The organism is Devosia sp. P1_H9, from assembly GCF_056405135.1.
Genome location: NZ_JBFUCQ010000005.1, coordinates 109079 through 222165, shown reverse-complemented (window position 1 = coordinate 222165; position 113087 = coordinate 109079). Strand labels below are relative to the sequence as shown.

Here is a 113087-nt window from a genome sequence, read left to right as displayed (position 1 = left end):
CACGACGAGGAAGGTCAGCGTGTTGACCAGCGCGCGGATGAAGATCGGGTCCTTGGTCAAGCGGACGATGTTGGCGAAGCCGCCAAAACTGAAGTTCATCCCCTTACCGACCTGGAAGCTCATCCAGAGCGACCAGATGATCGGATAGAGCATGAAAACGCCGAGCAGCACGAGGGCGGGCGCGATGAACGTCCAGCCGGTGATGTGCTCGGTGCGGCCAAGTCTTTCGTTTGCCATGCCAACTCCCCGACAGGCGACTAAAACAGCTGTCGGCCGCGCCCCGGCGAAGGGTGCGACCGGCGAAAGGGAGGAGGCGGCGCCTGGGGCCCCGCCTCCGAACCCGTTACTGCATCAGCTGGCTGGCCTGGTCGTTGATGGCCTTCAGCGCATCGTCGACGCTGCCGCCCTTTGCAACGGCCGGCAGCTGCGCGACCACGGCGGAGTCCACTTCGGCGGTGAAGATGCCGTAGTCGACGCCCGGGATTTTGGCCTGCCAGTCCGAGAAGTTCGCCCAGACCGGCTGACCGCCGAAGAAGTCATCCGACGACTTGTAAGCTTCGCCAGCCGAGGCCGGCAGCCAGGTGCTGAACGCGCCCTGGCCGATGAGGATCTTCTGGTAGAAGTCGACATCGGTGGCCCAGACCGACTTCAGGAAGTCGACAGCGGCGTCCTTACCGGGGCCCGACGACAGGACGTACCAGCTCGAGCCGCCTTCGTTGGAGTAGCCGGTGGCACCGTCGACGCCTTCGAGCTTCGGAATGGGAGCGACGCCCCACTTGCCGGCCTGGTCGGGCTGCGACTTGATGGTGCCGGTCATCCACACGCCGTTGAGCGCGACAGCAGTTTCACCCGAGGTGAAGGCGCCAGTGAACTCGGTCCAGCCGGAAACCGGCTTGACGATGTCCGCCTGCCAGATCTTGGCGTAGTTTTCGAGAGCGGCCTTCAGCGGCTTGTTGTCGAGAACGTTGAGGCTGCCGTCGGCGTTGAAGAACCAGGCGCCAGCCGACTGCATCATGACGCGGATGAGGCCGCCGCCGTTAAGGTCGAGCGCGATCAGGTTGTGACCGGTCTTGGCCTTCACGTCCTTGCCGATCTGGATGAACTTGTCCCAGGTCAGGTCCTGCATGTCGGCGGCCTTGTAGCCGGCCTCCTCGAGGTAGTCGGCGCGGTAGAAGAGGCCGGTAACGCCCGAGTCGAAGGGCAGCGAGTACGATTTGCCGTCAAAGGTTGCGGCCTTCACCTTGTAGGGCGCGAACTGGGTCATATCGATCGAGTCCGACAGCGGCACGAAGGCGCCCGGGAACGACTGCAGGTATTTCTGCGCCACGTCATCCTGGACAAGCACGATGTCGGGCAGGCCGCTGGTGTCGCCGGCGAGCAGCTGGGTCTGCAGCTTCTGACGGATGTCGTCCTGCGCCATGCTGTCGTCGATCTTGATGTTCACGTCCGGGTGCGACGTGGCGTAGCGGGCCACGGCTTCCTTCATGGCGGCGCCGTTGAAGTTGGTATCCCAGCACCAGACGGTGACATCGACGGCCATGGCGGCCGTCATCGTGAGCATGGAAACGCCGGCGGCAGCTGCAATGGCGAGCGCGTGGCGCCACCGCGATGCGATGGTAGTCATGTAATCCTCCCGTTTTCATTTGGCTCACCTTGGGCAAGCGTGGTTAGAATATGCGACCAAGGGTGTATGTCCGCGTCAAAGGGAATGTGGAGTTGGCGGAAAGTAAGGTGCATCAGCGGGAGATTTATCAGCCGAACGCCACGACCATCGAGGCCCATCCGACGATCCTGTCGATGTTCCACGACCACCCGCGGGTGATGCTGAAACCGCACTGGCACGCTCAGGTCGAAGTGAACTTTATCGTCGCTGGCACAGTGCATTACCGCATGCACACGCACGAGCTGACGCTCTCGGCTGGGCAGATGGTGCTGTTCTGGGGCGGCCTGCCGCACCAGATGTACGACCTCTCCGACGACGCGATCTACGCCGGCGCGCACCTGCCGCTGATGCATTTCTTCCGCCTGAGGCTGCCCGAGGACGTGCCGCACCGGCTGATGCAGGGAACGACGCTGCTCAGCTGCACTCCCGACGATTCCGATGCACATAATTTTGAACGGTGGAACCGCTATGCCCGGTCCGGCGACCCGGTAAAGGCGCAGCATGCGGTGGACGAGCTGCTGCTGAGGCTCGAGCGGATGCGGTTCGAACCCTACGAACTGGTCGGTACCAGCAAGATCGCGGGCGAGACCGTCGAAACCGCGGAAGTCCAGTCGTCACGCAACGTCGGAAAGATGTGCGACTACATCGCCGAGAATTTCCTGCACGAGATCGACTCGATCGACATCGCCCGGGCCGCGAACCTCCACCCCAAATACGCGATGAGCATCTTCAAGCGCTCCACCGGCATGACGCTCAACGAGTATGTGAGCCTGTTGCGGCTCAGCTACGCCCAGGCGCTGTTGCTGCGCGATGACGCCAATGTGCTGCGGGTGGCCATGGAGTCGGGGTTTGGTTCGCTGAGCGCGTTCAACAAGTCGTTCCGCAAGATCGCGGGCATGTCGCCCTCGGATTTCCGACGCGATGCGTTCGTCCCGGGGGCCCTCGCCTCGTGAGCTTGAACTTCCGCGCACCGGCATTGTAACGATGCCCATCCGTGGAGCGAGCTTGCTCGCCCCTGGCCCCTGATTTTTCGCGCGCGAGGAATGCTCAATGTTCGTAGTGGGTGGCGAGAGCCTGATCGACCTCATCTCGGAGCCGGTCGGGGCCGATGGCGTTATTCGCCTCGTGGCGCACCAGGGCGGCTCGCCCTACAACTGCGCCATCGCGCTCTCGAAGCTGGGCAACGATACCGGCTTCCTCTGCCCGATCAGCTCGGACGGCCTGGGCACCTACCTGCTCGGACCACTGGCCGAGGCTGGCGTGAAGCCGCTGCTCACCGAGCGCGTCGCGGCCTATACGACGCTCGCCGTCGTCACCTTCGATGCCAAAAAGAGCGCGCAATACGGCTTCTACCGCCAGGCCGACCGGGCGTTCACGCGCGAGGGGCTGATCGCGGCGCTGCCGTCAAAGCTCGAGGCGTTCCAGGTCGGCGGCTTCTGCCCGATCGAGCCGGAAGACGCTGTCGTCTGGATGGATGTCGCCAAGGAAGCGGCGCGGCGCGGCGCAACGCTGACCATTGACCCCAATGTGCGGCCCTCGCTGGTTTCGGATTTCGCCGCATTCAAGCAGCGGCTCTCGGGCTTCCTTGACATCGTCAACCTGGTGAAGGTGTCGATCGAGGATTTGGCCTCGCTCGAACAGAATCGTGCGGTCCGCGCGACCGAGCTGACGCCGGCCGATATCGAAGCGTTGGTGGCGAAATACGTGGCCGATTTCCTCGGCCGACCCAATTGCGAGCTGGTGATCGTCACTTTCGGCGATGAGGGGAGCCGTGCGTTCACCAAGGCGGGATCCGCCAGGCAGGGCATCTACCAGGCTGTGCCGTTCGGCGATACGGTCGGCGCGGGCGACACGCTGATGGCCGCAGTGCTGACGCTGCTCAACGAGCAGGGCAACCTGAAGCCGGGCAAGCTCGGTGCGATGGACGATGCGGCGCTGGGCACGATGCTGCGCTTCGGCGCGGTGGCAGCCGGGCTCAACTGCCAGTTCGTCGGCTGCCATCCGCCGACCCGCGGCGAAGTCGACGCGGTGCTCGCGGCCGCCTAGCGGTTCACGCGCTCGTCAGTTGCGTGGCATCGGCACCGCTGCTCAACTCCGCCGCACTTAGGCGGAGAGGTCAATATGCGGGCTTGGATGTGGCTGCTGGCGGCAGCAGTCGTCGTTGCGGGCGGGGCCAGCCTCTACATGCTGCGGCCGGTGCAGGGCGCCGCCCGCGACCTGACGCTGGTCGGTGACGTCACGCGCGGGCAGTACCTGCTGCGCCTAGGCGATTGCATCACCTGTCACACCGACAAGAAGAACGGCGTGGCCGAACTTGGCGGTGGGCCGGGACTGGTGACGCCGTTCGGCACCTTCTACGCACCCAACATCACCCCGGATCCGAAGGCCGGTATCGGCGGCTGGACGCTGGCGCAGTTCTCGAAGGCGATCAGCGATGGTGAAGGGCCGGCGGGGCACCTCTATCCGGCGTTTCCGTACGAGAACTATACGCTGATGAGCGACCAGGACGTGGCTGACCTCTATGCCGCGCTGCAGCAGGTGCCGCCGGTCGCGACGTCGGCGAAGCCGCACGAAATCCCGTTCCCGTTCGATATCCGCCCACTGGTCGCGGGCTGGAAGAACCTGTTCTTCACGCCGCGCCGCTACGAGGCCGATGCCGCGCATTCGGAGCGCTGGAACCGGGGCCGCTATCTCGTTGAGGGGCCCGGCCACTGCGTGATGTGCCACTCGCCGCGGAACCTGCTTGGCGCCGTGGAGAAGGGCAAGGAACTCACCGGCAACCCGGCGGGCGGTACGGGCGGCAAGGCCCCGGCGCTGACCGCCGAGCGGCTGAAAGGCGAAGGCTACGATGTCGCCTCGATCGCGAGCGCGCTGAGTGACGGCTTCACCCCGGAGTTCAACGTGCTGGGCAGTGCGATGGGCGAGGTGATCGCCGACGGCACCTCGTTCTGGACGGAAGCGGACCGCGCGGCGGTGGCGGCGTATCTGCTGGGCGAGGAGTAACTTACGCCTCGGCGCGGATCGCCAGCGCGTCTTCCAGCGTCATCTCGGTGTGGTGTTCCCATTCCGCTCGCGGCTCGGGGAAATCGGTGCGGAAATGGCCGCCGCGGCTCTCTTCGCGCTGCAGCGCGCCTGCAGCGACCAGCGTCGCCGAGGTGGTCATGTTGAGGAACGAGCGGGTGACGCCCTGGGCCGTGGCTTCGATCTCGGCGATGCGACGCAGCGCAGTGCGGAGATCCGCGGCGTTGCGCTCGACGCCGACGAGGTCGGTCATGGTGCGGCGCAGTTCCTTCACCGATATGTGGTTGCGCAGGCGCTCTTCCACCTTCTCGCCCTCGACCGGATCCCAGCCGATGCCGGGGAAGGGGGCGAGCGGGTTGCGGAGCGGCTCGAGGCCGGAGATGTCGGCGGCGATGCGGGCGCCGTAGACCACGGCCTCGAGCAGCGAGTTCGAGGCGAGGCGGTTGGCGCCGTGGAGGCCGGTTGACGAGCATTCGCCGGCGGCCCAGAGGCCGGGCAGCGAGGAGCGGCCGTTGGCCTCCACCTTGACGCCGCCCATATGGTAGTGCGCCGCCGGAGTGACCGGGATCAGCTGGGTCACCGGGTCGATGCCGAAATCGGTGCAGTATTTCGCGACGGTCGGGAAGGCGGTGAGGATGCGCGCGCCGATCGCCTCGCGGGTATCGAGGAACACCTTCCGGCCGGCCTTGATCTGCCGGTAGTTGGCGCGAGCGACGATGTCGCGTGGAGCGAGTTCGGCGTCCGGGTGGATCGCCAGCATGAAGCGCTCGCCGAGATCGTTGACGAGGATGGCGCCTTCGCCGCGCAGCGCCTCGGTGGCGAGCGGGGCGGGGTCGGCTCCCGTGGCGATGGCGGTGGGGTGGAATTGCACGAACTCGGGATCGGCGATCAGCGCGCCGGCGCGAGCCGCCATGCCCATGGCGTGGCCACGAACGCCGGACGGATTGGTGGTGACGGCGTAGAGGCCACCCAGCCCACCGGCCGCCAGCACCGTGGCGCGAGCACGGATCAGCACTGGCTCGGCATAGCGATCACCGAGCTTGCGGGCATAGACACCGATGATGCGGCCATCGGCGCGGGCGAGGTCGACGACGGTGAGGCCCTCGACGATGCGGATCGACGGGGTCTTCCGCACCTCGGCGATGATCGCCTGCATGATGGCATAGCCGGCGCGGTCGCCTTCGACGCGCACCACGCGGTTGCGCGAGTGGGCGGCTTCCTTGCTGAGAACGTAGTGGCCGAGTTCGTCGCGATCGAAGGGAGTGCCCCAGCGGGCGAGGTCCTCAATGCGAGCGGCCGCTTCGGCGGTGACCGACTCGGCTTCGTCCTCATCAACGATGCCGGCGCCGGCGATCTCGGTGTCGACCGCGTGCGCGTGCGAGGTGTCACCGGGGCCGACGGCGGCGGCGACGCCGCCCTGCGCCCAGGCAGACGAAGCGCCGTTGCCGAGCGGTACCGGGGAGATGACGGTAACGGGGCGGGGCGCCAGCTTCAGCGCGCAGAACAAGCCTGCAAGACCAGCGCCGACGATGAGCGCACCGTCGGCGTTTAGGACGTTGTCAGTAAAGGTCATCGGTCTCCCCCGGGCGAAACGCCCGGATCAGGCCTCGTCGACCACAGGGGTTTCTGCAGCGCGCTTCTTAAGTGATTCTATGGCGTTTTTGGCGCTCGACTTCGACTTGTAGGTTTCGGTCCGGACCATGGTCTCGCCGTTCGCCGCGACGAAGCGCACGAAGGTCTGGCCGTCCTTGGAGGCAGCCAGCTCGAAGCGGTAGCCCTTGCCGGCTTCGCCTTTGGCTGTGTCCACCACCGATGCGCCGGGGGCGTTCTTCTTCAGCGAAGCGATGGCGTTCTTGGCGCTGTCCTTGCCCGCGTAGTTCTCGGACCAGAAGATGGTCTCGGCATTGTAGACGTACTTGGCAACGAACTGGCCGCCCTTGGCGGATGTGATCTTGAAGGAATGTGGCACGACGCTTTACCCCTCGGTTCGCGGGCCGGGGAAGTCGTGGCCCGATTGGGCAAATCTAACGTGGCGTCGGAGTCGCGCAACCCTCAAAGTCATGCACCCAGTTGATTTGATTGAGCTTGCGGCAAAGCTGTCGCCATACTGATGGTTGAACTACGTAGACGAAAGTCCATATCCACCGATACAGTGACGGCCATCGCGGGGGCGACGGTTGGTCAAGCTGGCACTAGCGGTGGAGGAGGCGAAGAGGCTCGGGCCCGACCGGGTGAGCTTTCGCGTGACTTCGCGCGCCGGCCAGCTGGCTCACAAGGCCTTCGGCGAGACGATCATCGTCTATCAGCGGGCTCCCGATCTCGTGCTGTTCATGGGGAGCGGGCGCGTACTGGGCCTCGATTTCGAGGCGCCCGGCTTCGACAGCTTGCGGCTCGGCGACTACCGAGCCTTTCCCGCCCCGGTGCCAAGCGACGCCGCGGGCGAGGCGCGAGACCCGGGAGTCCGGCGCAGCCTGTCACTCGACGAGGCGAGGTTCGACGAAATCCTTCGACTGGCGGCGACGGCCGACGTCACGGCGCTTGCCGAGGCGCAGGCCGTTTTCGCGCATGACCGGCAGGCTGGGCTCGATGCCTATCTCAAGCTGCACGACCGGGTGCTGCAGCGCTGGAAGCACCGCTGCGTATTTACCGGAAAACAGTTCAGGCCCGCTGACACGCGGCCACACCCGCACCTGCGGGTGGTGGCGATCCGCCCCCGCGAGCTTGGCGGGCAGTTGCACGTCCGGAACTACTTGCCGATGGTGGCTGAGGTCGAGCACGCGTGGACGAGCGGGCACCTGACGCTCGGCCCGAGTTTCGGCTTCCAGGTTTCGGAGCGACTGATGGATCCGGAACTGCACGAGCGCTTATTGCCGCTTGGTCGGCTCGATCTACCAGGCGAGCCCTCGCTCTGGCCCGACCCCGAGTCTGTCGCCTACCACCGGCTGAACATCTTCGACCGCGACTAGTCGCGCTTCTTCGAGAAATCGATCATCCTCTGCACGGCGGCGCGGGCCGGTTCGAGCAGTTCGGGGGCCACTGTAACCTCTTCGGTCATGGTGTGGAGCGACCACAGGATGTTCTCGAGGTTGATGCGCTTCATGTGCGGGCAGATGTTGCAGCCGCGGAGGAAATCGACGCCCGTCGCTTCTGATGCGACGTTGTCCGACATTGAGCACTCGGTGACCATCACCACGCGCGGCGGCTTGTTCGACTTCACGTAGTCGATCATCGCGGCGGTCGAGCCGGAGAAGTCCACCGCGTCGATCACCTCCGGCGGGCACTCGGGGTGGGCGATGATTTTTGCCGTCGGATAGGCATGGCGCAGTTCGGCGATGTCGTCGGCGGTGAAGGTCTCGTGCACCTCGCACGAGCCGGCCCAGGTGATGATCTTCTTGCCAGTCTTTTTGGCGGTGTTCCGCGCCAGATACTGGTCGGGGATCATGATCACCGTGTCCCCGGGCACACCGTTGACGATGTCGACAGCGTTGGACGAGGTGCAGCAGACGTCGGTGACGGCTTTCACCGCAGCGGAAGTGTTCACGTAGGTGACCACCGGCACACCTGGATATTGCGCGCGCATGGCGATGACATCCTCGGGGGTGATCGAGGAGGCGAGCGAGCAGCCGGCGCGGCTGTCGGGGATCAGCACGGTCTTCTTGGGGTTCAGGATCTTGCTGGTCTCGGCCATGAAGTGCACACCGCACTGCACGATCACCGACTGCTTGACCTTGGTGGCTTCGATGGCGAGTTGCAGGCTGTCGCCGACGATATCGGCGACGCCGTGATAGATCTGCGGCGCCTGGTAGTTATGCGCCAGGATGACCGCGTCCTTTTCCTTCTTTAGCCGGTTGATCTGCAGGATCAGCGGCGCATAGAAGGGCCATTCGATCTCGGGGATACGGTCTTTCACTTTGTCGTAGACGCGGGAGGTCACGCGTTCGACCGCCTTGGTGAACTTGAGGTCGAAACTCTCCGCGAGGATGGCGCGAGCCTCCTCCAGCGGGGTGAGAGCATTGATAAGCTGCACCGGATCGTCCCTCCAGACCGGGGGAGACTTAAGGTCGATCGCGCCTCTTTTCAATGTGGTGATTTGGCTTGATCGACATGCGCCAAGTGCCTAACGCTCTCGCCGAACGTTCCGCACTCGAGGATTGCCATGCCGCAAGATGCCGCCGCCCTTCGCCAGACGCTTTCACTTGCGCCGGTGATCCCGGTCATCGTGCTCGACGACGTCTCGGCGGCACGTCCGCTGGCCGAAGCGCTGGTCGCCGGCGGCCTGCCGGTGCTGGAGGTGACGCTGCGCACTCCGCACGCGCTGCAGATCATCGAAGAGATGGCCAAGGTGCCCGGCGCCGTCGTCGGTTCGGGGACCGTGCGCTCGCCGCTGCAGATGGGCCATTCGGTTGATGCTGGTTGCCAGTTCATGGTGTCGCCGGGCGCTTCGCCGCGCCTGCTCGAGGCGGCCGAGGAGCACGCCATCCCGCTGCTGCCGGGTATCGGCACGCCAACCGAGGCTATGACGGCGTCGGAACATGGTTACTCGTTCCTTAAGTTCTTCCCGGCCGAGGCGCTGGGTGGGGTGAAGGTGCTGAAGGCCTATGCGAGCCCGCTTGCCGACATCACGTTCTGCCCGACCGGCGGCATCGATATGGCGAAGGCGAGGGAATACCTGGCGCTGCCGAATGTCATCTGTGTTGGCGGTTCCTGGATCATGCCGGCGGATGCGATCGCGAACAAGGACTGGAAGCGGATCGAGAAGCTGGCGCGCGAAGCCGCGGCGCTGAAGCAGGGCTGAGATCTCTTGCCTTCTCCCCCTGTGGGAGAAGGTGCCCGAAGGGCGGATGAGGGGTTGTCTCCACGCACCCCCGACCGCTCCTCGTTACACTCGGATCGCGCGACGCGAGCGTCGCGGACCCCTCATCCGGCCTGTCGGCCACCTTCTCCCACAAGGGGAGAAGGCGATCACGGAGATGGCGGTGCCAAAGAACGCGACCATCGGCCTCTCCCATCTCCGCATCACCCTGTCCGAGAGCTTCTACATCGGCCCAGGCCGAGCAGACCTGATGGAGCTGATCGCCGAAACGGGCTCGATCTCCGAGGCGGCGAAGCGCATGGGCATGTCGTACAAGCGGGCCTGGGGGCTGGTGCAGGTGCTGAACGAGGGGTTTGGGGCGCCGCTGGTCGAGGCATCGCGCGGCGGGAGTGCTCAGGGGGCGTCGCTTACCGAGGCGGGGCGCGAGGTGCTGGAGCGCTATCGCGGCATGCAGGAGGCGACGCGCAAGGCGATCGCCCGTGATGTCGAGGCGCTGGTTGCGCTGCAAGGCGATATGTCTGAGCGAAAATAACGCTTGCTGGCTGGCTCTCACGTTGGCACAACCATCGATATCCCCATTTGGATATATCGAGGGCTTCATGCGTCGGATCACATTTCTGCTTGGCGTCAGCCTGCTTGCGCTCACCGGCGCTCCGGCCTTTGCCGCCGACGTCAGCGCAGCGGTGGCTGCGAACTTCACCAAGCCGGCCGAAGAGCTCGGCGCGGCCTTCACCGCAAAGACCGGCGATACGGTGACCTTCAGCTTCGGCGCCACCGGGGCGCTCTACACCCAGATCAGCCAGGGCGCGCCGTTCGAGGTGTTCTTCGCCGCCGACAATAAGCGCCCGAAGCAGGCGGTGGCCGAGAGCTTTGCGGTCGATGGCACGGTGTTCACCTATGCCGTGGGCAAGGTGGTGCTGTATTCGCCGTCGCTCGACCTGACCGATGGCGCCGCGGTGCTGAAGGCCAATGAATTCCAGCACCTGTCGGTCGCCGATCCCAAGACCGCGCCCTATGGCGCCGCGGCGATGGAGACGCTCGACAAGCTCGGGTTGACCGAAGCACTGACGCCGAAGTACGTCACCGGCGAGAACATCAGCCAGGCGCTGCAGTTCATCGACACCGCCAATGCCGAGCTTGGCTTCGTGGCGCTCAGCCAGGTGATCGACAGGCCGGCGCCGCAGGTCTGGCGCGTGCCAGCCGAGGATTACGCGCCGATCCTGCAGGACGCGGTGCTGCTGAAGGCCGGCGAGGCCGATCCGGCGGCGGCCGCCTTCCTCGAGTTCTTGAAGGGCGACGAAGCCCGCGCCATCATCGAGAAATACGGCTACGAGGTTGGCTCGATAGATTGAGGGATGTGGGATGCTGAGCGCCAGTGAGATCGTCCAGCCCGTTGGGCTGACGCTGACGCTGGCGTTCATCGTCACCGCCATCCTGCTGGTCATCGGTACGCCGATCGCCTGGTGGCTCTGCCGCACCCGCTCCCCGTTGCAGGCTCCGGTCGCGGCGGTCGTGTCGCTCCCACTGGTGTTGCCGCCCACGGTGCTCGGGTTCTACCTGCTGCTGGCCTTCGGGCCGAACGGGCCGGGCGGCCTGCTCGCGCCGCTCTGGGGGGCGCGGACGCTTGCCTTCTCGTTCGAGGGGCTGGTCATCGCCTCGGTGATCTACTCGCTGCCCTTCATGGTCCAGCCGCTGCGTACTGCGTTCGAGGCGGTAGGCGACGATCCGCTCGAGGCGGCGGCGACCCTCGGCGCTGGGCCGTGGAAGACGTTCTTCCGCGTCGTCCTCCCCCTGTCGCGGGCGGGCTATCTCACCGGCGCGATCCTCACCTTTGCCCACACGGTTGGGGAGTTCGGCGTGGTGCTGATGATCGGCGGCAATATCCCGGGCAAGACCAAGGTGCTGTCGATCGCCATCTACGACTATGTCGAGCGGCTCGAATGGGGCAACGCCCACATCCTCGCTGCCGGCATGGTGGTGTTCGCGTTCGTAGTGATCACGGCGGTGATGCTGATCGACCGGCGGGTTGGGCGGGTGGTCGGCTAGGCCCGGCCATCCACCAACACGATGTCATTCCCGCGTAGGCGGGACCCTAGTGGGATGCTTCAGCACAAGCGGGCGTGGAGAGATCGCACTGGGTCCCCGCCTACGCGGGGATACGCCGGTGGGGGAGGGCAGTCCGAGGTCGCTCTAAGGCAGGCGCAACAGTTCCACGAACCGCTTCAGCGCCTTGCCCAGGCCCTTGCGCTTCTTCTGATCCAGGTCGGCGAACAGCGCTTCCTCGAGTTGCTCCCAGTTCGCTGCCAGCACTTCGCGGATGCGTGCTCCGCGCTCCGTCAGGGCCAGGCCCGGCACCAGGTCCGGGCCGATGGCCTGGCGGGCCACGATGTCCCGCTCGATCAGCCGGTCGAGCCGCGGCTGCAGGGCTTCCGGCTCCAACCCCAGTTCCTCGGCCAGCGCCGCCTCGCTCGCCCCGAGCTCGGCGTGCAGCACGAAGATCACGGCATCGTCGCCGGCTTCCAGCCCGCGGTCGAGCAGCGGCACCAGCAGCGCCTTGTGGGCGAGCTGGCCAGCTTCGATCAGCCGGTAAAGCGTTGAGCGGGCTTCGGGTTTGGTCATGGGTGGATAGATAGACTTCAGGATGGGTTCGAGCGACATGGGACCCAGTCTATCGTTAATCGGTAAACGACCAAGGGGCGGCATTGTTCACCCTATGCAGATGACTTAAGCGTGGAGAGCGTGTTCGGGTGGAACGCGCTCAGTCTACACATTTCAGGTCAGCAACGCATGAGCCAGGACCTCGCCCGCATCCGGGCTTTCGTGCAGGTGTTCGATGCCGGTGGCTTTTCCTCCGCGGCGCGGCAGCACGGGCGCTCCAAGGCGCTGCTGTCCAAATATGTCACCGACCTCGAGGATTATCTCGGCGTCCGGCTGATGAACCGTACCACCCGCAAGCTAAGCCTCACCGAAGCCGGCGAAGCCTATTATCGCGAGGCGAGCCAGCTCTTGCAGCAGCTCGACGACCTCGACGCCACGATCTCCGATCAGACCGCCGAGCCGCGTGGGCTGGTGCGGGTATCGGCGCCGCGCAATCTCGGCGAAACCACGCTGGCGCCGGCGATCTTCGCGTTCATCGCCAAGAACCCGCTGATGTCCGTCGATCTGCGGCTCGAGGATCGCTACGTCGATCTTGTCGAGGAGAGCGTCGACGTGGCGCTCCGCATCTCGACGCTGGCGGATTCCTCGCTCATCGCCCGCAAGATCTCGGACATGCGGCATGTCATCTGCGGTTCGCCGGAATTGGTGAAGCGCGTGGGGTTGCCGACCTCGGGCGAGGCGCTGCGCAACATGCCCTGCGTGCTCGATACCAACATGCCGTCGCACAGCTCCTGGCGCTTCATCGAGGATGGCAAGCCCCTGTCGGTGCACGTGTCCGGCCCGGCACGCGTAAATTCACCTGTGGCGGCCATGCAGGCGGCGCTTGCCGGCCTTGGCTTCGCCGTATTGCCGACCTACCTCGCTGACCCGCATATCGCCGAAGGGCGGCTGGTGCGCGTGCTCGAGGACCGGATGCCGGAAGGCCCGAGTCTGCAGGCCGTTTACCCGCACCGGCGGCATCTTGCCGGCAAGGTCCGCGCACTGATCGACCATCTGGTCGCCTGGTTCGCCGACAACCCGGTTAAGTAGATCTAGGCAACGGGGCAGGGCGTCGATGGCGGGTTTGTTGCGCAGGCTGGCGCTGGCTTCGGCAGCCGCTCTCGGTTTCGTTGGCGCCGCCCAGGCCCATCCGCATATCTTCATCGATGCCAAGGCGACCATCGTCTTCAACGACGCGGGCGAACTCTCCGAGATCCGCAACGCCTGGACCTTCGACGAGGCCTTCTCGGTCTGGCAGATCCAGGGCCTCGATACCAACAATGACGGCATCACCTCGTCCGAGGAGATGCAGGAGCTGGCTGACGAGAACATCAAGGGGCTCGGCGAGTACAACTTCTACACCTCCGCCGGCGAGACAGCTGCGTCCATACCGTTCACCTCGACCGGCCCCGGCAAGTTCGAGTTCCGGAACAACCGCTCGACGCTGAGTTTTTCCATCGCGCCGCAGCAGCCGTACCGGATCAAGAACAAGCTCGAGATCGCCATTGCCGACCCCGAGTACTATGTGGCGATCGCCTTCAACGCGCCCGCCGATGTGACGCTGGAGAACGCTCCGGCTGGGTGTGCCGTGCACATGGAGCCGCCGCGCGAGCTGTCGCCCGACCTGCAGGCGCGGCTGTTCGACCTGTCGCCCGACGTGACGCAGTTGCCGCCCGACCTGGAAGCGGCGGTACGCGGATCACAGGGCGCCATCGTGCTCGATTGCGCCGGCGCAGCGCCGCCCAAGGAAGCGGCCACCGCTGTCGAGGCCGTAACGCAGGTGGCCGAGGCCAAGCCGGCGCTGCCGTTCGGAGGCCCGCCGCCCGAGCCGGGGTTCAAGCTGCCCAAGACCGGCTTTCTCGGCTGGGTTTCGCAGATGCAGTCCGATTTCTACCAGGCGCTCACGGCTGCGCTGGGCAAACTCAAGACCGACTATACCGCGTTCTGGGTGCTGGGCGGGCTGAGCTTCCTCTACGGGGTGTTTCACGCCGCCGGCCCCGGGCACGGCAAGGTGGTGATCGGGTCGTACATGCTGGCCAACGAGCGGCAGGTGCGGAGGGGCATCGGGCTGAGCTTTGCCGCGGCGATGATGCAGTCGCTGGTGGCGGTGATCTTCGTCGGCGTGGCGGCGGCGATTCTCGGGCTATCGAGCGTTGCCATGAACCACGCCGTCGGCTGGATCGAGAAGGCCTCGTATGGGCTCGTCGCGCTGCTCGGGCTGTGGTTGATCGCGCGAAAGCTGTTTGGCTGGGGCGGCCACTCGCACGACCATGGCCCCGATCTCACCGCCAAGGCGCACCAACATCTCCACGCCGGCGAAGCGCCGAAGCACGCGTTGCTGAGCGAGCGAGGCCAGAGCTTCAATTTCCGCTCCAGCCTGCAGCCGGCGGATGGTCCGCGGCTCGATGCGTATGGCCGGGTGCCGGGCGACGCGCATTACGGCCACGACCACGGCGATCACGGCGACGATCACGACCATGGGCATCATCACGTGGTGACCGCCGAGCAAACCGGCGGCGATTGGCGCGAGCAACTGGGCGTGGTGCTCGGTGTCGGGCTGCGGCCCTGCTCGGGGGCGCTGGTGGTGCTGGTGTTTGCGCTGAGCCAGGGCATCCTCGCGGCCGGTATCGCCGCGGTGTTCCTGATGGGCCTCGGCACGGCGATCACCGTGTCGGCGCTGGCGGTGCTGGCGGTCGGTGCCAAGGGCTTTGCGACGCGCTATCTCGGCTCCGAAGGTAAGATCGGCAGCCGGCTGGTCTGGTGGGCTGAACTCATCGGCGCGCTGGTGGTGTTTGCGTTCGGCGCAGTGCTGCTGCTCGCCAGTTTCTGAGCCTGCCGCGACACCCTTGCACTTGTGTTCGGGGCGGCCCTGACTATGTTGCGCGCCAACAACGTTTCAAGCTACAGGCCAGCCCATGGCAACCGGACTTCCTGCCGGACACCCCCCGATTGCGACGCCGAAGGTCGGGGTGCTGCTGCTCAATCTGGGCACTCCCGACGGTACCGACTACTGGTCGGTGCGTCGCTATCTCAGCGAATTCCTCTCCGACAAGCGCGTCATCGAGGCATCGCCGTGGATTTGGCAGCCGGTGCTGCAGGGCGTGATCCTCACCACCCGGCCGCAGAAGAGCGGCGCCAACTACGAGCGCATCTGGGACAAGGAGCTGGACGAGAGCCCGCTTCGCGTCATCACGCGCAAGCAGGCGACCAAGCTGCAGGAGCGGCTGGGCAAGAACATCGTGGTCGAGTTCGCCATGCGCTATGGCAACCCGTCGACCAAGTCGGGCATCGATGCGCTGCAGGCCGCCGGATGCCAGAAGATTCTCCTCGCGCCGCTCTATCCGCAATACTCGGCGACCACCACGGCGACCGCCAACGACAAGGCGTTCGATGCGCTGAAGACGATGCGCTGGCAGCCAGCGATCCGTACGCTCCCGGCGTATTTCGATGAGCAGGCCTATGTCGAGGCGCTGGCGCAGAGCATCGCCGATGGCGTCGCAGCCCTGGATTTCACTCCCGACCTGATCCTCACCTCGTATCACGGCATGCCGGTCGAGTACCTCGAGAAGGGCGACCCGTACCATTGCCAGTGCCTCAAAACGACGCGGCTGGTGCGCGAGCACCTGGGCTGGTCCGAAGAAAAGCTGAAGGTGACGTTCCAGAGCCGGTTCGGGCCGACCAAGTGGCTCGAGCCCTACACCGACGCGACGCTGATGGCGCTGCCCGGCCAGGGGGTGAAACGGGTTGCGGTGGTCGCGCCGGCCTTCTCGGTCGATTGCATCGAGACACTTGAGGAGATCGCCATCACCGGCCGCGAGCAGTTCGAACATGCCGGCGGCGAGCGCTATGCGTACATCCCGTGTCTCAATGACAGCGAGCTGGGGATGGGCATGCTGGAGAGCGTGATCCGCAAGGAATTGGCGGGGTGGGTTTAGGCACTGGCGGTGCCTAGAGCTTCAGATCCTTCAGCGGCCCCGCCACCGCCTCCACCATGCCCTTGGTGATCGACTGGGTCAGGTCGAAATATCCCACCCACGGATCCGGCTCCTGCGCCTTGGCCGCGGCGGCTTCGATCTCGAACAGGTTGGCCGCCTTGATCGTCTCGAGTTCATCCCAGCCGACCGGCACGGCGCAGGGCGCGTTGGGGCGGGCGCGGGTGGAGAACGGGGCGATCGCGGTCGAGCCGCGCTCGTTGCGCAGGTAGTCGACGAACATCCGGCCCTTGCGCTCGACCTTGCGGATGTTGGCGGTGAAACTGTCGGGCTCGTTGTCCTCGAGCTTTTGCGCGAAGGTGCGGCAGAACAGCTTGACCAAAGGCCACTCGGTCACCGGTTTCAGCGGTGCGATGACGTGGATGCCCTTGCCGCCAGTGACCATCGGGAAGCTCTTCAGCCCCCATTCGCCGAGCACGTCGCGGATATGGATGGCGGCCTGGCGGGTCACCTTGAAGTCGAGGCCCTCGTCCGGATCGATATCGAAGATGATGCGGTCGGGCTTTTCCAGGGTATCGATATGGCTGCCCCAGATGTGGAACTCGAGCGTCGACATCTGCACGCCGGCGACGATGCCGGCGAGGTCGTCGACATAGAAATGGTCTTCCCGTTCGCTTTCCTTGAGCTCGATGGCGACGCGCTTCATCACATCGGGAAAGCCGCCGGTATCGTGCTTCTGGAAGAACGGCTTGCTGCCGCGCGGCACGCGGACGAGGCTCAGGGCGCGCTTTTCGATATGGGGCAGCATGCGCTCGGCCACGGCATCGTAATAGGCGACGAGTTGGCCCTTGGTAACGCCGCCGTCCGGCAGCGCCTCGCGGTCAGGGCTGGTGAGCCGCACGCCGAGCCGCTCGGCCACGGCTATCCCCATGTCGTCGGTGAGCTTCATGGCCTTGAGCTTAGCCGCTGATTTCCGCTTTGTCGCCACGGGCTTGGGCGCCTTGGTTTCCAGTTTCACTTCGCGGGCGGGCTTATCCTTCCTGAGTCCGACGAAGGACGGATGACGCAACACTCCGTCTGGGGTGAACTCCGTGAAGTCGACTTCAGCGACCAGTTCCGGCTCGATCCATTTCGCCCGGCGCGAGATATCGCGCGGCACGGTCTCGAAGGCCGGGGTCTTCCGCGCCCGCTTGTCCATCTCCGCCTGCAATTCCGCGGCGCTCTTCGCATTGAAGCCGGTGCCGACGCGGCCACGATAGACCAGCTTGCCGTGCTCCCACGTCCCCAGCAGCAGCGAGGCGAAACCCTTGTGCTTGTCCGATGGCCGCCAGCCGCCGATGACGAATTCCTGCCGGTTGGTGCATTTGATCTTCAGCCACGTGCGGGTGCGCTCATGCCGGTAGGGCGCGTCGGCAAGCTTGGCGATCACCCCCTCCTGGTGTGCCTCGCACATCGCCTTGAACACTTCGTCGCCGTGTCCGCGCACGTGATCGGAGTACTGCACCTCGGCATGCTGGTTCACCCTGCCAATGAGCTTCCGTAGTCGCTCCTTGCGCTCCAGCAGCGGCAGCTTCTCGAGGTTCTCGCCGTCCTGTTCGAGGATGTCGAAGACGAAGTAGACCAGCGGTCCGCCGCTCGACAGCGCGTCCTTCAGCGTCGAGAAGTCGGTGCGGCCGTCCTTGAACGAGCAGATTTCGCCGTCGAGCAGTACGGAGCCCTTGGTGAGCTTGGACAGCGGCTCGACGAGTCGGCCGAACTGCGTCGTCCAGTCGTTGCCGTTGCGAGTGAACAGCCGCGCTTCCGGCCCGGCGACCGAGGCGATGCAGCGGTAGCCGTCGAACTTCATCTCGAACAGCCAGTCGCTACCGCTGGGGATTTCCTCTACCAGCGTCGCCAATTGCGGCTCGCGGAAATCCGGCAGTGCCACGGCCTTGCCGCCCGTCCATACCTTAGCGTTCGAATCCCCCTCGGCTTCCGCCTTCGCCGCCTTCTTCCGCGGCTTGTTACCCTTGGCGATGCCGGAGAGGTCGCGGCCGGTTTCGACGCTGGTGGTGAACTTCTCGGTGAGGCCGTCGGTGTCGGTGGAGTGGTCGTCGCGGTGCTTGATCAGCAGCCAGTTCTCGCGGGTGCCGTTCTTCGTCTTGTTGTCGCGGCCCTTCATGTGGACGAGCACCCACTCGCCCTTCATGCGCTTGCCGTTGAGCCGGAATTTCAGATCGCCCCCATCGAGGCCCTCGTGCGGATCGCCGACGGGCTCCCAGGTGCCTTCGTCCCACAGCATCACCGTGCCGCCGCCATATTCGCCTTCGGGAATGGTGCCCTCGAAGGCGCCGTAGTCGAGCGGATGGTCCTCGACCCGTACGGCCAGCCGCTTGTCGGCGGGGTTGGTGGATGGTCCCTTGGTGATGGCCCAGCTCTTGAGCACGCCGTCGAGTTCGAGGCGGAAGTCGTAATGCAGCCTCGTGGCATCGTGCTTTTGCACCACGAAGCGCAGCGGCTTGCCCTTGGCGGCGCGCTTCGCCTTCTTGCCGGAGGGTTCCGAGGTTTTGGCGAAGTCGCGCTTCGCCTGGTAATCCCTAAGCAATTCGCTGGGGGTGGCAGACATCTCAGCTCGCCTTCTTGCGTGGGGTGGCCTTGGCCAGCGCCTTGGACTTGCTGGCGCTGCCGCCTTCGAGACTCTTCTTCAGCGCGGCCATCAGGTCGACGACGTTGTCGCCGCGGGGCGAGCGGCTTGGCTCTTCGACATCGGTGGTGATCTTGCGGCCCTTCGATTTCAGCTTCCGGCCAATGAGTTCACGCAAGGCCGCCTGGTAGTGATCCTTGAACGCCTTGGGATCGAATTTCTCGGTCTTCTTCTCGATCAGCGCTGTCGCCACATCGAGCAGGTCCTCGTCGCTGGATTTGGCTGGAATGTCGGAGAAGAAGCTGTCGGACTTCTTCAGCTCATCCTCGTAGTGCAGCGTTTCGAGCAGGATGCCCTTGCCGCAGGGCTTGATCGAAACGAGGTATTCCTTGCCGCGCAACGCCAGTTGGCCCAGCCCAACCTTCTTTGCCTTGCGCAGCGCATCGCGCACGACACGGAACGCGTCCTCGGCCAGTTCGTCAGCGGGGGTCAGGAAGTAGGGCGTGTCAAAGTACATCGGCGGGATCTCGTCCTCATCGACGAATTGCACCAGCTCCAGGGTCTTCCGCGTCTCCAGCTTCACCGCATCGATCTCGTCATCGGTGAGCAGGACATAGTCGCCCTTCTCGTACTCGAACCCCTTGCGGATCTCGTCTTTCTCCACCGGGCCGACGCCATCAACCACCTTCTCGTAGTGGATTGGCTTGCCGGTCGGCTCGTGGATCTGGCGGAAACTCGGCTTGGCGCCAGATTTCGTGGCCGTGAACATTTCCACGGGAATCGAAACGAGAGAAAGGCGTAACTGGCCTTTCCAGATTGGACGGGTGGCGGGCATGGTCTCAACTCGCGAACGATTGGTCGATCATTCAACGGCATTTGCCGCCCGAGTGTTCCCACCGGCTAGCGACGGATAAAGACCAACCAACATTGCGCCGACTCCGCCCCGCACATACATATTTCGCAATGGGCCGGGCACGTGGAAGGGGACGAGGCATGGACTTTCTGGAACTCGATGGGTTGAGCCTGACGCTGATCACGCTGGGCGTGCTCGCCGTGCTGGTGCTGTTCGCCGGCGCCAAGGTGGTTCCGCAGGGCTATAACTACACGGTGGAACGGTTCGGGCGGTATATCCGCACGCTGAAGCCGGGTCTCAGCCTGATCATCCCGTTCATCGACGGCATTGGCCGCAAGATGAACATGATGGAGCAGGTGGTCGATGTCCCGCACCAGGAAGTCATCACCCGCGACAACGCCACGGTCACCGTCAATGGCGTGAATTTCTACCAGATCCTCGATGCCGCGGCCGCTGCCTACGAAGTGGCGCAGCTGGACCTCGCGGTGCAGAACCTGACCATGACCAACATTCGTACGGTCATGGGCTCGATGGACCTCGACCAGTTGCTGAGCAACCGCGACGAGATCAACCAGCGCCTGCTCAAGGTGGTGGACGCGGCGGTGTCGCCCTGGGGCCTCAAGATCACCCGCATCGAAATCAAGGACATCGATCCGCCCAAGGACCTTATCGACTCGATGGGCCGGCAGATGAAGGCGGAGCGCGAAAAGCGCGCGCTGATCCTCGAAGCCGAGGGCAAGCGGCAGGCCGCGATCCTCCAGGCCGAGGGGCAAAAGCAGAGCCAGGTGCTCGAGGCCGAGGGCCGGCGCGAAGCGGCGTTCCGCGATGCCGAGGCGCGCGAGCGTTCGGCGGAAGCCGAAGCCAAGGCGACGCAGGTGGTGTCGGACGCCATTGCCTCGGGCAATGTGCAGGCGATCAATTACTTCGTTGCCAATAACTACATCAAGGCGCTCGAAGCGCTTGCCAAGTCGCCGAACCAGAAGGTGCTGATGCTGCCGGTCGAAGCGGCCAGCGTGATCGGCGCCATTGGTGGCATCGCCGAGATTGCCCGCGAAACCTTCGGCGCCGAAAAGCCGGCGACGCGGCCGTCCAGCGGCCGCCCGCCGTCCACCACGTAACCCACGCCAACCCAGGAGGCAGACATGCAGGTCCTCGACTTCATCGCCACCCACGGCGCGTGGTCATGGATAGTGGCGGGATTGGTTCTCCTGGCGCTCGAGCTGGTGGTGCCCGGCGGTGTGCTGGTGTGGCTCGGCGCTGCGGCGCTTATCACCGGGCTCGGCGCGCTGTTCATCGACATCTTCTGGCCGCTGCAGTTCGTGATCTTCGGCGTCCTGGCGCTGGTCAGCATCTGGCTGTGGCTCAGGTTCCGCGGCCCGGGCGTGGTGTCCGACCGGCCGTTCCTCAACCAGCGCGCCAACCGCTTTATCGGCCACGAGGCCGTGCTCGACGAACCAATCCGCGATGGTTTTGGTCGGTTGTCGCTCGATGACACGGTGTGGCGCGTGCAGGGCCCCGATCTCGCCGCCGGTTCGCGCGTGCGGATCGTCGAGGCGCACGGGGCGCTATTGAAGGTCGAAGCCGCCTAAGGCCTAAGGTCCACCGGCACCGGCGGCTTCTGGAATTTCAGCAGGATCGAGACGCGTTGGTTGGCGCTGAGATAGGGGTCGTTCGGAAAGAACGGATCGGTGGCGCCGCGGCCGGTGACCGATCGCAGCCGATCCGGTGCCAGGCCGAATTCCTCGAGGATCTGCCGCACCACGTTGGCGCGGTCGAAGCTCAGCTCCCATTCGCCATAGCGCGGGTTGTCGTAGGTGCCGCCGGCCGAGGTGTGCCCGGTGATCTCGATCTGGTTTGGCAGCTTGTTGATCAGCGGCGCCAGCGCGGCGATGGCCTTGCGGGTGATCTCGTAGGGATATTTCGAGCCCTCGGGGAACATGGCGCGGCCCTGCTGATCGGCGATGACGATGTTCAGCCCGTCCTCGGTGTTCTCGACGATCAGGTTGTCCGCCAGCGCGGTGATGTCGGGCTGGTCCTGCCAAGCCTGCTTCAGGCTGGCCGCGGCCAGCGCATACTGGGCCGCACGCTCAAGGGAGGTCCGCTCGTCGGCGAAAGTGTTGGCTTCCTGCCCCTGACTCTGATTTTCCTGCTGGTCTTCGGTCGCGAACTCGGTATCGGCCTTGGTCTGGGTGGTTGCGACGCTCTTGAGATAGTCGCGCTCGGGGTTGCCCTGCCGCTCGATCATGCCGGTCATCTGCGAGAACGGCTGGATGCCGAAGGCGTCCTGCACGGAGCCGGCCGCCATGTTCAGCTTTTCCTGGTCTTGCACCGAAAAGCTCAGCAGCATGACGAAGAACGCCATCAGCAGGCTCATCAGGTCGGCGAACGAGATAACCCAGGCGCCGCCATGGCCGCCGCTGCCGATGGCCTTCTTGCGATGGATGGCCATCACGCGGCTTCCAGCAGTTTTTCGCGGGTGTGCAGCGGCAGGAAGCTCGCCAGCTCGTCGCGGATGGTGTTGGGGCTGCGGCCCTCGCGGATCATAACCAGCGCCTCGATGATGAGGCTGCGGTTGGTGCCCTCCTCGGTGGCGCGGTTGGCCAGCTTGTCGGCGATAGGGAGCGCGAAGACGTTGGCGAGCACCGCGCCATAGAGCGTGGTCAGCAGGGCGATGGCCATGCCGGGGCCGATCTTCTTGGGATCGTCCATGTGGCCGAACATCGAGACGAGGCCGATCAGCGTGCCGACCATGCCCATGCCGGGCGCGGCTTCGCCGAATGCCTTGAATATCTTGTGGCTTTCCTCGATGCGCTCGTAATCGAGATCGCGCTCGCGCTCCAGCGAAGCGCGGATGGCCTCGGCCGAGAAGCCGTCGGCGATCATGCGGACGCCGCGCTTGAAGAACGGATCCTCGACCTGCACGTTCTCGAGCGCGATCGGGCCCTGCCGCCGCATCGTCTCGGCGATCTCCGCGATCTGGTCGATGAGGTGGTTGGTCGAGACGTGCTTGTAGAACAGCACCGACTTGAAGCCATTGACCGTGCCATTGGCAAAGCCGGCCATCGTGTAGCGCGCCATCACCGCCATGATGCCACCGCCCACCACGACGACCGTCGCCAGCAGGTTGATGAAGCTCATGGGGCTTGAGCCTTCGAGCAGGATCGCGCCGAACAGCATGGCGAAGCCGCCAACGATCCCGATGAGGGTTGCGATATCCATGGTCGTGAGCCCCGACGCTGCAAATATAGGCTAAAAGCCGAGGCCTATCCTGACCCCCACCGAATAATTCCCATTTAAGAGCAAGGGTTAACGGGTGGTTTTGTGATTGGCGGCCGGGCTGGGGCAAGGCTTCCTTAACCATAAGCTGCAAGGGTTCGTTGAGGATTATCCGGCGGGACGCTGCAGCTGATGGGAACGAGGAGAGCCGGCATTGCCGCAAGCGCCACGGCGCTGGCGCTGCTCGTCGTCCCCACCATGGCGGGCGAGTTCAACCCGCTGGGCGATGGATCGGGCACCAACAATGCCGACCTGACCCGCGACGCCACCGCCGACTGCGACAATTGCCGCGCCACGCCGCCCTATGAATGGGGCGACGCGCCGTTCGATCTCGACTGGAGCCTCGGCCTGCGTGGTGGCATCACGGATGATGGCAGCGAGCAGACCTACCAACTGATCGCACTGCCGAGCTTCACACTGCGGCACGAAACCATCCGCGGCGGCTATGATGTCGGACTGAAGGGCGAGCTCACTTACGACCTCGATGGCACTGCGCGCATCGACTCGATCGCCGGCACGGCGGGCGGCGAGTACGAGCTCGATGCGCTGACCACGCTGGCCGGCCGGGGCAACCTCATCGTGTCGCAGGACGATCCGGACGCGCCCAACGTTGCATCCGAGCCGGTGGTGATCTCGGGCGATGGCGAAGTCAGCGCATCGCGCGACCTCGGCGCGTTCAATGTGGCAGTGCGCGGTAGCGCAAGCCGGGTGGTCAATGGCGAGACCGTCTACGTCGACAATTCGACCAGCGACAACAGCTTCCAGAACACTACCGGCTACGGTGCGGGCGCCCGCCTCGGTTATGAGCTGACGCCGGGCCTCGTCGCCTTCGTCGACGCCGAGGCCGACTACCTGACCTACGACCAACCGTCGCCGAGCCTCCTGGTCAAGCTCGACAATGTCACCTACGCGGGCCGCGCCGGGCTCACTGCCAAGTTCAACGAAACGCTCGAACTGGAAGGCTCGCTCGGGCTTGGCTACAGCGATTTCGCCGACAGTTCGCTCTTGGATTTTTCCGCCGTGCTCTACGACGCCAAGGCGACCTTCCGGCCTGACGAAACACTGACGCTTTCCGGCACGTTCTCGACCACCATCTCGTCGCCTGGCACCACTTCGGACGCGACTTCGAAACTCACCTACGCAGCGGTGGGCGACATCAGCTACCAGGTGAACCCGTGGCTGCGGCTGCGCGCCGACGCGCAGTGGAGCGAGGCGCACTACCAGGGCATCGACAACGACGAATACAAATGGGGTTTTGGTGCGGGAGCGGATTACCTGCTCAACGAGCACACCGACCTCACGGCCGATTACAGCTTCCTCCGCACCGAAAAGACGCCGGCCCCGGCCACCGATGAGCACCAGGTGACCCTGGGGGTCACCTTCCACAAGTAATCGCGCCAAGCGTCAGATCAGGTGTCGGATTTCCTTGCGGAAGGCCTCGGCGAGATCCGGCCGGTCGAGGGCGAACACCACATTGGCGGTGAGGAAGCCGAGCTTCGAACCGCAATCGAAGACCTTGCCGTCGTATTTCACGCCGGTGAAGTTCTGCGTGCGGATCAGGATCTGCATGGCATCGGTCAGCTGGATTTCGCCACCGGCGCCCTTGGTCTGCTCGCTGAGCAGCGTGAAGATTTCGGGCTGCAGGATGTAGCGGCCGGAGATGAAGAGGTTGGACGGCGCATCCGCCGGCTTGGGCTTTTCCACCATGCCGGTGATCTTGAAACCCGAATCGGGGCCCTTGCCGCGCGCCACGATGCCGTAGCTCGACACCTCCGCCGGGTCGACTTCCTCGACGCCGATGATGTTGCCGCCGGTTTCCTCATAGGCTTGCATCATCTGCTTCATCACGCCGGGCTTGGCCTTGAACACCATGTCGGGCAAGAGCAGTGCGAAGGGCTGGTTCCCCACCAGTTCGCGGGCGCACCACACCGCATGGCCGAGCCCCAGCGGCTCCTGCTGGCGGGTGAAGCTGGTCTGGCCGGCCGAGGGCAGGTCCTTCTGCAGCTCCGACAGGGCATCGGTCTTGCCGCGAGTTTCGAGCGTATGCTCGAGCTCGTATTGGCGATCGAAATGGTCCTCGATGACGCCCTTGTTGCGCCCCGTGACGAAGACGAAATGCTCGATGCCCGCCTCGCGCGCCTCGTCCACGGCGTACTGGATCAGCGGCCGATCGACCACGGTCAGCATTTCCTTGGGCATCGCCTTGGTGGCAGGCAGGAAGCGGGTGCCGAGACCCGCAACCGGGAAAACGGCGGTGCGCACGCGATTGGGCAAGGAGAACTCCTGAAAAGGCGGGAGAGGGGGCTATAGGCAGGCTATAAGGCGTTTCTTAGCATCTCGCGAATTAGCGTCCATGCCGTTAATTTCGGGTTTGAGGGTTGAACCATGACGGTTCTGGTCACCGGCGGCGCAGGCTATATCGGCAGCCACATGGTGCTGCGGCTAGCCGACGCCGGACAGCAGGTCGTGGTGCTCGACAACCTCACCACCGGCTTCGATTGGGCCATCGACCACCGGGCGACGTTCGTTCAGGGCAATGCCGGTGACATGGAGCTGGTGGGCAAGCTCATCGCCGAGCACGGCATCACCGAGATCGTCCACTTCGCCGGCTCGATCGTGGTGCCGGAATCGGTCAGCGATCCGTTGAAGTACTACGCCAACAATACCGCCACCTCGCGCAACCTCATCGAGGCGGCGGTGAAGGGCGGGGTGAAGCACTTCATCTTCTCGTCGACCGCCGCGGTTTACGGAAATGCCGGGCTCGAGCCGGTGGCCGAGACGAACCAGCTAATGCCCGAGTCGCCCTATGGCCGCTCCAAGCTGATGACCGAGCTGATGCTCGCCGATGTTGCTGCGGCGCACCCGCTGACCTATGGCGTGCTGCGCTACTTCAATGTCGCCGGCGCTGATCCCAAGAAGCGCAGCGGCCAGTCGTCGCCCACTGCGACGCACCTGATCAAGGTCGCCGCGCAGGCCGCCCTTGGGCAGCGGCCGAGCATGGGGATTTTCGGCACCGATTTCCCGACCCCCGACGGCACCGGGGTGCGCGACTACATCCATGTTAGCGACCTGGTCGAGGCGCATGCGCTGCTTCTCGACTACCTGCGAAAGGGCGGCGCGTCGGTCACCATGAACTGCGGCTACGGCCGCGGCTTCTCAGTGCGCGACGTGGTGCGCACGGTGAAGGAAGTGTCGGGCGTCGACTTCAAGGTGATCGAGGAGCCGCGCCGGGCCGGCGATCCGGCTTCGATCGTCGCCAAGGCCGACAAGGTGCGGCAAGTGCTGGGATGGAAGCCGGCGCATGACGACCTGAACGAGATCGTTGACGCGGCGATGAACTGGGAGCGCTATTTAGCCACACGGAACAGGTAGCGATTCGTTATGCAACGTAAGCTCGCTCTTTTCGTCGCGCTCCTCGGTCTCAGCTCGCCGGCGTTGGCTCAGCCGGTTGAGAGCTTCGAGTCTTTCATCAAGAACTTTGAAGCGACAGCGGTGGCCGCTGGTGTCACCCATGAAACCTACGCCAAGGCGATGTACGGCCTGAAGCCCGATCCGAATGTGCCGGAACTGGTGACCGCGCAGCCCGAGTTCACGACACCGCTGTGGGACTACATCGACAAGCGCGTCACCGAGTGGCGCATGGGCAAGGGCAAGGAAGCGATCGAGCAAAACCAGGCCCTGCTGACCGCGACCGGCGAGAAGTATGGCGTTGATCCTTATCTCCTGGCCTCGATCTGGGGCATCGAGACCAACTACGGCCGAGTGCTCGCCGATCCCAAGTTTATCCGTCCGATCATCCCATCGCTGGCAACGCTCGTGCATCAGCGGCGCGTTCGGCTCGAAGGCGACACGGCGGACCTGATCGCGGCGCTGCTTCTGGTCCAACGCGGGCCGCTCGACGCCACCCAACTGGTCGGCAGCTGGGCCGGCGCGATAGGGCATCTCCAGGTTAACCCCTCCAATGTCATCAAATACGGCAGGGACGGCGATGGCGACGGTGCCATCGACCTGCAGAACTCTCTCGCCGACGCTCTTGCGACCACCGCCGAGTACCTGCTCGGGTTCGGCTACAAGCCCGGCCTCGACTGGGGCTATGAAGTGAGTGTGCCGGATGGGTTCGATTACCTGCTGGCAACACGCGACCAGCTGCGCCCCATCTCGTTCTTCACCGATCTCGGCGTGAGCCGGCTCGGCGGCGCTGCCTTCAGCGACCCGTCGATTCCGGTGTTTCTCTATGCGCCGACGGGAGCCAAGGGACCCAAGTTCCTGATGACGAACAACTACCTCGTCCTCAAGAGCTACAATTTCTCCGACAGCTACGCGATGGCCATCTCTCACCTCGAAGACCGACTGAAGGGGCGCGGCGAGTACATTACGGCCTGGCCGCGGGACACCGAATTCCCCAATCTCGAGCAGCGCAAGGCGATCCAGGAGGCCCTGATCAAGCTCGGGCTCTACGAGGGGCTGGTCGACGGCCGCATCGGGCCGGTCAGCCAGGCTGCATACGCCAAGTTCCAGGCGTCGAAGGGTGAGGTGGCCGATGGGTTCATCACGCTGCACAGCTATGAGGAACTGACTACTGCCGCTTCGCAGTAGATTCTGCGCGAGCGGCCTTAACTTCACCGCGTCACCTCCGCTAAATACCTGCCATGCAGAAGAAACCCAACCGTTTCGTCCTCTGGATCATCGGCGCCGTTGTGGCGGCGCTGGTGCTCACCGACATGCTGCCGATGTTCGTGCAGGCGCGCGAGGCTGAGCAAGCCGCGCCGGCGATCACCCAGCAGGCCGATGACGGGAGCATGCTGGTTGCCCAGCAGGAGCAGCCGCGCAAGAAGCGCCGCACGCTGATGGACCTGCTGTTCGGCAACGACGATCAGCAGCAACAGGAAGAAGCTCCGCTGGTCGAAAAGCCGGTGGTGAAGAAGCAGAAGAAGGCCGCCTTGCCGCCCGCCAAGCCGGCGGTGGAGAAGGCGACCGGCGCCACCCGCCTCGCGGTGTTCGGCGACTCGATGGCGAACGATGTCGGCAAGGCGCTGGAGCGCTTCTATGCCGAGGATCCGAACATCGCCATCCTGACGCAGGGCGTCGCGGACTCGAGCTTCGTGCGGCCGGATTTCTTCGATTGGCCCAAGACCATCAACGAGCAGATCGCGGCCAACAGCTTCGACATCGCGGTGATCCTGATCGGCATCAACGATCGCCAGAAGATGCGGCTCAACGGCGAAAGCTACGGCTCGCTGACCCCTGAATGGACCACCGAATACTCGGCTCGCGTCACCAATGTGGTGAAGGCGCTGCGTGCTGCCGGCAAGCCGACGATCTGGATCGGGCTGCCGCCAATGGAGGCGCCAAAGTTCGGCAAGGCGATGATCCAGGTCAACGAAATCCAGCGGCTAGCGGCATTCAGCGGCGGCGCCGAGTTCCTCGATATCTACGAGCGCTTCGCCACCGAAGATGGCGGCTACACGTCGCGCGGCCCCGATCTCAACGGCAACCAGGTCCGCATGCGCAAGGATGACGGCATCCACTTCTCCGCCGCCGGTGCCGACAAGCTTGCCTTCTACCTCAGCCAGAGCCTCAAGAACTACTATCGCGGCGGCGGCACGGTCGGCATCGAGGTGGCCGATCCGCTGCTCGGCACCGACGCGCAGCTGATGGTGCGTCCACCCTACCAGGGGCTGGGGCAGATGAAGCTGCTCGAAGTCGCGGGCGCGGTGATCTCGCTCACTCACACGCCGCGACGCGCTACCGATCTCGTCACAGCCGACATGGCCGACGCCACATCGGTCGGCTTCGACCTCACGCAGATGATCGATGCGCCAGTCGGCCGTGCTGATGCATTCGGTGTTGGCAGGGTCGAGAACCCCAACCCGAAATGAAGAAGGGGCGCCGAAGCGCCCCTTGAACTCTCAGTACTCCCGCGTTTAGCGCGGCAGCTCAGTGGTCCCCATCAGCCACTGGTCGATCGAGCGGGCGCACTGGCGGCCTTCGCGGATCGCCCATACCACCAGCGACTGGCCGCGGCGCATGTCGCCGCAGGAGAACAGCTTCTCCTTGGTGGTCTTGTACTGCATCACGTCGGCCAGCACGTTGCCGCGCTTGTCGTATTCAACGCCCGAGGCGTTCAGCATGCCGTCCTGCACCGGGCCGAGGAAGCCCATGGCGAGCAGCACCAGGTCGGCCTTGAGCACGAACTCGGTGCCCGGGATCGGCTGGAACTTGCTGTCGGCGCGGGCGCAGTGCAGCGCCGTGACCTTGCCGTTCTCGCCATCGAACTTCACCGTGGCGACGGCGAAGTCGCGGAGCACACCCTCTTCCTGCGAAGACGAAGTGCGCATCTTCATCGGGTAGTTCGGCCAGACCAGCGCCTTGTTCTCCTTCTCAGGAGGGGCGGGCATGATTTCGATCTGGGTCACCGACAGGGCGCCCTGGCGGTTCGAGGTGCCGATGCAGTCCGAACCCGTGTCGCCGCCGCCGATCACCACGACATGCTTGCCGGTGGCGAGGATCGGGGCAACGTTGTTCAGCGGCTCGTCGCCATTGCGGCGGTTCTGCTGCGGCAGGAACTGCATCGCGAAATGGATGCCGTCGAGCTCGCGGCCCGGGATCGGCAGGTCGCGCGGCTTCTCGGCGCCGCCGGCCAAAGCCACGGCGTCATACTCGGCCTGCAGCTGCTCGATGGTCACGTCGTAGCCGACGTGGACGCCGGTATGCAGCGTCACGCCTTCGGCCTGCATCTGCTCGGCGCGCCGGTCGATGTGGCGCTTCTCCATCTTGAAGTCGGGGATGCCGTAGCGCATCAGCCCGCCGATCTTGAGGTTCTTCTCATAGAGGTGCACGTCGTGGCCGGCGCGGGCCAGCTGCTGGGCGCAAGCCATGCCGGCGGGGCCGGAGCCGATCACCGCGACCTTCTTGCCGGTCTTGTTGGGGTTGATCTGCGGCTTGATCCAGCCCTCTTCCCAGCCCTTGTCGACAATGGCGCACTCGATCGACTTGATGTTGACCGGGGTGTCCGGGATGTTCAGCGTGCAGCTGGCCTCGCACGGGGCGGGGCAGATGCGGCCGGTGAACTCCGGGAAGTTGTTGGTGGAGTGAAGGTTCTTCAGCGCCTTCAGCCACTCGCCCTTGTAGACGAGGTCGTTCCAGTCCGGGATCTGGTTGTTCACCGGGCAGCCGTTGTGACAGTAGGGAATGCCGCAATCCATGCAGCGTGCCGCCTGGTCGCGGGTGCCCTTGTCGCCCAGCGGGATGACGAACTCGTTGTAGTTCTTCAGCCGCTGCTCGACGGGAAGGTAATCGCGGTCGACGCGATCGATCTCGAGGAAACCAGTGATCTTGCCCATTGTTCTTACTCCGCGGCGATCTGCTGCGCCGCAGCGCGTTGCTGTTCCATCTTGGCCAGGGCCTTGCGATACTCGACCGGCATCACCTTCCGGAACTTGGGCAGGAACTCGTCCCAGTTGCTCAGGATGTGGTTGGCCCGCGACGAGCCAGTGAAGCTCTTGTGCCGGGCGATCAGCTGGTAGAGCCGCTCGGCGTCGCGACGGCCGAGATCGTGGAGGATCTCGACGACGCCCATGGTTTCAAGGTCGCCATGGTGGCCGTATTCGCGGCCGGAGATGTTCTCCTCCTCGACCACCGGCTCCAGCTCGACCATCGCCATGTTGCAGCGGCTTTCGAACGTCTCGTCCTCGTCGAGGACGTAGGCGACGCCGCCGGTCATGCCCGCCGCGAAGTTGCGGCCGGTCCTGCCCAGCACCACCACCACGCCGCCGGTCATGTACTCGCAGCCATGGTCACCGGTGCCCTCGACCACGGCGATGGCGCCGGAGTTGCGGACCGCGAAGCGTTCGCCGGCCACACCGCGGAAGTAGCACTCCCCGGTAATGGCGCCGTAGAGCGCGGTGTTGCCGATGATGATCGACTCTTCAGGCACGAAGCCGCGGTTCTCCGGCGGCCGGACCACGAGGCGAGCGCCAGAGAGGCCCTTGCCGACATAGTCATTGGCTTCGCCGACGAGATCGATCGAGATGCCGCGCGTCGCCCAGGCGCCGAACGCCTGGCCGGCGGTGCCGGTCAAGGAGATGGCGATGGTGTCCTCGGCGAGGCCGGCGTGGCCGTAGCGCTTGGCCACCGCACCGCCGAGCATGGCGCCCGCCGAGCGGTCGACGCTGGCGATGGTCTCGACGATCTTCACCGGAGTGCCGTGGTCGAGCGCGGGCTTGGCCTGCTCGATCAGCCGCCGATCCAGCACGTTGTGGATCGGGTGGTTCTGCACTTCGGTATGGGTGATCGACACGCCCTCGGCGGCGAACGGCTTGTGGAAGAGCTTCGAGAAATCCAGCCCCTTGGCCTTCCAGTGCTCGACGGCCTCGGTGCGGTCCAGCATCTGCATCTGGCCGACCATTTCCTCGAACCGGGTATAGCCCAGCTCGGCCATCAGCTCGCGGACTTCCTCGGCGACGAAGAACAGGTAGTTGATGACGTGCTCGGGCTTGCCGGTGAAGCGCGCGCGCAGCACCGGGTCCTGCGTCGCGACGCCGACCGGGCAGGTGTTGAGGTGGCACTTGCGCATCATGATGCAGCCGGCGGCGATCAGCGGCGCCGTCGCCATGCCGAACTCGTCGGCACCCAGGAGAGCACCGATCACCACGTCGCGGCCGGTACGGATACCGCCATCGACCTGCACGGCGATACGGCCGCGCAGCTTGTTGCGCACCAGCGTCTGGTGGGTCTCGGCGAGGCCGATTTCCCACGGGCTGCCGGCGTGCTTCAGCGAGGTCAGCGGCGAAGCGCCGGTGCCGCCTTCGTAGCCGGAGATGGTCACGTGGTCGGCCCGCGCCTTGGCGACACCCGCGGCAACCGTGCCGACACCGACCTCGGAGACGAGCTTCACCGACACCTGGCCGTCCGGGTTGACGTTCTTCAGGTCGAAGATCAGCTGCGCCAGATCCTCGATCGAGTAGATGTCATGGTGCGGCGGCGGCGAGATCAGGCCGACGCCGGGGGTCGAGTGGCGCACCTTGGCGATGGTCTCGTTGACCTTGTCGCCGGGCAGCTGGCCGCCTTCGCCGGGCTTTGCACCCTGCGCCATCTTGATCTGCATCATATCGGAGTTGACGAGATACTCCGTCGTCACGCCGAACCGGCCCGAGGCCACCTGCTTGATGGCCGAGCGCTTGGAATCGCCGTTCGGCATCGGCTTGAAGCGATCGACTTCCTCGCCGCCCTCGCCGGTGTTCGACTTGCCGCCGATCCGGTTCATGGCGATGGCGAGCGTGGTGTGCGCCTCGAGCGAAATCGAGCCATAGCTCATCGCACCGGTCGAGAAGCGCTTGACGATCTCGACCGCCGGCTCGACCTGATCGAGCGCCACGGGTGCGCGGCCATCCTCGCCGGCGCCCTTGATACGGAACAGCGAGCGGATGGTGACGTACTTGTCCTCAACCTCGTTCACGAGCTTCGAGAATTCGCGATACTTGTCCTGGGCATTGCCGCGGGCGGCATGCTGCAGGTTCGCAACCGTCTCGGAACGCCAGACATGCGCCTCGCCGCGCTGACGGAAGGCGTAGTCGCCACCGATGTCCAGCACGTCCTCGAGCACCGGCGAGTTGCCGAACGCATCGATGTGGCGCTTCACCGTCTCTTCGGCGACCTCGGCGAGGCCAGCGCCTTCGATGGTGGTGGCGGTACCGGTGAAGTAGGTGTTCACGAACTCCGAGGTCAGGCCGACGGCGTCGAAGATCTGCGCGCCGCAATAGGACTGATAGGTCGAGATGCCCATCTTGGCCGTGACCTTGAGGATGCCCTTACCGATCGCCTTGATGTAGCGGTAGATGATCTCGTCTTCGTCGACCTCGCCCGGCAGGTCGGGCTTCATGGCGATCAGCGTCTCGAACGCCAGATAGGGGTTGATCGCCTCGGCGCCATAGCCCGCGAGAGCGCAGAAGTGGTGGATTTCACGCGCTTCGCCGGTCTCGACCACGAGGCCCACCGAGGTGCGAAGGCCCTTGTTGATCAGGTGATGGTGCACGCCCGCCGTTGCCAGCAGCGCCGGGATCGCCACCCGGTCGCGGCTCATGGCGCGATCGGAGAGGATGATGATGTTGTCGCCCGAGTGGACGGCCATCTCGGCATCCGAGAACACCTGGTCTAGCGCCCGCTTCATGCCCTCGGCGCCTTCCGACACCGGATAGGTGATGTCCAGCGTCTTCGAACGGAACGGGTTGTCCTCCATGCCGCCGATGGCCCGGATCTTCTCCAGGTCCTCGTTGGTGAGGATCGGCTGGCGCACTTCCAGCCGCTGGCGCTTGCCGCCGCCCTTCAGGTCCAGCACGTTCGGGCGCGGGCCGATGAACGACACCAGACTCATCACCAACTCTTCGCGGATCGAGTCGATCGGCGGGTTGGTGACCTGCGCGAAGTTCTGCTTGAAGTAGGTGTAGAGGAGCTTCGACTTGTTCGAGAGCGCCGAGATCGGCGTGTCCGTGCCCATCGAGCCCACCGCTTCCTGCCCAGTGGTCGCCATCGGGGTGAGGAGGAGCTTCAGGTCTTCCTGGGTATAGCCGAACGCCTGCTGCCGATCGAGCAGCGGGATATCCGAGGTCTTGGGCTCGAAGTGCACCGAGGGCAGGTCCTCGAGCACGATCTGGGTGCGGCCGAGCCACGTCTTGTACGGATGCGCCGTCGCGAGGTCCGCCTTGATCTCCTCGTCGGAGACGATGCGGCCCTGCTTCAGGTCGATCAGCAGCATCTTGCCCGGCTGCAGGCGCCACTTCTTCTTGATCTTTTCGGCCGGGATCGGCAGCACGCCGGCTTCCGAGCTCATCACCACTTCGTCGTCTTCGGTGACGAGGTAGCGGGCCGGGCGCAGCCCGTTGCGGTCGAGCGTCGCGCCGATATGGACGCCATCCGAGAAGCACATGGCGGCGGGGCCGTCCCACGGCTCCATCAGCGCAGCGTGATACTCGTAGAACGCGCGGCGATCCTCATCCATCAGCGGGTTGCCGGCCCAGGCTTCGGGGATCAGCATCATGGCCGCATGCGGCAGCGAATAGCCGCCGCGGATCAGGAACTCGAGCGCGTTGTCGAAGCAGGCGGTATCCGACTGCCCCGGATAGGAGATCGGCCACAGCTTGTTGATGTCGCCGCCGAACAGCGGGGACTCGACCGAAGCCTGGCGCGCCGCCATCCAGTTGACGTTGCCGCGCACGGTGTTGATTTCGCCGTTGTGGCAGACGAACCGATAGGGGTGCGCCAGCCGCCAGCTGGGGAAGGTGTTGGTCGAGAAGCGCTGGTGGACGAGCGCGAGCGCCGACTCGAAGTCGGGGTCATGCAGGTCCTGGTAGTAGGCGCCAAGCTGGGCCGCGAGGAACATGCCCTTGTAGACCAGCGTCCGGCAGCTCATCGACACGATATAGAAGTCGTTCGGCTTGCCCTCGAAGGCCGAGAAGATCTTGGCCGACATCACCTTGCGGATGATGTAGAGCTTGCGCTCGAACGCTTCCTCATCGGCGATGCCGTCGCCGCGGCCGATGATCACCTGCCGGTGGCAGGGCTCGGTGGCGACGATCTCGGGGTCCTTCGACAGCGAGGCGTTGTCGGACGGCACATCGCGCCAGCCGACGACCGTCTGGCCCTCGTCCTCGATAACCTTGTTGACGACGCGCTCCATCTTGGCGCGCAGGTCTGCGTCCTGCGGCATGAAGATGAAGCCGACGGCGTACTTGCCCTGCTCGGGCAGGTGGAAACCCAGCCGCGAGCTCTCCTTGACGAAGAACTTGTGCGGGATCTGCACCATGATGCCGGCGCCATCGCCCATCAGCGGGTCAGCGCCCACGGCGCCGCGATGCTCGAGGTTCTCGAGGATGCTCAGACCGTTCTGGACGATCCTCTGGCTGGGCAGGTTCTTCAAATTGACGATGAAGCCAACGCCGCAAGCATCGATCTCGCGCGTCGGGTCATAGAGGCCCTCGGCCTGCGGACGCATCACGCCTGTGGGCAGGTCGGCGCGATAGCCGTTTTTGCGATTGGCGGTATCCGTGACGGGAAGTGAGACCATTCCGTTCCGTGCATCAGCCATTTCGCAAAATCCTCTGTTTGCAGTCGTCTTCGAGACCAGGGCGAGTGCCCCGGTGTTCAAGTTCCTTTCGACGCGCCTTCGTCCCCCAGTCGTACCTCAGTGTACGGCTCGAATCCGAGTGCGCAATCCTTTAGTGGGGAGCGGCTCTGCATCCAAATGGCCGCTCATTCGGGCTCGATAAGGCCCCACCCCTCCGTTTCCGCTATCGACAAGCGGTCCAGCCGGATCGGCGTGTGAAACGCATCCGGGGAGACCGGCCGCTCACGAAATTGGACAGACGTACTGTCCTATCGAGGCTACATTTGCATAATTCCAAACTGCGAGCAAGCGCCCGGGAACACTTTTTTGCCGTCTTGTGACAGCTCGGGCGTAGGAGATCGCCCAGAGGTATAGGAAAACAGTAGGAATTGAAGCCCCGGCAGCCTGTGAGTATGCCGTGGTCCGACCCGGAAATCCGGCCGGCAGCTATAGGAGATTTCGCGCTTCGCCAAAGGCAGCAGAGCAGGCGCCGGCCAGTTTCTGCCGATGAAACAACAGCTTGCATTTCTATCGACATTGGCCGCGGGGCTCGGCATGTTTCGCGCCGATCCGCGGAGGTACGCCGTGACCACCAGACCGTCGTTCATCGTCAACATCCGCGACGGGCTGCGGCCATTGGATCATGGCGGCTTTGCCGACATGGGCGGGTTAGACCACCCGATCGGCGGTCTGCACGGCCTCACCCATATCGGTATCAACTACGAGGTCACCTCGCCGGGCTCTCGCACGTCATTTCCGCACGCGGAGAAGCTTGAGGAGGAGTTCGTTTTCGTGCTCGGCGGCCGGCCCGATGTGTGGATCGATGGGGAGTTGCACCAACTCGAGGCAGGCGACGCGGTGGCCTTCCCGGCCGGCACAGGAATCGCGCACTCGTTCCTCAACAACAGCGACGAGGACATGCACCTCATCATCCTCGGCGAGCACGAACTACCGGGCAACCAGCTCTATTACCCGCTCAATCCCGAACGGATGGCCGAATTCACCAAGTGGAACAGCGCCTGGCTCGATGCTCCGAAACGTCCGCTCGGGCCGCATGACGGCAGGGCCCGCGCCGGCACCCGCGAGGCTGATGCGGGCAGCGCCACCCGTCCGCCGTTCATCGCGCGCTACTCCGACGGGCTGAAGCCGTTCCCCAATCCCAGGCACACCAACCACGGCGGCCAGAGCAGCCGCATGGGCGCCGCGCTGGGCCTCACCCGCCTCGGCATCAACTACGACATCGTCGCCCCCGGCAACCGCACCTCCCGCCCACACGCCGAGAGCCACGAGGACGAGTTCGTGCTGGTGCTGCAGGGCCGCCCGGACCTCTGGATCGACGGATATCTCCACGAGCTCACCGAAGGCGATGCCGTGGTCTTTCCTGCTGGCACCGGCATTGCCCACTCGTTCCTCAACAACAGCAGCGAGGACGCCCACCTGCTGGTGATCGGCGAACACGCCCGCGAGGGGAATCAGCTGAACTACCCGCTCAACCCGGAGCGCATGGAGGAGTTCGGGAAGGTGGGGCGGGCGTGGCTCGATGCGCCGAAGCGGGCGCTTGGGCCGCATGACGGGATGGCGCGGGCCGGGACGCGGAAGAGTTAGTCGTGATCATGTTGCGGCAACGGGAAGCGTGCCGAACAATAGTACAGGACGCCAACATGCGTAATTCGGTTGCCGGATGGATACGTCAGGTCACTTATGCGGACGGCAATCCCTCGCCGGCCGAGAACACGGCGATCCTGCAAATTGCAGACGCCATGCGGGAGGTGCGGCGGTCACTGCCGCACTAACAGGGTCAGCCAGCAGGCAGCTCCTGCCACCGCCTACTCCAAATGACTCTTCAGGAACCACAGGTTCTTGTCCAGGCTCCGCGAGAACGCCGTGAAGATGTCCGCGGTATCCGCATCGCCGGCCTCATCGGCCGCATCAATTCCCTCGCGAGTCGATTTGCTCAACGCGGCGTAGCGCTCGACCAGTGCACCGACGTGGTCGGCGACCTTGCGGATGTCGGTGGGGTAGGGGGCAAGCTTGCTGGCCTTGCTCACCGTCTGCAGGGTGCCAAGGGCGATGCCGTCGAGCTGGGCGACGCGCTCGGCGATGATGTCGACGTGCTCATCGACGTCGTCGCGGAGGGTGTCGAGCAGTTCGTGCACGGCGATGAAGGTCGGACCCTTGAGGTTCCAATGCGCCTGCTTGGTGACCAGCGCCAGGTCGATGGCGTCGGCCAGCCGGGCGTTGAGCAGGTTGATCATTTCGGTCTTGGTGTTGGACTTGAGCCCAATTTCGGGGGAGATCATCAGGTGCCTCTGGAGACGGGTTGAACCGCCTGTGAACGGCGGACTGAGCCCGAGGTTCCAGGCTGTGAGCCGGTTTCGCCATCGTGCGAAAGTGTACCTTGTTCAAACCTTAGGGGGGCCGCGCCCAGTGCACCTACGGAAAAAGGGCGCGGCCCTTGCGGACCACGCCCCTCACTTCCGTTCACCTGGCGATCAGACCGCCTGGTTCGTCGCCAGGTCGTTCGTGACCGGATTAGTTGACGGTCTTGTCCTCGATGGTCTTGGTCGAGGCGCTGATCGGGATCTGGCGGGCCTTCTTGCTCTCCGGAATCTCGCGCTTCAGCTCGATGTGGAGCAGGCCGTTCTCGAGGTTGGCACCGGCGACTTCAACATAGTCGGCCAGCTGGAATCGCAGCTCGAAGGCACGCTCGGCAATGCCGCGGTGCAGGAACTCCCGAGCCTTGTCCTCGGTCTCGGCGGGCTTGGCGCCCTTCACGACGAGGTTGTTCTCTTTGCTCTCGATGGCGATGTCGCCATCGGCGAAGCCGGCGACGGCGATCGAGATGCGGTAGGTGTTCTCGCCCGTCTTCTCGATATTATAGGGAGGGTAGGACTTCGCCTCCTGGCCCACCAGGGCATCGAGACGATTGAAGACGCGGTCGAAACCGACGGTCGAACGATAGAAGGGGGAAAAATCGTAGGCAGCCATTTCACATTCTCCTTTGAGCAACGTGGCTTTTCGGGTGTCCCATGCGCGCTCCCCGATTGGGCAAGCACACATTCCCGGGTGTCCCGGTTCCCGGGGCAATCCCGGCGAACAGCACTGATTTAGGAAGCCTTGGCGGCGGTTCAAGACCCCTGTTCAGGTCGATGAACCGAACATGAATGTCGTGATCAAAGCCGGTTCAGACGGCGGCTCCTATAAGCGGGACTGTGCTTACTGTCTGCTGCAGGGCACACCGAATGAGCCGCCTTCACCCGCCCCCCGCAAGGCGGCCATCACAGGAAAGCCAGTGTCTCAACCGAGGCGCTGGCTTTTCTGTTTCTGGGGTCGGCGGGTTTAAACCTCTCGGTCGTCATTCCCGCGAAGGCGGGAATCCAGTATGCACAGGACTATCGTCTCGGCCGGTTCAGTTTCCGACATCCCACTAGGTTCCCGCCTTCGCAGGAATGACGATGGTGGATGGGGTAGGGCCAGTCACTCGGAGCAGGCAGCATGAACGCCATCGTCGATCCCAACGGCCCCACGCTTGCGGTTGTGCCGTCAAATCCGGTGCCGGAGGGAGCGCGGGTCGGCTATTTCACCACGGCCGACAAGGTGCAGCTGCGCTTCGCCACCTTCCCCAAGGGCGAGGGTGCGGCCAAGGGCACTATCTGCCTCGTGCAGGGACGCACCGAGTTCATCGAGAAGTATTTCGAGACCATCGCCGATTTCCAGTCGCGCGGCTTTGCCGTCGCCACCTTCGATTGGCGCGGGCAGGGCGGCAGCCAGCGGCTGATAGGCAACAAGAAGCTCGGCTATGTCCGCCGCTTCGATGACTACTGGACCGACCTCAAGAGCTTCCACGGCTCGATCCTGTTGCCCGATTGCCCTGCACCTTATTATCTCGTCGGCCATTCGATGGGCGGGCTCGCCTCGCTCTATGCCGGCATCCGCGACCGCATGATGTTCGAGCGCATCTTCGTCTCGGCGCCGATGGTCGGGCTCGATCGCCAGCCGTTCGGCATGGCCGGCATGGCGCGGTTGACCGGCACGCTGGCCAATCTCGGCCTCGGTCGCCTGCCGATCGGGCGGCGGGGCGACAAACCGCAATCGCAGCTGAGTTTCGCCGGCAACCTGCTGACCTCCGACATGCGCCGCTTCACCCGCTCGGTCGATGTGCTGAAGGCGCGTCCTGAGCTCGAAATCGGGGCGCCGACGATTCGCTGGGCCGCCTCGGCGTTCGATGCAATGGCCGGCGCCGCGACGGATCAGTTCCCCGGCGCTGTGCGCATTCCCGTGCTGATGCTGGCCGCAGCGCGCGACGAGATCGTTTCCACCGCTGCCACTGAGACCCTGGGCCTCAGGATGCGCACCGGCCGCCACGTGATCATCCCCGGGGCAAGGCACGAGCTGTTCATGGAAAACGATTCGATCCGCGCCCAGGTGTTCGCGGCGTTCGACGCATTCATCACTGAGCAGAGCGCCTGACTGACCTCCCAGTCGGTGCCTTCTCCCTTGTGGGAGAAGGCAACCAGCCGACAAAGCAGAGTACTACCCCCGCAACACCGCCATCGCCGCCGCATGTAGCTCCGGCGTCGCCGCTGCTACGCAGTTGCCGCCCTGTTCGGCGCGGCCGCCGTCCCAGGTGGTGATGACCCCGCCGGCGTTCTCGATCAGCGGGATCAGCGGGCAGATGTCCACATCCTTCAGCGCCGCCTCGACCACCAGGTCGATATGTCCGGCCGCCATCAGTGCGTAGCCGTAGCAATCGAGCCCATAGCGGGTGGTGAGCACGGAGCGGCGGATCCGGTTCCACGGCTCGGCGACGCCTTTCCGCTCGAACAGGTCGGGCGAGGTCGTGGTCATCTTGGCCCGAGCCAGTTCCGTCACCTTCGAGGTGCGCATCTCCACGCGATCCGTACCGCGGTGATAGGACGCCTCGCCGGGCAAGCTCATGAAGATCTCGCCGGTGAAGGGTTGCGCCATCAGCCCGGCCACAGCCTTGCCATCGATGGTCAGCCCGACCAGCGTACCCCATACCGGCACCCCGGTGATGAAGGCGCGGGTGCCGTCGATCGGATCAATGATCCAGGCGAAGCGCCCGGCGCTCGGCTTGTCGTCCCATTCCTCGCCGATGATGGCATGATCAGGAAAGCGGTTGCCGATCAGCTCGCGGATGGCGAGCTCGGCCTGCCGGTCGGCCTCGGTCACCGGATCGAAGCCCTGCGCCTCCTTGTTGTCGACCGCCAGCGCCGAGCGGAAGCGCGGCAGCGTCACCGCGGCGGCGATCTCGGCGGCATCGAGCAGGGTGCGGCGCACGAGGTCGGCGGTGAGGCCGGCAAGATCGGTGCCGGCAAGAGGTGTATCGTTCATATCAGCCTTCCGGGCGCGATTTTGTGAGATGTTCCAGTGATCTAGCGGCGGCCTTCAGCACATTTTCGCGAATAGCCTGTGACGGTCATGATTCATTTTTGCAACAACAACCGAAGTTTATCTGTTGAAGACTTCTGGCCACCTTGTGAAGGGAGGCAAATCAGTTCACGCCGGTAGTTGCATGATGGATGGGCGGGTCTGGCGCCTCTTGCCTCGACTTAGGCAACGCACTCTGGCCGCCATCGTTTCCTCCCTTGACTGGGCCGCTCCGGCGGCCCCATTTTTGTGGGGACCTGCCACTCCGCTCAGTGTTGAAATGCCCCGTGGATAGTCGCCCGCTCCGTGCGGCGCGCCTTCACTCTGCCGCGTATTTCTCCGGCACCGTTGCCGGCGGCGACAGCACCGAAAAATCGAGCCCGATCAGCGTCGACACCAGCCGATCCACCAGCTGCCGCATCGCGGCGAAGCCCTCGTTCTTCTCGAGCGTCACCTCGTTCATGTAGAGGTGCCTGCTGAGCTCGATCTGCAGCGCGTGCACGCCGTGCTGCGGGCGGCCATAGGTACGGGTGCAGAAGCCGCCGGCATAGGGCCGGTTGCGCGCCACCCGCAGTCCGGCGCCGGCGAACACCATTTCCGCCAGGTCTGCGAGAATCGGGGCGCAGGTGGTGCCGTAGCGATCACCCAGCACAACGTCGGGACCGAGCCGGTCGCCGGAACGCGACAGCCGCGGCATCGAGTGGCAATCGATCAGTACGGCCACTCCGAAGGCGCTATAGGCCTCGGTCAGCAACCGCTGCATGGTGGCGTGGTAGGGCTGGTAGATGCCCTCGATGCGCATCCGCGCATCATCGAGCGTCAGGCGCTCTCTATATATCGGCTTGTTCTCGGCCACGACGCGGGCAAGCGTGCCGAGCCCTGCAGCAACGCGCGGGCTGGTGGTGTTGAAGCGCTCGGACAGCGGCTCGACGAACATCGTCGGGTCGAGCTCCCAGGGCTCGCGGTTCACATCGAGATAGGCCCGTGGAAAGTGCGCCCGGATCAGCGGCGAGCCCAGATGCGGGGCGCGCGCGAACAGCTCGTCGACGAACGCATCCTCGGATTGGCGGATCGACAGGTGATCGAGCCGCGTCATCGAGAGGAAGCGCTCGGGATAGTCGCGGCCGGAATGGGCGGAATTGAACACCAGTGGCGCCATCACCCGGCGGGGCCGGATGGTTTCGAATGCTGGCCTGTCCCAATAGTCGGACTGCACCGGGGCTCCCTTCAGCGCCGAAGCGCTGTCTCACCACGACAATCTGCCGCGCAAGCCGCCGAATGTCCATAAGGCCGAAAGGGGCATGTTCACACTTCTTGGCTATGGGTTCTCGATAGAGAAAACTTGCATTAAACATCACTCACTAGAGTCCCGCGGCAGAACGCCGTCAAAGAGGGACGCTCAAGGGGACATCATGAAGCGCATATTGCTCGCCGAAGACGATAACGACATGCGCCAGTTCCTCACCCGCGCGCTGAAGACCGCGGGCTACGAGGTGGTGTCCTTCGACAATGGCCGGTCGGCCTACGAGCGGCTGCGCGAGGAACCGTTCTCGCTGCTGCTCAGCGATATCGTGATGCCCGAGATGGACGGCATCGAACTGGCGCGCCGGGCCACCGAGCTCGATCCTGATCTCAAGGTGATGTTCATCACCGGATTCGCGGCCGTGGCGCTCAATCCCGATTCCGAGGCCCCCAAGGACGCGTCGGTGCTGTCGAAGCCCTTCCATCTCAAGGATCTCGTGCACGAGGTCGAGCGGCTGCTGGCCGCCTGAACCACCCAGTTTGCAGTCGGGATGCCTTCTCCCCTTGTGGGAGAAGGTGGCGCGCAGCGCCGGATGAGGGGTCCCGCATCGCTTGCGATGCGCGATTGGAGCGAAGCGACGGGCGACTAGGTGTGCGGAGGCAGACCCGTCATCTGCCCTTCGGGCACCTTCTCCCACAAGGGGAGAAGGCGACACACCGCCGGATTCTGCCCCCGTTTTCCCGCCCCGCAATTGACCCTTGACCGGCAAACCGGTTTTATGGTCTACCGCGCTCCCAACGACGGGCGCCGCCCGAAGTTGATGGCGAAGTGATGGGTGTATAGCTCAGCGGGAGAGCACTACCTTGACATGGTAGGGGTCACAGGTTCAATCCCTGTTACACCCACCATCCTCCGCCCGGGGACTCCCGAAGTCCTTGAATACGCCGAACAAATCGGCGCCGCAGTTTGGTCGCGACGGACGTGGTCGCAACCCGCACGGATGGGTGTGTAGCTCAGCGGGAGAGCATCGCCTTCACACGGCGGGGGTCACAGGTTCAATCCCTGTCACACCCACCATCCAAACCAAAAGCCCTTGGCGCCGATCGGCTGCCGGGGGCTTTTGTTTTCGGCGACGGCGTGTGGCTGGCGTATTCGAGCGCCATGCGTCCGGGATGAACAGTTGATGATGCCGGGCTCAACAAGAATCGTCCCCCAATCTCGAGTCATCGCCGCGCCGAATGCAGTTGTCACGGCTTCGCCACAAAGTCGTCACCTCAGTCACGGACGCGTGAACGGATACACGGTTCCAAGTAGATGAGCCGGCTAACTGGTTGCAACATAAGGCGAAGACTCTTGCTATGCCAAAGGTTGGAGTCGATGCAGGGCTGCAACACTTGCCTGGATAGTGACAATTGTTGCCCCGGGAAGGCTCGATTCCTGCCGTATTCCGTGTGAGGGTATGATCAACCTATGGAGGGCAACCATGAAACGCATCACCATTGCACTGCTGGCCGCCGTGGTCGGCGCTGGTCTGATGTCCTCGGCCTACGCCGCCGATCTCATCATTGAGGAGCCTGCTGAAGTCGGCGTCGTTGACGTCGGCGGAGACTGGGACGGCCTGTATATCGGCGCTCACGTCGGTTACGGCTGGGGGACTGCGGACCACACGTCCGGTCCAGGCTTCAATGACATGGATCTGAGCGGGTGGCTTGCCGGCGTGCAGCTCGGTGCCAACTTCACGGTGACCGATGGAATCGTAGCCGGCATCGAAGGAGACATTTCCTGGTCGGGTATCGGCGGCGTTTGCGACATCACCTGTAATACCGTCGGCATCACACATGACATTGACTGGGTTGGCTCGCTCCGTGGGCGACTGGGCTTCGACGGCGGTGCGTTCATGCCCTACGTGACTGCTGGTGTGGCTTTCGCAAGCGCGACGCGCGATGCGCCCAATCTGGCACCGGCCGATACGCAGACGCATGTGGGTTGGACCGCCGGCGCCGGTGTTGAGTTCATGGCAGCAGAGAACGTGTCGCTCAATCTTGAGTGGCGCTACACCGATCTGGGCGAGGCCGAGTACGACACCGGCGGCATTCCTCCGACGATCGATCTGCAGTTCCACCAGATTCGCGCCGGTCTGAACTGGCACTTCTAAGCCAGCTTCAGCGCCAAAAACTGTTGACCCCGTCCAGCGCGAGCTGTGGCGGGGTCTCCTCTTCTGCAGCGGCGGGGCGCTTCTTCGGATTACGAAGACTCGTATGCCGGCCACCCCAAGATGGTGCGGTCCCGCAACAGTTAGCGACAATAGTGGCAACTGGTGCCGTCGGACGGCTCGATTTTCGCCATCTTTCGTGTAAGACTACGTCTAAGCTATGGAGGCAAATATGAAGCGTTTGACTACTGCACTGCTGACTACCGCTGTCGGCTTTGGTCTGATGTCCTCGGCCTACGCCGCGGACCTTATCGTTGAAGAGCCGGCAGCTGGCGTCGTTGACGTCAGTGGTAACTGGGACGGCGTGTATGTCGGCGCCTTCGCTGGCTACGGCTGGGGCACCCTGACTGAAGAAGAGGGCATCTTTGCTCCCGCGGGTACCGATTACGATATCGCTGGCTGGCAGCTAGGTATCGCCGCGGGCGCAAACTTCACCGTCTCCGAGGCGCTGGTTGCCGGTATCGTTGCGGATATCGCCTGGGCCGACATCGGCGGCGAGAACGATGATTTCGCCCCGCTCGAGTACAACATCAACTGGCTGGGTAGCGTTCGTGGCCGTCTCGGTTTCGACGGCGGCGCATTCCTGCCGTACGTCACGGCCGGTCTGGCGTTCGCCAACAACACTATCGACCTCGACGATGGTGTGGACGTAGACACCCAGACCCACATCGGCTGGACGGTCGGCGCCGGTGTCGAATTCGCAGTCGCCGACAACGTGTCAGTGGACCTGCTGTACCGTTACAGCGACTACGGCACCAAGACCTACGATCTTGTTGGCAATGACGCTGACTTCAGCCTGAGCGCCCACACCATTTCGGCTGGCGTGAACTTCAAGTTCTGATCGCGCTCGGCGGCTGCTGACCGACTGCTTCATGAACCCCGCCCGGCGCGAGCCGCGGCGGGGTCTTCTTTTCCGCGAAAATTTCTCATTTGTGCCTTGAAATTGCCACCCCGGAAACAGGTGTGGCGCGAATGTAACGAGTCTCTTCGGGAGCGGCCGCGCGTAAACACTTTCTTCGCGATTGGGGTCGTTTTTGCGTTTCACACGGGCTAACCCACAGCCCTCTCTCTTGGAGTTGACTAAATGAATCGTTTTGCAATCGCTCTGCTGGCCGGTGTGGCTGGCGTCTCCGTAATGTCCTCGGCTTTCGCTGCTGACCTCATCATCGACGAGCCCGCTCCGGCAGTCGGCATCGTCTCCACCACCGGTAATTGGGACGGCCTGTTCATCGGCGCGTTCGCCGGCGCTGGCTGGGGCACCGTCACCGACGAAGACGGCGTCTTCACCGCTGTTGACACCGACTACGATCTGTCGGGCTGGGAGCTGGGCGTCAACGCCGGCTTCAACGTCACCGTCTCGGAAGCCATTGTTGCCGGTATCGTTGGCGACATCGCCTGGTCGAACATCAGCGGCGACAACGCCGATGGTTTCGAGTACGACGTGAACTGGATCGGTAGCGTCCGCGGCCGTCTCGGCTTCGATGGCGGCGCCTTCCTGCCGTACGTCACGGCCGGTGTGGCCTTTGCCAATGCCACTCTCGGTGATACCGTCGCCGCGATCGACGACACTCAGACCCACATCGGCTGGACCGTCGGTGCCGGCGTCGAGTTCGCCGTTGCCGACAACGTGTCGCTCGACCTGCAGTACCGCTACACCGACTACGGCTCGAAGGACTACGACATTCCGGCCGCCTCGTCGTTCGGCCTGACCTCGCACGCCATCACTGCCGGCGTGAACTTCAAGTTCTGATTTCCGCTTCAGCCTAGCTGATCGGTTTTCTGTTCAACCCCGCCCGGCGCAAGCCGCGGCGGGGTTGTTTGTTTTGAGTTAATTGAAGGTCTGGAAGATAAGTTCCCCACAAATCTAAAATGTGGCAAAATATAGACTTGAAAATACTTGATTGTGGCAAAATACTCGCTGTGACCGGAGAGCAACACAGGCCGGAGAAGCTGTGCGTTGCTGACTTGCGGAGGGTTCTCTTTCGGCAGATCGTGCGTATCTTACGGTCGGTTGCTTATTTGGAGGCCAAACATGAATCGTCTTGCCATTTCCCTGCTCGCTGGCGTTGCCGCCCTGAGCTTCATCTCCTCGGCCCACGCGGCTGACCTTATCATCGACGAGCCGGCGCCGCCCGTTGGTATCGTCGACACCAGCGGCAACTGGGACGGCGTGTTCGTCGGTGCCTTTGCCGGCTACGGTTGGGGCACGCTCACCGACGATGACTCGCTGCTCGGTCTCACCAGCGGCGATGACACGCTGGATCTCACCGGTTGGCAGGTCGGCGTGAACGCCGGCGCCAACTTCACGGTCTCGGAAGCTATCGTTGCCGGTATCGTAGGCGATATCGCCTGGACGGACCTGAGCGGTGACGACACGACCGCTACCGTGCCTTTCGCCTATGACGTGAACTGGCTTGGTAGCATCCGCGGCCGTCTCGGCTTTGACGGCGGTGCCTTCCTGCCCTACGTGACCGCCGGTGTGGCCTTCGCCAATGCCACCGCCACCGAAACCCCCGCCGTGGCCGAAGACACCCAGACCCACATCGGCTGGACCGTCGGTGCGGGCGTCGAGTTCGCCGTCGCGGACAACATCTCGCTCGATCTGCTGTACCGCTACACGGACTACGGTTCGAAGGACTACGATCTGACGGCCACGACGCCGCTCAGCCTGACCACGCACGCCGTAACGGCTGGTGTGAACTTCAAGTTCTGATCTCGACCTCAGCTTTGGCTGAACGAACCTGATCGAGCCCGTCCCAGCGAAAGCCGGGGCGGGTTCTTTGCATCATTTCCCACTTGTTTGGGGTTGTTGCAGATTTGCCCTTGTCAGATCGGCAGAACAGTCCCACCTTCGCTGTCATGTTCAACCAGCAAAAGGAGGTGGTCCAAGTGTCTCATCAGAAATCGTCGGTTTCGAAGGGTCTTGGAGTCTCCGGTAGTTCGGAGCAGCCTCTGGCCTAATCGAAGGCACCTCGCCCTATCGGAGCGACCTCTTGGTCCTCTCTTGCGGGCAGTGACCACTTCGAAAGCCGCGAAATCGGGAAGGGTCGCCTCAGGGCGGCCCTTTCTTTTTGGCCTGGTAGGCCCGGGCAGCCCAATGGCTGAGCGGAGTGCCTTCTCCCCTTGTGGGAGAGGGTGCCCGAAGGGCGGATGAGGGGTTGTCTCCGCGCACACCGTCACTCGTCGCTACGCTCCGTCGCGCAACCTCCGGTTGCGGACCCCTCATCCGGCGCTGCGCGCCACCTTCTCCCACAAGGGGAGAAGGCAAGGCGGTGGTCCTGCCGCGAGGTCTTGCCCGAACCATTCGTTAACCAAACCCTGACGGTTACCGCCGCGTAAACCAGTTGTTTGCAATTTGGATTCGATTCATGCGGGCACGAACCACCTGTTCCCTCGTGTACCTTGGAGGCACATCATGAACCGTTTCTCTCTGACTCTGCTGGCGGGCGTTGCCGTGCTGTCCATGGCCTCGGCCGCTTCCGCTGCTGACCTCCTGGTCCAGCAGCCGTCGATGCCGGGCTTTGTCGATATGGGCGGCGGCGGTGGCTGGGATGGCGCCTATGTCGGCGGCTTCGTCGGCTATGGTTTCGGCACCGCTACGCAGGACGCTGCGGATCTCCTGTTCGCAATCGACGACGAGCTGGACCTTTCGGGCTGGACCGTCGGCGCGACGCTCGGCGCCAACTTCACTGTTGCCCAGGGCTTTGTCCTCGGCGCTGCCGGTGACATCGCCTGGGCTGGGCTCAGCGGCTATGAGCCCGTCAATGGCGTCGACTTCGACGTCAACTGGACCGGCTCCTTCCGCGGCAAGGCCGGCTTCGATGGCGGCGCCTTCATGCCGTACCTCACGGCCGGTCTCGCCTTTGCCGGCGCAACCGCCAGCGACAATGGCGTCGACAGCACCCAGGTGCACTTCGGTTGGACCGCAGGCGCTGGTGTGGAAATCGCCGTTGCCGACCAGGTCTCGCTCGATCTCCAGTACCGCTACACGGACTACGGCACGGCCGAATACGACCTGCCGGTCAACGACGCCACGATCGACCTCAACACCCACGCGGTCACCGCTGGTGTGAACTTCAAGTTCTAAGCCGCGCCAATCGCGACAAATCTGCAGCGGCCGTCCTTCGGGGACGGCCGTTGTTTTTGCATTCGGCGCGTAACGCGACTATGTAGCGGCCTTCCGCACTTTCGAGCCTATCGATGAACGCCCTGACCGCCACGGCGACTGCCGCAAAATTGCTGCCCTACCAGTCGCGCCGGACTTTTGCGATCATCTCGCACCCGGACGCCGGCAAGACCACGCTCACCGAAAAGCTGCTGGCCTCGTCGGGCGCCATCCAGCAGGCGGGGCAGGTGCGTCATCGCGCCAACCAGCGCGCCACCCGGTCGGACTGGATGGAGATCGAGCGGCAGCGCGGCATCTCGATCACCTCGTCGGTAATGACCTTCGAGCACCTGGGGCTGACCTTCAACCTGCTCGATACGCCCGGCCACTCTGACTTCTCCGAGGATACCTACCGCACGCTGACCGCGGTCGACGCGGCGATCATGGTGATCGACGTCGCCAAGGGCATCGAGGCGCAGACGCTGAAGCTGTTCGAGGTCTGTCGGCTACGCGACATTCCGATCATCACCTTCGCAAACAAGGTGGATCGTGAAGGCAAGGACCCGGTCGAAATCCTCGACGAGATCGCCTCGACCCTGGCGCTCGACGTTTCGCCCGTGGTCTGGCCGCTGGGCGGTGGCGTCGACTTCAAGGGCATCGTCGACCTCACTGCAGGCGTCGTGAAGCGGCCGAACGGCGAGGTCTGGAAGACCTTCACCAAACTCGAGGACCTCGCCCGCGACAACGAGTTCGCCATGGACCCGGTGATCATGGCCAGCCTCGAGAATCTCGAACTGGCCCGCGCCGGCTTCCCGGAGTTCGATCACGAAATCTATCTCGCCGGCCACCTGACCCCGGTGATCTTCGGCTCGGCGCTGAAGTCCGTCTCGGTGCCGGAAATGCTCGCCGCCCTCGGCACCTGGGCGCCCGAGCCGCGCCCGCAGCCGGCCGAGCCCAAGCCGATCGAGCCCAACGACCCCAAAGTCTCGGGCTTCGTGTTCAAGGTGCAGGCGAACATGGACGCCAACCACCGCGACCGCATCGCCTTCGTGCGTCTCAGCTCGGGCACCTTCAAGCGCGGCATGCGGCTCAAGAATGTGCGCACCGGCAAGGACATGGCGGTGTCGAACCCGATGTTCTTCTTCGGCCACGATCGCGAACTGGCCGAGGAAGCGGTGGCCGGCGATATCGTCGGCATTCCCAACCACGGCGCGCTCAGCGTCGGCGACACGCTGACCGAGGGCGCCAACATCAAGGTCACGGGCATCCCGAACTTCGCGCCGGAAATCATCCGCCGCGTCCGCCTCGCCGATCCGATGAAGACCAAGCAGCTCGCCAAGGCGCTCAGCGACCTCGCCGAAGAGGGCGTGGCGCAGATCTTCCGCCGCATGGTGGGTGCCGACTACATCGTCGGCGTGGTCGGCCAGCTGCAGCTCGAAGTGCTGCAGTCGCGCATCCAGACCGAATACAACGTGCCGATCAGCTTTGAGTCGATCAATTTCGAACTCGCCCGCTGGGTCATCTCCGACGACAAGGCCGAGCTGGCGCGCTTCATCTCCACCCAAAAGCTGGAAATGGCCGAGGACAAGTACGGCGACCCGGTCTACCTCGCCCAATCCACCTGGTGGCTCGGCCGCGCCGAACGGGATTACCCGAAGGTGCAGTTCCTGACGACGAAGGAACGGCACTAGCCGCGCTAGTCCGTTCGCATCGCTTCCCGTTCCAGTCCCAAGCGGCTATGAAACGCCGCAACAAACGGGAGTGGATCATGAACAGGCGCAAACTCGGCAAGACCGGCTACGAAGTCTCGGAAATCGGTCTCGGCACCTGGCAGCTGGGCGAGAGCTTCGGTCAGCTCAGCGACGAGACGGCCAACGAGATCCTGAAGACCGCCCGCAGCGTCGAGGTCAACTTCTGGGATACCGCCGACGTCTATGGCGGCGGCCAGTCCGAGCAGCGCATCGGCGAGTTCAAGGACAAGCGCGGCGTGTTCGTCGCCACCAAGCTCGGCCGCAACGGCGAAATCTTCCCCAACAAGACCGGCTACAACCGCAAGAAGATCAAGGAGAGCCTCGCCGGCTCCCTCAAGCGCCTCGGCGTCGAAACGCTCGACCTGGCGCAACTCCACACCGTCCCCACCGAGGTGCTGGCGGATGGCGAAGTGTTCAACATCATGGATGACCTTCGCGCCGAGGGCATGATGCGGCACTGGGGCGCCAGCGTCGAAAACGTCGAGGAAGCGCTGATCGCCATGAGGGCCGATGGCTGCACCACGCTGCAGATCATCTTCAACCTGTTCCGGCAGGACTACATCACCGAGGTGTTTCCGGAAGCCACGAAGCGCAATGTCGGCATCATCGTCCGCCTGCCTCTGGCCTCGGGCCTGCTCTCGGGCAAATGGAACAAGGACACCAAGTTCGCCGAAACGGATCACCGCAACTTCAACGCCAATGGCGAGAAGTTCAACGTCGGCGAAACCTTCTCCGGCCTGCCGTTCGACAAGGGCGTCGCTTTCGCCGAGCAGATCAAGCAGATGGCCCCGAACTACCCGCTGAGCCAGTTCGCCCTGCGCTGGATCCTCGACCAGCCGGCGGTCTCGACCATCATCGCCGGCGTGACGCGTCCGGATCAGCTGAAGGCCAATGTCGATGCGACCAAGCGGGAGCCGGTGGAGCCCAAGCTCGCCGAGGAACTGGCTGGCTGGTACCAGGAAAAAGTGCGGCCGGAGATCCGGGGGCGGATTTAGTCCGTCCGCCACACGCACCGCGTTGCCTTCTCCCTTGTGGGAGAAGGTGGCGCGCAGCGCCGGATGAGGGGTCTCGCGACACAAAGTGTCGTGAGACCGGAGCGAAGCGACGGGCTACGAGTGCGCGGAGAGATACCCCTCATCCGCCCTTCGGGCACCTTCTCCCACAAGGGGAGAAGGCGAAAGCCGGATAAGGCAGGGCATTCGCCCAACCTCCCCATCCGCCTAGCCCCCCTTCCATCCGCCCCCGCCGCTGCCTAAGTTACCCCTCACCCTCCCACCACCTTGAGTACCCACATGTCCGAGCATCCCGCCTTCGAACTCGTCCGCGAGCAGCAGATCGGGGAGATCAGTTCGCTGGCCAAGCTCTATCGGCACATCAAGACCGGGGCGGAGGTGCTGAGCCTCATCAATGACGATGAGAACAAGGTGTTCGGCGTGACGCTGAAGACCCCGCCGGAGGACTCGACCGGCGTCGCGCACATCCTCGAGCATTCGGTGCTGTGCGGCTCACGCAAATACCCGGTGAAGAAGCCGTTCGTGGAGTTGTTGAAGGGCTCGCTCCACACCTTCCTCAACGCCATGACCTTCTCGGACAAGACCGCCTATCCGGTCGCCAGCCAGAACCTCAAGGACTTCTACAACCTCGTCGATGTCTACCTCGACGCCGTCTATTTCCCGCTGATCTCCGAGGACACCTTCCGGCAGGAAGGCTGGCACTACGAGCTCGATTCCACCCAGGGGCCGATGGTCTACAAGGGCGTGGTGTTCAACGAGATGAAGGGCGCCTATTCCTCGGCTGCCGCGGTGCTCGGCAAGGTCAGCCAGCTGTCGCTCTATCCGGACACCACCTATGGCGTGAACTCGGGCGGCGACCCAAAGGCCATCCCCGACCTCACCTACGAATACTTCAAGAACTTCCACGCCAAGTACTACCACCCGTCGAACTCGCGCGTGGTGTTCTACGGCGATGACGATCCGGCGCAGCGGCTCGAAATCCTCGAGGAGTATTTCAGCCAGTTCGAGCGCATCGATCCCAAGGCCGAAGTCGGCATCCAGCCGCGCTGGAGCGCGCCGCGCTCGCTGCACGAGACTTATGCCGCGAGCGAAGCCGAAGCCGGCAAGAAGACCGCCATGGTGTCGGTCAACTGGATGCTCGACGAGGTCTCCGACCCCGAGCAGTCGCTGACGCTGAACATCCTGGAATCGGTGCTCGTTGGCACCCCCGCCGCGCCGCTGCGCAAGGCGATGATCGATTCCGGGTTGGGCGAAGGTCTTACCGGTTCCGGCCTCGCCGATGGCATCCGCCAGCCCTATTTCACCTTCGGCCTCAAGGGCATCGAGGACGATGCCGGCGACAAGGTCGAGCAACTGATCATCGCGACGCTGGAACAGCTCAGCGCCGAGGGGATCGACCCCAAGACCATCGAAGCGGCGATGAACTCCACCGAGTTCGCGCTGCGCGAGAACAACACCGGCTCGTTCCCGCGCGGCATCGCGCTGATGTTCCGCTCTATGGGCACGTGGCTCTATGGCGGCGATCCGCTGGAGCCGCTGAGCTTCGAGGCGCCGCTCGCCGCCATCAAGGCCAAGCTCGCCGCCGGCGAGCGCGTGTTCGAAACTCTGATCAAGACCCACATCCTCGACAACAAGCACCGCTCCACCGTGCTACTCACCGCCGATCCGAACAAGGCGGCCGAGGAAGCCGCTGAGGAACGGGCGCGGCTCGACAAGGCGCAGCAGTCGCTCGATGCCGCCGGCAGCGCGCGGGTGGCCGAGCAGACGCGCCGCCTCAAGGAACTGCAGAACGAAACGGATTCCCCTGAGGCGCTGTCGAAGATCCCGACGCTGACGCTCGATGACCTGCCGCGCGCCAACAAGTCTATCCCCATCGCTCGCGAAGAGCTCGAGGGCGTCACCCTGTTCAGTCACGACCTGCCGACCAGTGGCGTGGTCTATCTCGATCTCGGGTTCGATCTGAAGGCGCTGCCGGGCCGGCTGCTGCCGTACCTGCCGCTGTTCACCCGCGCGCTGACCCAGACCGGCACCAGCAGCGAGGATTTCGTCTCCCTCACCCAGCGCATCGGCCGCACCACCGGCGGCGTCGGCGCCAGCCGCTGGATCTCGACCCGCCGCGACGGCTCGGGCACCGCCGCCTGGCTGTTTATCCGCGGCAAGGCGACGCCCGACCATGTCGGCGACATGCTGTCGATCATGCGCGACGTCATCACCGATGCGCGGCTCGATAACCGCGAGCGCATCCGCCAGATGGTGCTGGAATCGAAAGCCGGCTTCGAAAGCTCGCTCGCCGGCATGGGCAACGGCATCGTCTCGATGCGCGTCCGCGCCGGCTCCAGCGAAGCCGACTGGCTCAACGAGAAGCTCGGCGGCGTCAGCCACTATTTCTTCCTCAAGGACCTCGCGGCCCAGATCGACGGCAACTGGCCGGCGGTGCAGGCGGCGCTCGAAGAAATCCGCACCCTGCTGATCGGCCGCGCCGGCATGATCGCCAACGTCACCGCCGACAGCTTCGCTATCGCAGCACTGAAGCCGGAGCTTTCAAGCTTCATCGCGGCGTTGCCTGCCGGCGCCGGGCCGTCGCGTGAAGGCTGGGGCTTCGAGCCGTCAGCTCTCTCCGAAGGCCTCACCTTCCCGGGCCAGGTCAACTACGTCGCCAAGGGCGCCAACCTCAAGGCGCTGGGGTTCGAACCCACCGGTGGCACCGCTGTCGCCATCAAGCACCTCAACACCACGTACCTCTGGGACAAGGTGCGCGTGCAGGGCGGCGCCTATGGCGGCTCCTCCGGCCTCGATCCGTTCGCCGGCACCTTCGCCTTCACCTCGTATCGCGACCCCAACCTCGTCGACACCATCGACATCTACGACAAGGCCTCGGCGTTCCTGAAGGCCGGAGTAGGGGAGCAGGACCTGGTGCGCTCGGTCATCGGCGTCATCGGCTCGGTCGACACCTACCGCCTCCCCGACGCCAAGGGCTTCACCTCGCTGGTCTGGGAACTCGCCGGCGACAGCGAAGACGCCCGCCAAAAGCGCCGCGACGAAATCCTCGGCGCCAGCAACCGCGACTTCAAGGCGCTGGCCGAGGCACTCGATCAGGTAGCGCGCAACGGCCAGGTGGTGGTGCTGGGTTCGGAGACCGCGATCAAGGCCGCCAACGACGAGCGCGGGAACTTCCTCAAGGTCACAAAGGTGCTCTGATCGAAGGGACCGGGCCCGAGCCGATCCAGTTCCTGTTCCCTGCCGTCATCGCGCTGGTGATGGTCGGGATCGCCCTGAGCTATTTCATCCCCTGGCTGAAGCGACGCCGCGAGCCGGGGCCGATCAAGCTCTCGGCCTGGAGCCAGTCGCACCTCGATGACTTGCGGCCGGACGGGCGGTGGACGTCGTCGATGGGTTGGTTCAACCGCAGCGTCGGCGGCGCGCTGACGGCGCCACGCGGCGGCAGGAAGGGCGGGCCGGTCGCCGTTGCCGAGGTTCGGGCCCGCATCCGCGCGGCGCTCGTCTGGGTGCTTCACAGCGAGATTGCACTGCGCGTCGCGGGACGAGAAATCCGGCTCACCGCCGGTGGTTTTTTTGACTGGCCCTTCGTCATCGTACCCCGCATCAGCCGCTTCGTGGTGTTCGACGGCGAGCGGCAGATGGGCAGTATGGTCGCATCGGCCACTGACATCGTGGCCTACGATACCCACGGCGCCGAAGTCGGCCGTTGGCAGACCGATGCACCGCTCGGCGCCATGCTGCCGGGCGCCGATGAGCCGGTCTATGGTCGTCTGGTGTTGGGGGGCAGGGCGCTCGGCCAGCTCCGAGTGCCGCGTTGGCGCACCCAAAGTCGCAGCCTGCTCGATTTCCCCGCCGTCCCGTTCCTAGTTGGCCACAGCGGCAACGACGACGACGCCGAGCCCTGGCTGCTGGCCTTCCTCGCCCTCTCGGCCCAGGCCTCGCTATACCTGCAATCCCGCTCTCCGCACCGGCCGAGGGCGCTGAACGAGCGGTGAGCAGGCGTCGCAGCTTCCCACCGCCACGCTCAGCCTAGTCCCGATACTCACCGCCGGGTTCATCCTTGCCGAACATGTCGTTGCGGGCGACGGTGGTGTAGCGGTCGTCGTCGGCCTGCAGGTGCAGCGCCGACAGGATCTTGCCGAGCATGTTCTGCTCGGCCTTGCCGGTGTGCTGCTTGCTCAGTTCGACCAGATAGGCCGACGTCGCGTCGAGCCGGGTGGCCATCAGCCAGGCCAGGCGGAAGGTCATCGCCTGGTCCTGCTCGAGATATTTCCGCGCATCCTTGATCACGCGAACCGTGGTGGTGCGGTCGGCCTTCACCGTGGCGCTGTTGAGCGTTCCGAGCACGACCGACATTTCGCCGACCACGGCGTTGGGCGACGAGATCGTGGCGATCGCCACGCCGTCGCGCTCGACAATGAGCTGACCGCTTTCCAGCACAAACAGATCGCCACCCTCCCGGCCCTGGGTGATCAGTATTTCCCCCGGCGCCAACGTGCGCGTGGGTTGGGTCGCGGCCAGTTCGAGCAGGCTCTCCATTATCGGCTCCGGTTCATCCGGGCCGCAGCCTATTCGCTCCCATGCAACCGGGATAGAGTTCGGTCGTTGATTTTCACGGGCCAGTTTCGGATGCAGGAAGTACTGTAGTTTTCATGGCTTCCCCCTTCCTTGATCGCGACCTGCGCGTCCTTCCGATCGACGCCTACATCGACCCGCCGTTCCCGCGCGCCCGGGCGATCATCACGCACGGCCACGCCGATCACGCCCGTGCCGGCCATGGTGCGGTGCTCGCCACCCCAGACACCATTGCCATCATGAAGACCCGCTACGGCGAGGACTCGGCGCGTACGTTCCAGCCGCTGGAGTTCGATACCCCGCTCGTGGTCGACGATGTCACCATCACGCTCAAGCCCGCCGGCCACATCCTTGGTTCGGCGCAGGTGCTGATGGAGCACAAGGGCCAGCGGATCGTCGTCACCGGCGACTATAAGCGGCTGCCGGACCGCACGGCGCAGCCGTTCGAGCTCGCGGAGTGCGATCTGCTGGTCACCGAGGCGACGTTCGGCTTGCCGGTGTTCCAGCACCCCGATCCGCTCGATGAGATCGCCCGCCTGCTGCGCTCTGCCCAGAGTTTCCCGGACCGAGCGCACGTCATCGGCTGCTATGCGCTGGGCAAGGCGCAGCGGGTCATCGCGCTGCTGCGCGACGCCGGCTACGACGCGCCGATCTACCTGCATGGCGCGATGATCCGGCTGTGCGAGCTCTATGTCGAGCGCGGCATCCGGCTTGGTTTGCTCAAGCCGACGCTCGGTACCACCAAGGACGAGCTCGCTGGGCAGATTGTTATCGCGCCGCCCTCCGCCATCAAGGATCGCTGGAGCCGGCGGCTGCCTGATCCGGTGCTGGCCGTTGCCTCGGGCTGGATGAGCGTCAAGCAGCGGGCCCGGCAATCCGGCGTCGAGCTGCCGCTGGTGATCTCCGACCATGCCGACTGGAACGAGCTGCGCCAGACCATCGCCGAAACCAGGGCCAGCAAGGTCTGGGTCACCCACGGGCGCGAGGACGCGCTGGTCTACCATTGCCGGCAGCAGGGGCTCGAGGCCGAGCCGCTGAACATCCAGGCGTACGAGGAAGGCGAGGAGGGCGGAGAGCCCGGTGATCAGGGGGAACTCGGCGAGTGAGGCGGTTCGCGCAGTTGATGGAGCTGCTGGCGCTCACCCCGTCGCGCAATCGCAAGATCGAAGCGCTTAGCCAGTATTTCCGCGACACCCCGGATCCCGACCGCGGCTACGCGCTCGCCATCCTCACCGGCGCGCTGACCTTCAAGAACGTCAAGCCGGCGATCCTTCGCAATGTCGTCCTCGCCGAGGTCGATCCGCACCTCTTCGGCCTCAGCTACGACTATGTCGGCGACCTCGGCGAGACGATTGCTCTGATCTGGCCCCACCACGGCGGCACCGAGCCGCTGCCGTCGTTGTCGGACCTGGTCGAGCTGTTCAACATGACCAGCAAAGCGGAACTGCCCCGCCTCATCGGCTCGCTCCTTACCCGCGCCTCGATCAACGAGCGCTGGGCGCTGGTGAAGTTCGCCACCGGCGCGCTCCGCATCGGGCTATCGGCCCGGCTGGCGAAAACCGCGCTGGCAGAGATGAGCGGCAAGGACCTGCAGGACATCGAGGAGGTGTGGAACGGCCTCGTTGTGCCCTACAACGACCTGTTCGATTGGCTCACCGGCAAGGCCGAGCGCCCGGACATCGATCATACCGCGCGCTTCCATCCCCTGATGCTCTCGAACCCGATCGATGAGGGCAAGGACCTCGGAAAGCTCGACCCCGCCGACTTCGTCGCCGAGTGGAAATGGGACGGCATCCGGGTGCAGTTGATCGCATCGAAGGGCAAGGTGTCGCTGTTCTCACGCACCGGCGACGACATCGCCGCGGCTTTTCCTGATGTGGTCGAGAGCGTGTTCGGCGACGCGGTTCTCGATGGCGAATTGCTCGTCGGTGCCGACTTCGAACCGCTGCCGTTCAACGACCTGCAGCAGCGGCTCAACCGCAAGCAGGCGATCGCAAAACATGTAGCTACTTTCCCTGCATTCGTGCGCGTCTACGACATGCTTTTCGAGGGCGTTGAGGACATCCGCAGCCTCCCCTGGACCGAGCGTCGACAGCACCTCGAAGCCTGGTTCAAGAAGAACCCGCAGACCCGCCTCGACCTCTCTCCAATCCTCCCCTACCGCGACTGGGACGACCTCGCCGAGATCCGCCGCCGCGGCGCCGCCGAGCACGGCCACGAGGGCGTGATGGTCAAGTTGCGCAGCGCGCCCTACGTCCCCGGTCGCCCTAAGGGCTTGTGGTACAAGTGGAAACGCGATCCGAACGTGGTCGACGCCATCCTGATGTATGCGCAGCGCGGCCACGGCAAGCGCTCGTCGTTCTACTCCGACTACACGTTCGGCGTCTGGAAGGGCAACGAGATCGTCCCCATCGGCAAAGCCTATTTCGGCTTCACCGACGAGGAGCTGAAGCAGCTCGACAAGTGGGTCCGCAACAACACCATCGCCAGTTTCGGCCCCGTCCGCGAGGTGTCGAAGGAACTGGTGTTCGAGGTAGCCTTTGATTCCGCTCAAGAATCCGGCCGCCACAAATCCGGCATCGCGCTTCGCTTCCCCCGCATCAACCGGATAAGGTGGGACAAGCCGGCCGCCGAGGCCGCGACGCTCGAAGAAATGCAGGTCTTCCTGACCGCCACCTGAGGCCTGACATGTCGCTCGCCGCCATCGAGAGAAAGATCATCGCGCTCGAAGGCGAAATGCTCGCCGCCGTCACCCGCGAGGACTTTGAGACCGCGGCGCGGCTGCGCGACGAGATCGCCTCGCTGAAGGGTGGCGCCGTCCGGCAGCCGCCCCCGGGCGAGATGGGGCTCGGCACGCAAGTCCCGGTGGTCGAGCCGCCCAAGGGCTGGAAGCGGCCGAAGAAGCCGGACCTGATGACCAATGTAAAACCGCGGAAGCGCTAGTCATCCGCGGCGCCGGACGTCGTCGCGCTTCACGCGGCCTTGTACCAGTCGCCATCCCTCACGATCGTTGCCGGCGGCTCGCCCGTCCCGGCCCACGCAATCAGCGGAGACGTGGTAATCGTGCCCTTGGCCATCAGCTCGATGATCGCTTCGAGCCCGGGGCGATCGGTGACCGTGACGGCCTTCTCGGCGATGGTCACGCCGGCCGGTGTGGCGACCCCGGCAGCCGCGAGTTCCGCGGCCGGATCGGCGGCAAAGATCATGCGCAGTTCCATGATGCCGTCCCTATAGCGGGCGATCCCATACATCACGCCGCCACCTTCGGCCGACTTGCCCACGACATTGAGCAGGTGGCTCCCGTCGGCGCGCGGCACGAAGTAGACCGTCATCTCGCCGGCCGGATCGGCATAGGTCTTCGAGCTGGCGACCTGTGCAAAGCCGCCCGGCGGCTGGTCCGACGAGCGGGCGTACGCTCCGTTCTTTTCGCTGTAAGTGACGAAGGTGAAGCCAGCTGGCAGCAGTTCGACCGCTTCATCGGTGGGGACGAGCGGGGTCGCGGACCCAAGCACGCAGCCGGAAAGCAGAATTGCGAGGCCAGTCAGAAGAACGGCGGCCGCGGCGCGGCGCCAGATAGCAAGGCTTCTCATCGGATGTCCCTCGTCGATGCGGGTTGTGGCCTTTGGGCGCTGTCGACAAACAGCGTAGGCACTATCGACAACTTGTCTGGGTGGAGCGAGTGCGCTACCCGCGCACCATCTGGTCACCCGCCAGCTTCCGGATCTCCCGCAATTCCCCGATCGTCGTTTCGAGGTCAGCCTTCTGCCGCTCCAGCAGGTCCAACCGCTCGTCCACCTTGGCGACCAGCAGCTGGGTCTGCGCGGTCTGCGACTGCGCGTCGTAGAGGCTCAGATAGTCGGAGATGTCACGCAGCGAGAAGCCGAGCCGCTTGCCGCGGAGGATCAGGATGAGCCGGGCGCGATCGCGGCGGCGGAACACGCGGGTGCCGCCGACCCGATCCGGGTTGAGCAGGCCCTTGGTCTCGTAAAAGCGGATAGCGCGGGTCGAGATGCCGAACTCCTGGCTGAGGTCGGCAATGGCGAACAGGTCGCGGTTTTCGGGTTCAGGCCGGTTCATGCTTCTTCCGCGCTGCGTACTCTTCGCGCAGCTCCTTTTTTGACAGCTTGCCGATCAGCGTCTTGGGCAACTGGTCCTTGAAGATGATTTCCTTGGGCATTTCGATCTTGTTGAGCGTGTCTGCCAGGAACTTCTTGAGTTCGGCCTCGGTGGTCTTCTGCTCCGGGCGTAGCTTGACGAAGGCCACCGGCGCCTCGCCGCGATACTCGTCGGGCACGCCGATGACGTTGACCTCTTCCACCGCCGGGTGGTGCATCATCGCTTCCTCGATGTTGCGCGGGTAGACGTTGAAGCCCGAGCAGATGATCAGGTCCTTGATGCGGTCGACGAGGAAGACATAGCCGTCCTGATCGATGAGGCCGATGTCGCCGGTCCGCAGCCAGCCATCCATGAAGGCGTCCTTGGTCGCCTCCGGGTTGTTGTAATAGCCCAGCATCACCTGCGGGCCCTTCACCTGCAGCTCGCCGCGCTCGCCGAGCGGCACGACGCTGCCGCTTTCGACGTCGACGAAGCGGATATCGGTTGCAGGCAGCGGCTGGCCGATCGACAGGGGCTTGCTCGGTACGCGCAGCGCCGCGCAGCACACCACCGGCGAGGCTTCAGTCAGCCCGTAGCCTTCGGCGAGCAGCGAGCTCGAGACCTTGCTCCAGTTGTGGCGCACCTCGTCGGACAGCGGCGCCCCGCCGGAGATCGTCACCTCGACCGAGACCAGATGCGGCTTCGCCTTGTCCCCGGCCTTGGACAGCGCCTGCACCAGCGTCGGCACGGCCGGCAGGATATTGGCGCCGGTGCGGGTCATCAGGCTGAGAAAGGCCTTCATCTCGAAACGCGGCAGCATCACCACCTGCGACCCCACGGACAGCGGCACGTTCATGCACACCGTCATAGAGAAGATGTGGAAGAACGGCAGCACCGCAACCACGCGGCTCGGCGGATAGAACAGCCCGCAGCCCCAAGCGTCGATCTGGCTGAGGTTGGCAGCGATATTGGCGTGGCTCAGCATGGCGCCCTTGGGCAGGCCGGTGGTGCCGCCGGTATATTGCTGCACCGCCACGTCCTTGGTGGCGTCGATGGTCACCGGAGCCGGCATCAGGTTGCGTGACACCAGCTTGTCGAAATGGATCACCTTGCCGGCGATGCCGCTCTGGTCGACCTTGCTGAGGTCCTTGGATTTCGCCAGCCGGTACAGCAGCTTCTTCACCCCGGGCAGCGCATCGGGGAAATGGCAGATGATCAGCTGCTTGATGTGCCCGGCCTCGACCAGTGCCTCGGCTTTCTCGAATGTCAGCTTCAGGTCCAGCGTCACCATCAGCTCGGCGCCGGAATTGCCGACGATGTGGCTCAGCTCCTTGACCGTGTAGAGCGGGTTGCAGTTCACCACGATGCCGCCGATGCGCAGCACCGCGTAATAGGCGATCACGTAGAACGGCGTGTTGGGCAGCAGCAGCGCGACGCGCGTACCCTTCTTGACCCCGAACTCGCTCTGCAGTGCCCCGGCGAAGGCATTGATCAGCCGGGCCAGTTCGCCGAAACGGGTCTTCTTGCCGAGAAAATCCAGCGCATCGGTGTTCGGCGTGCGTGCACAGGTGGCCAGCACCTGCTCATGCACCGGCGTCAGGTCGATCGGCGCGTCCCAGGCAATGCCCTCGGGATAATGCTGGATCCAGGGGCGGGCGGCGCCCTCCGCTGCCGTCGTGGCCATCTTCTTCCTCCTCAGGCTTTTCGCCCGTTGGCAGAAATATCCCATCAATTGACGTTAGCGTCAAACGGGAGACGTTGATGCGGGAGTGCCGGAGGTTCAGGGTGGCGCGGCAGCTTGATCGGTGCCCTCGAGGCAACGCGCACGTCCACCAGTTGACGTATACGTCAACCATCGCTATTTTGTAGCGATGGTGCCTGCCCGGGCATAACAATCGGCAACAAGAGTCGGACCGGGCGCGTTGTTGAGCGGGGGCTCATCTCGCTTGTTGACGGTGCGCCGCGACCTTGGTCGAGGAGATATGCATGGTCTGGGCGCTGTTGATCCTGTCGATCCTTGCTTTCGCGGTGCTGTCGATGCGCCGCGCGCCGCTCTGGCAGTGGGCGGTCGCCGCGCTGGTCATCGGGGCGTTGAGCCGCATCTCGACAGATAATGGTCTCTGGCTGATGACGGATGTGCTGGGCTGGGTGCTGGCACTCCTGCCGGCCGCCATCCTGGGTCTCCTCACACTCGTTCCGGTCCGCAAGCTGCTGCTGACCGGTCCCGCCTACGGCCTCGTCAAATCCATCCTGCCCCGCGTCTCGCGCACCGAGCAGGAAGCGCTCGATGCCGGCACGGTCGGCTGGGATGCGGAGCTGTTCTCGGGCAAGCCCGACTGGCAGAAGCTGCTCGGCGTCAGGAAGCCGACGCTCTCGACCGAGGAGCAGGCGTTCCTCGATGGGCCGTGTGAAAAAGTCTGCTCGATGATCGACGACTGGGACACGCGCAACAACCGCGCCGACATGCCCCCGGCGGTCTGGACCTATCTCAAGGAGCAGGGCTTTCTGGGCATGCTGATCGGCCGCGAGCACGGCGGCCTCGGCTTCTCGGCGCAGGCGCAGAGCCAGGTGGTGTCGAAGATCGCCTCGCGCTCGATCGCGGCGGGGATCACCGTCATGGTGCCCAACTCGCTCGGGCCCGGCGAACTGCTCGAAAAGTACGGCACCGAGGAGCAGAAGAAGAAGTATCTCGGCCGCCTCGCCAAGGGCCAGGAGGTGCCGTGCTTCGCGCTCACCGGCCCACATGCAGGGTCGGATGCGGCCGGCATGCGCGATGTCGGCGTCGTCTGCTACGACATGTACGAGGGCAAGAAGACGCTGGGCGTGAAGCTCAGCTGGGACAAGCGCTACATCACGCTGGCGCCCGTCGCGACCCTGCTCGGCCTCGCGTTCCACCTGCATGACCCCGAACACCTCATCGGCGAGGTCGACAATATCGGCATCACGCTGGCGCTGGTGCCGGCCAAGCACAAGGGCGTCAAGATCGGCCGCCGCCACTATCCGGCACGCTCGGCCTTCATGAACGGGCCGACGCAGGGCCGTAACGTCTTCATCCCGATGGATTTCCTGATCGGTGGCACCGAGTATGCCGGGCAGGGCTGGCGCATGCTGATGGAGTGCCTCGCCACCGGCCGCGCCATCTCGCTGCCGGCCATCGGCACCGTCTCCATCAAGCACGCGCTGCGGGTGACCTCGGCCTATGCCCGCATCCGCCGCCAGTTCGGCATTCCGGTGGGGCTGATGGAAGGCGTCGCCGAGCCGCTGAGCCGCATGGTGCGCTTCGCCTACACCTACGAGGCCTCGCGCGGCCTCACCGCTTCGATGGTCGACGAGGGTCAGCGCCCCTCGGTGCTGTCGGCGCTGCTGAAGTACCGCACCACCGAGGCGATGCGCCTCGCCTTCAACGACGCCATGGATATCCACGGTGGCCGCGCCGTGCAGGATGGACCGACCAACTATCTGTTCTCGGGCTACATGACGACGCCGGTGGCGATCACCGTCGAAGGCGCCAACATCCTGACGCGCACGCTGATCACCTTCGCGCAGGGCGCACTCCGGGCGCACCCTTACCTCTATGCCGAGATATCGGCGGCGCAGAACAAGGACCGGAAAGCCGGCATCGCTGCCTTCGACACCGCGTTCGCGGGCCATGTCAGCTTCATGCTGCGCAACATGGCGGGCAGCTTCCTCCACGCCGTCAGCTTCGGCGCCTTTGCCTCGACCCCCGTCGATCACGAGATGGCGCACTGGTACAGGCAGCTCAGCCGCTACAGCCAGAGCTTCGCGCTCTGCGGCGACTGGACCGTGGCCTTCCTCGGCGGCGACCTGAAGCGCAAGCAGCGCCTCTCGGGCCGCATGGCGGACATCCTCTCCGACCTGTACCTCCTCTCCTCGGTGCTCCGCCGCTACGAGGATGATGGGCGGCTCGCGGAAGACCGACCGGTGGTCGAGGCGGTGGCGCGCGACCTCGTGTTCTCGATGGAACAGAGCTTTGCAGCTGTGTTCGCCAACTTCCCCAACTTCGTGCTGCGGAACCTGATGCGGGTGCTGGTGTTTCCTCTCGGTCGCCATGCCAAGCCGGCCTCGGACCGCGAGACTTACCGGCTGGCCCGTTCGGTGATGCAGCCCGGCGCCTTCCGCGACCGGCTTACCAAGGGAACCTATGTCTCGATGGACCCCAAGGATCCGACTGGCGTCCTCGAAGACGCGCTGATCAAGGTGACAGCGGCGGCCGAGATCGAGACCAAGTTCGTCCGCGCCATCAAGAAGAGCGTCATCGAGCGCCGGCTCGACCGCGACGCGATCAGCGATGCAGTGGAGGCCGGGGTGCTCACCGAGGCGGAAGCGGCGACGCTGCGGCTCGCCGACCAGGCCACCGACCGGGTGATCAAGGTGGACGATTTCGACTTCGACGAGCTGGGCTCGAAACAGCTCAGGCGTGAGCCCGTCTCCATCGACGCCGCCGCCGAGTAGTTCCAGAACGAGGAGCCGGAAATGGCCCAGATGCCCCCAAGCCGCGCCTGGAGTTTCGACCTCGATTTCGAGGGCATCGGCTGGCTCACTATCAACACACCGGACTCACCGGTGAACACGCTGAGCCGCGAGACACTGTCCGAACTGGTGGGCATCGTTTCGACCCTCGAAGAGCTGGCGAATAGCGGCGAGCTGAAGGGCGTGGTCCTGCTCTCGGCCAAGGAGTCCGGCTTCATCGCCGGAGCCGATGTCACTGAGTTCGATGACATGTCCGATCCCGGCGTGCTAAAGGCGGCGCTGGACCGCACCCACGCGCTGTTCGATCGGATCGAGGCGCTGAAAGTGCCTGTCGTTGCCGGCATCCATGGCTTCTGCCTCGGCGGCGGGCTGGAGCTGGCACTCGCCTGCCAGTACCGGGTCGCCGTCAACGACGACAAGACCCGAATCGGCTTCCCAGAGGTCAATCTCGGCATCTTCCCGGGCTTCGGCGGCTCGGGCCGCTCTATCCGGCAGGCCGGCCCGGTCGATGCCATGCAGATCATGCTCACCGGCAAGATGCTGCGCGCTAGCCAGGCCCGCCGCATGGGGTTGGTCGACAAGCTGGTCCGCCATCGCGACACCCTGCGCTGGGAAGCCAGGAAGGCCGTGCTGCAGAACAGGAAGAGCGTTGAGGCGCCTTTCGCCAAGCGCGCCGCCGCCTTCGGCCCGGTGCGCGGCTACATCGCCAACAAGATGCGAGAGGAAGCCAGGAAGAAAGCCAGCCCCGAGCAGTTCCCGGCGCCGTACTCGCTGATCGACCTGTTCGAGGAACACGGCAATGACTGGCGCGCCATGAAACAGGGCGAGGCCGAGCGCTTCATCCCGCTGATGGCTTCGCCCACCTCGAAGAACCTCCGTCGGGTGTTCTTCCTGTCCGAGGGGCTCAAGAAGCAGGGCGTGCGCGGCAAGGAGAAGCCGGTGTTCCGCCGCGTCCACGTAGTCGGCGCCGGCGTCATGGGTGGCGATATCGCCGCCTGGTGCGCGCTGCGCGGCATGGGCGTGACCCTGCAGGATCTCGACATGGAGCGCATCAAGCCGGCGCTCGAACGAGCCAAGAAGCTGTTCAAGAAGCGGCTACGTACCAAGACCGAGATCGACAATGCCGTCGCCCGGCTTGAGGCCGACGTCTCCGGCAAGGGTCTGGCCCGCGCCGACGTGGTGATTGAAGCGGTGGTCGAGAACCTCGAGATCAAGCGCAAGATTTTCGCCGATGCCGAGCTCAGGACGAAGCCGGGCGCGATCCTTGCCACCAACACCTCGTCGATCGAACTCGAGCGCATCGCCGAGAACCTCACCGCCCCCGGCCGCCTGATCGGGCTGCACTTCTTCAACCCGGTCGCGCAGCTGCCGCTGGTCGAGGTGATCCGTTCCCGCTTCAATTCGGACGCCGACATTGCCCGTGGCGCCGCCTTCGCGCTCGCCATCGGCAAGTCGCCGGTCGTGGTGAAGTCTGCGCCGGGCTTCCTCGTCAATCGTGTGCTCATGCCCTACATGCTCGCCGCCGTACAGCGCGTCGAGGCGGGGGAGAACAAAGAGCAGATCGACGCTGCTGCTGTCGCCTTTGGCATGCCGATGGGGCCGATCGAACTGATGGATACGGTTGGGCTGGATGTCGGCAAGTCGGTCGCCGAGGAGCTCGGCAGTCCGGTGCCCCCGGCCAGCGATTTCGCCCGGCTGGTCGCCGAGAACAAGCTCGGCCGCAAGACCGGGCAGGGGTTCTACACCTGGACCAACGGCAAGGCGGTGAAGGGCGAGGTGCCGCCGCATCCGAATCTCGCCGGCCTCGGGCGCGAGCTGGTGCAGCCGCTGGTCGATGCCACCGAAATCGCCGTGGCCGAAGGCGTCGTCGCCTCGGCCGATCTTGCCGATATCGGCGTCATCTACGGGACCGGTTTCGCGCCGTTCCTCGGAGGGCCGATGCAGGCCCGCAAGGACGGGAGAGCCTGAGATGGCCGAACTGCGTAAAGTCGCCATCGTGGGCTCGGCCCGCATCCCCTTCGCGCGCGCCTATACCGGCTACGCGGAGGAGGGGAACCTCTCGATGCTCGGCGCCGCGCTCGGCGGCCTCGTCGACAAGTACAACCTCAAGGGCGAGGTGATCGGCGAGGTGATGGCCGGCGCCGTGCTCAGCCACAGCCGCGATTTCAACCTCGCCCGCGAAGCCAGCCTCGATGCGGGCCTCTCGCCGCGCACGCCCGGCACTAACGTGCAGATCGCCTGTGGCACGTCGCTGCAGGCAGCGCTCAGCCTCGGCGCCAAGATCGCCACCGGCGAGATCGACAGCGCCATCGCCGCCGGCTCCGACACCGTTTCGGACAGTCCGGTGGTGTTCGGTGACAAGTTCCAGCACCGCATGATCGAACTCAGCCGCGCCCGCACCGCCGGCGAGAAGTTCAAGGTGTTCAAGGGCTTCAATCTCGGCGAACTGACCCCGATCGCGCCCTCGACGCAGGAGCCTCGCACCGGCCTCTCCATGGGTCAGCACTGCGAGCTGATGGCGCGGCAGTGGGGGATTTCGCGTGAGGACCAGGACGCGCTGGCGCTGAAGAGCCACCAGAACGCCGCCCGCGCCTATGACGAAGGCTTCCACGACGATCTGATCGTCCCCTTCGCCGGCGTCCTCAAGGACAACAACGTCCGCGCCGATACCAGCCTCGAGAAGATGGCGACGATGAAACCGGCTTTCGACAAGCAGTCGGGCAAGGGCACGCTGACGGCCGCCAACTCCACCCCGCTCACCGACGGCGCCGCGTCGGTGTTGCTGGCCAGCGAGGAGTGGGCCAAGGCCCGCGGCCTTCCCATCCTCGCCCACCTGACCCTCGGCCAGGTCGCCGCCAACGATTTCGCGCATGGCGAGGGCCTGCTGATGGCCCCGACTATTGCCGCCAGTGAGATGCTCCGCCGCTCCAACCTGACCTTTGACGACATCGATCTGTTCGAGATCCACGAGGCCTTCGCCGCGCAGGTTCTCGCCACCCTCAAGGCCTGGCGCGACCCGGACTACAACCGCAACGTCCTCGGTCGCGAGACCCCGCTCGGCGAGATCGACCCCGACAAGATCAACACCAAGGGCTCCAGCCTCGCCTACGGTCACCCCTTCGCGGCCACCGGCGCCCGCATCCTCGGCCTCACCGCCAAGCTGCTCAATACGACGGAAAAGCAGCGCGCCCTGATCTCGGTCTGCACCGCCGGCGGCATGGGTGTAACCGCGCTGGTGGAGAGGGCGGCGTAAGCGGCGCCAAAGGCCCCGTGACGCAGGCGTTTCCCACAGCCTCCTCACACTTGACGCTTACGTCAATGTCCCGCTTGTCAGCGAAAACCTGATGCCCTAGGGTCCGTACCCAATCGGGCGGTTTCGACCAGTCCGGCCAAAATGAGGCATGGCATACTAATCGCCAAGCCCGTCAGGAAACGTCTGTTCAAGGAGATGGGACAAGAATGAAAATAATTGGGGTCCTGAAAGCGGTCGCGGCCGCCGGCGCGTTAGCGCTGTTTATGGGGAGCGCGGCGCAGGCCGTGACGCTCAACCTGGGTAATGGCAGCGAGCCCGGCTCGCTCGACCCGCATAAGGCATCCGGCGATTGGGAAAACCGGATCATTGGCGAGCTGTACGAAGGCCTGATGGCCGAAGATACGCATGCCGACGCGATTGCCGGCCAGGCCGAGTCCTGGACGATCTCCGATGATGGCCTCGTTTACACCTTCAAGATCCGTGCCGACGCCAATTGGACCGACGGCGTGCCGGTTACGGCGCAGAATTGGGTCGACGCCTTCCAGCGTCTGTTCGACCCCAAGACCGCCGCCGAATATGCTTATCTGCAATTCCCGATCAAGAATTCGTCCAAGCTCGCCGCCGGCGAAATCACCGATTTCAGCCAGCTCGGCGTCAAGGCCATCGACGACAAGACGCTCGAGATCACTCTCGAAGCCTCGACCCCGTTCTTCCTCCAGGCGCTGACGCACTACACCGCCTATCCGATCCGCAAGGACATCATCGAGAAGTTCGGCGACCAGTGGACGCAGCCGGCCAACATCGTCGGCAACGGCCCCTACAAGCTCGTCGAGTGGGTCCCGGGTTCGTACCTGCGCGGCGTCAAGTCCGACACCTATTACGGCAAGGACAGCCTGAAGATCGATGAAGTCCGCTGGGACAACACCGAGGACCTGACCGCGGCGCTCAACCGCTACCGCGCTGGCGAACTCGATATCCTCACCGACTTCCCGGCCGACCAGTACAAGTTCCTGCAGGACAACTACCCCGGCCAGGCACACGTCGCGCCGTTCCTCGGGATCTACTACTACGTGCTGAACCAGTCGAAGCCCCCGCTGGATAACGTCAACATCCGCAAGGCGCTCTCGCTCGCCGTGCTGCGCGACGTGATCGGGCCGGACGTGCTCGGCACCGGCGAACTGCCGGCCTATGGCTGGGTCCCGAATGGTACTGCCAACTACGAAGGCGTGCCGTACTCGCCCGATTGGGCAGAGTGGCCCTATGACCAACGCGTCGAAGAAGCCAAGAAGCTGATGGCGGAAGCCGGCTACACTCCGGAAAACCCGCTGAAGCTGCAGCTGCGCTACAACACCAACGAGAACCACCAGCGCATCGCCGTGGCCATCTCCGACATGTGGAAGCAGATCGGCGTCCAGATCGAGCTGTTCAATGCCGAGACCGCCGTGCACTACGACGCACTGCGCGCCGGTGACTTCAATGTCGGCCGCGCCGGCTGGCTGCTCGACTATTCCGATGCCAGCAACACGCTCGACCTGCTCAAGACCGGCACCACGCAAGATGGCGTGATGAACTGGGGCAACAACTACGGCCGCTACTCCAATCCGAAGTTCGACGACCTGCTGACCCAGGCCTCGAAGGAACTGGATCTGGTGAAGCGTTCGGACCTGCTGCACCAGGCTGAAGCCCTGGCGATGGACGAGTTCGCGGCAATCCCGATCTACTGGTACGTGTCCAAGAACGTCGTCTCGCCCAAGATCACGGGCTTCGAAGACAATGCCAAGGACATCAACCGTGTCCGCTGGATGACTAAGTCGGAGTAACCGGCTCAACGGGGACCGCGGGCAAAACCCGCGGTCCCAGATTGTATTTTTGCCGCCGGCTTACGGCGCTCCCCGCGGGCTGGCGGGAAAGGTCACACACAACATGTTCGGATATGCGCTCAGGCGCGTGCTGACGGCTATCCCGATCGTCCTGATCACGATCACCGTCTGCTTTTTCATCCTCAGGCTGGCGCCCGGCGGGCCGTTCGACGGCGAGCGCGCGCTGCCGCCCGACGTGATGAAGAACCTCAGGGCCCACTACAATCTCGATCAGCCGCTGATCACGCAGTACCTCATCTACCTGGGTGGGGTGTTCCGCGGCGATTTCGGTCCCTCCATGGTGATGGAGGATTTCTCGGTATCCCGGCTCATCGGCATCGGGCTGCCCTTTACCCTGATGCTCGGCTTTTCCGCCTTCGTCGTCGGCACCATTGGCGGCATGGTCGCCGGCGCGGTTGCGGCGGTGAACCAGAACAAGTGGCCGGACTACCTGCTGGTCGCGATCGTCCTGGTCGGCATCATCATCCCCAATTTCCTGATGGCCAACCTCGTGCAGCTGTTCTTCGGGGTGTACCTCCGCTGGCTGCCGGTGGGCGGCTATCAACCGGGCTCGCTCATCCACCTCGTGCTGCCGATCTTCATTTTGGCGCTGCCGCATGGCGGACGCGTCGCCCGGCTGGTGCGCGGCTCGATGATCGAGGTGCTCGGCACCAACTACGTCCGCACCGCCCGCTCGAAGGGGCTCGGCACCCGCCTGATCCTCGCGCGTCATGCGCTGAAGCCTGCACTGCTGCCGGTGGTCTCCTATCTCGGGCCAGGGCTCTCCTACCTCCTCACCGGCTCGCTGGTGGTGGAGCAGGTGTTCGCGCTGCCCGGTATCGGCAAGTACTTCATCACCGCCGCGCTCAACCGCGACTACGGGCTCGTGCTGGGCACCACCATTCTCTACGTTTTCATCATCCTGGCGCTGAACCTCATCGTCGACGTTCTCTACGCCTGGCTTGATCCCAAGGTGAGGTACCGCTGATGGCCGGGATTACTGGCAAGGATGCGGCCCTCACCGCTTACGCCGATGCGCTGGCCGCCGAGGCCCCCAAGGGCCGGTCGCTGACGCAGGACGCGTTGCGCCGGCTGTTCAACAACAAGGCGGCGCTGGTCTCGATCTTCGTGCTCACGGCCATCGTGCTGTTCGCGCTGGTCGGGCCGTATTTCCTGCCCTGGGCTTACGACAAGATCGATTGGGCCGGCATCCGCAAGCCGCCCGACTGGGCCAAGGGCCACTATTTCGGCACCGACCAGAACGGCCGCGACATGCTAGCACGTACCCTCCAGGGCACGCAGATGTCGCTGCTGGTGGCGGGCGTCGCTACCGTCGTGTCGGTGGTGATCGGCATCCTCTACGGCGCCATCGCGGGCTATTTCGGCGGCAAGATCGACGCCGTCATGATGCGCTTCGTCGACATCATGTACGCGCTGCCCTACATCCTGTTCGTCATCATCCTGGTGGTGATCTTCGGGCGCTCCCCCGTGCTGCTGTTCGTCGGCATTGGCTGCCTCGAATGGCTCACTATGGCGCGCATCGTTCGCGGGCAGACGCTGTCGATCAAGCAGCGCGAGTTCATCGAAGCGGCGAAGGCCGGCGGGGCAGGGCCCTTCACCATCATCTTCCGCCACATCGTGCCCAACCTCACCGGCCCGGTGGTGATCTACGCCACGCTCACCATCCCCGAGATCATCATCACCGAGAGTTTCCTCTCTTATCTCGGGCTGGGCGTCCAGGAACCGCAGACCTCGCTCGGCACGCTGATCTCGTTCGGCGCCCCCGTGGCCGAGGCGCTGCCATGGATGCTTTTCACCCCGGCCGCCATCCTCGTCAGCATGCTGCTCTGCCTGTCCTATCTGGGCGACGGCCTGCGTGACGCGCTCGACCCCAAGGACCGATAGACATGGCCGATGTGCTTGTCGTCGACGATCTCGACGTAACGTTCGCCCTCCACGATTCCGAAGTGAAGGCAGTTTCCGATCTCGATTTCACCCTCTCCGAGGGCGAGACGCTCGCCATCGTGGGCGAAAGCGGGTCGGGCAAAAGCCAGGCCTTCCTCTCGATCATGGGCCTGCTCGCCAAGAACGGCAAAGCCTCCGGCCGCGCCATGCTGGGTGACGTCAACCTGATCGGCATGCCGGTGGACCGCTTGGACAGGTATCGCGGCAAAGACATCGCGATGATCTTCCAGGATCCGATGACCTCGCTGAACCCGACTTTGCGGGTCAAGACGCAGCTCGCCGAAGTGCTGGTGCGCCACCAGGGCTACGACAAAGAGAAGGCCTATCGCGCCGTCATCGAGATGCTGGAGCGGGTCGGCATTCCTGAACCGGTCAAGCGCGCCAACGCCTACCCGCACGAACTGTCGGGCGGCATGCGGCAGCGCGTGATGATCGCCATGGCGCTGCTCTGCAAGCCCAAGGTGCTGATCGCCGACGAGCCGACCACCGCGCTCGACGTCACCGTCCAGGCGCAGATGCTCGACCTGTTCAAGAACCTCACCAACGATTTCGGCACCGCGCTGGTGCTGATCACCCACGATCTGGGTGTCGTCGCCGGCGTCGCCGATCGGATGATGGTGATGTATGGCGGGCGCTGCGTCGAAAAGGGCCCGACCGACACCCTGTTCTACGATCCGCGCCACCCCTACACGCTGGGCCTCTTGCACTCGACGCCGCATGTCGCCAAGCGGGCCAAGCGGCTCGACCCAATACAGGGCTTGCCGCCCAGCCTCGAGCACCTGCCGCGCGGCTGTGCGTTCCATCCGCGTTGCGCCTTCCGCTTCGAGCGCTGCTTCGAGGAACGGCCGCCATTGCTGCCAGTCGAGGACGTGCGCGAAAAGGCCTGCTGGTATCAGGGCGAACTCAAATACGAGGAGGTCGCGTGATGCTCGATCGCACCGAAGACCTCCTGAAGGTAGAGAACCTCTCGAAGAGCTTCTCCATCTCGGCCGGGCTGTTCGCGAAGCCCTTCCAGCTGCGCGCCCTGCAGGACATCAACTTCACCGTCAAACGCGGCGAAACCCTCGGCATCGTGGGTGAGAGCGGCTGCGGTAAGTCGACCCTGGGCCGCTGCATCCTGCAGCTGCTGACCCCCGACGAGGGCCGCGTCCTCTGGCTCGGGCAGGACATCAGCAAGCTGCCGGCCGAAGAGATGCGGAAGAAACGCCGCGATCTGCAGATCATCTTCCAGGATCCGCTGGCCTCGCTCAATCCGCGCATGACCGTGGGTGAGATCATCGCCGATCCGCTGCGCACCCTGATGCCCGAGATCGACGCCAAGGGCAGGCGCGAGCGCGTGTTGCGGACCATGGAGGCCGTCGGCCTCCTGCCTGAAATGATCAACCGCTATCCGCACGAGTTTTCGGGCGGGCAGGCGCAGCGCATCGGCATTGCCCGGGCGCTGATCAGCGAGCCCAAGCTGATCGTCTGCGACGAGCCGGTGTCGGCGCTCGACGTGTCGATCCAGGCGCAGATTCTGAACCTCCTCAGCGACCTCAAGGACGAGTTCGGGCTGACGCTGATCTTCATCTCGCACAACCTGAGCGTCGTGCGGCACGTCTCCGACCGCATCCTCGTGCTCTATCTTGGCCGGGTGGTCGAACTCGCCGATGGGGACGACCTCTATGACGATCCCAAGCACCCCTACACGCGGGCGCTGCTGACGGCAGTACCGATTCCCGATCCGAAACGGGCGCGACAACGGACCATCGAAGGGCTGGTGGGCGAGATCCCCTCGCCGATCAATCAGCCATCGGGGTGCACGTTCCGGACGCGGTGCCGCTATGCGATCGAGGGTTGCGCCAAGGTAAGGCCGCCGCTGGAGACGCTGCCAGGCGGCCGGCTCGTCGCCTGCATCCGCTGGCCGGAGCTCGACCTCAAGCCGGGCGCTTAGTCCGGCGCTCGTCGCCCTTGAAGCCGGCACGCTTCCGCCTGCGGTCAGGACCGGCAAAGGTCCTGGCCTCGATGAACTCGCGCGGTGCTGCAAGGACGGAGGCCAGCCGGGCCTCGATCTGCTGCGCGGCGAAGGGCTTGCGCAGGAACTCGGTGACGCCGGCATCGCGCGCCATCGCGATCTCGGTCGCATCCGGGTTGGAGGACATCATGAGGACCGGCGTGTCGCGGTTGAGGCCGGCGGACGCGGCACGCAGCGCTTTCACCAGCGCAATGCCGTTCATCGGCTGCAATATGTCGTTCAGCATGATGGCGCCGAAGCGGTGGGTTTGCAGCGCCATGGCCGCGCCGTCGGAGCTCTGCACTTCGTCGACGCGCCGCACCTTGAGATGACGCAACATCTGGCCGATCAACGCTCCCATATGCGGGGAGGGATCGACAACGAGCACGTCGAGCTTGGAAAAGCTGGGCTTCTGCATCCGGGCAGTGTCGCACCTGGCCGTTGCCGGCCGGTTAATCGCGCAGGCCCCGGAAAACCGGCGCAAGGGCGTTGACAGAGGGGGCTTTTGCCCTTAATCACAGCCCCAATTCGAAGGGCGCGCGGCGCCTGTTTTTATTTTGGTTCCGAGGTTCGGCATGAAAGTCACCAATTCGCTCAAGGCTCTGATGGGTCGCCATCGTGCCAACAAGCTCGTTCGCCGCCGCGGCCGCGTGTACATCATCAACAAGGTGGACAAGCGCTACAAGGCCCGCCAGGGCTGAGCTGCTGCTCACGACTGCGTATTTGAGGGGCCCGCGAAAGCGGGCCCTTTGCTGTTGGTGACCATTCCATAGGCCTTCCCCTCCACCGGCCGTCATCCCGGCGAACGCCGGGACCCATTGCTCAGGTGGTTGACTCGGCCCGACCCTATCCGGTCCATCACAGCAAGGTCGGATGGGGCCGCGAGGGTGGATGGGTCAGAGCACTGGGTCCCGACTTTCGTCGGGATGACGGCCAGTGGTTAGCCGACATCGAAGAAGGCCCCGGGCCTTGCCGATCAGGCCCTTAGCCAGCAAATCCCGCGATAATGCGCAGCCACGAGCGGATGCCCTTGTGGAAGCTTGAGAGGTTGTACTTCTCGTTGGGCGAGTGGATGCGGTCGTCGTCGCGCGCGAAGCCGATCAACAGCGTGTCGAGCCCGAGCGTCTTCTTGAACTCGCCCGCGACCGGGATCGAACCACCCGAGCCGATCAGCGCCGCCTCGCTGCCCCATTCGTCCTTCAGCGCTGCCGCCGCCTTGCCGACGAACGGTCCATCGGTCGGCACCGAGACCGCCGGCGCCCCGCCGTGCTCATGAAAGCTCACCGTCGCGTCCGGCGGCAGGCGATCCTGCACGTGCTTCCTGAACGCCGCACGGATCTTCTTTGGGTCCATGCCCGAGACGAGCCGGAACGAGATCTTGGCGCTGGCCTTGGCCGGGATCACCGTCTTGAAGCCGTCCCCTGTATAGCCGCCGGTGATGCCGTTGATTTCGCAAGTTGGGCGCGAACGGGTCTGCTCCAGCACCGAGCGGCCCTTCTCGCCGGCCGGCGTCGTCAGCCCGGCACCCTGCATGAATGCCGCCTCGTCGTAGGGCAGGCGCTTCCACTGTGCCGCGATCCCGGCCGGCAGTTCCGCGACATCGTCGTAGAAGCCTTCAACCGCGACGCTGCCATCGGGGTTGCGCAGCGAAGCAATGATCTCGGCCAGCACCTGGATCGGGTTGCGCGCCGCGTTGCCGTACATGCCCGAATGCAGGTCATGGCTGGCGCAGGTGATCTCCACCTCTTCGCCCACCAACCCGCGCAGGCTGGTGACGATGGCCGGCGTCTCGGCGTTCCACAGGTCGGTGTCGCAGACCAGCGCGATATCCGCCGCGCCGAGCTCGGCCTTGTTGGCTTCGAGGAAGCCCGGCAGGCTCTTGCCACCCGACTCTTCCTCGCCCTCGAAGAACAGCGTCACCTTCACCGGCAGTGCGCCATTCACAGCCTTCCAGGCGCGGCAAGCCTCGACGAAGGTCAGGAGCTGCCCCTTGTCGTCCGAAGTGCCGCGGCCGACGATTCGCGTCTCGCCATCATCGCCCTTCACCAGCGTCGCGACGAACGGGTCGGTGTGCCACAGGTTCAGCGGATCGACCGGCTGTACGTCATAGTGGGCGTAAAACAGCACATGCGGGCCGCTGGCCGATTGGTCATGCGCCACCACCATCGGGTGTCCCGGCGTCGGCCGCACCGAAGCGTCGAAGCCGAGCGCCTTGAGGTCCGCCGCCAGCCAGTCCGCCGCCTTGCGCACCTCGCCGGCGTAGGCCGGATCGGTAGAGATCGACTTGATCGCCACCAGCGTCTTCAGCCGCTCGACGCTGTCATCGAGATGGGCATCGGCATGGGCGAGGGCGGCGTCGAGGGCGTTGGACATCGGGGCAATCCATCAATGAAAACGAAAATCCCTCCCTTTGTGGGGGAGGGATCGAGAAGTGACAGCCTAAGCGGACCGGATCAAGAGGATCCGGCGCCGTCCTGGCGGACGAAGGCGATGCGCAGCATGTTGGTCGCGCCGGGCGTGCCCAGCGGAATGCCGGCGGTGATCGCGATGCGGTCGCCGGGGCGGGCGAGGCCCTCGTTGTAGGCGATGACGCAGGCGCGATCGACCATGTCCTCGAGGTTCACCGCATCGGGCGATTCCACGCAGTGGATGCCCCACACGACTGAAAGCCGGCGGACGGTTCTGAGATTCGGCGACAGCGCGAGGATCGGCTTTGATGGCCGCTCGCGCGCCGCTCGGATCGCGGTTGAGCCGGACGAAGTGTAGGTGACGATGGCCGCCAGATCGAGCGTCTCGGCCACCTGGCGGGTCGCCGCGGAGATCGCGTCGGCTGCCGTTGCCTCAGGCTCGGCAGCCTGGGCGCGGATGATGCCGCGGTAGTTGCTGTCGCCTTCGACGGCGACAGCGACCTTGTTCATCATGGCCACGGCTTCGACCGGATACATACCCGAGGCGCTTTCGGCCGACAGCATCACCGCATCGGCACCCTCGAACACGGCGATCGACACGTCCGAGACTTCGGCGCGGGTCGGCACAGGCGAGGTGATCATCGATTCCAGCATCTGGGTCGCAACCACCACGGGCTTACCATAGCGGCGGGCGATGCGGATCATGCGCTTCTGGAGGCCCGGGACCTGCTCGAGCGGCAGTTCCACGCCGAGATCGCCGCGCGCCACCATGAAGGCGTCGCACAGCTTGATGATCTCTTCGAGCCGCTCGACGGCCTGCGGCTTTTCGATCTTGGCCATGACGCCGGCGCGGCCCTGGACGATCTTCCGGATATCGATGATATCCTCGGGCCGCTGCACGAAGCTGACCGCGATCCAGTCGGCCTCCGCCTCGAGCCCCTTCAACAGGTCGGCGTGGTCCTTCTCGGTCAGCGCGCCCATCGGCAGCAGCGTGTCGGGCAGGCTCACGCCCTTCTTGTCGCTCAGCTTGCCGCCGTAGATCACTTCGGTCTCGACCTGCCCGCCGCCGACCTTGGTGGCCCTCAGCTGCAGCTTGCCGTCATCGAGCAGCAGGCGATCGCCCACCGAGACGGACTCGAGGATTTCCGGATGCGGCAGGAACACGCGCTCGACCGTGCCGGGCGTCTCGGAGCTATCGAGCGTAAACTTGGCGCCGGCAACCAGCTGCACGGCACCATCGGCGAAGCGGCCGACGCGGAGCTTGGGGCCCTGCAGGTCGACGAGGATGCCGATCGGATGGTGCAGCCGGGCCTCGACATTGCGGATGAAGCCGACGGTCTGCTTCAGCAGCTCGTGGCTGGCGTGGCTCATGTTGATGCGGAACACGTCCGCACCGGCGCGCGCCAGCTTCTCGATCGTGGCTTCATCGTTGGACGCAGGGCCCAGGGTGGCGACGATCTTCACGCGTCTCATGCGTCTCATTCGAGGGGTGCACCTTCATCAGTAGGAGTATCGTCGGCGGGAGGAGCCGCGCCGTCGGTGGGGAGGTCGCCTTCCAGCGGTACAGTCTCTTCGGTGGCGTCCGTATCGTTGCTGATCACCTCGCCGTCGGTGAGCTGCAACGTCCAGTCGCTGCGGTTATTGGTGTCGACCTCGAAGAAGCCGGTGCGTTCGTAGCCGCGCGCCAGGCAATCCTCAACCCCGAAGATGGTGAAGGTCTCGTCGCGGGTGCACATGAAGACGCTGCCGTCCCAGGCCCCGCCGCTGATATCGTCGGCGGCATAGAGGTAGTAGTAGCGCCGCGCCTCAAGGTCGCCGCGGTAGACGGTGACGCAATTGTCGGGCTCAGCCACCCACCAGCCTTCGGACTGCCAGCCCTTCTCGGCGCGATAGCCGAAGGCGATGGAGACCTTGTTGGCGGTTTCGTTGCAGACGCGGAAGCTGCCTTCACCGGCTTCGGTGGCGGCGTTCGGGTCGGCCGGAGCCTGCGATTGGGCTTGGGCGGCGGCAGGGCTCAGCGGCGCGTCAGCGCGCGGCAGGAAAACCCAGATGGTGATAGCGATGAACGCGGCGGCGAGCACACCAGCGATGGCCAGGATGTAGCGCAATGGACCGTCCGGATTCGATGCCTGAAATCGTTTGCAGCGCGCGAGGTGTTGTGCGCAGCGCTCCGCCCGCTGTCAACCGGTAAACGAGGCTTTTGGCGGAATTACGAAACTGCTTGGGCACGCGGTGTGGATTGATGTCGAATGAGCTTGAACCAGCGTCGCCGAACGGGTTGAACGGGGGCCGAAAAGCAGAGGAATTCGACTATGGCCACCGTCTCCCCCGATAGCGTCGCACAGGACCAGATCAAAGCCTTCATCGAGCGCATCGAGCGACTCGAGGAAGAAAAGGCCGCAATCGCCGGCGACATCAAGGAAGTTTACGCGGAGGCCAAGGGCAACGGCTTCGACACCAAGGTGCTGCGCAAGATCATCTCGATCCGCAAGCAGGACCACGCCGAGCGCATGGAGCAGGAAGCGCTGCTGGAACTCTATCTGACCGCACTCGGCATGGCCGCTGCGCCCAGCGACGACGAGTAACAAGACCAACCGGGGCGGGAGGCACCAATGAGCGCGCCGATCTATCGCGATCCGATCGCCGATGGTGCCGCCGACCCGACGGTCGTTCGCAAGGCGGGCACCGGCGAATGGTGGATGTTCTACACCAATCGCCAGCCCGCTTCGGACGGGCCCAAATTCACCTGGATTCACGGTTCGCCCATCGGCGTCGCGGTCTCGACCGACGATGGTGCCAGTTGGGTTTACCGCGGAACCGTCGCCGGGCTCGATGCGCCCGCGGACCTGGGGCAGCGCAATACGCACTGGGCGCCCGAGGTGATCTTTGCGGAGGGGCAATATCATATGTTCCTCAGCTACCTTACGGGCGTGCCGCATGATTGGCCGGGCTTCGACCGGACGATCGTCCATTTCACCAGCCCCGATCTCGAGAATTGGACACGGGTCGGCCCGCTGACCCTATCAAGCAGCAGGGTTATCGATGCCTGCGTGTTCCACTGTCCCGACGGGCTGTGGCGGCTCTGGTACAAGGACGAGGCCAAGGGCTCCGGCACCTGGGCCGCCACCAGCCCCGACCTGTTCGACTGGACCGTCGAGGGTCAGGTGCTGCCCGCCAACCCGGACGGCCCGCCGCACGAAGGGCCGAACGTCTTCGAACTCGGCGGCTGGTACTGGCTCATCGTCGATGAATGGCACGGGCAGGCGGTCTATCGCTCGACTGATACCCGCAACTGGGAGCGGCAGGGCCTGATCGGCGGCGAGCCCGGCGTGGACCCGGTGGACCGGCGCTATGTCCGACACGCCGATGTCGAGGTCGTCGGCGACCATGCGGCGCTCTACTACTTCACCCATCCCGAATGGGACGAGCGCAGCCAGGCGGAAGGGCCGCCAGACGTCGCTGCGCGGCGCACCGCAATCCACCACGCTCGCCTCACGGTTTCGGATGGCAAGCTGGTGTGCGAGCGGAATATTCCCGCCGACCTGCCGCTGCTGCGCGGCTAAGCCTTATTCCGCCGCCGAGCGCTCGTCATGATCGGGCGCATCAGGGCTGCCCGGCCCGGTTTCGGTGCCCAGATCGGGGAAGGCGACGATGCGCTGGTTGCGCAGGTCCATGCGCACCACCAGCAGCCCTCGTTCCTCGAAATAGGCGAGGAGGCGGCGAGCCCGTCCGGTCGAATGGGTGCCATAGGCACGGGCCAGCGCCGCGTCGGAAGGGCAGGGGGCGCCTTCGAGAGCGGCCCGGGCCAGCACCAGGAACACGCCCTGGACGTCGTCGGCCAGTTGCGTCGAGAGCGACAGCGCGTGCTGCCAGGTCTCGGAGCCGGCGGTATCGGCATCGACGCCCGCCCGGACCACCGCGAGCTTGCGGCGGAAGGCCGGCAGAGCCAGCACGTCGCCCGGTACGCGGCGGATGCGGCAACGGACCAGGAAGTCCTGATAGAGCACCGCCACAGAGCGGAACGAGGCGTCGCGATCCTCGAGCAGCTCGCGGATCACGCCGTCGAGTGCCGCCTCGCGCTCGGACGCGTCGATCAGCGCTTCCTCGACGCGGAGCTGCGGCGTCTGCGTGCGCACCAGCTGCTCCAGCAACTCAGTGGTCGAGGGCGGCGGAGGCGGGGCAGGGCGGCGGACTCGCGGTGCTGGTTCCGGCGCGCGGGTGAAGATCAGTTCCTTGGCATCCACCGGCGCATCGGGCAGCGGCATCAGCTTGGGGCTGGTGGAGCGGGCCGAGGTCTCGACCTCGCCGATCACCATCGGCAGCGGCCGGCGCGACAGGGCGGGACCGAGGGCGACGAAGTGGCCGCGCGCCAGGTCGCGGAACATTTCGGCCTGCCGGCGCTCCATGCCGAGCAGGTCCGCGGCGCGGGCCATGTCGATATCGAGGAAGGTGCGGCCCATTAGGAAATTCGAGGCTTCGGCGGCGACGTTCTTCGCCAGCTTGGCCAATCGCTGCGTGGCGATCACACCGGCCAGCCCGCGCTTGCGGCCGCGGCACATCAGGTTGGTCATCGCCCCGAGCGACAGTTTTCGCGCTTCGTCCGAGACTTCGCCGGCGATCGCCGGGGCGAACAGCTGGGCTTCGTCCACCACCACCAGCATCGGATACCAGTAGTCGCGATCGGCATCGAACAGCCCGCCGAGGAAGGCCGCGGCGCAGCGCATCTGCTGCTCGACATCGAGCCCCTCGAGGCTCAGCACCACCGAGACGCGGTGCTGGCGGACGCGGGCGGCGATACCGGTGAGCTCAGCCTCGCTGCGCGAGGCGTCGACGACGAGGTGGCCGTACTTGTCAGCCAGGGTGACGAAATCGCCCTCGGGATCGACGATGCACTGCTGCACCCACGGCGCGCTCTGCTCGAGCAGGCGCCGGAGCAGGTGCGATTTGCCGGAGCCGGAATTGCCCTGGACGAGCAGGCGCGTCGCGAGCAGTTCCTCGAGATCGAGCCTTGCCTCGGCGCCACCCTGCGCCACACCCATGTCAATGCCGACCTGCATGGAGTGTGGTTAGCTGATTCTTGGGTGGAAGGTCGCACTGAACACGGCTTAACCCCCGAGCGTCACATCCAACACCGGCCGTCATCCCGGCGAAAGCCGGGGACCCACTGCTCGAACGGCAGGTCCGGACGCGGGACGTGCCGGTCCATCGTCGATAGGTCGGAGACGGCCAGCGTCGTGATGGGCTGGTGCACTGGGTCCCGGCTTTCGCCGGGATGACGGCCGGTGGGATAGGAGGCCCCTAAGCCTAAGCCTTAGTCGTCCGCGGCGCCGCGGCCGCGTCGATTCCCAGCGTCGTCAGCGCAGTCGCGACAATCCCGGCTCGGTCCAGACCCGCCACGGCATACATGTCGTTCACGCCCGCCTGCTCGGTGAACACGTCGGGGATCATCAGCGGCCGGAACTTCAGCTTGCCATCGAGCATGCCGTTGCTGGCGAGGAAGGTCGCCACGTGGCTGCCGAAGCCGCCGATGCCGCCTTCCTCGATGGTGATCAGCACCTCATGCTCCTTGGCCAGCCGGGCGAGCAGCGTCTCGTCGAGCGGCTTCAGGAACCGCATGTCGGCGATCGTCGGGTTGAGGCCATAGGCCATCAGCTTTTCGCCGGCGGTGATGACTTCGCCGAGACGCGTGCCGAAATTGACCAGCGCCACCGACTTGCCCTCACGGAGGATCCGGCCCTTGCCGATTTCGAGCACCGTGCCGCGCGGCGGCAGTTCAACGCCGAGCCCATCGCCACGCGGATAGCGGAAAGCGATCGGGCCCTCGTCATAGGCGGCGGCGGTTGCCACCATGTGGCGGAGTTCGGCCTCGTCGCCGGCCGCCATCACCACCATGCCGGGGATGGCACCGAGATAGGCGGCGTCATAGTTGCCGGCGTGGGTCGGGCCGTCGGCGCCGACATAGCCGGCCCGGTCGATGGCGAAGCGCACCGGCAGGCCCTGCACCGCAACATCGTGCACCACCTGGTCATAGGCGCGCTGCAGGAACGTCGAGTAGATGGCAACGAACGGCTTCATGCCCTCGGTCGCCATGCCGGCGGCGAAGGTCACGGCGTGCTGCTCGGCGATGCCGACGTCGAAGACGCGCGTTGGGAACAGCTCGGCGAACTTGTCGAGCCCGGTGCCGTTGGGCATCGCGGCGGTCACCGCGACGACGCGGTCGTCGGCCCTGGCTTCCTCGATCAGGCTCTGCGCAAACACCGAGGTGTAGCTCGGTGCGTTCGACTGCGGCTTGGTCTGGGCGCCGGTGATGACGTTGAACTTGTTGACGCCGTGGTACTTGTCGGCGGAGCTCTCCGCCGGGCCATAGCCCTTGCCCTTCTTGGTCACCACGTGAACGAGGATCGGGCCGGACTCGGCATCGCGCACGTTCTGCAGCACGTCGAGCAGGTCGTTCAGGTTGTGGCCGTCGATCGGGCCGACATAGAAGAAGCCCAGCTCTTCGAACAGCGTGCCGCCGGTGAAGAACGAGCGGGCGAACTCCTCGGTCTTTTTCGCCGTCTCGTGGATCAGCTTGGGCATCTTTTCGGTGATCGACTTCGCCGTGTCGCGGAAGCCGCGATAGAACGGGCCGGAAACGAGCTTCGCCAGGTACGAGCGCATCGCACCGGTGGGCGGCGCGATCGACATGTCGTTGTCGTTAAGGATGACGATCAGCCGCGCGTCCATCGCACCGGCATTGTTCATCGCCTCATAGGCCATGCCTGCGGACATCGCGCCATCGCCGATCACCGCGATGACGTTGCGCTTTTCGCCCTTCAGCCCCGAGGCTACTGCCATGCCGAGGCCGGCCGAGATCGAGGTCGAAGAGTGCCCGGCGCCGAACGGGTCGTATTCGCTCTCGGCGCGGCGGGTGAAGCCCGACAGCCCATCCTTCTGGCGCAGCGTGCGGATGCGGTCGCGGCGGCCGGTCAGCACCTTGTGCGGATAGGCCTGGTGGCCGACGTCCCAGATCAGGCGGTCGTTGGGAGTATCGAAGGTGGCGTGCAGCGCAACGGTGAGCTCGACCACACCGAGGCCGGCGCCAAGATGCCCGCCGGTCACGGATACCGCGTCGATCACCTCGGCGCGCAGCTCATCGGCAACCTGGCGAAGTTCGTCGCGCGACAGCGATTTCAGGTCGGCGGGGGTCGATACCTGATCAAGCAGCGGTGTTTGGGGCTTGTCCAAAAATCCCGATCCTTCGCCGGTGCGCGCCGGTCTCTCAAGAGAGACTTAGAGGCTCGGGTTCGGCATTGCAACGCCCGGAAGGCGCGGCTTTTTAGCGTTCCGCGACGAGCTGCAGACCGTCCGTCACGAAGCGGTCGTAAGCGGGAATTGCGGCGTTGTCGGGAAGGAAGGCGACACGGCCGGTCAGCGGGCCGAGTTCAGTGCCCTTTTCGAGGTAACCCTCGGCCTCGGTCATCTCGGCCCAGAACGCCGTGGTCATCAGCACCGGCTGCACCAGCGTGTCGTTGACGTGGTCGATTTCGGGGGCGACCAGCTCCATGTCGCGCAGCGCAATGCTCTGGTTGGGCTGGCGGCTCAAGGCAAGGTCGGCGAGGGCGGCCTGCATCGGCTGCGAGGCTTCGCTGCCGGTCAGCGCGTTGAAGGTCATGTCGAACATGCCCTTCAGCGCCGGCAAGCCATCGCCGCCGCCCAGCGATGCGGTCTGGATGCCGTCGGGGTTGAGCAGCTGTTCCTTGGTCGGCAGGCTGGCGACCACGGCGTTCTCACGCTCGATGATCATCTGCAGCGCCTTCTCGGCGGCCGGGTTGGTGCTGGTCGGCACATAGGCCGTGACCATGTCCTCGTCCTTGGGGCTCATCAGCTGACGCGGCTTGGGCAGCGGCTGGTCGATGGCGGCAAGGGCTGCGACCGCGGTCTGGCCGGTCTCGCCACCGAGCGGCGAACGCGTGGCGAGCTGGATGCGGGCGGATTTGGTCAGCGGTACCGGAGCGCCGACGGCCTCGAAGGCCGATATGTCGATGGCGGGCGGCAGGGCTGCTTCGGCCAGCTGGCTGCCGGTCTTGGTGCGGAACACCGGGACCGGGGCGGTGACTTCGAACGTCGGGACCACTCGCTGCGCCGGCTCTTCGGCCGAGGCGAGCATCACAGTGGCGCCGCCGAGCGTGCGCGGACGGATGGCAGGGATTGGCGCGGCTTCACCGGCATTTTCGGCGAGCATGGTGGCCGGAGCGCTCTCGAAGATCACGTCCCCGTCGCAGGGCACGGTGTGGCACTTGGTCCACTGCGCCTGCGCATAGGCGCGGCCTTCGCTGGAAAGCGGCTTGCCATCAGTCGGCAGATGCAGGGTCTTGCCGTCGGGGAAGACCTTCTTCAGCTGCGCCCGGGTCATGCGCGGCCAGGCGCGCACATTGCCGGTGTCCATGTGGACGAATGGGCTGCCGGAGGTGGGGTAGAACCCGACGCCGCCGACCTGATGCTTCATCGCGGTGGCGCGGAGCTTCGACAGGTTTACACCCGGAATGAAGACGTCCATCGCCTTGCCGCGCATGTGCTGCGAATTCTCGGCGACGCCGGACGACTTGGCGCGCAGCATCTTGTTGGTCTTGGGCGAACGGTAAGATGAAACGATGTTGTAGGGCTGGCTGGCGCCGACTTCCTGGTACACTTCCCAGAGCAGGTCGAAGAGGGCGGGATCCATCTTCGTTGGTTCTTTGGTCCGCCAGTCGGCGAGGAACACATTCATCTGCCGCAGCACGGCCTGGTCGTACTGGCCGTTGCGCTTGAAGGTGAAGCGGGCGGTCTCGCCGGTGTGGGTGTGGTGCAAGTAGAGCGTGCGGTCGCCGGCGCTGCCACCGCTGCCAAAAGCAGCGTTCACCGGCACGACGCTCGGCGGCAGCAGGACGGTCAACGCCATCGTCGCGGCGAAGAACAGCCGCGGCAAAGCCTGCCAAGATACCAACAGTTTCCCCAACACGCCCCGAACGACCCGTTGCAACCCAGTAGACGAGAAAGCCTAGCGCCAGTTCGATGAGAATACATTAACGCTAACGGCGGGTAAGCAAAGCAAGGCGCCCACCGTGCCGCTTTCTAGGCAGAAAATCCGGCTGAACCAAGGCCGAATTCCTAAGCAGTCGTAAACGCTTGGCCAACTGGCCTCATGCGACACCATGCGAAAGGGCCGGCGCCTCGCGGCAGCCGGCCCTTACTTCTAGTCTCGAACTGCCCTCAACGCTATTCCGCGAGCAGGTCTTTCAACCGCTGGTTCAGCCCATACACATCGCCGTAGGAGCGGATGGTGCCGTCGGCGTCGACGCGCAGCGTGAAGTACGAGATGTGCACCGGAATGTGGGTCTCGAGGTTCACCCAGCGCTCGGTATCGCCGAACATCGCCTCGAGCTTTGCGGCATTGAGCTCCGGCTCGAGCGCCAGCAACGCGTCGGCGAAGTCCATCGGGTTCTCGACGCGCACGCAGCCATGGCTGTAGGCGCGGAACGAGCGCGAGAACAGCGATTTGGACGGGGTGTCGTGCAGGTAGACATCGTGCTCGTTGGGGAACAGGAACTTCACCCGGCCGAGCGCATTGCCGCCGCCCGGCCGCTGCCGGATGTGGAAATTGTTGATGTTGGTCTGCGTCCAGTCAACGGCGGCCGCATTGATCACCTTGCCGCCCGACAGCATCTCCATGTTCTGGCTGGCGAGATAGCCCGGGTTGGCGAGGAGATGCGGCTTGATCTCGTTGGTGGCGATCGAGGCCGGCACGTTCCAGTACGGGTTGACGACGATGTGCTCGATCTCGTCGTTGAACACCGGCGTCTGGTTCTGCGGACGACCAACGACGACGCGCGTCGTGTAGTGGACGTCGTCCTTGTTCATGATCCAGAGGCGGAACTCGGGGATGTTCACCGTTACCTGGAAGTCGCCGTAGTCGTTCGGCTCCCAGCGCCAACGCTCCATGTTGGCGACGATGTCTTCCTTGGTGGTGGCCGAACCGCCATTCAGCGCCGCGATGGTCGCGGGCCCGATGACGCCGTCACCGTTGAGCCCGAGGCTCTCCTGGTAGGCCTTCACCGCGTCAACCAGCGGCTCGTCGTAGTTGAGGTCGACGGCGGCAGTGGCGCCGGCGGTCTCCGGGATATCGGGCTCCGGCACGTCGAGGCGCTGGCGCAGCAGCGTGACGCGTTCGTCCTGCATCCCCGGCTTCAGGAGCTTGCCCTCGGGAATGGTGATCGCGGCGTCCATCACGGCGCCGTCGTAGAATTTCGCCAGCGCGGCCTTGAGGCCAAGGAATTCCGGCTGGGTGGGCGACAGGGCCAGCAGGACCTTGTCCGGCTCCGGGCTGTCGGCCAGCTTCACCAGCATCTCGGCTTCGTTGATGCGCTTGGGGGTGATGGTCCAGGTGTCGTTCACCGCGGTCGGCGCGATTCGGCCGCCAAAGGCGTCCTGAGCATAGCGGATCGCCGCGGTGGAGAAGGCGGTCTCAAGCGCGGCGAGCTTCGCCGGATCGGTGCCAGCTGCTGAGACGTCGAGGTCGGCCGTCAGGTAGTCCGAGGGGCGGAAGCCTTCGAGTTCGGAAGCCTTGAAGACGTCGATGATCTTTTCGGCATTGGGCGAAAACGCGATCGAGCCGTCGGCGGCCTTGGTCAGCCAGAGCGGCTCGAAATGGCGAGCGCCATAAAAGAAGTAGAGCTTCTGGGTCTGCTGGTACGAGCGGGTGCCCTTTTCGGCAGCCGCGTAAGCCTGGGAGAGCCCAGCCTTGATGATCCGCGCCAGCTCGGTCTTGGGCGGCGCGATGACGATGCGGGTGGTTTCGATGCCGGCGACCGTCACGGTTTCCTGGGCCCAGGCTTGCGTGAAGATCGCAAATGGCGATGCGAGCGCCACCGTGCCCGCCAACAACAAGGCCTTCAGCATAGTCATTAAGTACTCCGTGCCCGGCTGGTGGGCTGGCAAGGGGCGGTGCGAGGGGGAGGATTCGGCACTTTTGCCCCAGATATGCATTTTGCTTAGCCCACAAATCTTAACGCTGACAATTCCTCGCGATTTTGTGAGTTCGGTCTGTGGACTTGGTGCAACTAACGCCCCGATCTCCTAGGCGGCGTCGCTCTCCAGGCCCTCGTCCAAACCGTACTCACGCAGCTTGCGGTAAAGTGTCGACCTGCCGATGCCCAGCGCCCGCGCCACCCGCGACATGCGGTAGCCGTAGTGGCGCAGCGCGAACACGATCAGTTCGCGCTCGACATCGGCGAGGGCAGCGACCTCGCCACTCTGCGCAACGAAGCGGTCGGCGACCGCACTCGTGCTCACAACCTCGCGTATTGGAGCGATAGCCTCGTCGATGTGAACCGGGGCTGAAGGGCTCGGAACGCTGGAAGTGAGCTTCAGCGCCTCCGCGCGACCGGCGCCGAGCGCCGCAATCTGCGGGAAGTCGGCACTCTCGAGATAGGCGCCATCGCTCAGCACCACGGCGCGATAGACTGCATTCTCCAACTGCCGGATGTTGCCCGGCCAGTTGTAGCCGCGCAGCAGTTCCATCGCAGGCTCGGAGATGCCAACGATGCGCTTGCCCGCCTCTGCAGCAAGCCGGGCGACAAAGTGCTCGACCAGCACGGGCAGGTCTTCCATGCGGTCGCGCAACGGCGGCACGTAAAGCGGGAAGACGTTGAGCCGGTAGTAGAGATCCTCGCGGAACGCGCCGGCTTTGGTGAGGTTCAGCAGCCGGCGATTGGTCGCCGAGATCAGCCGCACATTGACGCGCACCGGCTTGTCGGCGCCCAGCGGTTCAATCTCGCCCTCCTGGATCACGCGCAGGAGCTTCACCTGCGTTTCCATCGGCAATTCGCCGACCTCATCGAGGAAGATGGTGCCGCCGTTGGCTTCCATGAACTTGCCGGCATGGTCGGTGGTGGCGCCGGTGAACGCGCCCTTCCGATGCCCGAACAGGATCGACTCGACGAGATTGGCGGGGATGGCGCCGCAGTTGACCGTGACGAACGGTTTTCCTGCCCGGTCGCCCGAGCCCTGGATCACCCGTGCCACCAGCTCCTTGCCGACGCCGGTCTCGCCTTCGATCAGCACGGGGATGGTCGATTTGGCCGCCTTGGCACAAAGCGACAGCACCCGGTCCATGCTCGGGGCGCGGGTGACGATGTCGGCAATGCCCATCGTGCCGCTGAGCCGGCTGCGATCGGTGCGCACCAAGGTCTCGAGTTCGCCGAGTTTCAGCGCGTTGCGCAGCGACATGATCAGCCGCTCAGGCGCTACCGGCTTGACGAAGAAATCGGCAGCGCCCTGGCGCATCGCGGTGACGACGGTATCAAGTGACGAGTGTCCGGTCTGGACGATCACCGGGGTCGAGAGCCCGTCGCGGCGCATTGCTTCCATCACCGCCATGCCATCGAGATCGGGCATCACCAGATCGAGAACCATGGCGCCGATGCCGGGGTCGGCATGGAGCAGTTCCAGCGCCTGCCTGCCGCTGGTGGCTGTCACGGCAGAGAAACCGGCCCGGTTGGCGACCTCCGAAGTCAGCCGCAGTTGCACCAGGTCGTCATCAACTATCAGAACGCGCGTCATGGTCCTCCAGGACTTTTCGTTGCACGAAACGCCGCCCGCGGCGAATCGCGCTGTGCCGTTTTGGAGCAGCATGGGAGGGGTGGGTTAAGAGGCGATTAAGCCTGCCAAATCCGCCTTCCGCTTCCCATCGGCTGGCCCGGTGGCTAAGGTCGCGGCCGCTTTGAAGACCGAGGTGATGAATTGTCGAAGATCGAACTGACGCGTGCCCCCGAAGCCCAGGCCCAGCGGGGCCATAACCAGCTCGGCGACATGCCGGTGTGGAACCTCGACGATCTCTACACGGACAACGACTCGCCCAAGTTGAAGGCTGATCTGGCGGCAGCCAAGGCCGATGCCAAGAGCTTCGAGGCCGACTACAAGGGCAAGCTCGAGGCGCTGGCCAAATCCGGCAAGCTGATCGACGCGATCAAGCGCTACGAAGCGCTGAGCGATCTCAGCGGCAAGCTCGGTTCCTACGCATTCCTTCAGTACGTGCGGAACACCCAGGAGCCCGACAAGGTGAAGTTCCTCGGCGACCTCAGCCAGGCACTGACCGACCTTTCGACCGGCCTCATCTTCTTCGGCCTCGAGCTCAACCGCATCGACGAAGCCGTGCTCGAAGCCGCGCTCGCCGGCAATGCCGATCTCGGCCGTTATCGCCCGTGGTTCACCGAGCTGAGGAAGGCCAAGCCCTACCAGCTCGAGGACAAGATCGAAGAGCTGTTCCACGAGAAGTCGGTGACCGGCGCGGGCGCCTGGAACAGGCTGTTCGACGAAACCATGGCAGCCCTCAAGTTCAACGTCGACGGCGAGGAGCTGAACCTCGAATCGACGCTCAACTACCTCTCCGACAAGGACGAGACCAAGCGCGAAGCGGCGTTTGGCGGCATCTCGAAAACCCTGCACGGCAACGAGAAACTGTTCACCCACATCACCAACGTCCTCGCCAAGGACAAGGAAATCGCCGACCGCTGGCACGGCTTCAAGGACATCGCCGACAGCCGTCACCTCGAGAACTCGGTGGAGCGCGAAGTGGTGGATGCGCTGCAGACCGCCGTACGCGCCGCCTATCCGCGGCTCAGTCACCGCTATTACGCGATGAAGGCCAAGTGGTTCGGCAAGGACCAGCTCAACGCCTGGGATCGCAATGCGCCGCTGCCGACCAGCGACGATCGCGTCTACGACTGGCAGACCGCCAAGGACACGGTGATGCAGGCCTATGGCGCCTTCTCACCCAAGCTCGCCGAGATCGCCGAACCGTTCTTTGCCAAGGGCTGGATCGACGCCCCGACAAAGGACGGCAAGTCACCCGGCGCTTTCGCTCACCCGACTGTCCCCTCGGCGCACCCGTATCTGATGCTCAATTACCTGGGCAAATCGCGCGACGTGATGACCCTCGCGCACGAGCTGGGCCACGGCGTCCACCAGGTCCTCGCCGGCCCGCAGGGCGCGCTGATGGCGCCAACCCCGCTGACCCTCGCGGAAACCGCCTCGGTGTTCGGCGAGATGCTGACCTTCCGCTCCATGCTCGCCAACACCACCGACCCGACGCAGCGCTTCGCGATGCTCTCGAGCAAGGTGGAAGATATGCTCAACACCGTGGTCCGGCAGATCGCGTTCTACACCTTCGAGCGCGAGGTCCACACCAAGCGCAAGGAGGGCGAGCTGACCACGGCCGATCTCAACAAGATCTGGCTCGACATCGGTGCCGAGAGCCTTGGCCCCGCCATCAAGCTCAACGAAGGCTACGACATCTTCTGGGCCTACATCCCGCACTTCATCCACTCGCCGTTCTACGTCTACGCCTACGCCTTCGGCGATTGCCTCGTGAACTCGCTCTATGCGCAGTACGAGAAGTCGAGCGAAGGCTTCGCCGAGCGTTACTTCGAGTTGCTGAAGGCCGGCGGCAGTAAACACCACTCCGAACTCCTTGCCCCCTTCGGCCTTGACGCCCGCGACCCGGGCTTCTGGTCGCTTGGTTTGGGGATGATTGAGAGACTGATCAACGAGTTAGAGGCAACGCAGCCAAGTTGATGAAGACGTTGTCATACGAATGACTCCGCGGCTATCTTGCAACACTCACTGACTACTGTTGGGGGCGGCGCGACGTCTTGTTGACACATGGCGATTTCAAGGCAATCTCGTGGCCGGAGTATTTTGCTGGGGGCTTGGGATGATTCGTGCGCTGACGTTGGGCCTTTTGGCCGCTACCGTTGTGTCTTCGGCAATGGCGGCAGATTTGATTGTCGAGGAGCCGATTGCCGAGGCCGCGCTCGCGGCAAATGACTGGGACGGCGTCTATATCGGTGTGTTCGGCGGCTACGCGGCCGGTACTGCCAATGCCTTCGCTCTCGACCAGGATATCGAAGGCTGGCTGGCCGGTGCCGCAATCGGCGCGAACTTCACAGTGTCGGAAGCGATCGTTGCCGGTATCGTTGGCGATATTGCCTGGACGAACATTGGCGGCCCCATCAGCGGCGCGGAAGGCACTCTCGATTGGGCCGCGTCTATCCGCGGCAAACTCGGGTTCAACGGTGGGGCCTTCCTGCCATATGTAACTGCCGGTCTCGCGGTGACCGACCTGACGCTGGACAACGGTGTTGATCCCGCGGTCACGACGACGTTTGTCGGCTGGACGGCCGGCGCGGGCGTCGAGTTCGCCGCTACGGACGATCTGTCGATCGACCTGCTGTACCGCTACTCGGATTATGGCGTTCAGGAGATCACACTCGGCGGCACGTCGGATGTGACCCTCGTTACCCATCAGGTAAGTGCTGGTCTTAACTGGTCGTTCTGAGGATCACACGATGATTTCAAAGAGGGTCGCTGCAAGGCGGCCCTCTTTTGCTTTCGCTTGAGCACAACCATCGGATGCAGGGGGCTCGACGCAGCGGCGCGCTTGTAAGCTGTGCATCGGCAAAGTATGAGAAACCACGGCTCGTCCCACGCCGGCCTGGTCATGTGCCGGTTGTCGTTGGGACGCGCGAAGCCTGATTTCATCGAGGACCTGATGGCCAAGAAACCTGCCGCTGCTGCCACCCAAGAACTGCCGCCCGCGATGGACTATGCCCAGCACGAGGCGACCTATACCGGCTTCATCACCTTCGTGAAGTGGTCGATCGTGGCGCTGGTGTTCATCGTCCTCTCGCTCTACGCCTTCATCGAGGCGCATCAGCCGATCATCGGGGCGGCGCTGCTGCTGGCCATCCCCGTGCTAATCCTCAGCGTGATGGTGATGGGATCCCGCCGCACCTGACGGCGGGATTTTTGTATCTGGCGACCGACGCGGTCCGGCTGACGCTCTGGAGACGTTCATGAAGATTGCAGTGTTGCGGGAACGCGCCGAAGGCGAGACGCGCGTCGCGGCGACGCCTGAAACGGTCGCCAAGCTGATCGGGCTGGGCGCTAGCGTTGCCATCGAGGCCGGGGCGGGCGAACTCGCGCGCTTTCCCGATGCCGACTATGTGGCGGCCGGCGCCACCGTCGGCGCAGCGGCCGCGACGGTAAAGGGCGCCGACATCGTGTTGACGGTGCGCCGACCGGGTGCGGCCGTCCTGTCCGGCGCTGCCGCCGGTGCACTGGTAATCGGCGCGATGGACCCCTACGGCAACGAAGGCGAGATCGCCGCGCTGGCCAAGGCCGGCGTCACCGCCATCGCCATGGAATTCATGCCGCGTATCACCCGCGCCCAGGTGATGGACATTCTCTCGAGCCAGGCGAACCTTGCCGGCTACCAGGCGGTGATCGATGCCGCCGGCGCGTTCGATCGCGCCATGCCGATGATGATGACCGCGGCCGGCACGATCCGCCCCGCCAAGGTGTTCGTCATGGGCGCCGGCGTCGCCGGGCTGCAGGCGATCGCCACGGCCAAGCGCCTCGGCGCCGTGGTCACCGCCACGGACGTGCGTGCGGCGGCTGCCGAGCAGGTGGCGTCGCTGGGTGGCAAGTTCATCATGACTGACGCGCTGAAAGATGCGTCGGGTGCGGGCGGCTATGCCCGCGAGTTGACCAAGGACGAGCAGGCGGCGCAGGCCGAGCTGGTCGCCGGCCACATCGCCAAGCAGGACATCGTCATCACCACGGCGCTGATCCCCGGCCGCCCGGCACCCAAGCTGGTGACCAAGGCGATGGTGGAGTCGATGGCCCCGGGTTCGGTGCTGGTCGATCTCGCGGCGGAGCGTGGCGGCAATATCGAGCTGACCCAGCCGGGCAAGACCATTACCACCGGCAATGGCGTCACCATCATCGGCTTTACCAACGTCGCCGGCCGCCTTGCCACTTCGGCCAGCCAGCTGTTCTCGCGTAACCTCGTCTCCTTCCTCGAAACGCTGATCGACAAGAAAGAGAAGAAGCTGGCGGTGAACTGGGACGACGAGTTGGTGAAGGCCACCGTGCTCACCCGTGACGGCGCCATCGTCCACCCCAACATCAAGTTCGACGCCGCGCCCGCCGCCAAGCCTGCCGCAGCGAGGGTTGCCGAGCCGAAGAAGACCGGCGCTACCGGCAAGGCCGTCGCGCCGAAGAAGGTCGCTGCTCCGAAAGCTGAGCCTGCCCCCGCCGCACCGGTGAAGACTGCCGCGGTTGCCAAGGCCGTGGGCGGCAAGGCGAAGAAGGCGGCGCCCGTCGTCGCCCCCGTCGCCAAGGCTGCGGCGCCCAAGAAGGCCGCGGCAAAGCCGGCCGTTGCGAAACCTGCCGCCAAGCCCGCGACCGTCAAGGGGAAGAAGTAAATGGAACAGACCGCAGCACACACCGCGGACGCCATCACCGCCGCGGTCAGCGTCGCGACCGGTGGGGCGATCGACCCGTTCGTCTTCCGCCTCTCGATCTTCGTGCTCGCCATCGCGGTGGGCTACTATGTGGTGTGGAGCGTCACCCCGGCGCTGCATACGCCGCTGATGTCGGTGACCAACGCCATCTCCTCGGTGATCGTGGTGGGTGCACTGCTCGCCGTGGGCGTGCCGCTCGCGGCCGACAGCAACTGGGTGTCGAAGCTGTTCGGCTTCCTCGCTTTGGTGCTGGCCAGCGTCAACATCTTCGGTGGCTTCCTTGTCACCCAGCGCATGCTGGCGATGTACAAGAAGAAGGAAGCCCCAGCCGGCAAGGCGGGGAACCGCTGATGGCCCTTTTCACTCGTTTCTTCGCCACGCTAGGCATGACCCTGGCGCTGGCGCTGCCAAGCTTTGCCGTCGAACTGACCGTCGACCAGCATGCTTCGCTAGCAGCACGGCTCGAAAGCTATGATGCAGCGGTCACCGCGAACGACATGACCGGGGTGATGGGTGTTATCCCACCCAAGGTGTTGGCCGGGATCGCCGCCAACTTTGGCTTTACTGTCGATCAAGCGGTCGCTGCTGCGCAGCAGCAGATGGCTGAGATGCTTAAGTCCATCACCATCGTTTCATTCGCGATGGACCTGGATGGGGCTGAAATCATCTTACTCGCCGATGGTACGCCGTACGCCCTGATTCCAACCGAGACGGTGATGGACCTCGGCGAGGCTGGCGGGACGGTCAAGGTCACGTCATCGACCCTCGGCCTGCTAGATGGTGACACCTGGTACTTGGTCCGCGTTCAGGACGCGCCACAGGTCGCGATCCTCAAGGAAGTCTACCCCGCCTTCGCCGACGTGGCGTTCCCCACGGGCAGCATGGAGCCTGTTACAGAATGATCGACGCCAGTCTCGCCGCCGTTCTCTACCTGGTCTCCGGCGTCCTCTTCATCCTGGCGCTGCGCGGGCTCTCCAGCCCCGCCTCGTCGCGGCAGGGCAACACCTTCGGCATGGTCGGCATGGGCATCGCCATCGTCACCACGCTGCTGGTGGCCGGTGTTTCCGATTGGCTGAGCTGGGTGCTGATCATCGGCGGCCTCGCGGTCGGCGGCGGCATCGGCGCCGTGCTGGCGCGCAAGGTCAAGATGACCGACATGCCGCAGTTGGTCGCCGCGTTCCACTCGCTGGTCGGCCTCGCGGCGGTGTTCGTCGCCGCCGCGGCGCTCTACGCGCCGGAGGCCTTCGGCATCGGTGCTGTGGGCCATATCCACGCGCAGGCGATCGTCGAGATGAGCCTCGGCGTTGCCATTGGCGCCTTCACCTTCACCGGCTCGGTCATCGCCTTCGCCAAGCTCAATGGCAACATGAGCGGCAAGCCGATTATCCTGCCGTTCCGCCACATTATCCACATCGCCCTCGGCCTCTTACTGCTGGTGCTGATCTGGGCCTTCGCGGTTACCGTCGATCCGATCTGGTTCTGGGCCATCACCGTCGTGGCGCTGGTGCTTGGCGGGCTGATGATCATCCCGATCGGCGGCGCCGACATGCCGGTGGTCGTCTCGATGCTCAACTCGTACTCGGGCTGGGCAGCAGCGGGCATCGGCTTCACGCTGGGCAATACCGCGCTGATCATCACCGGCGCACTGGTCGGCTCTTCGGGTGCCATCCTCTCGTACATCATGTGCAAGGCGATGAACCGCAGCTTCATCTCGGTGATCCTCGGCGGTTTCGGTGGCGATGCGGCTGCCGGCGGCTCGGGCGAGGAAGAGACGCGGCCGGTCAAGCAGGGCTCGTCCGACGACGCAGCCTTCATGATGAAGAACGCCGGCAAGGTCATCATCGTCCCTGGCTACGGCATGGCGGTCGCCCAGGCGCAGCACGCGCTGCGTGAAATGGCGGACCTCTTGAAGGCCGAGGGCGTCGAAGTGAAGTATGCCATCCATCCGGTGGCCGGTCGCATGCCCGGCCACATGAACGTGCTGCTGGCCGAAGCCAACGTGCCCTACGACGAAGTGTTCGAGCTCGAGGACATCAACTCCGAGTTCGCGCAGACCGACGTGGCCTTCGTAATCGGCGCCAACGACGTCACCAACCCGGCAGCCAAGACCGACAAGACCTCGCCGATCTACGGCATGCCGGTGCTCAACGTCGAAGACGCCGGCACAGTGCTGTTCATCAAGCGCGGCATGGCGGCGGGTTATGCCGGCGTCCAGAACGAGCTGTTCTTCCGCGACAACACCATGATGTTGTTCGGCGATGCCAAGAAGGTCACCGAAGATATCGTCAAGGCGCTCGGGCACTAACCGGGCATTTGATCAACGCCGGTTACTAGTCTAGGGTCGCCGTGAGGCGGCCCTATTACTTATCTCTTATTGTCATCTCCTCCGGGCCAAATGGGGGACGGGAATGGCTGAGGGAAATCGGCGCAGAACGTGGAAGACGCGCCGGCAAGCGGTATTGGTTATCCACGGTATGGGCGAGCAGGTTCCGCTCGAGACCATGCGGAGCTTTGTCGAAACCGTCTATCAGCGCGACGACCGGCTCGGTGCCAAGCCCGTCGAGGATCCCGATCTGGGCGAGGTCAACCAGGTCTGGACGGTGCCCGACACCGCGACCGGCTCGTCGGAGTTGCGCAAGATCTCGACCCAGCCGCGCACCAATGACCGGCTGCGCACGGATTTCTACGAGTTCTACTGGGCCGACATCATGCAGGGAACGCCGATCGAGGCGGTCTACGCATGGGTGCGCGGCCTGATCCTGCGCTCACCATGGGCGGTGCCGCGCAGCGTGCGCGTCTGGATCGCGTTCCTCGCGCTATGGGCGATCACCATCGCCGTCATACTCAACACCTTGGCGACGCTCGATCCCACCAGCGCCATGGCGAATGGCATGCTGGCTGGCATCACCGCCTGGCTGGCGGGCAATCACGGGTGGCTCGGCGTTGTCGTTGCCGGCCTCGGTATCCTCGCCTTGGCCGTACGATTTGTCGGGGCGCGCAAGCTGGCGCGCGTGAGGGTTGGCATGCCACTGGCGCTGGTCGGTGCCGGGCTCGTGTTGCTGTTTGCGCCGGTCGAGACGCTAAGCAGCGTCAAGGTTTGGTCAGGCATCTTCGCGATCGTTGCTGCAGCGCTGCTCGGCGGCATCATCGCGCCCTATGTCGGCGACGTCGTGCGCTATGTCCGGGCGACGCCGGCGACTGTCGACAAGCGGCAGCAGGTCCGCAAGCGTGGCCTCGATCTGTTGCGAGCGCTGCACGAGAAGGTCGATCGCAGCGGTGGCGAGGTACGGCCGTACTATGAGCGCGTCATCGTCGTGGCCCACAGCCTTGGCACCATTATCGCCTACGATCTCATCCAGCTTTACTGGCAGGCGGAGGGGCCCAGCCACCTGCGGCCGGCGGTGGCCGGTGTGAAGGAGCCGCTGGAGAAGATCGACGAGGCGGTCAAGGCCTGGTGGGGTACTGCCGAGGAGCAACGCAAACCCTTCGACCTTGCCGAGTTCCAGAAACAGCAAAGCCTGATGTTCGAGGCGATGGTGCTGGGCGGCATCAATTTCCGCATCTCGGATTTCATCACCATGGGGGCGGCACTCGGCCATGCCGAGTTCCTGCTCAAGGACGACAAGGCGGCCCTTGAGCGCGAGTTCGGGGAGCGCGGGCTCTCCTCGGCACCGCCTCGGCCGGACCGGCCAAGCCCGAAGGCCAGCTACATGCTTGGTGAGAGTGGACCGTTTGCCCATTTCGCCGCGGCGTTTTCGGCCGTGCGCTGGACCAATCTTTACGACATCCACTGGTTTCCGCTGTTCGGCGACATCGTGTCGGGGCCGCTGCAGCCGGTGTTCGGCCCAGGGATCGAAGAGTACGACGTCAAGATCAAGCGCCCCGGCTGGCCGCCTATCCTCAACCGCTTTGTCACTCACACGCTCTACTGGACCTGGCACAAGAGCTACGCCGGCAAGTCTGAAGATGAGCTGCCGCTGCACATCCGCCAGTTGCGCAAGGCAATGCATCTCAAGGGCGATATCGAGACGCGGACGAACTGACCTCCCGACGAATCCCTGTTGACCTCAACTTCGCTTGAGGTCGTATCCCTTGGCTCCTTCACTGGAAAAGGGGCTCGGCAGCCATGGATCTCGTCTTCAATTTCCTCCTCATCGTCCACCTCGCGGCCTTCGGCCTGGGGATCGCCACTACAATCGCGGCGCCTCTGGTTGGCAGCCGAATGGCGCTGGCCACGCTGGATAGCCGGCCGCTATTGGGCGGCATCGGCAAGCAACTGATGATCAACGCGCGCATCGCGTTCGGCCTGCTGCTCATCACCGGCATCTCGATGGTCTTTGTCCGCTACGGTGGGTTCGAAGGGCAGAGCGTCTGGTTCTTCATCAAGATGGGGCTGGTGGCCGTCGTGCTCGTTGCGATGATCATCGGCGCCGTCACCAAGCCGGGCACCATCAGCCCGCGCGTCATGGGCTGGATCACGCGCCTCGCCATGGCCGGCATCGTGATCAGCGCGGTAATGGCGTTCAACTAGCCTTCATCCGCGTTCATAAAGCCGAGCCGACATATGTCGGCTCTGCTGTCCTATCTCACTTGGGATAGGCAGGCGAGCGGATGCTAGTTACCTCGGTGTGCGTTCTTGCGCCGCCGAGGTTCCGCGGCCATGTGTGGCCGGTTCAGCCAATGAGGATCGCCGTGGCCCGCACCGTCAAGATCGACCTGTTCACCGATACTGTCTGCCCGTGGTGCCTCGTCGGCTCAGCGCGGCTCGACCAGGCGATCGCGGGGCTGCCGGACGATGTGGTGGTCGAGGTCGAGAACCATCCGTTCTATCTCGACCCGAACACGCCCGACGAAGGCGTCGTCGTCGCCGACATGCTGCGCGAGAAGTATGGCCGCGATCCCAAGGAGATGTGGGCGCGGGTGGAGGGCGAAGCCCGCAAGTCCGGCATCGACCTCGATCTCAGCCAGCAGCCGCGCTCGTTCCCGACGCGCAAGGGCCACACGCTGGTGCGGCTCGCCAAGGCCAAGGGCACGCAGCATGCGCTGGCCAATGCCATTGCCTGGGCCTATTTCATGGATCACCAGCTGATCAACGATGACGAGGTGCTGGCAGGCATCGCCGAGCAGCACGGCTTCACCCATGCCGAGGCGCTGGACGCGGTGCGCGACCCACGCGAGTTGGCGATCACCCACGAGCTGGCGGTCACCGCGGCGCAGCAGGGCATCCAGGGCGTGCCGTTCTTCGTGTTCGACAACAAGTTCGCGGTCTCCGGCTGCCAGCCTGACGAGGTGTTCGCCCGCGCCTTCGAATACGCACTCGACCCCGAGAAGCTGGCGGCGCAGGGCTGACATTGCCCTGTCGCCATCCGCATGGCATGCCCTTCGCAATGGAGGGCAGGGCATGAAGTGGCTGAGGCGGATCGCGGTCGGCGTGGGCATCGTTGTGGTGCTCGCCTACCTTATCGTGCTGGGCGTGATGTACTTTTTCCAGCGCGACTTCCAGTACGAGCGCGGTGGGCGGATGTTCGCGCTGAGCGAGACGAAGCTGCCGCAGGCGGAGCTCGTCAGCATCCCGAGTGCCGACGGCTCGGCCGTCGCCGGCTGGTATCAGCCGCCCACCGGGGGCAAGCCGCTGATCCTCTACTTCCGCGGCAATGCCGAGAGCTTTTCACGCGAGCACGAGCGCTACGAAGCGTTCGTTGCGGATGGCTATGGCTTCCTCGCCTTCGACTATCGCGGCTTCCCCGGCTCGGCGGGTGAGGTGACCGAGGAGCATATCCTGGCCGATGCTCTTGCCGCCTTCGATTGGGCGGCGGCCAAGGGCTTTCCAATCGTCCTCTGGGGGCGCTCCCTTGGCTCGGGGCCGGCGACGTACGTGGCAAGCCGGCGGGACGCCGATGCGCTGCTGCTCGAGACACCGTTCGACTCGGCGGTGTCGGTCGCGGCGGACCGCTACTGGTTCCTGCCAGTCGGGCTGCTGATGTTCGATCAGTTCCCGGTAGACCAGTGGATCAAGGACGTGACTGAGCCGGTCTACGTGGCGCATGGCACGGCCGATCGCACCATCGGGGTCAGCCACGGCGAGCGGGTGTACGTGCTGGCGCCGCACAAGGATGAGCTGTGGATCGAACCCGGCGCCGGCCACAGCGACCTATGGGATCGTGGCATCTGGGGCAGGGCGAGAACGTTCTTCGAGCGGGTTGAGGCGGCGCGCTAGAGCTCATCTGCCGGCGCAAGCCGACCTTCACCCGGGGAGGGGACCAGAACACTGGCACTTGTGAAAGCGTCTCCCTCCCCTTTGCGGGGAGGGGACAGGGGTGGGGGTCCACAGCCACCAGCCCAAAAGAAAACGCCGGCCCAAGGGACCGGCGTTTCAAACTCCAGCGCGGTGCGCCGGCTCAGTACAGGGTCAGGCCCGAGAAGGCGACCGAGTAGTTGAGGCCGGTCTGGCCCTGGATCGACCAGGGCTGCAGGGCAAAGCCCTTGCGCGAGCCGCCGATCAGCCAGTTGCCGCCGAGGCCGACGCCGATGGTGGCTTCAGCCGAGCCGCCGACATAGGTGCCTGCCAGCGAACCCTTGCCGTACTTGGTGTTGGAGGCGGAGAACACCAGCCAGACGATCTCGGTGCGGCCGGTGACGCCGATGTCGATGCCGAGCTTCTTGATGTTGCCGTGGTACTTTTCGGTCTTGTAGCCGTCGCGCTTGAAGCGGCAGGTCATGTCCTTGGACGAGCCGATGATGAAGCCGATACCGGCTTCGACGGAGCAGGAGAGCACGCCCACCTTCACCTGAGTGGCGGCCTGGGCGGCGCCGGCAGACATCAGCATGACAGCGGCGAGGGCCGCGGCGATGAACTTCTTCATGATTGGAGTCCTCAATGTTTGACGCGTTTTTAGTCGACCCTGAGTGGATCGGGAGTCTATCCGTTGCCGCCAACGGCACAAGGCCTCATCCGGTTGCGCAGAGACTGCACAAGTGTGGGCGAATTCTGGCGGTACGTAACAAAAACGCCGCCCTTGTGAGGCGGCGTTCCTGAACCAAATCTGAACGCGCTCTTACGGGCGCGCGGGGCGGGCAGCAGCCGCCGGAGCGGGCAGGCCGCCTTCGCGCTGGGCGCGCTTGCGAGCGAGCTTACGGGCGCGGCGCACGGCCTCGGCCTTCTGGCGCGCCTTCTTCTCGGACGGCTTCTCGTAGTAGTTGCGAAGCTTCATCTCGCGGAAGACGCCTTCGCGCTGGAGCTTCTTCTTCAGTGCGCGCAGCGCCTGGTCAACATTGTTATCGCGAACAACTACTTGCAAGCGCAACCGCCCTTCGTAATACGTCAGAACTGTTTGATGTGAACGCCCCAAAGGAGCGCCGACCGGCTGAACCGGTCATTCGTGGGCGGCTATATAGGCCAATCGAAACGGCTTGTCCACACCGGCAGCCACGCGAAATCGCTCATTTCGCGCGCTTTTTCAATGCAACCCGGTTGATGTGGCCCATTTTCCGTCCGCGGCGCGACTCAGCCTTGCCGTAGGCGTGCGGCTTGACGGCCGGCCCGAGCCGCTCGGGAATCGCTGCGATCTCGTCGCCGATCAGGTTTTCCATCACCACATCGGCCATGCGGGCGGGGTCGCCCAGCGGCCAGTTGAGGACCGCACGGATGTGCTGCTCGAACTGGTCAGTGATGGCCACCGCCTCGGTCCAGTGGCCGGAATTGTGCACACGCGGGGCGATCTCGTTGACCAGCAGCTTGCCGCCCGGCAGCACGAAGAACTCGACGCCGAGCACGCCAACGTAGTCGAGGGCCGCCGCGATGGTCTTGGCAATTTCGCCGGCCTTATTCGCGGTCTTGCCAGTGATGTCGGCCGGCACCGTACTGGTCTTGAGGATGTGGTCGCGGTGGACATTCTCGGCGGGGTCGAAGGCGGCGACCTCGCCCAGCGCGTTGCGCGCCACGACCACCGAGATTTCCTTTTCGAACTCGATGAAGGCCTCGAGCACCAGCGGCTTGGGCGACAGCAGTTCCCAGGCGAGAGCCGCGTCCTCCATGTTGCGGACGATGCGCTGGCCCTTGCCGTCGTAACCGAGGCGGGTGGTCTTCAGCACCGCCGGGGCGCCGATCTCTTCAAGCTCGGCCTCGAGCCGGTCGAGGTCGGTGATGGCGGCAAACGGCGCTACCGGGATGCGGTTGATGGTGAGGAAGGCCTTTTCCGCCAGCCGGTCCTGCGACACCGCCAGCGCATTGGCGCCCGGCCGGAGCGGCTTCAGGTTGGCGAGGAATGCGGCGGTCTTCGCCGGTACGTTCTCGAACTCGTAGGTGACGACGTCGACGCTCGCGGCAAAGGCGGCGAGGGCGTCCTCGTCGTCATAGGTAGCGACGGTCTTCAGCGGCGTCACGTCGAAGGCCGGGCTCTCGGGATCCGGGCAGTAGATGTGGGTCTTCATGCCCAAGCGGGCGGCGGCGAGGGCCAGCATGCGGCCGAGTTGGCCGCCGCCAAGGATACCGATGGTGCTGCCCTGCGGCAGCGGACGGGCGTCAGACATCGTCGGATGGGAACTCGGGGATGGAAGCGGTCTGGTCGGCGCGGAAATCATCGAGCGCCGAGGCGATCTCGGGGTCGGACAAGGCAAGGATGGCGGCGGCCAGCAGTGCAGCGTTGATGGCGCCCGCGCGCCCGATGGCGAGTGTGCCGACCGGAATGCCCGGCGGCATCTGGACGATCGACAGCAGGCTGTCCTCGCCACCCAGCGCTGCGGTCTGGGCGGGTACACCTAGCACAGGCAGGGGGGTCAGCGCGGCGACCATGCCGGGCAAGTGGGCAGCGCCGCCGGCCGAGGCGATGATCACCTGGAAGCCTTCGGCCTTGGCGCCCTTGGCGAATTCGTACATCCGGTCGGGCGTGCGGTGCGCCGAGATGATGCGCGCTTCGTAGTCGATCTTCAGCGCGTCTAGCGTCTCGGCGGCATGGCGCAGGTTGGGCCAGTCGGACTGGCTGCCCATGATGATGGCGACGGGTGGCGAGGTCGGCACTTTGGTCCCCCGGAAGGCGCGGCACTCAAGTTGTCACCCATAGGTGGCAGCGCCGCGGAGCGCAAGCGGTCAGGCAGCGGTCGGCGGCCGATCAAGCGCGCAGGCCAGCACGTCGAGAGAGTTGCGATCGGCGAGTTCGATACTGCCCTCGGGCAGGCCAAGAATGCGATCGATGACGGTGCCCAGATACTCCATCTTGGCCAGCAGGCGCTGCGCCAGGCGCTCGAAATGCAGCCGGTCGCGGGTTTGATACAGCTCGACGATCAGTTGGCGGTTGGAGGTCATCAAATGCATGATGGTCTCGGCTGCGCCTTCCGGATCGGGCGTATCGAAGGTCTGCTCGGCGACGCCTTCGACGATGATGCGGGTGAGAATCGGCTGCACCACTTCGGTCACGGCGCGCTGCGTGCGCTCGAACAGCTGCAGGTTCTCGGCCCGGAACATCGGCTCGAACGTGGCGCGCAACTCGGCGGCCGTCTCCGTCTTGTGGCGACGCATGGTGCCAAGGAACCCGGTGAGCTTGGAGAAGGCATCAAGCGTGGGGTCGGAGAGTTCCTGCTCGGTCAGCGCCGCGGTCTGTCGCGCATAGCGGCAGGCGAGGGCCTCGACCAGGTCCTCTTTCGATTCGAAGTGGTGGTAGAACGCCCCCTTCGACACGCCGACGGCAACGATGATCTGGTTGACCGACGTCGCGTCGTAGCCGTTGCCGGCAAACAGGCGCTGGGCGGCATCAAGGATTTCGTCGCGCCGGGCCGGTGCGGATTTCACGATACGAGGAAACGGCATTCCGCCCTCCCAAGGACAGTCGCGCGCTAGGACCGACCGCTGGTCGGTCCAGCTTCCTAGCACGGCCATTTGCGATTGTGGAGCGCGACGTCAGGACGCAGAGCGGCTCAGGCGATGATGTCGGGGAGCAGGATGTTCTCGAGCTGCACGATGCGATCCTTCAGCGTCAGCTTCCGCTTTTTCATGCGCTGGATCAGCATCTGGTCGGAATAACCGGAGGCGGAGAGGGTGTGGATCGCGGCGTCGAGATCGGCATGTTCCTGGCGTTTTGCAGCCAGTTCCAGACCGAGCGCAGCTTCTTGTTCCTTGGTAAGCGGCAGCATCGCAGCGGTTGACGGAGTCCCTCAGCGAGGCGGAATGGCCTGCATCAAAGGGTTAGCCGATCGGTCGGGGATTTGCACCTGATTTTGCACCGCCGGATGGGTGTTGCACGGTTGCACGTCGACAGCGCGTGAAATTTTTGTGACGATCAGGGCGTCGAAGAAAGCTGGAGAGGAGTTGTCATGACGACTGAAGGCCACGTCGAATCGCTCGAGCGGCGTCACCGGGAACTAGACCGGAAGATCGAGGATGAAATGAGCCACCCCAGCCACGATGACTTGTACGTCGCGGCACTGAAGCGGAAGAAACTGGAGATCAAGGACGAGCTGACACGGATGCTCAGCGAAGCCTGAGGAAACGATAGAATCCCATGCAGTTGTGAGGGCCACGGCAAGCGCCGCGGCCTTTTTTCGTGCCCGGCGGTTGGCGCGAGTAGACCCTGGTCGGGCAGCCGCCAGCTACCTGAAGTCGTTGATTTCGAACCAGTAGCCGTTGGGGTCCTGGAGGAATACGGCGCGCATGCCGTCGGGGCGGGTGTTGACCGCGCCCGGGGTGCCCTGCATGTCGGAGAACGGGGCGCCCAGCGCGCGCAGATGCGCCAGGACGGCCTCGAAGTTAGGGGCGGAAAGCGCGAAGTGCGTGCGCTTTTCCACGTGCGTTCTGCTGACGTCGCCCGCCTGGATGTGGAAACGCTGGCTGTTGCCGAACTCGAACCAGCGGATGTGAGTGCCGCCCATCGGATCGGGCACTTCGCGGACCTGCAGCACCTCGGTGAGGAACTTAGCCGTCTCGTCGAGATCACGAACCAGCAGCGCGATATGATCGAGGCGATAGTCGATGCTCATCTGGTTGCTCTTGCCCCCTCAGGCAGCCGTGGCGCCGACGAAGAACACGCCCACGGCCCCATCATAGATCAGTTTCAGCGACAGCAGGAACACCAGCCAGTAGGTCAGTTGGTAAAAACGCTTCACCGAGATGCGGCGCACCAGCCAGACGCCGATCATCACGCCGACCACGGCCAGCGGAGCAAGGATGGCGGCGCGCTCGAGATTGGCGACGTTGAGCTGGCCGAGGAAGAAATACGGGACCAGTTTAGCCGTATTGACGATGGCGAAGAAGAAGGCGGTGGTGCCCGAATAGATCACCGGCGTCAGGCGCTGCGGCAGCACGTAGATCTGGAACGGCGGCCCACCGGTATGGCTGATGAAGCTGGTGAAGCCGGCAAAGCCGCCCCAGAACGCGCCCCAGGGTTTTGACGGCGGCAGGCCCTCGAGTTTCTTCCTGATCGGCAGCAGCGCATCGAGGATGAACAGCAGGGTGATGATGCCGATGAACAGCAGCACCATGGCGTCGCTGACGAAGCTCCACAGCGCCCAGCCGACCAGCGTGCCGACCATGGCGCCAGGCAGCATGATCCTGAGGATGCGCCAGTCAGCATCCTTGCGGTAGGTCCAGATGGCAATGGCGTCCATCACCAGCAGCAGCGGCAGCAGCATGCCGGCGGCATCGCGCGCCGGCATCACCAGCGACATCATCGGCACCGCGACCATGCCGAGGCTTCCCAGCAGACCCGATTTGCTCAAGGCAACAATGAAGACCGCGAGGACCGCGACGGTCCAGAAGTAGAGTTCGGGCATGGGGAAAGGGGAACCGGAGGGAAAAACGCGGCGCTAGTCGGACGCTCGCGGCGCCGGCTTGTCAATATCGCCTTCAGCAGCATCGCCGGGGGCAGCCGACTGCTCCCGATCCGCCTTCATCACCGCATCCAGCATCTCGGTGGAGCGGCGCACGAAGCCGATATAGGCGGCTTGGTCGTGGCGCACGGCGTAACTCTCGTGCAGCATGCGGGTGTCGTGCTTTTCGAAGGCATTGGCGACGCGGCTGGCTTCGTCTTCTTCCTGGCCTAGCGCGACCAGCGCTTGCTCACCGAGCTTGATCGCGGCCCGGAAGGTCTCGCGCTCGATGACGTGGACGCCGAGCGCCATCAGGTCGTGGGCGTGGGAGCGGTCGACAGCGCGCGCCGCAATGATGACGTCGGGGAAGTTGCGGCGGATCAGTTCGGCGATCCCGAGGATGCGATCGCCGCCGGCGACCGCAATGACAATCATCTTGGCCTGGTCGGCGCCCGCAGCGCGCAGGATCTCGATGCGGCCGCCGTCGCCGTAGAACACCTTCACGCCGAAGCGCTTCACCAGCTCGATCTGCGCCGGATCGTCATCGATCAGCGTCATCTCGAAGCCCTGGGCGCGCAGCAGCCGGGTGACGATCTGACCGAAGCGGCCATAGCCGAGGACGATGACCTTGTCGTGTGGGTCGTCGACAGTGGGTCCGGGCGGCAGGTCGTCTTCGTCGGCCGGGGCATTGAGGCGCGGCGCCCACAGCCGGTCGTAAAGGAAGATCAGGAACGGCGTCACCGCCATCGACAGCGCCACGACTACGGTCAGCAGTTCGACTTCCGGCCCCGACAGGTTACCGGCAGTGCGGGCGAACTGCAGGACGACGAAAGCAAACTCGCCGGCCTGGCTGAGGAGGATGGCGAGCAGCAGGCGCTCAGCTATGTGCATCTTGAAAAAGGTGGCGAGGACGAACAACACCAGCATCTTCAGCCCGATCAGCGCCACGACCAGCGCCAGCACCACCAGGGGGTCTTCGATCACCACGTTGAAGGCGATCGACATGCCTACCGTGATGAAGAACAGCCCGAGCAACAGCCCCTTGAACGGCTGCAAATTGCTCTCAAGCTCGTGGCGGTATTCGCTGTCGGCCAGCAGCACGCCGCCGAGGAAGGCGCCAAGCGCAGGCGACAGCCCCAGGCTCTCGGTGACCAGGGCGGCGCCGATCACCAGTGCCAGCGCAAAAGCGGTGAAAGCCTCCGGCACCCGGGTGCGGGCGAGCCACCTCATCAGCGGCCGGATCACGAAGCGCGACCCGAACAGCGCGGCGATAAAGGCTCCGATCACGACCAGCGCCAGCCACCAGTCGATCGGGTTGTCGACCGCCTGCAGCACATCCTCGCCGATCGCCTCGATCGGCGAGCCACCCATCGAGGTGAGCAGCGGGATGAGGGCCAGGACGGGGATCACCGCCACATCCTGCACGAGCAGAATGGCAAGCGAGGCGCGGCCCGTATCGGTCTTGGTGATGTTACGCTGGTCGACCGACTGCATGGCGATGGCGGTGGAGCTCATTGCAAGCGCCAGGCCAACCACTACCGCGTCGGCCCAGGCGAAGCCGATCAGCCGCGCCAGCGCTGCAATGACAGCGCTGGTCGCCGCCATCTGAGTGAGCCCCAGGCCGAACACCTTGTGGCGCATGCGCCAGAGTTCGCTGCCATCGACCTCTAGGCCGATGAGGAACAGCATCATGACGATGCCGAACTCGGCGACCTGGTGGATCAGGTCGGTATCGGAAACCAGCGACAGCCCGTAGGGGCCGATCAGGATGCCGGCAGCGAGGTAGCCCAGGATGGTGCCGAGGCCCGCCCACTTGAACAGCGGGACCAGCAGCACTGTCGCTGCCAGGAGGACGAAAATGGCGAGCAGCAGGTTGGTTTCCATATCCGCTGCTCGCGTCCAGTCTTACTCGTCGGTATCGCCCTTCAGCGACTTCAGCTTGGCGAACACCGAATCGGCGTCGATCTCTTCCTCGCGCTCCGGGCGGCGCTCGACGCCGTCCTCGTCTTCGGTGCGATCCATGCCGGCGCGGCCGTGCGCCCCTGCCAGCGCCTCTTCGGCGGTGAGCAGCATGGTGCCTTCCTCGGCGACCTCACCGCTGGCGGCGCCCTTGGAGGCACGGCTCACTTCGAGATCGAGATCGATCTGGCTGGCGAGCCCGAGGGTCACCGGGTCCATCGGGGTGATGTTGGCGTTGTTCCAGTGGGCGCCGTCACGCACGGCGTCGATGGTCGACTTGGTGGTGCCGACCAGCCGCATGATCTGCGCATCCTTCATTTCGGGATGGTTGCGCAGCAGCCACTTGATGGCGTTCGGGCGCTCGTTGCGGCGCGAGATCGGGGTGTAGCGCGGGCCCTTGCGCTTGGGCGCGGCGACGCGGACCTTGGGGTCCGAGATCTTCATGCGATAGTTCGGGTCGGCTTCTGCCTTCTCGATCTCCTCGCGGGTCAGTTGGCCGTTCTGCAGCGGGTTCACACCCATGATGCCGCTGGCCACATCACCATCGGCGACGCCCTGCACTTCAAGCGGATGCAAGCCGCAGAAGGCGGCGATCTGCTCGAACGAGAGCGCGGTGTTGTCGACCAGCCAGACGGCGGTTGCCTTGGGCATCAGAAGGGGCGTGGCCATGATAAATCTCTCCTTGAGGCGCGGCCGGGTTCTTCCGGTCGCCCCGCCTCGTGGTTCGTAATGAGGGGGAATAATTGCTGCCTATATACGCGCGGACTCAGGCCGATTCAATCGGATTGTCGCCATCTGCCGAACTGTTCATCTGAGTTTCGCCCCACGGGGTGACGAGGATCAGCTTGCCGTAGTTGCTGGCTTTCTCGAGTTCGACGTGGCCGCGAGAGGCCTCGGTGAGGGGCACGGCGCGGATGCGCGGGCGGACGACGCGGCCGTCGGCCAGCGCCGGCCACACGGTCTTGATCAGGCTGCGGGCGATTGTCGCCTTCACCTCGCGGGTCTGTGGCCTCAGGGTCGAGCCAGAGAGGGTCAGCTGCTTCATCAGAATGTGACTGGCGTTGATCTCGGATTTCGGCCCCGCCAGCGTCGAGACGATGACGATGTGGCCGAAGCGCGCGGAGGCGCGGATGTTCTTTTCCAGCGCGTCGCCGCCGACAATGTCGACGATGCGGTCAGCGCCCTTGCCGCCGGTGATCGACAGCGTGCGGGCGACGAAGTCCTCGGTGGCGCGATCGATGGTGTCGGTCGCGCCGAGGCTGCGGGCGTAGGCGGCCTTCTCGGAACCGGAGACGATAGCGATGGGGCGGGCGCCGTGGAGTTTCGCGATCTGGATGGCGGCGCCGCCGATGCCGCCGGCCGCGCCGTGGATCAGCACGTCCATGCCGGGTCCCACACCGGCACGCATCACCAGGGTTTGCTCGATGGTGAAGAGGGTTTCGGGCAGGGCGGCGCCGGCGGCCATCGACCAGCCGGTGGGCAGTGGCAGCACTTGGCCGGCAGGCACCGCGACATACTCGGCATAGCCACCGCCATGGGTCAGCGCCACCACGGGATCGCCCAGCGACCAGCCGCGCACGCCCTTGCCGAGCGCGGCGATCTCGCCGCCGACCTCGAGGCCGGGCAGGGGGGAGGCGTCTGGCGGCGGGTTGTAGGTGCCGCGGCGCTGGCCGAGATCGGGGGCGTTGAGACCGGCGGCGGCGACTCGGATCAGCACCTCGCCAGGACCGGGCTGCGGCACGGGCAGTCGCACCGGCTGCAGCACCTCGGGGTCGCCGAATTCGGTAATGGAAATGGCGGTCATTTCGGCTGGGATCGGCATGTCCTTAGCTAGGACGAGCCGAGGCCGGCTGGCAATCGCTGATCAGCAAGCCGGGAGCCAGGGTTGCGTGGCGTCTCAGGAGGGCTAAAATTCGGGAAAAGCCAAGCCGGGAGAACATCATGTTCGGTGACGACGAGGTCAAGAAGCCCAGAGGGCACGAAGTCGGCATGCCCATCGACACCATGTCGGTGGAGGAGCTCGAGGAACGCATCGGCATGCTGAAAGCCGAAATCGCGCGCCTCGAGCAGGCCATCGCCGCACGCCAGAAAACCCGGACGGAAGCGGATTCGCTGTTCAAGTTCTGAGCCGTCGTTATTGCCCCGATCGCCGGTCCATCTCGGCTTCGAACGAATCCTGCGCCTGGCGCATCGTCGCAAGTTCGGTGGGGTCGCCGAAGCGCCGGGCCATCTCCTCGGGTGTGACATCCTCCAGGTGGGTCTGCAGCCACCAGATGTTGCCGAGCGGGTCGCGCACCCGCGCGCCGCGGTCGCCGATGATCTTCGACGTCGCCAACGCGGTTACTGAAACCGCGCCCGCCGCCAGCGCCTTCGCATAGGTAGCATCGACATCGGCGACGTACAGGCAGAGGAAGCTGGGCGTGTCGACCCAGTGCGGCTTGGCGTCAAAGGCCATGATGACAGAGTCGCCGATGCGCGCCTCGGCGTGGCCAATCGTGTCATTGGCGTTCGGCACCTTCAGGTAGATGTCGGCATCGAAGGCCGCCGCGATGAATTCGAGAAGCTTTTCGACCCCTTTGGTCACGAGGTACGGGGTCACGGCGTGCTTGCCGGCGGGAACGTGGTTGATCTGGGCTTGCGTCATGCGGGCCTCCTAAAGGACGGGATGGTCAACTCCTTCCCTTTGCCCGACTGCTCCTGACAGCCAATGTCAGCAATCGTCGGCGGCTGGCCGGTGGCAGCGTCGCCGGCATGGTCACGATTTGCCAAGGTTAAGAAAGCGAGTCTCGTTAACCTCGAATTAACACTTCCGAGTTAACTTAAAGGCTGTCCAGTTCTCTGGATTTGCAGAGTGGTTTCTCCCTCTGTTTGACGCCTCCCTGTTAACTTTCGAGAGCCGTTTCGACGGCTCTTTTCTTTTGTGCTGCAGCCATCAAACCGTTAAGCCAACGGCAACCGGGGTGGGCGCACAACAGAGTTAACCGGCTGAATGCGCCGGCCACAGATTTTCTCCGTTACCGGGCAACAGCGTGGACGACAGCAGGCAAAAGCAGAAGCCGGTGGCCATCGGGCCGCGGATCGTCGCGTCCGGCGGGTTCGACATGCTCTATCGCGAGGGCATGGTGCTGATCGAAGAGGTCGCGTCCTATCTCGATGGCGACGGCCGGGCGGAAAGCCGCGGCCTGCCGCGCGAGGCCTCGTTCGTCTATGCCACCGAGAGCATGCGGCTCACCACGCGGCTGATGCAGCTCGCCTCGTGGCTGCTGCTGCAACGCGCCGTCAACGAGGGCGAACTTACCGCCGAGAATGCCCGTACCGAGAAGGAAAAGGTGCGCTTCTCAGCCACCCCCTCCGATCGCGGCGGCCCCGGCTATGCCGATCTGCCGGAGCGGCTTCGCACCTTCATCACCAAAGGCGACCGCCTGTTCGACCGCGTGCAGCAGTTCGACAAGCTCGAGCGCGGCGGCGTGCCGGAATACGCAACGACCGGCGAGGGTGGCATCGCCGACCAGTTGGCGCGGCTCAAGGCGGCGTTCGGGCGATTGAAGGAATAGCCGCTAGCGCCGCCGTGGGTGCGGTCTTCGCAATTCGGCTTTGCCGACAAGGCGGTCGAAGACGCAGTTCCGCACCGTGCTGTCCATCCAGCCCAGCGTTGCGCATCGCGCCAGGGCCCCGGCAAGCATCTCGTCGGCTGCGCGAGTGTCGTCTGATGCACGGAGATCGGCGAACGTGGCATAGGACGTGCCGACGCCCCGCAACCGATAAAGCGCCTCGCTGGCGCAAGCCACGGCCTGCTGCAGGTCGTTCACCGAGAGAATGGCTAGGTATTCCCTGGGATAGAGCGGGACGCAAGGTGCTGCGGCCATAGAGCTGGACCACAGTCGCTCGGTTTCGATGGGATCGAGTCCCATGTCACGGAGCGTTGTCGCGAAAGCGGTAAAGGCCAGCTCCATATCGTCTGACCGACGGTTGATAATAACGATATCGGGGCCAAGCGGTTCGTCGGCAAACCCCTCCGTGGCCAGCAGCGTGAGGTGGGCTTCAATCTCCGCCGCGCGGGCCCAGTCCGCGACCGGTATGACGTGTGGAGACCCGACATAGATTTGCCCATCGGGAATACGCTCGACGTTGTGATGGGCGAAGGCCAAGAATCTCGAATCGACCACTGTCGAGTCATCGGCGAAGCCCGCGCCGGGCGAGCCGACGGTGGCGGCAACCAGAGCAGCGGCCAGCAATTTGTGGAAGCGACTGTTCATCGCTCGACGTCCCCCACCCCCGACGAGCTTGCCGAAAACAAAAGCCCGGCGCAATGGCCGGGCTTTTGCATTCGTCGGTACCGTCAGGCTTAGAAGCCGAGGCCCTTGAACTTGTCCTTGAAGCGGGTGACGCGGCCGCCGCGGTCCATCAGGTTGCCCTGCACGCCGGTCCAGGCCGGGTGCGTGGTCGGATCGATGTCGAGCTGCAGCGTGTCGCCTTCCTTGCCGTAGGTCGAACGGGTCTGGTAGGTCGTGCCGTTGGTCATCGCCACGGTGATCATGTGGTAGTCGGGGTGGATGTCGTTCTTCATGGCGCTGCCTCAAATCAAACGGGCGCCGCGGCGCCCGGACGAAACTATCAATTCGGATTGGCCGGGTTCATAGAGAAAATCCCGGTCCAGCGCAAGGGGAAGCCGCGCGATGTCGCAGGGAGGCAATTCGGTTGCGGCGCGCTCGCCACCTGCCTATATCGATGGCACTTTGAAAAGTACGATGCGCAGCACCGCTCCGGCCGGCTCGACTGGCAAGTTGGGCGATAAGGGCGAAGCCCTCAAGGCCGGACGACGGGACCTCAGGCCCATCCGCCGGCTGATGCCTTTTGTCTTCAAGTATCCATGGCGCTTGGCGCTGACCATCGGTTTCCTGCTGGTCTCGGCCACATCCTCGCTGGTGATCCCGTCGCTGGCGGGCAGCATTATCGATAAGGGGTTCGTTGAACGGAACCTCTCGATGGTGGGCCAATACGGCATCCTCGCTATCGTCGTGGCGCTGGTGATGGCGTTGGCGAGCGCCGGGCGGTTCTACTACATTTCGATGCTCGGTGAGCGCGTGCTCACGGACTTGCGGCGCAAGGTGTTCGATCACCTGCTGACGCTCGACGCGACGTTCTTCGACCTGCACCGGGTGGGCGAGCTCACCTCGCGCCTCAACGGCGACGTGGCGACGATCCGCGGTGCGATCGGCTCGAGCCTGTCGATCATGCTGCGCGGCGCGGTGACGCTGGTCGGCGCGGTGACGCTGATGTTTCTCACCAGCCCCTATCTGGCGCTGACCATCGTGGTCGTCGGGCCGGCGATCCTCATTCCCGTGCTGCTCTATGCGCGCCGGCTGCGGCGGATGTCGCGGCGCACCCAGGATGCGCTGGCCGATATGTCGGCGATGGCCACCGAGGTGCTGGGGGCCAGCAAAACGATCAAGAGCTTCGTGCAGGAGCCGGAGCAATCACGGCTCTACGGCTCGCATGCCGAGGAATCGTTCGAGGCCGAGGTCAGCCGGCTGGGCGCGCGTGCGGCGCTGCTGGGCGGGCTGTTGTTCCTCTCCACGACCGCGCTCGTGGTGCTGGTGTGGTGGGGCGCCAATGCGGTGTTCACCGGCGTCGTCACCGTCGGCGAGCTGGCGCAGTTCATGATCTATGCGTTGATGGCCAGCAGCGCGCTGACCAATCTCTCCGAGATCATGGGGCTGCTGCAGACGGTTGCCGGCGCCACCGAGCGGCTGGTCGAGATCCTCGACACCGAGCCCGCGATCAAGCCGCCGGCCAATCCCGTGGCGCTGCCGGTGCCGCCGCTCGGCACGGTGGCGTTCGAGGACGTGCGCTTCGCCTACGAGACGCGCGACAGCGCGAAGGTGATCCAGGACATGAATTTCTCGGTGGCCCACGGCGAGACGGTGGCGCTGGTCGGTGCCTCGGGCGCCGGCAAATCGACGATCTTCGCGCTTGTGCAGCGCTTCTACGACGTGACCGGGGGACGCATCCTCGTCGATGGCGTCGACGTGCGCGAGGTCGAGCCGGCGCAGTTGCGCCGCCGCTTCGCCTATGTCGAGCAGGAGCCGACGATCTTTGCCGGTACCATCGCCGACAACATCCGTTTCGGCCGGCCCGAGGCGACGTTCGCCGAGATCGAAGCCGCTTCGAAGGCGGCGCTGGTACACGACTATGTCAGCGAACTCAGCAATGGCTACGATTCGATCGTCGGCGAGCGCGGGGTGATGCTGTCGGGCGGCCAGAAGCAACGGCTGGCGATCGCGCGTGCCCTGCTCAAGGATGCGCCGATCCTGTTGCTCGACGAAGCTACGTCGGCACTCGACGCGGAAAGCGAGCGCCTCGTGCAGCTGGCGCTGGAGCGGCTGATGGAGGGGCGGACGACCCTGGTGATCGCGCACCGGCTCGCCACCATCCGCGACGCCGACCGCATCCTGGTGCTCGAAAAGGGCCGGCTGATCGACCAGGGCACGCATACGCAGCTGGTGCGCAAGGGCGGCAAGTACGCTGAGCTGGCGAAGCTGCAGTTTCGCGCTGAGCTGCAGCCGGAAGTGGCGGAGTAGGGCTGCCCCGACCCCTCGCCAGGCTCAACCGTCAGTAAGCTTGAACTCGATCCGCCGGTTCTTGGCGAAGGCTTCCTCGGTGTCGCCGGTATCGATTGGGCGGCTATCACCGAAACCCGCAGCGACGAGGTGCTGGGCTGGAATGCCCTGCTCGA

Annotated in this window: 103 protein-coding genes and 2 tRNA genes (2 of these 105 running past the window's edge); 60 read left to right on the top strand and 45 right to left on the bottom strand. The window is 64.7% G+C overall.

Features of this window, described 5'->3' with window-relative positions:
* Positions 1–237 carry the 5' portion of a carbohydrate ABC transporter permease gene (locus AC1DYL_RS11770; RefSeq protein ID WP_477149947.1) on the bottom strand. 648 nt of this gene lie to the left of the window's left edge, so only the first 237 of its 885 coding nucleotides appear in the window; the start codon lies at positions 235–237; the stop codon falls past the left edge of the window.
* Between the two features lie 106 nt (positions 238–343).
* A complete protein-coding gene (locus AC1DYL_RS11765; RefSeq protein WP_477149946.1) occupies positions 344–1624 on the bottom strand; it encodes an ABC transporter substrate-binding protein in 1281 nt (426 codons plus the stop codon).
* An 86-nt stretch (positions 1625–1710) separates the two neighbouring features.
* On the opposite strand from AC1DYL_RS11765, the gene AC1DYL_RS11760 reads away from it, so the two are divergent.
* The 3 genes from AC1DYL_RS11760 (at position 1711) to AC1DYL_RS11750 (ending at position 4666) form a co-directional block, all read left to right on the top strand.
* The gene (locus AC1DYL_RS11760; RefSeq protein ID WP_477150068.1) at positions 1711–2616 is read left to right on the top strand and encodes a helix-turn-helix domain-containing protein; all 906 of its coding nucleotides are present in this window, start codon (positions 1711–1713) and stop codon (positions 2614–2616) included.
* A 97-nt stretch (positions 2617–2713) separates the two neighbouring features.
* Complete coding sequence (locus AC1DYL_RS11755) at positions 2714–3709, top strand: PfkB family carbohydrate kinase (protein ID WP_477173254.1); 996 nt, start codon at positions 2714–2716, stop codon at positions 3707–3709.
* A 75-nt stretch (positions 3710–3784) separates the two neighbouring features.
* Positions 3785–4666 (top strand): c-type cytochrome, encoded by an 882-nt coding sequence (locus AC1DYL_RS11750; protein WP_477173253.1) that lies wholly within the window; start codon positions 3785–3787, stop codon positions 4664–4666.
* Between the two features lies 1 nt (position 4667).
* On the opposite strand, the gene AC1DYL_RS11745 is transcribed toward AC1DYL_RS11750, so the two are convergent.
* Entirely contained in the window at positions 4668–6257 is a 1590-nt protein-coding gene (locus AC1DYL_RS11745) for an L-aspartate oxidase (RefSeq protein ID WP_477173252.1), read from the bottom strand.
* 27 nt (positions 6258–6284) lie between these two features.
* A complete protein-coding gene (locus AC1DYL_RS11740) occupies positions 6285–6653 on the bottom strand; it encodes a YegP family protein (RefSeq protein WP_477157153.1) in 369 nt (122 codons plus the stop codon).
* Between the two features lie 208 nt (positions 6654–6861).
* Here AC1DYL_RS11740 and AC1DYL_RS11735 point away from each other — a divergent pair, with 208 nt between their 5' ends.
* Positions 6862–7650 carry a hypothetical protein gene (locus tag AC1DYL_RS11735; RefSeq protein WP_477173251.1) on the top strand — a complete coding sequence of 263 codons (789 nt, stop codon included), beginning with the start codon at positions 6862–6864 and terminating at the stop codon, positions 7648–7650.
* On the opposite strand, the gene nadA is transcribed toward AC1DYL_RS11735, so the two are convergent.
* Positions 7647–8702 carry a quinolinate synthase NadA gene (nadA, locus tag AC1DYL_RS11730; RefSeq protein ID WP_477157173.1) on the bottom strand — a complete coding sequence of 352 codons (1056 nt, stop codon included), beginning with the start codon at positions 8700–8702 and terminating at the stop codon, positions 7647–7649. The two genes, AC1DYL_RS11735 and nadA, sit on opposite strands and share 4 nt — an antisense overlap.
* Before the next feature lie 138 nt (positions 8703–8840).
* Here nadA and eda point away from each other — a divergent pair, with 138 nt between their 5' ends.
* The 4 genes from eda to modB all read left to right on the top strand — a co-directional run bounded on the left by eda (position 8841) and on the right by modB (position 11543).
* Entirely contained in the window at positions 8841–9479 is a 639-nt protein-coding gene (eda, locus tag AC1DYL_RS11725) for a bifunctional 4-hydroxy-2-oxoglutarate aldolase/2-dehydro-3-deoxy-phosphogluconate aldolase (RefSeq protein ID WP_477173250.1), read from the top strand.
* Positions 9480–9660: 181 nt separating this feature from the next.
* Positions 9661–10029 (top strand): winged helix-turn-helix domain-containing protein, encoded by a 369-nt coding sequence (locus AC1DYL_RS11720; RefSeq protein ID WP_477173249.1) that lies wholly within the window; start codon positions 9661–9663, stop codon positions 10027–10029.
* A 67-nt stretch (positions 10030–10096) separates the two neighbouring features.
* Entirely contained in the window at positions 10097–10849 is a 753-nt protein-coding gene (gene modA, locus AC1DYL_RS11715; RefSeq protein WP_477173248.1) for a molybdate ABC transporter substrate-binding protein, read from the top strand.
* Between the two features lie 10 nt (positions 10850–10859).
* Positions 10860–11543 (top strand): molybdate ABC transporter permease subunit, encoded by a 684-nt coding sequence (gene modB / locus AC1DYL_RS11710; protein WP_477173247.1) that lies wholly within the window; start codon positions 10860–10862, stop codon positions 11541–11543.
* A gap of 144 nt (positions 11544–11687) precedes the next feature.
* On the opposite strand, the gene AC1DYL_RS11705 is transcribed toward modB, so the two are convergent.
* Positions 11688–12155 carry a MarR family winged helix-turn-helix transcriptional regulator gene (locus tag AC1DYL_RS11705; RefSeq protein ID WP_477173246.1) on the bottom strand — a complete coding sequence of 156 codons (468 nt, stop codon included), beginning with the start codon at positions 12153–12155 and terminating at the stop codon, positions 11688–11690.
* 129 nt (positions 12156–12284) lie between these two features.
* Between AC1DYL_RS11705 and AC1DYL_RS11700 the strand changes: the two genes are divergently transcribed.
* The 3 genes from AC1DYL_RS11700 to hemH all read left to right on the top strand — a co-directional run bounded on the left by AC1DYL_RS11700 (position 12285) and on the right by hemH (position 16069).
* A complete protein-coding gene (locus tag AC1DYL_RS11700) occupies positions 12285–13184 on the top strand; it encodes a LysR family transcriptional regulator (protein WP_477149935.1) in 900 nt (299 codons plus the stop codon).
* Positions 13185–13209: 25 nt separating this feature from the next.
* Positions 13210–14964, top strand: coding sequence for a HoxN/HupN/NixA family nickel/cobalt transporter (locus AC1DYL_RS11695; protein ID WP_477173245.1), 1755 nt, complete (start codon positions 13210–13212; stop codon positions 14962–14964).
* Positions 14965–15049: 85 nt separating this feature from the next.
* Positions 15050–16069 (top strand): ferrochelatase, encoded by a 1020-nt coding sequence (hemH, locus tag AC1DYL_RS11690; RefSeq protein ID WP_477173244.1) that lies wholly within the window; start codon positions 15050–15052, stop codon positions 16067–16069.
* Positions 16070–16082: 13 nt separating this feature from the next.
* On the opposite strand, the gene ligD is transcribed toward hemH, so the two are convergent.
* Together ligD and ku are read right to left on the bottom strand one after the other, a co-directional pair.
* Entirely contained in the window at positions 16083–18671 is a 2589-nt protein-coding gene (gene ligD / locus AC1DYL_RS11685) for a DNA ligase D (protein ID WP_477173243.1), read from the bottom strand.
* A gap of 1 nt (position 18672) precedes the next feature.
* The gene (ku, locus tag AC1DYL_RS11680; protein ID WP_477149931.1) at positions 18673–19524 is read right to left on the bottom strand and encodes a non-homologous end joining protein Ku; all 852 of its coding nucleotides are present in this window, start codon (positions 19522–19524) and stop codon (positions 18673–18675) included.
* A gap of 158 nt (positions 19525–19682) precedes the next feature.
* On the opposite strand from ku, the gene AC1DYL_RS11675 reads away from it, so the two are divergent.
* Complete coding sequence (locus tag AC1DYL_RS11675; RefSeq protein ID WP_477173242.1) at positions 19683–20660, top strand: SPFH domain-containing protein; 978 nt, start codon at positions 19683–19685, stop codon at positions 20658–20660.
* Between the two features lie 24 nt (positions 20661–20684).
* On the top strand, positions 20685–21131 hold the full coding sequence (locus AC1DYL_RS11670) for an NfeD family protein (RefSeq protein ID WP_477149929.1): 447 nt from the start codon (positions 20685–20687) through the stop codon (positions 21129–21131).
* Here the strand turns inward: AC1DYL_RS11670 and AC1DYL_RS11665 are convergent.
* On the bottom strand, positions 21128–21991 hold the full coding sequence (locus AC1DYL_RS11665) for an OmpA/MotB family protein (RefSeq protein ID WP_477173241.1): 864 nt from the start codon (positions 21989–21991) through the stop codon (positions 21128–21130). The two genes, AC1DYL_RS11670 and AC1DYL_RS11665, sit on opposite strands and share 4 nt — an antisense overlap.
* Positions 21991–22761, bottom strand: coding sequence for a motility protein A (locus AC1DYL_RS11660; RefSeq protein ID WP_477149927.1), 771 nt, complete (start codon positions 22759–22761; stop codon positions 21991–21993). The genes AC1DYL_RS11665 and AC1DYL_RS11660 overlap by 1 nt, the downstream gene beginning before the upstream one ends.
* Before the next feature lie 189 nt (positions 22762–22950).
* Here AC1DYL_RS11660 and AC1DYL_RS11655 point away from each other — a divergent pair, with 189 nt between their 5' ends.
* Entirely contained in the window at positions 22951–24210 is a 1260-nt protein-coding gene (locus AC1DYL_RS11655; protein WP_477173240.1) for an outer membrane beta-barrel protein, read from the top strand.
* A 12-nt stretch (positions 24211–24222) separates the two neighbouring features.
* On the opposite strand, the gene galU is transcribed toward AC1DYL_RS11655, so the two are convergent.
* Positions 24223–25092, bottom strand: coding sequence for a UTP--glucose-1-phosphate uridylyltransferase GalU (gene galU, locus AC1DYL_RS11650; RefSeq protein WP_477149925.1), 870 nt, complete (start codon positions 25090–25092; stop codon positions 24223–24225).
* A 111-nt stretch (positions 25093–25203) separates the two neighbouring features.
* Here galU and galE point away from each other — a divergent pair, with 111 nt between their 5' ends.
* Genes galE through AC1DYL_RS11635 form a run of 3 tightly spaced genes read left to right on the top strand, consistent with a single transcriptional unit; the run spans position 25204 to position 28697 of the window.
* Positions 25204–26190, top strand: coding sequence for a UDP-glucose 4-epimerase GalE (galE, locus tag AC1DYL_RS11645; RefSeq protein ID WP_477149924.1), 987 nt, complete (start codon positions 25204–25206; stop codon positions 26188–26190).
* A 9-nt stretch (positions 26191–26199) separates the two neighbouring features.
* Positions 26200–27414, top strand: a complete 1215-nt coding sequence (locus AC1DYL_RS11640; protein ID WP_477149923.1) for a lytic murein transglycosylase — start codon at positions 26200–26202, stop codon at positions 27412–27414.
* A gap of 53 nt (positions 27415–27467) precedes the next feature.
* Positions 27468–28697, top strand: coding sequence for an SGNH/GDSL hydrolase family protein (locus tag AC1DYL_RS11635; protein WP_477149922.1), 1230 nt, complete (start codon positions 27468–27470; stop codon positions 28695–28697).
* Positions 28698–28742: 45 nt separating this feature from the next.
* Here AC1DYL_RS11635 and AC1DYL_RS11630 read toward each other — a convergent pair whose 3' ends face one another.
* Both AC1DYL_RS11630 and gltB read right to left on the bottom strand, forming a co-directional pair.
* The gene (locus tag AC1DYL_RS11630) at positions 28743–30161 is read right to left on the bottom strand and encodes a glutamate synthase subunit beta (protein WP_477173239.1); all 1419 of its coding nucleotides are present in this window, start codon (positions 30159–30161) and stop codon (positions 28743–28745) included.
* 5 nt (positions 30162–30166) lie between these two features.
* The gene (gene gltB, locus AC1DYL_RS11625; protein ID WP_477173364.1) at positions 30167–34807 is read right to left on the bottom strand and encodes a glutamate synthase large subunit; all 4641 of its coding nucleotides are present in this window, start codon (positions 34805–34807) and stop codon (positions 30167–30169) included.
* A gap of 696 nt (positions 34808–35503) precedes the next feature.
* On the opposite strand from gltB, the gene AC1DYL_RS11620 reads away from it, so the two are divergent.
* Positions 35504–36523: a cupin domain-containing protein gene (locus AC1DYL_RS11620; RefSeq protein WP_477173238.1), complete on the top strand. Its 1020-nt coding sequence runs from the start codon at positions 35504–35506 to the stop codon at positions 36521–36523.
* A 221-nt stretch (positions 36524–36744) separates the two neighbouring features.
* On the opposite strand, the gene dps is transcribed toward AC1DYL_RS11620, so the two are convergent.
* Entirely contained in the window at positions 36745–37218 is a 474-nt protein-coding gene (gene dps, locus AC1DYL_RS11615) for a DNA starvation/stationary phase protection protein Dps (RefSeq protein WP_477149919.1), read from the bottom strand.
* 232 nt (positions 37219–37450) lie between these two features.
* Complete coding sequence (locus AC1DYL_RS11610; protein ID WP_477157137.1) at positions 37451–37906, bottom strand: Hsp20 family protein; 456 nt, start codon at positions 37904–37906, stop codon at positions 37451–37453.
* A 507-nt stretch (positions 37907–38413) separates the two neighbouring features.
* On the opposite strand from AC1DYL_RS11610, the gene AC1DYL_RS11605 reads away from it, so the two are divergent.
* Positions 38414–39388 carry an alpha/beta fold hydrolase gene (locus AC1DYL_RS11605; protein WP_477149917.1) on the top strand — a complete coding sequence of 325 codons (975 nt, stop codon included), beginning with the start codon at positions 38414–38416 and terminating at the stop codon, positions 39386–39388.
* A gap of 63 nt (positions 39389–39451) precedes the next feature.
* Here AC1DYL_RS11605 and hisN read toward each other — a convergent pair whose 3' ends face one another.
* Together hisN and AC1DYL_RS11595 are read right to left on the bottom strand one after the other, a co-directional pair.
* Positions 39452–40273: a histidinol-phosphatase gene (gene hisN, locus AC1DYL_RS11600; RefSeq protein WP_477173237.1), complete on the bottom strand. Its 822-nt coding sequence runs from the start codon at positions 40271–40273 to the stop codon at positions 39452–39454.
* Positions 40274–40628: 355 nt separating this feature from the next.
* A complete protein-coding gene (locus tag AC1DYL_RS11595) occupies positions 40629–41525 on the bottom strand; it encodes an N-formylglutamate amidohydrolase (RefSeq protein WP_477149915.1) in 897 nt (298 codons plus the stop codon).
* A 196-nt stretch (positions 41526–41721) separates the two neighbouring features.
* Between AC1DYL_RS11595 and cpdR the strand changes: the two genes are divergently transcribed.
* The 12 genes from cpdR to AC1DYL_RS11535 all read left to right on the top strand — a co-directional run bounded on the left by cpdR (position 41722) and on the right by AC1DYL_RS11535 (position 54628).
* Complete coding sequence (gene cpdR, locus AC1DYL_RS11590) at positions 41722–42081, top strand: cell cycle two-component system response regulator CpdR (protein ID WP_055883308.1); 360 nt, start codon at positions 41722–41724, stop codon at positions 42079–42081.
* A gap of 304 nt (positions 42082–42385) precedes the next feature.
* Positions 42386–42460, top strand: a tRNA-Val gene (locus AC1DYL_RS11585).
* A gap of 94 nt (positions 42461–42554) precedes the next feature.
* Positions 42555–42629, top strand: a tRNA-Val gene (locus AC1DYL_RS11580).
* Between the two features lie 406 nt (positions 42630–43035).
* A complete protein-coding gene (locus AC1DYL_RS11575) occupies positions 43036–43707 on the top strand; it encodes an outer membrane protein (RefSeq protein ID WP_477149914.1) in 672 nt (223 codons plus the stop codon).
* Between the two features lie 229 nt (positions 43708–43936).
* On the top strand, positions 43937–44605 hold the full coding sequence (locus AC1DYL_RS11570) for an outer membrane protein (RefSeq protein ID WP_477173236.1): 669 nt from the start codon (positions 43937–43939) through the stop codon (positions 44603–44605).
* Positions 44606–44848: 243 nt separating this feature from the next.
* Entirely contained in the window at positions 44849–45514 is a 666-nt protein-coding gene (locus tag AC1DYL_RS11565) for an outer membrane protein (RefSeq protein ID WP_477157133.1), read from the top strand.
* A gap of 282 nt (positions 45515–45796) precedes the next feature.
* Positions 45797–46477, top strand: a complete 681-nt coding sequence (locus AC1DYL_RS11560) for an outer membrane protein (protein ID WP_477149911.1) — start codon at positions 45797–45799, stop codon at positions 46475–46477.
* Between the two features lie 702 nt (positions 46478–47179).
* The gene (locus tag AC1DYL_RS11555) at positions 47180–47851 is read left to right on the top strand and encodes an outer membrane protein (protein ID WP_477173235.1); all 672 of its coding nucleotides are present in this window, start codon (positions 47180–47182) and stop codon (positions 47849–47851) included.
* Positions 47852–47964: 113 nt separating this feature from the next.
* Positions 47965–49560, top strand: coding sequence for a peptide chain release factor 3 (locus AC1DYL_RS11550; protein WP_477173234.1), 1596 nt, complete (start codon positions 47965–47967; stop codon positions 49558–49560).
* 77 nt (positions 49561–49637) lie between these two features.
* The gene (locus AC1DYL_RS11545) at positions 49638–50615 is read left to right on the top strand and encodes an aldo/keto reductase (RefSeq protein ID WP_477173233.1); all 978 of its coding nucleotides are present in this window, start codon (positions 49638–49640) and stop codon (positions 50613–50615) included.
* A 297-nt stretch (positions 50616–50912) separates the two neighbouring features.
* A complete protein-coding gene (locus AC1DYL_RS11540) occupies positions 50913–53831 on the top strand; it encodes an insulinase family protein (protein ID WP_477173232.1) in 2919 nt (972 codons plus the stop codon).
* A gap of 59 nt (positions 53832–53890) precedes the next feature.
* Complete coding sequence (locus AC1DYL_RS11535; protein ID WP_477173231.1) at positions 53891–54628, top strand: hypothetical protein; 738 nt, start codon at positions 53891–53893, stop codon at positions 54626–54628.
* Between the two features lie 34 nt (positions 54629–54662).
* On the opposite strand, the gene AC1DYL_RS11530 is transcribed toward AC1DYL_RS11535, so the two are convergent.
* Complete coding sequence (locus AC1DYL_RS11530) at positions 54663–55172, bottom strand: Crp/Fnr family transcriptional regulator (RefSeq protein ID WP_477173230.1); 510 nt, start codon at positions 55170–55172, stop codon at positions 54663–54665.
* Between the two features lie 113 nt (positions 55173–55285).
* Here AC1DYL_RS11530 and AC1DYL_RS11525 point away from each other — a divergent pair, with 113 nt between their 5' ends.
* Genes AC1DYL_RS11525 through AC1DYL_RS11515 form a run of 3 tightly spaced genes read left to right on the top strand, consistent with a single transcriptional unit; the run spans position 55286 to position 58151 of the window.
* Positions 55286–56314, top strand: coding sequence for a ligase-associated DNA damage response exonuclease (locus AC1DYL_RS11525; protein ID WP_477173229.1), 1029 nt, complete (start codon positions 55286–55288; stop codon positions 56312–56314).
* Positions 56311–57888, top strand: coding sequence for a cisplatin damage response ATP-dependent DNA ligase (locus AC1DYL_RS11520; RefSeq protein WP_477173228.1), 1578 nt, complete (start codon positions 56311–56313; stop codon positions 57886–57888). Before AC1DYL_RS11525 ends, AC1DYL_RS11520 begins: the two co-directional genes overlap by 4 nt.
* Positions 57889–57896: 8 nt before the next feature.
* A complete protein-coding gene (locus tag AC1DYL_RS11515; RefSeq protein WP_477149902.1) occupies positions 57897–58151 on the top strand; it encodes a UvrB/UvrC motif-containing protein in 255 nt (84 codons plus the stop codon).
* 29 nt (positions 58152–58180) lie between these two features.
* On the opposite strand, the gene AC1DYL_RS11510 is transcribed toward AC1DYL_RS11515, so the two are convergent.
* The 3 genes from AC1DYL_RS11510 to AC1DYL_RS11500 all read right to left on the bottom strand — a co-directional run bounded on the left by AC1DYL_RS11510 (position 58181) and on the right by AC1DYL_RS11500 (position 60987).
* Positions 58181–58798: a hypothetical protein gene (locus AC1DYL_RS11510; RefSeq protein ID WP_477173227.1), complete on the bottom strand. Its 618-nt coding sequence runs from the start codon at positions 58796–58798 to the stop codon at positions 58181–58183.
* A gap of 94 nt (positions 58799–58892) precedes the next feature.
* Positions 58893–59285: a MerR family DNA-binding protein gene (locus tag AC1DYL_RS11505; protein WP_477157122.1), complete on the bottom strand. Its 393-nt coding sequence runs from the start codon at positions 59283–59285 to the stop codon at positions 58893–58895.
* Positions 59272–60987 (bottom strand): long-chain-fatty-acid--CoA ligase, encoded by a 1716-nt coding sequence (locus AC1DYL_RS11500; protein ID WP_477173226.1) that lies wholly within the window; start codon positions 60985–60987, stop codon positions 59272–59274. Before AC1DYL_RS11500 ends, AC1DYL_RS11505 begins: the two co-directional genes overlap by 14 nt.
* Before the next feature lie 302 nt (positions 60988–61289).
* On the opposite strand from AC1DYL_RS11500, the gene AC1DYL_RS11495 reads away from it, so the two are divergent.
* The 8 genes from AC1DYL_RS11495 (at position 61290) to AC1DYL_RS11460 (ending at position 72804) form a co-directional block, all read left to right on the top strand.
* Entirely contained in the window at positions 61290–63776 is a 2487-nt protein-coding gene (locus AC1DYL_RS11495) for an acyl-CoA dehydrogenase (RefSeq protein ID WP_477173225.1), read from the top strand.
* A 21-nt stretch (positions 63777–63797) separates the two neighbouring features.
* A complete protein-coding gene (locus AC1DYL_RS11490; protein WP_477173224.1) occupies positions 63798–65762 on the top strand; it encodes a 3-hydroxyacyl-CoA dehydrogenase NAD-binding domain-containing protein in 1965 nt (654 codons plus the stop codon).
* Between the two features lies 1 nt (position 65763).
* Entirely contained in the window at positions 65764–67047 is a 1284-nt protein-coding gene (locus AC1DYL_RS11485) for an acetyl-CoA C-acetyltransferase (protein WP_477173223.1), read from the top strand.
* Positions 67048–67253: 206 nt separating this feature from the next.
* On the top strand, positions 67254–68867 hold the full coding sequence (locus tag AC1DYL_RS11480) for a peptide ABC transporter substrate-binding protein (protein ID WP_477173222.1): 1614 nt from the start codon (positions 67254–67256) through the stop codon (positions 68865–68867).
* 103 nt (positions 68868–68970) lie between these two features.
* Complete coding sequence (locus tag AC1DYL_RS11475; protein WP_477149894.1) at positions 68971–69894, top strand: ABC transporter permease subunit; 924 nt, start codon at positions 68971–68973, stop codon at positions 69892–69894.
* Positions 69894–70811, top strand: coding sequence for an ABC transporter permease (locus AC1DYL_RS11470; RefSeq protein WP_477149893.1), 918 nt, complete (start codon positions 69894–69896; stop codon positions 70809–70811). The genes AC1DYL_RS11475 and AC1DYL_RS11470 overlap by 1 nt, the downstream gene beginning before the upstream one ends.
* Before the next feature lie 2 nt (positions 70812–70813).
* Positions 70814–71797, top strand: a complete 984-nt coding sequence (locus tag AC1DYL_RS11465; RefSeq protein ID WP_477173221.1) for an ABC transporter ATP-binding protein — start codon at positions 70814–70816, stop codon at positions 71795–71797.
* Positions 71797–72804, top strand: coding sequence for an ABC transporter ATP-binding protein (locus AC1DYL_RS11460; RefSeq protein WP_477149891.1), 1008 nt, complete (start codon positions 71797–71799; stop codon positions 72802–72804). The genes AC1DYL_RS11465 and AC1DYL_RS11460 overlap by 1 nt, the downstream gene beginning before the upstream one ends.
* On the opposite strand, the gene AC1DYL_RS11455 is transcribed toward AC1DYL_RS11460, so the two are convergent.
* Positions 72788–73282, bottom strand: coding sequence for a response regulator (locus AC1DYL_RS11455; protein ID WP_477157115.1), 495 nt, complete (start codon positions 73280–73282; stop codon positions 72788–72790). The genes AC1DYL_RS11460 and AC1DYL_RS11455 overlap by 17 nt on opposite strands.
* 157 nt (positions 73283–73439) lie before the next feature.
* Here AC1DYL_RS11455 and ykgO point away from each other — a divergent pair, with 157 nt between their 5' ends.
* The gene (gene ykgO, locus AC1DYL_RS11450; RefSeq protein WP_055046235.1) at positions 73440–73565 is read left to right on the top strand and encodes a type B 50S ribosomal protein L36; all 126 of its coding nucleotides are present in this window, start codon (positions 73440–73442) and stop codon (positions 73563–73565) included.
* A gap of 283 nt (positions 73566–73848) precedes the next feature.
* Here the strand turns inward: ykgO and AC1DYL_RS11445 are convergent, their stop codons facing one another.
* The 3 genes from AC1DYL_RS11445 to AC1DYL_RS11435 form a co-directional block, all read right to left on the bottom strand.
* Positions 73849–75237, bottom strand: a complete 1389-nt coding sequence (locus tag AC1DYL_RS11445; RefSeq protein ID WP_477173220.1) for a M20/M25/M40 family metallo-hydrolase — start codon at positions 75235–75237, stop codon at positions 73849–73851.
* A gap of 80 nt (positions 75238–75317) precedes the next feature.
* Positions 75318–76754, bottom strand: a complete 1437-nt coding sequence (gene pyk / locus AC1DYL_RS11440; RefSeq protein WP_477149888.1) for a pyruvate kinase — start codon at positions 76752–76754, stop codon at positions 75318–75320.
* Complete coding sequence (locus AC1DYL_RS11435) at positions 76751–77380, bottom strand: DUF1036 domain-containing protein (RefSeq protein ID WP_477149887.1); 630 nt, start codon at positions 77378–77380, stop codon at positions 76751–76753. Before AC1DYL_RS11435 ends, pyk begins: the two co-directional genes overlap by 4 nt.
* 204 nt (positions 77381–77584) lie before the next feature.
* Here AC1DYL_RS11435 and AC1DYL_RS11430 point away from each other — a divergent pair, with 204 nt between their 5' ends.
* Entirely contained in the window at positions 77585–77857 is a 273-nt protein-coding gene (locus AC1DYL_RS11430; RefSeq protein ID WP_299639417.1) for a DUF2312 domain-containing protein, read from the top strand.
* Between the two features lie 27 nt (positions 77858–77884).
* Positions 77885–78835: a family 43 glycosylhydrolase gene (locus AC1DYL_RS11425; RefSeq protein ID WP_477173219.1), complete on the top strand. Its 951-nt coding sequence runs from the start codon at positions 77885–77887 to the stop codon at positions 78833–78835.
* A 3-nt stretch (positions 78836–78838) separates the two neighbouring features.
* Here AC1DYL_RS11425 and AC1DYL_RS11420 read toward each other — a convergent pair whose 3' ends face one another.
* From AC1DYL_RS11420 to AC1DYL_RS11400, 5 genes are all read right to left on the bottom strand, one after another.
* A complete protein-coding gene (locus AC1DYL_RS11420) occupies positions 78839–80329 on the bottom strand; it encodes a helicase HerA domain-containing protein (protein ID WP_477173218.1) in 1491 nt (496 codons plus the stop codon).
* A gap of 247 nt (positions 80330–80576) precedes the next feature.
* A complete protein-coding gene (gene dxs, locus AC1DYL_RS11415; RefSeq protein ID WP_477173217.1) occupies positions 80577–82499 on the bottom strand; it encodes a 1-deoxy-D-xylulose-5-phosphate synthase in 1923 nt (640 codons plus the stop codon).
* 91 nt (positions 82500–82590) lie between these two features.
* Complete coding sequence (locus tag AC1DYL_RS11410) at positions 82591–84237, bottom strand: peptidoglycan L,D-endopeptidase MepK (RefSeq protein ID WP_477173216.1); 1647 nt, start codon at positions 84235–84237, stop codon at positions 82591–82593.
* Between the two features lie 272 nt (positions 84238–84509).
* Positions 84510–86195, bottom strand: coding sequence for a L,D-transpeptidase family protein (locus AC1DYL_RS11405; protein ID WP_477173215.1), 1686 nt, complete (start codon positions 86193–86195; stop codon positions 84510–84512).
* 171 nt (positions 86196–86366) lie between these two features.
* Entirely contained in the window at positions 86367–87851 is a 1485-nt protein-coding gene (locus AC1DYL_RS11400) for a sigma-54-dependent transcriptional regulator (RefSeq protein WP_477173214.1), read from the bottom strand.
* Positions 87852–88100: 249 nt separating this feature from the next.
* On the opposite strand from AC1DYL_RS11400, the gene AC1DYL_RS11395 reads away from it, so the two are divergent.
* The 11 genes from AC1DYL_RS11395 (at position 88101) to AC1DYL_RS11345 (ending at position 98813) form a co-directional block, all read left to right on the top strand.
* Positions 88101–89864 carry a M3 family oligoendopeptidase gene (locus AC1DYL_RS11395; RefSeq protein WP_477173363.1) on the top strand — a complete coding sequence of 588 codons (1764 nt, stop codon included), beginning with the start codon at positions 88101–88103 and terminating at the stop codon, positions 89862–89864.
* A gap of 139 nt (positions 89865–90003) precedes the next feature.
* A complete protein-coding gene (locus AC1DYL_RS11390; protein ID WP_477173213.1) occupies positions 90004–90627 on the top strand; it encodes an outer membrane protein in 624 nt (207 codons plus the stop codon).
* 213 nt (positions 90628–90840) lie between these two features.
* Positions 90841–91086, top strand: a complete 246-nt coding sequence (locus tag AC1DYL_RS11385; RefSeq protein ID WP_477173212.1) for an aa3-type cytochrome c oxidase subunit IV — start codon at positions 90841–90843, stop codon at positions 91084–91086.
* A gap of 58 nt (positions 91087–91144) precedes the next feature.
* Positions 91145–92557, top strand: a complete 1413-nt coding sequence (locus AC1DYL_RS11380; RefSeq protein WP_477173211.1) for a Re/Si-specific NAD(P)(+) transhydrogenase subunit alpha — start codon at positions 91145–91147, stop codon at positions 92555–92557.
* Positions 92558–92947 (top strand): NAD(P) transhydrogenase subunit alpha part 2, encoded by a 390-nt coding sequence (locus AC1DYL_RS11375; RefSeq protein WP_477157105.1) that lies wholly within the window; start codon positions 92558–92560, stop codon positions 92945–92947.
* Positions 92947–93498, top strand: coding sequence for a hypothetical protein (locus tag AC1DYL_RS11370; RefSeq protein ID WP_477173210.1), 552 nt, complete (start codon positions 92947–92949; stop codon positions 93496–93498). Before AC1DYL_RS11375 ends, AC1DYL_RS11370 begins: the two co-directional genes overlap by 1 nt.
* A complete protein-coding gene (locus tag AC1DYL_RS11365) occupies positions 93498–94901 on the top strand; it encodes an NAD(P)(+) transhydrogenase (Re/Si-specific) subunit beta (RefSeq protein WP_477157170.1) in 1404 nt (467 codons plus the stop codon). The genes AC1DYL_RS11370 and AC1DYL_RS11365 overlap by 1 nt, the downstream gene beginning before the upstream one ends.
* Positions 94902–95070: 169 nt before the next feature.
* Positions 95071–96639, top strand: a complete 1569-nt coding sequence (locus tag AC1DYL_RS11360; protein ID WP_477173209.1) for a hypothetical protein — start codon at positions 95071–95073, stop codon at positions 96637–96639.
* Between the two features lie 83 nt (positions 96640–96722).
* Complete coding sequence (locus AC1DYL_RS11355) at positions 96723–97127, top strand: hypothetical protein (RefSeq protein WP_477173208.1); 405 nt, start codon at positions 96723–96725, stop codon at positions 97125–97127.
* A gap of 161 nt (positions 97128–97288) precedes the next feature.
* Positions 97289–97945: a DsbA family oxidoreductase gene (locus tag AC1DYL_RS11350; RefSeq protein ID WP_477149873.1), complete on the top strand. Its 657-nt coding sequence runs from the start codon at positions 97289–97291 to the stop codon at positions 97943–97945.
* Positions 97946–97997: 52 nt separating this feature from the next.
* Positions 97998–98813 (top strand): alpha/beta hydrolase, encoded by an 816-nt coding sequence (locus AC1DYL_RS11345; RefSeq protein ID WP_477173207.1) that lies wholly within the window; start codon positions 97998–98000, stop codon positions 98811–98813.
* 181 nt (positions 98814–98994) lie between these two features.
* On the opposite strand, the gene AC1DYL_RS11340 is transcribed toward AC1DYL_RS11345, so the two are convergent.
* The 6 genes from AC1DYL_RS11340 to AC1DYL_RS11315 all read right to left on the bottom strand — a co-directional run bounded on the left by AC1DYL_RS11340 (position 98995) and on the right by AC1DYL_RS11315 (position 102721).
* A complete protein-coding gene (locus tag AC1DYL_RS11340; RefSeq protein WP_477149871.1) occupies positions 98995–99459 on the bottom strand; it encodes a DUF992 domain-containing protein in 465 nt (154 codons plus the stop codon).
* A gap of 192 nt (positions 99460–99651) precedes the next feature.
* Entirely contained in the window at positions 99652–99894 is a 243-nt protein-coding gene (gene rpsU, locus AC1DYL_RS11335; RefSeq protein WP_055046207.1) for a 30S ribosomal protein S21, read from the bottom strand.
* Between the two features lie 142 nt (positions 99895–100036).
* Positions 100037–101125, bottom strand: coding sequence for a 5-(carboxyamino)imidazole ribonucleotide synthase (locus AC1DYL_RS11330; RefSeq protein ID WP_477173206.1), 1089 nt, complete (start codon positions 101123–101125; stop codon positions 100037–100039).
* Positions 101118–101582, bottom strand: a complete 465-nt coding sequence (gene purE, locus AC1DYL_RS11325) for a 5-(carboxyamino)imidazole ribonucleotide mutase (protein WP_477157169.1) — start codon at positions 101580–101582, stop codon at positions 101118–101120. Before purE ends, AC1DYL_RS11330 begins: the two co-directional genes overlap by 8 nt.
* A gap of 99 nt (positions 101583–101681) precedes the next feature.
* Positions 101682–102398, bottom strand: a complete 717-nt coding sequence (locus AC1DYL_RS11320) for a TetR/AcrR family transcriptional regulator (protein WP_477149869.1) — start codon at positions 102396–102398, stop codon at positions 101682–101684.
* Between the two features lie 107 nt (positions 102399–102505).
* On the bottom strand, positions 102506–102721 hold the full coding sequence (locus AC1DYL_RS11315) for a YdcH family protein (protein ID WP_477149868.1): 216 nt from the start codon (positions 102719–102721) through the stop codon (positions 102506–102508).
* 180 nt (positions 102722–102901) lie between these two features.
* On the opposite strand from AC1DYL_RS11315, the gene AC1DYL_RS11310 reads away from it, so the two are divergent.
* Positions 102902–103072 (top strand): YdcH family protein, encoded by a 171-nt coding sequence (locus AC1DYL_RS11310; RefSeq protein ID WP_069909386.1) that lies wholly within the window; start codon positions 102902–102904, stop codon positions 103070–103072.
* Positions 103073–103177: 105 nt separating this feature from the next.
* Here the strand turns inward: AC1DYL_RS11310 and AC1DYL_RS11305 are convergent, their stop codons facing one another.
* From AC1DYL_RS11305 to AC1DYL_RS11285, 5 genes are all read right to left on the bottom strand, one after another.
* A complete protein-coding gene (locus AC1DYL_RS11305; RefSeq protein WP_477149866.1) occupies positions 103178–103564 on the bottom strand; it encodes a VOC family protein in 387 nt (128 codons plus the stop codon).
* Between the two features lie 18 nt (positions 103565–103582).
* Entirely contained in the window at positions 103583–104356 is a 774-nt protein-coding gene (locus AC1DYL_RS11300) for a sulfite exporter TauE/SafE family protein (protein ID WP_477149865.1), read from the bottom strand.
* 33 nt (positions 104357–104389) lie between these two features.
* On the bottom strand, positions 104390–106276 hold the full coding sequence (locus AC1DYL_RS11295; protein ID WP_477173205.1) for a monovalent cation:proton antiporter-2 (CPA2) family protein: 1887 nt from the start codon (positions 106274–106276) through the stop codon (positions 104390–104392).
* Between the two features lie 21 nt (positions 106277–106297).
* Complete coding sequence (locus AC1DYL_RS11290; RefSeq protein WP_477149863.1) at positions 106298–107020, bottom strand: DUF1013 domain-containing protein; 723 nt, start codon at positions 107018–107020, stop codon at positions 106298–106300.
* Between the two features lie 97 nt (positions 107021–107117).
* Complete coding sequence (locus AC1DYL_RS11285) at positions 107118–108155, bottom strand: NAD(P)H-quinone oxidoreductase (protein WP_477173204.1); 1038 nt, start codon at positions 108153–108155, stop codon at positions 107118–107120.
* A 137-nt stretch (positions 108156–108292) separates the two neighbouring features.
* Between AC1DYL_RS11285 and AC1DYL_RS11280 the strand changes: the two genes are divergently transcribed.
* A complete protein-coding gene (locus AC1DYL_RS11280; protein ID WP_477149861.1) occupies positions 108293–108478 on the top strand; it encodes a DUF1192 domain-containing protein in 186 nt (61 codons plus the stop codon).
* A 7-nt stretch (positions 108479–108485) separates the two neighbouring features.
* Here AC1DYL_RS11280 and AC1DYL_RS11275 read toward each other — a convergent pair whose 3' ends face one another.
* Positions 108486–108995 (bottom strand): VOC family protein, encoded by a 510-nt coding sequence (locus tag AC1DYL_RS11275; RefSeq protein WP_477173203.1) that lies wholly within the window; start codon positions 108993–108995, stop codon positions 108486–108488.
* A gap of 385 nt (positions 108996–109380) precedes the next feature.
* Between AC1DYL_RS11275 and rcdA the strand changes: the two genes are divergently transcribed.
* Positions 109381–109905, top strand: a complete 525-nt coding sequence (rcdA, locus tag AC1DYL_RS11270) for a protease adaptor protein RcdA (RefSeq protein WP_477149859.1) — start codon at positions 109381–109383, stop codon at positions 109903–109905.
* Positions 109906–109908: 3 nt separating this feature from the next.
* Here the strand turns inward: rcdA and AC1DYL_RS11265 are convergent, their stop codons facing one another.
* Together AC1DYL_RS11265 and rpmE are read right to left on the bottom strand one after the other, a co-directional pair.
* Positions 109909–110607 (bottom strand): hypothetical protein, encoded by a 699-nt coding sequence (locus AC1DYL_RS11265; protein ID WP_477173202.1) that lies wholly within the window; start codon positions 110605–110607, stop codon positions 109909–109911.
* An 89-nt stretch (positions 110608–110696) separates the two neighbouring features.
* Positions 110697–110918, bottom strand: a complete 222-nt coding sequence (gene rpmE / locus AC1DYL_RS11260) for a 50S ribosomal protein L31 (protein ID WP_055046196.1) — start codon at positions 110916–110918, stop codon at positions 110697–110699.
* A gap of 181 nt (positions 110919–111099) precedes the next feature.
* On the opposite strand from rpmE, the gene AC1DYL_RS11255 reads away from it, so the two are divergent.
* Entirely contained in the window at positions 111100–112932 is a 1833-nt protein-coding gene (locus AC1DYL_RS11255) for an ABC transporter transmembrane domain-containing protein (RefSeq protein ID WP_477173201.1), read from the top strand.
* A 24-nt stretch (positions 112933–112956) separates the two neighbouring features.
* On the opposite strand, the gene AC1DYL_RS11250 is transcribed toward AC1DYL_RS11255, so the two are convergent.
* Positions 112957–113087 carry the 3' end of a peptidoglycan -binding protein gene (locus AC1DYL_RS11250; RefSeq protein ID WP_477157092.1) on the bottom strand. 898 nt of this gene lie beyond the right edge of the window, so the window shows 131 of its 1029 coding nt (coding positions 899–1029); the start codon falls outside the window, past its right edge; its stop codon occupies positions 112957–112959.

What these genes read in the sequence shown, in the direction of transcription:
- AC1DYL_RS11765 (WP_477149946.1), bottom strand. Translation starts at nt 1,624, where the DNA reads ATGACTACCATCGCATCGCGGTGGCGCCACGCGCTCGCCATTGCAGCT.
- AC1DYL_RS11755 (WP_477173254.1), top strand. Translation starts at nt 2,714, where the DNA reads ATGTTCGTAGTGGGTGGCGAGAGCCTGATCGACCTCATCTCGGAGCCG.
- AC1DYL_RS11750 (WP_477173253.1), top strand. Translation starts at nt 3,785, where the DNA reads ATGCGGGCTTGGATGTGGCTGCTGGCGGCAGCAGTCGTCGTTGCGGGC.
- AC1DYL_RS11745 (WP_477173252.1), bottom strand. Translation starts at nt 6,257, where the DNA reads ATGACCTTTACTGACAACGTCCTAAACGCCGACGGTGCGCTCATCGTC.
- eda (WP_477173250.1), top strand. Translation starts at nt 8,841, where the DNA reads ATGCCGCAAGATGCCGCCGCCCTTCGCCAGACGCTTTCACTTGCGCCG.
- modA (WP_477173248.1), top strand. Translation starts at nt 10,097, where the DNA reads ATGCGTCGGATCACATTTCTGCTTGGCGTCAGCCTGCTTGCGCTCACC.
- modB (WP_477173247.1), top strand. Translation starts at nt 10,860, where the DNA reads ATGCTGAGCGCCAGTGAGATCGTCCAGCCCGTTGGGCTGACGCTGACG.
- AC1DYL_RS11705 (WP_477173246.1), bottom strand. Translation starts at nt 12,155, where the DNA reads ATGTCGCTCGAACCCATCCTGAAGTCTATCTATCCACCCATGACCAAA.
- AC1DYL_RS11700 (WP_477149935.1), top strand. Translation starts at nt 12,285, where the DNA reads ATGAGCCAGGACCTCGCCCGCATCCGGGCTTTCGTGCAGGTGTTCGAT.
- AC1DYL_RS11695 (WP_477173245.1), top strand. Translation starts at nt 13,210, where the DNA reads ATGGCGGGTTTGTTGCGCAGGCTGGCGCTGGCTTCGGCAGCCGCTCTC.
- hemH (WP_477173244.1), top strand. Translation starts at nt 15,050, where the DNA reads ATGGCAACCGGACTTCCTGCCGGACACCCCCCGATTGCGACGCCGAAG.
- ligD (WP_477173243.1), bottom strand. Translation starts at nt 18,671, where the DNA reads ATGTCTGCCACCCCCAGCGAATTGCTTAGGGATTACCAGGCGAAGCGC.
- ku (WP_477149931.1), bottom strand. Translation starts at nt 19,524, where the DNA reads ATGCCCGCCACCCGTCCAATCTGGAAAGGCCAGTTACGCCTTTCTCTC.
- AC1DYL_RS11675 (WP_477173242.1), top strand. Translation starts at nt 19,683, where the DNA reads ATGGACTTTCTGGAACTCGATGGGTTGAGCCTGACGCTGATCACGCTG.
- AC1DYL_RS11670 (WP_477149929.1), top strand. Translation starts at nt 20,685, where the DNA reads ATGCAGGTCCTCGACTTCATCGCCACCCACGGCGCGTGGTCATGGATA.
- AC1DYL_RS11665 (WP_477173241.1), bottom strand. Translation starts at nt 21,991, where the DNA reads ATGGCCATCCATCGCAAGAAGGCCATCGGCAGCGGCGGCCATGGCGGC.
- AC1DYL_RS11660 (WP_477149927.1), bottom strand. Translation starts at nt 22,761, where the DNA reads ATGGATATCGCAACCCTCATCGGGATCGTTGGCGGCTTCGCCATGCTG.
- AC1DYL_RS11655 (WP_477173240.1), top strand. Translation starts at nt 22,951, where the DNA reads ATGGGAACGAGGAGAGCCGGCATTGCCGCAAGCGCCACGGCGCTGGCG.
- galE (WP_477149924.1), top strand. Translation starts at nt 25,204, where the DNA reads ATGACGGTTCTGGTCACCGGCGGCGCAGGCTATATCGGCAGCCACATG.
- AC1DYL_RS11640 (WP_477149923.1), top strand. Translation starts at nt 26,200, where the DNA reads ATGCAACGTAAGCTCGCTCTTTTCGTCGCGCTCCTCGGTCTCAGCTCG.
- AC1DYL_RS11635 (WP_477149922.1), top strand. Translation starts at nt 27,468, where the DNA reads ATGCAGAAGAAACCCAACCGTTTCGTCCTCTGGATCATCGGCGCCGTT.
- AC1DYL_RS11630 (WP_477173239.1), bottom strand. Translation starts at nt 30,161, where the DNA reads ATGGGCAAGATCACTGGTTTCCTCGAGATCGATCGCGTCGACCGCGAT.
- gltB (WP_477173364.1), bottom strand. Translation starts at nt 34,807, where the DNA reads ATGCGTCCGCAGGCCGAGGGCCTCTATGACCCGACGCGCGAGATCGAT.
- dps (WP_477149919.1), bottom strand. Translation starts at nt 37,218, where the DNA reads ATGATCTCCCCCGAAATTGGGCTCAAGTCCAACACCAAGACCGAAATG.
- AC1DYL_RS11610 (WP_477157137.1), bottom strand. Translation starts at nt 37,906, where the DNA reads ATGGCTGCCTACGATTTTTCCCCCTTCTATCGTTCGACCGTCGGTTTC.
- AC1DYL_RS11605 (WP_477149917.1), top strand. Translation starts at nt 38,414, where the DNA reads ATGAACGCCATCGTCGATCCCAACGGCCCCACGCTTGCGGTTGTGCCG.
- hisN (WP_477173237.1), bottom strand. Translation starts at nt 40,273, where the DNA reads ATGAACGATACACCTCTTGCCGGCACCGATCTTGCCGGCCTCACCGCC.
- cpdR (WP_055883308.1), top strand. Translation starts at nt 41,722, where the DNA reads ATGAAGCGCATATTGCTCGCCGAAGACGATAACGACATGCGCCAGTTC.
- AC1DYL_RS11575 (WP_477149914.1), top strand. Translation starts at nt 43,036, where the DNA reads ATGAAACGCATCACCATTGCACTGCTGGCCGCCGTGGTCGGCGCTGGT.
- AC1DYL_RS11570 (WP_477173236.1), top strand. Translation starts at nt 43,937, where the DNA reads ATGAAGCGTTTGACTACTGCACTGCTGACTACCGCTGTCGGCTTTGGT.
- AC1DYL_RS11565 (WP_477157133.1), top strand. Translation starts at nt 44,849, where the DNA reads ATGAATCGTTTTGCAATCGCTCTGCTGGCCGGTGTGGCTGGCGTCTCC.
- AC1DYL_RS11560 (WP_477149911.1), top strand. Translation starts at nt 45,797, where the DNA reads ATGAATCGTCTTGCCATTTCCCTGCTCGCTGGCGTTGCCGCCCTGAGC.
- AC1DYL_RS11555 (WP_477173235.1), top strand. Translation starts at nt 47,180, where the DNA reads ATGAACCGTTTCTCTCTGACTCTGCTGGCGGGCGTTGCCGTGCTGTCC.
- AC1DYL_RS11550 (WP_477173234.1), top strand. Translation starts at nt 47,965, where the DNA reads ATGAACGCCCTGACCGCCACGGCGACTGCCGCAAAATTGCTGCCCTAC.
- AC1DYL_RS11545 (WP_477173233.1), top strand. Translation starts at nt 49,638, where the DNA reads ATGAACAGGCGCAAACTCGGCAAGACCGGCTACGAAGTCTCGGAAATC.
- AC1DYL_RS11540 (WP_477173232.1), top strand. Translation starts at nt 50,913, where the DNA reads ATGTCCGAGCATCCCGCCTTCGAACTCGTCCGCGAGCAGCAGATCGGG.
- AC1DYL_RS11535 (WP_477173231.1), top strand. Translation starts at nt 53,891, where the DNA reads ATGGTCGGGATCGCCCTGAGCTATTTCATCCCCTGGCTGAAGCGACGC.
- AC1DYL_RS11530 (WP_477173230.1), bottom strand. Translation starts at nt 55,172, where the DNA reads ATGGAGAGCCTGCTCGAACTGGCCGCGACCCAACCCACGCGCACGTTG.
- AC1DYL_RS11525 (WP_477173229.1), top strand. Translation starts at nt 55,286, where the DNA reads ATGGCTTCCCCCTTCCTTGATCGCGACCTGCGCGTCCTTCCGATCGAC.
- AC1DYL_RS11515 (WP_477149902.1), top strand. Translation starts at nt 57,897, where the DNA reads ATGTCGCTCGCCGCCATCGAGAGAAAGATCATCGCGCTCGAAGGCGAA.
- AC1DYL_RS11510 (WP_477173227.1), bottom strand. Translation starts at nt 58,798, where the DNA reads ATGAGAAGCCTTGCTATCTGGCGCCGCGCCGCGGCCGCCGTTCTTCTG.
- AC1DYL_RS11505 (WP_477157122.1), bottom strand. Translation starts at nt 59,285, where the DNA reads ATGAACCGGCCTGAACCCGAAAACCGCGACCTGTTCGCCATTGCCGAC.
- AC1DYL_RS11500 (WP_477173226.1), bottom strand. Translation starts at nt 60,987, where the DNA reads ATGGCCACGACGGCAGCGGAGGGCGCCGCCCGCCCCTGGATCCAGCAT.
- AC1DYL_RS11495 (WP_477173225.1), top strand. Translation starts at nt 61,290, where the DNA reads ATGGTCTGGGCGCTGTTGATCCTGTCGATCCTTGCTTTCGCGGTGCTG.
- AC1DYL_RS11490 (WP_477173224.1), top strand. Translation starts at nt 63,798, where the DNA reads ATGGCCCAGATGCCCCCAAGCCGCGCCTGGAGTTTCGACCTCGATTTC.
- AC1DYL_RS11485 (WP_477173223.1), top strand. Translation starts at nt 65,764, where the DNA reads ATGGCCGAACTGCGTAAAGTCGCCATCGTGGGCTCGGCCCGCATCCCC.
- AC1DYL_RS11480 (WP_477173222.1), top strand. Translation starts at nt 67,254, where the DNA reads ATGAAAATAATTGGGGTCCTGAAAGCGGTCGCGGCCGCCGGCGCGTTA.
- AC1DYL_RS11475 (WP_477149894.1), top strand. Translation starts at nt 68,971, where the DNA reads ATGTTCGGATATGCGCTCAGGCGCGTGCTGACGGCTATCCCGATCGTC.
- AC1DYL_RS11470 (WP_477149893.1), top strand. Translation starts at nt 69,894, where the DNA reads ATGGCCGGGATTACTGGCAAGGATGCGGCCCTCACCGCTTACGCCGAT.
- AC1DYL_RS11465 (WP_477173221.1), top strand. Translation starts at nt 70,814, where the DNA reads ATGGCCGATGTGCTTGTCGTCGACGATCTCGACGTAACGTTCGCCCTC.
- AC1DYL_RS11460 (WP_477149891.1), top strand. Translation starts at nt 71,797, where the DNA reads ATGCTCGATCGCACCGAAGACCTCCTGAAGGTAGAGAACCTCTCGAAG.
- AC1DYL_RS11455 (WP_477157115.1), bottom strand. Translation starts at nt 73,282, where the DNA reads ATGCAGAAGCCCAGCTTTTCCAAGCTCGACGTGCTCGTTGTCGATCCC.
- ykgO (WP_055046235.1), top strand. Translation starts at nt 73,440, where the DNA reads ATGAAAGTCACCAATTCGCTCAAGGCTCTGATGGGTCGCCATCGTGCC.
- AC1DYL_RS11445 (WP_477173220.1), bottom strand. Translation starts at nt 75,237, where the DNA reads ATGTCCAACGCCCTCGACGCCGCCCTCGCCCATGCCGATGCCCATCTC.
- pyk (WP_477149888.1), bottom strand. Translation starts at nt 76,754, where the DNA reads ATGAGACGCATGAGACGCGTGAAGATCGTCGCCACCCTGGGCCCTGCG.
- AC1DYL_RS11430 (WP_299639417.1), top strand. Translation starts at nt 77,585, where the DNA reads ATGGCCACCGTCTCCCCCGATAGCGTCGCACAGGACCAGATCAAAGCC.
- AC1DYL_RS11425 (WP_477173219.1), top strand. Translation starts at nt 77,885, where the DNA reads ATGAGCGCGCCGATCTATCGCGATCCGATCGCCGATGGTGCCGCCGAC.
- AC1DYL_RS11420 (WP_477173218.1), bottom strand. Translation starts at nt 80,329, where the DNA reads ATGCAGGTCGGCATTGACATGGGTGTGGCGCAGGGTGGCGCCGAGGCA.
- AC1DYL_RS11405 (WP_477173215.1), bottom strand. Translation starts at nt 86,195, where the DNA reads ATGACTATGCTGAAGGCCTTGTTGTTGGCGGGCACGGTGGCGCTCGCA.
- AC1DYL_RS11400 (WP_477173214.1), bottom strand. Translation starts at nt 87,851, where the DNA reads ATGACGCGCGTTCTGATAGTTGATGACGACCTGGTGCAACTGCGGCTG.
- AC1DYL_RS11395 (WP_477173363.1), top strand. Translation starts at nt 88,101, where the DNA reads ATGCCGGTGTGGAACCTCGACGATCTCTACACGGACAACGACTCGCCC.
- AC1DYL_RS11390 (WP_477173213.1), top strand. Translation starts at nt 90,004, where the DNA reads ATGATTCGTGCGCTGACGTTGGGCCTTTTGGCCGCTACCGTTGTGTCT.
- AC1DYL_RS11385 (WP_477173212.1), top strand. Translation starts at nt 90,841, where the DNA reads ATGGCCAAGAAACCTGCCGCTGCTGCCACCCAAGAACTGCCGCCCGCG.
- AC1DYL_RS11380 (WP_477173211.1), top strand. Translation starts at nt 91,145, where the DNA reads ATGAAGATTGCAGTGTTGCGGGAACGCGCCGAAGGCGAGACGCGCGTC.
- AC1DYL_RS11375 (WP_477157105.1), top strand. Translation starts at nt 92,558, where the DNA reads ATGGAACAGACCGCAGCACACACCGCGGACGCCATCACCGCCGCGGTC.
- AC1DYL_RS11370 (WP_477173210.1), top strand. Translation starts at nt 92,947, where the DNA reads ATGGCCCTTTTCACTCGTTTCTTCGCCACGCTAGGCATGACCCTGGCG.
- AC1DYL_RS11360 (WP_477173209.1), top strand. Translation starts at nt 95,071, where the DNA reads ATGGGCGAGCAGGTTCCGCTCGAGACCATGCGGAGCTTTGTCGAAACC.
- AC1DYL_RS11355 (WP_477173208.1), top strand. Translation starts at nt 96,723, where the DNA reads ATGGATCTCGTCTTCAATTTCCTCCTCATCGTCCACCTCGCGGCCTTC.
- AC1DYL_RS11345 (WP_477173207.1), top strand. Translation starts at nt 97,998, where the DNA reads ATGAAGTGGCTGAGGCGGATCGCGGTCGGCGTGGGCATCGTTGTGGTG.
- AC1DYL_RS11340 (WP_477149871.1), bottom strand. Translation starts at nt 99,459, where the DNA reads ATGAAGAAGTTCATCGCCGCGGCCCTCGCCGCTGTCATGCTGATGTCT.
- AC1DYL_RS11330 (WP_477173206.1), bottom strand. Translation starts at nt 101,125, where the DNA reads ATGTCTGACGCCCGTCCGCTGCCGCAGGGCAGCACCATCGGTATCCTT.
- purE (WP_477157169.1), bottom strand. Translation starts at nt 101,582, where the DNA reads ATGGGCAGCCAGTCCGACTGGCCCAACCTGCGCCATGCCGCCGAGACG.
- AC1DYL_RS11320 (WP_477149869.1), bottom strand. Translation starts at nt 102,398, where the DNA reads ATGCCGTTTCCTCGTATCGTGAAATCCGCACCGGCCCGGCGCGACGAA.
- AC1DYL_RS11315 (WP_477149868.1), bottom strand. Translation starts at nt 102,721, where the DNA reads ATGCTGCCGCTTACCAAGGAACAAGAAGCTGCGCTCGGTCTGGAACTG.
- AC1DYL_RS11310 (WP_069909386.1), top strand. Translation starts at nt 102,902, where the DNA reads ATGACGACTGAAGGCCACGTCGAATCGCTCGAGCGGCGTCACCGGGAA.
- AC1DYL_RS11305 (WP_477149866.1), bottom strand. Translation starts at nt 103,564, where the DNA reads ATGAGCATCGACTATCGCCTCGATCATATCGCGCTGCTGGTTCGTGAT.
- AC1DYL_RS11300 (WP_477149865.1), bottom strand. Translation starts at nt 104,356, where the DNA reads ATGCCCGAACTCTACTTCTGGACCGTCGCGGTCCTCGCGGTCTTCATT.
- AC1DYL_RS11295 (WP_477173205.1), bottom strand. Translation starts at nt 106,276, where the DNA reads ATGGAAACCAACCTGCTGCTCGCCATTTTCGTCCTCCTGGCAGCGACA.
- AC1DYL_RS11290 (WP_477149863.1), bottom strand. Translation starts at nt 107,020, where the DNA reads ATGGCCACGCCCCTTCTGATGCCCAAGGCAACCGCCGTCTGGCTGGTC.
- AC1DYL_RS11285 (WP_477173204.1), bottom strand. Translation starts at nt 108,155, where the DNA reads ATGACCGCCATTTCCATTACCGAATTCGGCGACCCCGAGGTGCTGCAG.
- AC1DYL_RS11280 (WP_477149861.1), top strand. Translation starts at nt 108,293, where the DNA reads ATGTTCGGTGACGACGAGGTCAAGAAGCCCAGAGGGCACGAAGTCGGC.
- AC1DYL_RS11275 (WP_477173203.1), bottom strand. Translation starts at nt 108,995, where the DNA reads ATGACGCAAGCCCAGATCAACCACGTTCCCGCCGGCAAGCACGCCGTG.
- AC1DYL_RS11265 (WP_477173202.1), bottom strand. Translation starts at nt 110,607, where the DNA reads ATGAACAGTCGCTTCCACAAATTGCTGGCCGCTGCTCTGGTTGCCGCC.
- rpmE (WP_055046196.1), bottom strand. Translation starts at nt 110,918, where the DNA reads ATGAAGAACGACATCCACCCCGACTACCACATGATCACCGTGGCGATG.
- AC1DYL_RS11255 (WP_477173201.1), top strand. Translation starts at nt 111,100, where the DNA reads ATGCGCAGCACCGCTCCGGCCGGCTCGACTGGCAAGTTGGGCGATAAG.